The following is a 115,343-nucleotide window of genomic DNA, read 5'->3' as shown; positions in this document are numbered from 1 at the left end:
GAGTGCGCCTTGAGCAGCTTGACCTCGTCCTTACTATATTCTTTGCGCTTGGTGCTTTTCGCCACGTCATGTTCTCCGATTTCGCTTTGCACATCTATCTGCAGCGCCTTGTTTGTGAAAAACGACGCAACCGCTTCCCATTACCATATCAATGACCATCGGCAACTATTCAAGCGGGCTTTTATCTTCCAGATAAGAACATGAACTACACGCGAATTTGTTCTCTGTCCTTCCGTATCTTTATCCGCGTGACCAACCCGATTCCCGACGCGCGCCAGGCGGTTCAACATGGAAGCAAGCTATCGAGACAGGGATGCTCGATTCGGTCCTTCAAACAACAACTCGAAAGCGCTCGCTGGAACGGCCAGGACGATCGTTGTGCTCCCGCGCATGATGAACCGGCCTTCACGAGTGTACGGCGTTACCGCGCGAAGAATAAACGTCCTCTCATACCTGCTCGGTTCTGCGGACATCCTGCGACGGATGAGGTTTTCTTCGTCAGCTGACCGAGCACGGCTTGCTCTTCCTCATTTGACCGCCGCAGTGTTCTTGATCGAAGGGGCCACGTAGAGATAGCCAGGAAATTCCATCCTCAGCGAACAAGATGCGAGACTATCGCCTGCCCCGTGTCATGGACCCGATGAACGAGCGAGCGACCTGATCGTGATATTTCGCCAGGCCGGGCATGACGGCATGGCAAAAAACCCGCGGGCCTAGCGCCCTGTGAGCCTGGCACCGGCAGCGATTGCTTGATCATGACATGGCAGAGCGCTTGGCCAGCACAATGCCGCTGGCGCGCCGCGGATCATTCGTGATCTGCGCACATTGATCTCCGCGGTCGAGTAAATGCAGGTCGAACTGGCCAAACCGGCGGAACGGAGTGTGCGTCATGTCGGAGGCGTCGCAACAAATCCAGGCAAGATGTGGAAATTTCTGCCGGAGCGTCAGGCAGGGCTCAGAGCCTGTGTCAATAGCGGCGAGCGTCTGCTCAATCATGATCAATTCACCTTGGCACACCATCCACAAATCCTCATCGCCAGAATAAACGTTCAGGATCGGCATTCAGAACCGTTGTCGCCAAGCCAAGCCGTTGATGGGTCGAATGCCACTCCCAGACGCCCTTACCGTGATCTTTGCGGAACAGCTGCCATGCCGCCCCAGTCCTGTCGTGGCGCAGCAGCGCGATCTCGACCAGGCCGCCCTCCGCATTGATATTGCCTGAGCAACACGGGCTCTCGACCAGATAGCCGCCAGGAACCGCAGTCACCTCTGGCGAGACATATCGGTAGCGCTCGCGCTTCGTGAGTGCGCGCACGATTCGCCATCGGTCGAGCTCGTTGGGATGCGCAGGCAAGCCGGAATGATGTCTTCTGATGATTGCCGCGTTCATTGCGCAACCTCCTAGACTGCAGAAATTTCTGCCTCGATGCAGCCAACCACCAACTGCTTGCCGAAGTCGACCATATAAATGAATAGGTTCGCGTCCGTATGGCGACCGATTTGGACGATCTCACCAACGTGCCCGACGCTGACTAGACACTCTTCCGGCGACGCGTCCGGAAAGGAACCGTCATTGAGCAGATCTATCGCCGCCTTGACACGTTGGCCTGACTGGTATCTTGGCAGTCTTGGTTCGATCATCGGGATGCCGCTCCTGGCAAGGAAGGCTCCTCGCCTTCGCGGCTTCGCCTGACTAGATCGAGCTCCTTGCCTTTCATGCCGACGCGATAGCCGGAGCCGAGGAATTCGACCCCATAGATATAAAATTGTTGTAGGAACGTGCCGATCGAGACGACATAGCCAAGCTCACCTTTCTTGACCAGAACCTCACCAATCTCCTTGCCCACATAAGTGCCGTCGTTGCGGATGGTGCGGTTGGCCCGCACCTTGTCGCCATAGTCAAACAAGGGGGCGTCCGTCAGCTCGACGATCTCACTATCGCGGGCGATGTTGCTCATGCTGTCGTCCCCGTTCCACAGTTCGATACAACGTCTCGCACAGCCGCGGCCGCCGCCCGTCAATGCGGAGCATCAACCGCCCGAGTTTCTGAACCGCTAGTGTCGTCATGACATCATCGTGGCCCTCAAGCAGGCTCCTGGTGACGCGGCAGCGCCGCGTCGAGCACGCATGTATTGTCAACCGGGCAAACCGCCACGCATTGTGGCTCGTCAAAGTAGCCGGCGCACTCGGTGCATTTCTCAGGATCAATCAGGAAAACGCCGGCTCGCTCGGAAATAGCGAGGTTCGGGCATTGCGTTTCGCACGCCGAACAGCCCGTGCATTGCGACGCGATGATCTTGAACGGCATTACTTGAACCCATCCTCAGGCGGCGGAAGTCAGCGCGTTGGAGCGGGCCGCTGCATCGACCCTTTCAACGTGATGGATCTTCCCCTCATTGACTTTATCGAGATAGAGTTTGAACCAGGCGGTGACCGAGCCATCGATGAACTCGCAGGCGTACCGATCGACCGGCTCTATGCCGGCCTTGATCAATTCGGCCTTCGGGCAGCCGCCGATCTTTGACACGAATATGGCGTGGCAATCCTTGATGGCGCCGATGGCCATTTCGAGCTTGCTGTCCTCGCCATGACCACCTTGGCAATAGGAATGGATTGCTCGATGACCAACGTATTTTGCGCCTGAAGTCGAGAGCTCGTAAATCTGGAACTCCTTTGCATGGCCGAAGTGCTGGTTGATCAATCCCGAGCCCTTGGTTGCAACCGCCACCAACACCTTGATTTCGCTGGACGCGCTGGCGAGCCGCGCAAGCGCGTCCTGCTTGGCCGCAAGCTTCGCGGTGCGCGCCTTCTCAACCTTAGCCTGATACTCCTTCCGGGCCTGCTCGTCGTATTTGATGTCCATCACCATGATTTTTTCCATTGGGAACTCCGCGCCACGGTCCTCCCCGAGCAGTCCGACGGCGTCGGCCCGGCACTGGCGACAGTGACGCATCATGTTCATCTCGCTTTCGCAGCTATCCTGCAATGCTGTCACTTCCTGTGCAGTCGGGCCGCGTTGCCCCCTGAGGCCGAAGACGGTCCCATGCTCCGGCGACGATATCAGCGGCATCACGTTATGCAGGAAGGCGCCGCGCGACTTCACGGCCTTGTTAACCTCGACCAGATGCTGATCGTTAATCCCGGGGATCATCACCGAGTTGACCTTGCACAGGACGCCGCGCGCGGTGAGCATCTCCAGCCCTTGGAGCTGTCGATTGCTGAGTATTCTTGCGGCTTCAATGCCGGTGCAGCGCTTGTGGCCGTAAAAGATCCACGGATGGATCTTTGCACCAATTTCGGGATCGATCATGTTGATCGTGATCGTCACGTGGTCGACCTTGAGTCTCGCGATTGTGTCGACATGATCGGGTAGCGCAAGGCCGTTCGTCGAGAGGCACAGCTTGAGATCTGGCGCGAGCCTATTGACGAGCTCGAATGTCCTGAATGTCTTGTCCGGGTTCGCGAGCGGATCGCCAGGACCGGCAACGCCGACCACGCTCATCTGAGGGATCGCGGAAGCGACCGCCAGCACCTTCTTGGCGGCCTGCACCGGCGTCAACTTTTCGCTGACAATGCCAGGACGGGATTCGTTGGCGCAATCGTACTTACGATTGCAGTAATTGCATTGGATATTGCAGGCGGGTGCGACGGCGACATGCATGCGGGCATAATGGTGGTGCGCCTCCTCGCTGTAACACGGATGGTTCTTCACCTTTTCCCAGATCTCAATTGGCAGATTGGCGATGCCAGCCTGAGATCCGCAGCTTGCCTTACCGCTGCCACCGATCGTACCGCAGCCCTTGTGCGTCGCCATGACTTGCATGGTCTCGCTGATCTCGCCGCCGCAGGATACCTGGTGTTGCACTGAAGTACTCATTGTTCCAATTCTCTTCGCAAGCCGAACCCTTTCGGCAAGCATCCCCAGAGTCTTTCTGGAAAGCCAAGAGCAACTGGCGTGCCATTCCTGCAGGATGAATTTAAAATTTCGCTTTCAAGTACTTAGCTAAGCCCTGGTCGATTGTTAGCTTTATCAATTCATGTTGGAAAGCTGACAAGGGTTGCGATCACAACAGCGCTGACACCATTGTTTTGAGGCCCGGCAGGCAGCTTCAGCTATGGCTTCGGCAAACGGCAGGCGGGTGGCGTCGTTTGAAAGTTGATCTTCCGTCAGAACGTGACGCCTAGGCAAAGCACAATCCGCAAAAGACGTCCGGGGCGCTTTGAAGGACAGGTTGATAAGGCGAGCCTAGAGCAGAGAAAGCAGTCCTGTGACTGACCTATGCCATGGAAGATCACGCGGACCCCTGCGTGATGCTCCGGAAGGGCATTGTCAAACAGGTGAAGAGAAACGCCCGCTCGCCAGGGTCAGGGATCATCACGAACGTTGATACTTCTGAGCCTGCGATCTGGGCCGGCGCGCGACTCAACCATTCAAAGCTGAACCTTATGGAGTCCAGCCATTGGCCTGACGCTGTTAAGACGCGCGGAATGCAACGAGCGGCCTGGCGGCCGCCGAAAAGGGGAGGTCGCGAAGGCCTCCCCACCAATGCCATCCGCTGGCCGGATGCCTCGATGCTGCGCCCCGGCCAAGATACTGCCTTTGACAGCGCGCGGCAGCACGATCTTGGTTCCGGACAAGGCTGCATGGGCTGTCGCGTTGACCGGTACGCGCTCACCGCGCCCGCCAAGACTTCCCTGGACATCCCAGTTTGACGACGTCCATAGACACGGAGTTTCATTTTTCGGTTGCTTCGCCGCCGCGCTTCTTGGCGTTTATGGTGATTGGTAGGGTGGTGTCGCTCGCCATCGCCGGTAGGTCGAGCACCCAGCCGTTTGCGATTTTAATCCAACCACCCCACAGCGTCTCGTGCTCCCAGCCGACGATCGGCTCCTCAAGATCTTTCTTGGGTACATAAATCGAAAGGCCTGTCTCAGGCGAACGACGAATCATGACCTTCATAGGGGCTCTGCAGGTTGCGAACTCTCGCCCGCACGCTCCTGACACGTACGCAACAGGGCTCTCTGTTCGGAAGTAATGTGCGCCAGGACTTGCAGCACACGATCGATCTCATCCAGCGCCGTCTCTCGCGAGAGCGAGAAGCGAACCGCACCGCGCAAAAACGCCGGCGCTACTCTCATCGCGCGCAGGACATGGGACGGCTCCATCGAGCCGCACGCGCAGGCTGAACCGAGTGAGGTGGCAATTCCGTCACGATTCAGGTGGTGGACGATGGCCTCCGCTTCGAGACGCTCGAAGGCAATGTTAGAGGTATTTGGCAGGCGGTTTTTGATATCACCAAGCACGATGCAACCGCCGAGCGCGAGAATGCCGCGCTCCAGCCGGTCGCGAAGGGCGCAAATCTGGATCTGATCTTGTATGAGGTGTGCCGCCGCGAGTTCCGCCGCCTTGCCGAGGCCAACAATGCCTGGGACGTTTTCGGTGCCAGCGCGGCGACGCCGCTCTTGCACGCCGCCGAAGATCAGCGGCCGGAACTTAATGTCCTTGCGCACATACAGCGCGCCGACGCCCTTCGGACCATGGAGCTTGTGGCCGGAGAGCGACAGCATATCGATGTCCGTCGTCTTCAGGTCAATGGGAATCCGCCCGACGGCCTGGACTGCATCGGTGTGAAAGAGCGCGCCGACTGAGCGCGCCATCTTGGCGAGGGACTTCACCGGAAAAATCGTACCGGTCTCATTATTGGCCCACATGATCGAGGCGACTGACGTACGCTCCGACAAGGCATTGCCATAACTCTCGATGTCCAATCGACCGCTTGCATCGACCGGAATGACATGGATCTTGATTCCTCGTCGGCCTAGCTCCTCGGCAAGAGACAGCACGGCCGAATGCTCAACGGCGGTTGTGACGATCTCGTCGCGTCCTTCCTGCACGGCGAGCGCGGACAGGATTGCAGTGTTGTCAGATTCCGTCGCGCCGGAGGTGAAAACGATCTCGTGATCGAATGCCGCGCCAATGAGAGCCTGCACATTTCGGCGCGCCTGCGTCAATGCGGGTGCAACCTCAATGCCGAATGCATGCCCGGACGACGCATTGCCGAATTGCCCAGAGAAGAATGGAAGCATTGCGGCGACCACCAAGGGATGTGCAGGGGTCGTGGCGTTATTGTCTAGGTAAATCGGCTGCACGGAGAGTTCGCTCTGCATTTAAGCCCTCACTTTGGCAGCTCCGGGCAGCGGGATCAGGCGGACACACTGTCCGAGCCGCTCGCTCAGGCCCGCCTGAATGGCCGCGAGCGTCGTGCCCGGAAGCTTGCATACCATGCAAGCGCCAGCGAGCCCGACCATGATCTTGTTGCCGTCTATTGCGACGAGCTCACAATGTCCCCGACTCTCATCGAGCACGGCGCGGACAATCCGCTCGCGATCGAAAGGCTCGATAGTCGAAGACTGCTTCGTCCATTCAGCCTTCAGGCCCATGTTCGATGCTCATTCCATTGCCAAGCGTACCAAGGCGACTCAGCTGAACGATTTGCCGCATGAACAGCTCGATTTGGCATTTGGGTTATCGAAGCGGAATCCTGATCCTTCGAGCGACACCACGAAATCGATCGTGGTGCCGTTGAGATGCGCCCGGCTCGCGTTGTCGACAAAGACTTTAATCCCGCCTTGCTCGAACACGGTCTCATCGGAGCTTGGCTCATGAGCAAGACCCATTTTATATGTGAATCCCTGGCAGCCGCCGCCTTCGATCATGATCCGTAAACCGCTTGCCGGCTGCGCAGTCGAGGAGAGTGCGGCCTTCAGTGCGTTGATAGCGCTATCCGTTAGGTTGATCATCTCTGGCTCGTTCTCAGTTCTCTCGCAAAGCACAAATGGCAAATCCCATGCCAGTCGAGATGCAGGTGAAACCAGCTTCTGTTGCAGAGGCCCACCACTCGATTTGCGACCTGTCGGGTTCGCGACAGGCGGTTTTCCGGCAGCAGGATGTCATGCGTGCGAGGCCTCGTGATGGTGGCAGCAGGTATCCACGCAAATCGCGCCAAGCCGCCGTTTACGCTCTACGTCGCTGCAGACATCGCGGACGGCAAACAACTTGCAGGAAGGTAGGGGCACGTCGCATTGGGCGACCCGTGCACACCACAAATTGATGAGGAGGCTTCCATGACCTCGATCGACAACACCGCTCTTGGCCCGCTGGACAAGGAGGGGCGATTGCTGAATGCGGTCCTTAAGAGTGAAACAACGAAGTCGGGGCGATTTGGATTTCGAGGCGACATCGCGCTGAAGTTCCAAGCCCAGTTCGCCGACGAAAAACGACCACCGGATTATTCCATCGAACAAGTTCTTGCAATCGCACAAGAAGGCGAACCAGCCATCCCAGTCCTTGCCGGATATCTGCATTCTTTCGCTTATCTACCCGAGGCCGCGAAGGTGCTGGATGGCAGGCTGAGCCCCAACGGCAGCTATTTCATCTTCTGCAACAACATTGATCTGCTCGCGAAGTACCGCACTAAGATAGGCGACATCACCTTCCGCATTCTGCCTTGCAATGAATCAACCGTATGGAAGGAGATGATGGACCTCGCCGGCATCGACAAGAACGACCTCAAGAAGCTCGGTACCGCCGCGAGGCTCGACTACTTGCTCGATGCCGCCAAGGAAATCGATGGATCATACACGGAGATCTCATACGAGGACGGCCTAGCCACAATGGAGCCGGTGAAGAACAGAAGCGAAAATCGCCCAGTCTGAGGCATCGCCTCAGACCCCTTTCTCGCCAGCTCGACAGTCCGCCGCAAAGTGATTCACTGCAAACGCGTCGCCTGCGGCGGGCTCTTTCAAACCTTGACGATGCACTTCCGGCCCAGCTTTTCGGGAAGATGACATGCCCACTCTGCTGGTCGTGTGTTGGCCAAGAGCACTGTCGTCATCACGCTGAGGCCGGCTCACCGCGACGGTCCGACTGAGCGGGTCTATCGTAATCAGGACATTCTCAGTTTGACCGGTTCATGGTCGCGGTCACACTTCAAAGGCCGATCGACGGTGTGTGGATTGGCTTTGGCGTTGCGCTCCAGGCCTTTGTCGGCCTGAGCGGCGCTGAGATGTCGCGCGAGGAGCGATCACTATGCTGATGTTCACGGAGGGGCCGCCGGTGATCCGGACATTCCGGGGCTGCGCGATGTCTGTGCTGCGGAAGCCGGCGGCATCCGCGACTGCAGCGACCACACGTGGATGCAGAACTCGCGCCGACCCGGAAGCGCGGTAGCGTACGTGCGAAATCGCCCGACAGAATCCGCCGCTGGGAGTGTGGAGGACGGAGTGGTCGCCAAAGGGGTGGAGGTGCTGCCAACTGTGTAGGAGTGCCCGAGTACCCCTCGCGGTAATCAGCAGCACCCGCGAGGTCGAGCAGGCGGGTGGATTTCCCGTCAGCCTCGGCTTCGGCCACCCAGGCCTAGGCCTATCGTCTCGGCGTGCGCCTGATGACAGGCCCAGCAACAGCCCTGCGATCTGCATGGCGTTCAGCGCCGCGCCTTTGAGCAGTTGATCCGCCGCAACGAATATCGAGATCGGATGCCCTGAGGGATCGCTGAGGTCCTTGTGGATGCGGCCGACCAGAGCATCACCCTGGCCAGCGGCGGCGATTGGTATCGGATCTCGTTTTGGTGCGGTCGGACGACCTTCACGCCGGGCGCTTGCGCCATGATCGGGCGCACATGCTGCTGGGTGATCGGCTTCTCGCATTCGAAGTTGATGGGCGCGCAGCACGGGTACGCGGATGCAGGTCACACCAGTCACGATTATCCCGTCCTCGAAGATCTTGAAAGTTGGCTATTGAGATTGACACGCGTGAATTTCAGGAACCTCTTCCATCGCAGCGGCGCCGGCCCCGCTGGCGGCCCGGTAAGTTGCGCTTATCACGCGCTTGGTGCGGTTCTTCTGGTGGATTGGCCAAAGCAGCACCAGCGCGGTGATCGCGGCGCACTTCGGGTTGGCGATGATGCCCTTGCGGTCGCGGACGCGGGCCGCATTGATCTCGAGGATCACCAGTGGCAGGTTCGGATCCATTCGGAAAGCGGAGGAGTTGTCGATCACGACAGCGCCTGCCCTGACCGCGATCGGCGCGTCCGTTCTGGAGATGCCGTTGCCATCCGAGAACAGGGCGATGTCGTCAGCTCCTCGATCAGGACGCCCTTACTCCAGAACGACATCGTCTTGCCGGCCGAGCGGGAGCTGGCCAGCGCTTCAGCCCGCCGGGGCGAAAGCCGCGTTTGTCCGTGGAGGCGTGAATTCGGCGCCCCCCGCGCCTGTGACCGCCGACAATCGCGAGCACGGGTCGTTACTCACATTTTCCTCCATTTCGGTTTGAGCATGATCTGCTTGGAAACCCGCATTCCACTCTTCCGGATCATGCTGTGCAGACAACAAAAAGGTGCAGGACCAGTGGCAGCGTGGCTTCGGTAGGCTGGTGCGTTCAGTGGACGAGTAGGCGCGCATGCGCCCCCGGGCCCCAAAGGCCGTGGTGGTCTTGGTCGCGTTCGGTCGTCGTGAACATGACCGCTACTTGTGCGGTATGCTTCGCAAGAATTGATGTTGAGGAGTCACGGATCGATGGCTTGAAGCATTCGAGATCGGACATTCTTAACTCCCCTTCAGCATTTTCTGAACCGGCCACCTCCTACTTTTTAAGAACAACAAGTTCTGTTCATTATGCTAGCCCAATAAAGCATGGGATCCACGTCGGCGGCGGCGCAACCGGTAGAAGACTGCAAGATCGAACCTCGACGCTGCATAAGTGAACGACAACACGCACCTTCCGCGTGCGGAACGCTTTACGTTCGGCAGGGATGTTTCGGAACTATCCTCAATACTGGGCCGGCCTTCGGCGGCCTCAACTGCTCTTCTTATATGGTGGTAGACAGGCTACTCACGAGCATTTCTGCCGCACTGATGGGCGGTGACCTGTCCATTATTTGGCACGTAAGCGTTGCATCGATCAGTTCGACCCAGCGCTCCCGTGTTATGCGGGTTGCCTTGGACGTGCGGTTCCGGACAATCTCAAATAGGGTGGCCGCGTACTGGCTGCTCCAACCTGGCTCGGGGGATGGTGGAGCAGAGTTGACCGCGCGTACTCAATACAGTGAGAACGACGTGAAACTATGCAGAATGTCGCAACCAAAGTCATCTAGCCCATCAACTCCTTGCGCCGTGGTTACTGGAGTCCGCGAGCACGAGACGGCGCGGTCGTGTCATTTGACCGATCCCTCCCAAGGACAGCCAACAGTCCATGTTCGGGCACGGTCAGCTCAGGAAAGCTGGGTTGGCTCCAACAGCGCAGGTTGGATGTCGCACGTTGGCGAATAGCAAATGAATCTCCGACTGGGCTTCGTTATTGAACATCGCACCGTAGATGTCGTCGGCTCGATACCGGATCTCCCGACTTGCCTTCGTCTCTGACAAGGCAGCCCTATTCATAGCGGCGAAAGTCGCTTCAAGCCCGTGGCGCGTGCGTCTGACAGTTTGTTGGACACACCCGCGCGCAGGCGCTGCAGCCGATGCAAGCGCCTTCGTCATTCAACACCATGACCTTTTTTTCGAGCTCATCGTCCTCCTCATCGAGATCGATGATTTGGCCACCCTCGCTTAGCCCCTTCAGCGTCATGACCTCGCGGCCGCAAACCTTATAGCAGCGGCCGCAGCCGATGCACTTCTTGAGATCGATAGAAACCAGGTAATCCGGTTCCCAACTGCGGCCGTCGCGGGTCCTAAATGACATGGCTTGAGATCCGCTATGCTTTGTCTAGCGCTTGGAGATTTTGGCGCTTGCTTTCTAGCTCGCTGAAGGCCGCGTGGGCCTTCTGCGCCACACTCAGGATCGAGCACCAGTTGACCGGCAGCTCCTCGGAGAGGTCGTGGAGGTCCATCTTGGCTTGGGTCGCCTTCGCCGACAGCTTCTTTATTTCCGCTTTCAGCGCTTCAACATCGTTCATGCTTGCCTCAATAATTCGCCACTTCCGGGAACTTACGGATCATCTCAACGCCACTGTTGACGAATTTGTCGCCTTGATCAGCGAGATCAGAGAAATGGTCGAAACCAAAGCGATGCACGTCGCGCAGCTGCTTGCTCACGACAACGAGCCGACCGCCGATCAACACGATCCGACCGAACCCTTCGTTGTGCATCTTCAGCATTGGCGAGATCATCACTCCGGTCGCCTTCTCGATCGAGAGCGCAACCGCGTTAAAGAACAGCTCCAGCCGCCATGTCGTCTTGGGGTCGGGATTGCCGACAATAGGCAGCGCACGGCGCTTGTGCTTGTCGAGGACGTAGGGTTCGAGCAAATCGAGATCCTTCTTGCCCTCCCAGGCACCGTGGGAGTCCTGGGCGCGCCAGATCTTGACGAGCTCTTTCAGAAATGGCCGCTCCGCCGCCGCGGCGGCTGGAGTGACTTCGGACGTATCTCCCATCCTCGTTCCTTCAGGTTTCGAAATCCACTGTACGTTCCGGGTCTTTGGCAAGCAGCTTCCGCAGCCAGGGCGGCGGCGAGCCCTTCAGCACGGTTTCGAGTTTGACGCAAAGTTCGTCGATGGGCTCTGATTGCAGCACCTTCATCGGATGGATCTTGCTCGCGACGACTCGTGCAGCACCCGAGCCGCCGATCGCCGTAACATAGAGGATTGCGCAGTCCCTGATCGCCTCGATCTTGGGCGCTAGCTTATCCTCATTGCCGTCTTCCGTGAGGTCACCACCGAACTGGATCGCCTCAATAAGCCGATGCCCCTCCGGGCCGACCTCGTAGATCGCGATGTTCTTGGCCCAGCCGAAGTGCGCATCGACATGCTTCAAGTCCTGAGTGGCAAATGCAACTTTCATCCGCGTTGTTTTCTCTCCCTGCTCAATGCAACCCAGGCGAATCGACCTGCAGGCCAGAGTTGGTGAATCGCCAGCTGTCCGGCGTCGGCCGATGGTTAATCTCTCGGTCGGTAATGATGAGATTGGCGATATCAAAGATCAGGTCGCGCGTGCCGCGATAACCGACGATTGTGAAGTGCGCAGCCCCAAGGCGATCGAACATGGGAAAGCCTACCCGGAAGAATGGAACATTGAGTCGCGAAGCCGCCTGGCGACCATGTGAATGGGACATCAAGAGGTCGCAGTCACGCGACCTGGCAAGCTCTTCAAGATCCTCCAGATCGCCGATTAGGACGTCCTCGGTCCTGACCCGCTGCAGCACCGGTGAGTTCGTCGTCGTCACCGCAGCAGTGACCTGCGCCCCCATCTCGTCGAGCGAGCTGGAGAGATCAAATAACAAGTCCGGCTCGGCGCCGATCGCGAGCTTGCGGCCGCCGATATGGAAATGAGCATCCAGCATGGCGTCTGCCAGCTGTCCACGCTGCCGGCGATACTTCGAGGGTACTGACCGGCCGGTGATCTGGCTCAAGAACGCCATAAATTCGTCGCTTGGGATAAGGCCACAGAGCCGCTCGAATAGACGGAACGGCACGCCTGTCCGCACCTGCATGGTCTCGGCCGCACCGCGCATTTGCGCGCCGATCGCGATCGTCCAGGCCACCTGCCCCATGGTCACAATTTCGTCCACTCCAATCCCCCCGATCGTAGTCGGCGTGAATTCGTCGGGGATGTGGCCGTCCAGCGAACCTGCAAGGTCCGGCAGGAAGGAGGGCTTGAGACCGAAATCCTCAAAGATCGTGCGAAGCTCGTCGAGGTCGCCGGGCGTGAGGTGGCAACCAGGTAGCACGTTAACGCGGGACGCATCGCGCGGTCTGGCTGCGTCGAACGGTGCCACAAGCACCTCGATCATCCGCGCCACCGTCTTCCCCCAGCCATCCTGAAAGGCATCCTTGAAATCCGGAGTCGAGACGTAGACAAGGGGGAGCTTTTCGAGCTGCGGGTGCTTCTGTCGGATCAACCGGATGAAGGCTTCGACGTCATCGCCGTTGGTTTCGGTGACCCCAGTTGAATTGATGCCAATGATTTCGGGCTCGGCGCGATTGTAGATGTTGAGGATCGCCTGCTCGAGATTCTCGTGGCCGCCGAGCACGGTTGCGACCTCGCTCATGGCAGTCGTCTGCATCGGCACGGCTTCATTGAAATGGCGCACGAACAGCGTCAGCCCAAAGGAGGCGCAACCTTGAGGGCCGTGTAAAAGCGGCATCGCGCCGCGCAACCCCATGAAAGCAAATGAGCCGCCGATCGGTTGGCTCATCTTGAGCGGATTGACCGAACAGGCTTTCTTCGAGGTAGTGACGATCGCCATGTCCCCTACTCCGCCGCCTGCAGTGCCGCCGGCTGGAGATCGGAAGGAATGTCCTTACAAGCAATGCAACGCCCGATGGAACTGGTGCAGGGCTTGTTGGGCTCGCCGAGCTTCGGGCCATGCGGCGCAATCGCGCGCTCACCCTCGCTGGCCTCAGCTTGATTGGAGAAAGTTATCGTCCTGACGCCGTTCCTGCTCGGGTCCCGAACTGGATCCGCGGCTTGCGCATACATCTGCGCAGCCGTCTTTGCCTGAAGCTTCCGGTCGAAATCATCCCATGGCGCGGCTTGGCGGAGCTGATCCCATATCGGATTGTAGAGGGCCTTCTCGATCTCCTCCATGAGCTTGAGAATCCCGACATAGCCCATATAGGCGTGGCAGCGCTCCTGGTTGATATCGAGCCAAGGCATCGCCGCCTTCAGTGCGACGAATTGCGACTTGCCGCCCGAGAGCATGATATCGGCTTTTGCGTCCTTGAGCATCTTGTAGATCTCGCGAGGCGACATGTCCTCGATCATATGGGCGTCCTGGCCCATTAATTCCTTGATACGTTCCTTGTCCTTCATGGTCGATTTCTTCACGGACGTGCCGACGATCTCGAGCCCGGCCTCCTGCAAAGCGGCCACCATCGACCAGGATTTCACCCCGCCGGTGATGAGAACAACCCTCTTGCCGGCAAAGCGCGGCTTGAAACGTTCAATCGCAGCCCAGGCCTTGGTCTCTTCGCGTGCGATCAGGGCTTGCGTGCGTTCCATCAGCTCAGCCGGCGCACCACTCTCGATCAGCATGCGCGCGATCTGGCGGAGTGAATCGCTGGTATCCTCAATACCGTAGAAGGAGCCTTCAAAAAACGGGATGCCGTAGCGCTGCCTCATCTTGCGTGCGACGTTGATCATTGCCCTTGAGCAAACCATCATCGCGGCTTTGGCTCGGTGCGAATAAGCGACCTCACGATACTTGCCGTCCCCCGAGATGCACGACAGGATCCGGATTCCGAGCTCATCGAGCAGGGGCTTGATCTGCCAAAGCTCGCCGGACAGATTGTATTCACCGATGATGTTGATATCATACGATGTCGTGTAATCCGGCTCTCCGGTACCGATGACGTGCTCCAGCAGTGCTTCGCCAGCAAGCTTGTTACCAAGGTTCTTCGACCCGACAAATCCCGGTGAATTGATGGGAATGACCGGCTTGCCGAATTTGGCGGAGGCCGCCTTGCAGACCATATCGATGTCGTCACCGATCATTGCGGGCACGCATGTCTGGTAGACGAAGATGGCCTGCGGGTCGTATTTCTCTGTGATCTCCTTGACTGCCCTGTACAGCCGCTTCTCGCCGCCGAAGACGATATCGGTCTCGCTCATGTCTGTGGTGAAGCTTCTGCGCCACAGATCGGAGCCGGACGAGACCGAACCACGATTGTCCCAGGAATTGCCCTCACAGGCGATTGGACCATGCACAAGATGGGCGACATCGGTGAAGGGCTGCAGCGCGACTTTGGCGCCATCGAAGGCACATCCGCCGGCGGCGCCGCCCGGCTTGAGCTGCTTGGTGCAACCATTCTTACGCTCGACCTTCGACTTGCTCGCGTTCCTGGCGCAGCCCGGTTCGTTAAAGACGTCCTGTATGGTCGTGGGAAGCGAAGTCATGGTGTCTCTCTCGGGGATGTCAACACACCGCAGACCACAAGGATGGCCGGCGGAGAACCCGTGATCCCCGCCGCAGCGCCGCTGTTTCTGCGGACGATGAGGCGGGGAGCTCGCCTTAGCGTATGATGTCGAAGCTGTAGTCTGTCTTGCCAACCGAGCTGGTCTTTCGATCGATCTCATCGAAGATCTTGTCGAGAATCTTGACCAGCACATTCATGCTCCCCTGATAGCCCCACACTGGATAACGATGGTGATGATGGCGATCGAAGATGGGAAAGCCGATGCGGATTAGCGGCGTTCCGGTGTCACGCTCGAGATACTTGCCGTAGGTGTTACCGATCAGGAAATCGACCGGCTCTGTGAACAGGAGCGATCGCATGTGCCAGAGATCCTTGCCTGGGAAGGCGCGGCAGTTTTTACCGAAGGGCGAGCCCGCGAACAGCGCCTGCATCTTCAGCTCCCACGCCTTACTCGCGTTCGTCGACAGCACGTGGATCGGCTCAGCGCCGAGCTCCAGCAGGAATGCGGCCAGGCCATAGCAGAGGTCTGGATCGCCATAGATCGCGAACTTCTTGCCGTGAACATGCGCGCTGGAGTCAGCCATTGCGTCTACCAGACGCCCACGCTCCTGCTCCAGTGCATTTGGAATTGCCTTGTTGGTGACACGCGACAGCGTCATCAGGAAATCGTCCGTGGCGCTGACGCCCAGCGGGTGATTGAAAGCGACGACCTCCTGATCGTGCGCCTTGATGAAGGACAACGTCTTCTCCGTGCAATATTGCTGCATGGAAATGGTTGCCTTGGCGTGGACTGCGTTCGCGGCATCCTTTAATGTAGTGCCCCCATCATACATGCGGAACTCGCCGTCCGTGGGGGTATCGAACACGTCACTGTTATCCGCGAGGATGGTGTAGCCGATGCCCATCAGCTCGAAGATACGCTTTATCTCACGGACATTTCCGACAGTGTAGCCGTCGAAGCCACCGATGAAGTTGATCGTGTTGTTCGCTTCGCGCTCGAGTTTTGGGGCCGTGCCGGCTTTGCCATCCCAGAAATGCTCGAGGATGCCCTTGAGCGTGTTGTCGTAGCCAGTAACGTGGCTGCCGACGAACGCAGGAGTGTGAGCGAATGGTACGTCGTAGTCCGCTGGGACTGAACCTTTTTCCTTTGATGTTTTGATGAAGGCATTGAGGTCGTCGCCGATGACTTCCGCCATGCAGGTCGTGGCGACCGCGATCATCTTCGGCTTGTACATGTTATAGCTGTTGGCAAGCCCGTCGGTAAGATTGTTAAGCCCGCCGAACACGGCCGCGTCTTCCGTCATGGACGAGGAGACGCACGAGGTCGGCTCCTTGAAGTGCCGTGACAGATGGCTGCGATAATACGCGACGCAGCCCTGTGAGCCGTGGACGAACGGCAGTGTGCGCTCGAACCCGAGGGCGGCGAACACCGCACCCAGCGGCTGGCAAGCCTTCGCCGGATTAACGGTTAGCGCCTCGCGGGCGAAGTTCTTCTCGCGGTACTCGGATGTCTTGGACCATTCTTTGATGCGATCGACGTCGGCGGGATCATGCGGATTCTCAAATAGCGCCTTCTTCTTGGCCAGCATCTGCTGGTATTCGTCTCCCCGGAAAAGCTCAGAGTGGTCGAGTATGTGTTCGGCGTTCTGTGTCATCATGGCACTCTTTGGGTTCTTGCGTTCGTTCTCCTGCCCTTCCCCTCCTCTGCGGAAAGAAACGGCCCGGGGTCGGCCTTCCTATTCCGCTGCCATGAGGCGCGGCTGCGGAGCGTCCTTCCAAGGCGCGGTGGTCTTCCCCCAGACCGGGGAGTTAATCGCCATGTCCATGTCGCGGGCGAAGATCGCGAAGCCGTCATAGCCGTGGTAAGGACCCGAGTAGTCCCAGGAATGCATTTGGCGGAACGGCACGCCCATTTTTTGGAAGACGTATTTTTCCTTGATACCGGAGCCGACCAGGTCAGGCCGGATCTTTTCGACGAAGCGCTCGAATTCGTAGCCGGTGACATCGTCGTAGATCAGCGTGCCATCTTTGACGTAGTGCTGGGCGGTGCGTTGGTAGTCATCGTTATGCCCGAACTCATAGCCCGTGCCGACAACATCCATGCCGAGGTCCTCATAGGCGCCGATGACGTGGCGAGGACGTAAACCGCCGACGAACAGCATTACCGTCTTGCCTTCAAGCCGCGGCCGGTATTTCGCGGTCACAGCATCGACAAGCGGTTGATATTTCGCGATGACGCGTTCGGCGCCTTGCTTGATCTTGTCATCGAAGTAGCTTGCAATTTTTCGCAGCGACTCCGCGATTTTGGAAGGACCGAAGAAGTTATACTCGCACCAGGGAATCCCGAATTTTTCCTCCATGTGCCGTGAGATGTAATTCATCGAGCGATAGCAATGCAGTATGTTGAGCTTTGCCTTCGGCGTCGCCTCCAATTCAGCGAGAGATCCATCCCCGGACCACTGGGCGATGACGCGTAGGCCCATTTCTTCCAGCAGGATTCGTGACGACCATGCGTCGCCGCCGATGTTGTAGTCGCCGATGATCGCAACATCATATGGCGTAGGTTCAAATTTAGGGCTGGTCTCTGGGGCGCTCTTGTCAAAGATCCAATCCCGAACGGCGTCGTTCGCGATGTGGTGGCCGAGCGATTGCGACACGCCACGAAAGCCCTCGCACCGCACAGGCACGATGGTTTTGCCGCCATATTCCTTCGACTTTTCTCGGGAGACCGCCTCGATATCGTCACCGATCAAGCCAATCGGACATTCGGACTGAATGGTGATGCCCCTGTTGAGAGGAAATAGCTCCTGGAGCTCATCGATGAGTTTCGTGACCTTTTTATCGCCGCCGAACACGATGTCCTTCTCCTGAAAATCGGAGGTGAACTGCAGTGTCACGAACGTGTCGATGCCGGTCGTCCCGACGTAGTAGTTGCGCCGCGAGCCCCACGAGTACTGACCGCAGCCGACCGGACCGTGGCTGATGTGGATCATGTCCTTGATGGGTCCCCAGACCACGCCCTTGGAGCCCGCATAGGCGCAGCCGCGGATGGTCATCACGCCGGGAATGGACTTGATATTCGACTTGACGCCACAATCCGACTTCCCCGCCTCGTGAACACTGAGATGCTTAGCGCGCCTTTTGGCGGTCTTCTCGGGGTAGACCGTCAACACCTCATCGATTAGCTGCTTGTTGCGCGCCTTGATCTCTGCAACGCTTTGGGTAGGTGCTCGGCTCATACAGGTTTCCCTTTCGATTGTGGTCTCAACAAGAAGCGACGCTTTTGCGGAAGACCGACGGATTTCCGATCCGGCGTTCAGGTAAGCGTGCAATCTGCGTGGGCGGTCCTACCGATCGCAACTTCGCGACGTTCATGCCGCAGCGGTCGTTCACGATCTTGTAGCTCGTCTCGGCTGAGCGGTTAGGAGCGCCATGTGTGACGCTGTCTATCGATGACCAAGACGCTTCTCGGTGAAGTCATGTCTGCTCTCCAGCGGTTGGTCATATCGGCTTCTTTATTCACTCGCGTGCGATCACGGGGCATGTCCCTGTGCATGGGATGCAAAGGACTAACAGCCGCCTCCTGCGCAGGGGTCTGCAACGAGTGTGCCAGCGCCGGTTGAATAGAAAAAGCAACGTTTATAGAGCTAGATAGCTGCCGGATGCGGATTGTTATAAACCTGACCCTGTCTGCCACCGACAAGCGTAGCCGCAACGCCCTGTCTGAAACAAAACAATCGGTTACGCTCTCCACCAGCGGCGGGGCTGGAGTCTGGCCGCGCCGACGTCACTCCGATGCGCAGCCTTGCTTCGTACGCGCCGATCCAGCGATCGCAAACACCATCCGTTCGAAGCGGATTCAGCGCGGTTAGATGTGCCCATCGTGCTCGCGATCCCACCCCGAGCAAGAATCGCATCGAGCGCTCCACCACCTGCTGCAGATGTCTCCACAAGAACTCAGTTGCCCAGCAGCAGTCCTCTTCCTTTTCCGCATGGTCTCTCGCTCCGGCGTTCTTTTATTTGGTACTGCGGAGAGGCGCGCTCGGAGGGCGAACAGCTGACGCCGTGGAGAGCACGTAAGCTGATCAATTCCCAAGCAGCGCGGTAGCTTAAACTCCGCAAACGGTCACCCTGGGCTTGCCCGGATTTGAATTTTCCGGCTACGACACTGGGCGCCTCCGCATCAAACAATCTGCAGGTTTTTGCGTTCGGCGTAGTTCGACAAATGGGAACATCGGATTCTGACGCGTCAGACAGATTGAGCGGATTCACGGAAAGGCCGGCAGCTTCGCAAGTGTCGGCAGTCGAGACGAAGGCAGGTCGAATGCGGACCACTGGTCGATTTATCCTTTCTCGTTCCAGGACAGGATCGAGATTCCTTACGCTTACCTCCGTTGCGTGGTATATCAATCGCCATTGAAACCAGTTTTGCCAACGCGCTCCGCCAGCATTTTTGCAGAACAGCGCGCCGATGCTCCACTTGAACGGTATTTTTCTTGCCGAGGTAATTTATGGTAAAAAGGGCCAAGACCTCGGAGCGAAGTGCTCAGGTGCGGATTTCACGCATTGCAACGTTTGTAAATTGGTGCATCACCACTGTTACGGCGGTAATGGCGCTTGGGTTCGTGGGACTTGCGCTCAAGGACATACCCATCGCGGCGCTGTCGAATGCAACTCCTGAAATTATCCAGGTTGCCATTCTGAGGGTTTATATTTCGTGCTGGGCTTACGGGACCAGCATCGACACGAAAATCCAGGGTGGAATCTATGCGGACGACCCACAGGGGGGGACGTGTCCGGACCGGATCAATTGCTGCTGTCGCCTTTCTCGCGGTTGTTTCAGTCATTTTGCGTCTTGAATGAGATGGAGGAGAAGTTCACGTTAGCACCGGCCATCGGGCGTGAGCGATCCCGAAAGCCCAGGGGTCGGCGCCGGCGTTCATCAAGATGATCAGCTTCGGCTTCCGTGACGGACCCTGTTCGTCGATGCCGCGCTTCGCGAGGAGTATGAACGGCTCCACTTCGAAAATCGACGCCGCCAAAGATCGGTTATTTGCCGCATTGAAGCTCGAGGGAGGGACGAAGAAAGTATCGCCCAATCGCTCACCTTGAACATCACCGAGCACCGGCATTTCGGGATCGGACTCATCGCTGCCATCGTCGCGCTTTCCGCTTTGATCAGCATGTCCGTTGGACTGGTTGAAATGATCCGACTTGCTGCGGCGTACCTTCTGCCAACCATCATCGCCTTCTAGGTTCGGCATCACTACGCCTGGGGCCATCCTGAACGTCGTCTTTTGCTTGACCGCGCTCTGCTAAATTGATTCTCCGTGTCGGCGCCGATTGGTACTCGAATCCGCATTGGACGCCATGTCACGGCATTCGGTACTTGGGCTGGCAAAGACTCGAGCCGGGATCCGCTCTAACGATGTCGGATTACGATCTGCCCTCCGGATGGACGATGCCCGTCGTGCAAGCGGAAATCATCTCCTCCGAATCGATCGCTCTGCCTCGCGCGCCTTTCGCTTCTGTAGGGGCGAGTTGGCTGCTGCACTAAGCTGCCGCGTCGGGCCTAGCGTTCGACCCGTTAATCTTCCCTTTTGAGCTTCTCGCGCTCCTGCTGAAGCGCTTCGCTCTCTCGGGCGACCTCGCCTTCTTCGCCCAGTTGTTCCTGGAAACGCTGGCGGGTCTCGGCGAGAACAGCGGGGGCGAAGGATTCAGTCAGCCGAATCTCGATTGCAGATCGGGCACTGCAGGGTGAGTTCATGAGCGCTTTTGCCGCCGTCGGGTTAGAGGTCATGAACCCTCCGTTTCGGCAGCTCTTAGGCCCGAATAAACGTGATCCGGCCCCTCGCCACGCTTCCGATGTGGCTTTACCTTTATTTCGCCGTCCTGATCGAACGCCGCCAGCATGCGCAGCAGCTTTCCACGCAAACCAACTTGAACTGCCCTCGAAGCAGCTTCGAGATGTTGGGCTGCTTCACGCCGACGAGCTTCGCGGCTTCGGTCTGAGTGATCTCCCGCTCCGCCATCAACCGCTTCAGTTGTACAATGAGGGCTGCCTTGAGTTGGTACTCGTCGGCGTTCGGGAGGCGGTTGGCCGGCAACTTCTTCTTGGTGCTCGTGATCGAGCTGCGTTTATTCCGTGTTGATAGCTTCCGTGTCGCGCAGGCGCTGCCATGCGAGGCCAGATCGTCCCATATGCGGATCGGCAGCCAAAAGAGCTGCTGATCGGACCGCGTGAAGGTCATTTGAACGCTCTACCGCGCTCGAGTGCCTTCGGAGTTTTGGCTTAACCTGTTGCGGGTGTGCTCGTCTTGGGGGACGGCATATATTGGCCGGGGAGCACATATGTGTGTGCTTAAGAGTATGGACAGTATTCCTGTGCGCGCGCCTGCGGAGTTCAGCGTAAGACACGCGTCACTTCCATAGAAGAGATTCTGGCCAGTCTGTGAACTCCAACTCGAAGCTACGTAGGCCGGTGGGTTTTGTCGTGAATTTAAGGGTCTTCCCTGAAAGGTCGGCCAATGAACCAGATGCGAATGTGAAAACTGTCGTGCCGGAAGTTGCGACCCCAATGCCTTGCTCGCCTTCCATGCTAGAGAAGTCGGTCGCCTCGGAGAGTTGCCCAATTGCAACTCCCTCCAGCGCGTGATGAAATTCCATGGAGGCCAAGTATGTCCTTTGGTCAGCAGCCCACTCGCTGACCGACACTGCTGTGATCTCTGCGTCGGTCAAGAGACCACCTGCGATCCGGCAGCCATATTGAACGGTAAGAATAACCCGCTCATTCCGAACTCCGGCAGGCTCTCGATCGGCGGCAGTGATCGTGCACGCGTACCGCCTTGTTTCCGCAACCGCCCCCATGCCTAGCCCGATCCACTCGAGAGCGGAACATAGTACAAAAGCGAGAGCGGGTCTTATCATTCGACTGCACCTGATCTGAAATACCGTTCCCTGCTCTGTACAATCTGACGCTACGGGCGATTCAAGCTCCTTCGATCGCTCTGCCGGATCAACGTTACTCAGGTGACTGCGGTGTCGCAGAATCGAGGCAAGCGGCATCCCCCGGCAGTGCCCTTGGATGGTGCCGGAACGATTTCATTAGCGGTGCTCAGCGGGCAGCACGTCGGTGAACCAAGGCTATGGGCCGAGCTTTTCAGGTGGGCGGCGGCCATGAGGGGCGCGACGGCCCCGGCGCCGGAGCTACATTCCTGACCCAGGCGCAGGCGCTCTGTGAGCGGACGCTATTTAACGCGGAATGCTCCCGTGGCACAGGTCCCGAAATTTTGCTTCACAATCTCAATGTAAAAGGAAACGTGGCCGAGACGAGCCGTTCAAAGGCAGACTGCCGCTCAAGCAGACGCTCCTCGAGCATCTTACGCTGGAGATCATCTAGCTCGCTTTGAAGCCTTCTGCGACAACGCCAAATGTCATTCCGTACGGATCTGATCTCATTCAAGCGATCGTCAATCGAAACCATCACGGATACCGTATCCAACTTGAACCAGCCATGGACAAGTGCTCAATCACGTCCTTCCTCGCTAAGACGCCGATAGATATCAGCACTTGGGCCATCTGCGGACATGATGTCACCATCTCCTCTCAGCGTGTCCTCTTGTATCGGCGTCTTTCAACGCAAGAGCGCGAAGTAGCGGTTGCTCCTGCAGAAGTTCAGCTTATTTTGCCCTCAGGCCGCAGGATTTCAAAAGCTAGCAGCAACGTGAGTGGGCCGACTAGGTAATCCAACCAACACCCGCCTGATCAGGGGTCAGGCCGGTCCCTGTCAAATTGGAGTAGCGATTAATCGGACGGTCGCACCGTCAAACTCTGGGCAGCCGCGCCTTTCAGACTTGAGCACGGCAATTGCCATGCCAGCGAACCTCAGGTGGAATTGAAACAAGCCATGTTAAGTTCTGAGGCTCGTCCTTACAAACTAGCCGGGCTTCGTGGTGACGGCGCGCCAGAGCGGCCCGGATATAAGTCGGAGAGGCTTCAGTCGGCCGGGCTCGGCGAAATCGTGAACGATGCGCACCGCCGGGCGCCTCTCAGTGTCTCGCCCAGCTGCGTAGGTCTTGTTACCGCCGTTCCCGCGTGCGGCCGGCAAGCTAGCAAGCGAACCTCACCACAAAAGTATCTACGATCACCTCTAGCCGGGCCTGGCGCTTGTGGCACCTGTGACACTGAATGTAGTGATCAAACCAAGACATCAGACTTTGTTTGTTCGTCCGGACCCGTTCTACAACTAAATCAGCAACTTGCATCTCGGACGCAACTGGCATCGCAGTTGCTAATTGTCCAATGACACCGTGAGCGCTGAGCGCGGCCTGCGGAGTAAGACGGATACATCAACTTTGCGGGAGCGTATTGGCCACCCAATCGCTCGATGGAGCACCGATGCGGCCACCGGACAGCTTACTGCTTGCGGCACACTTGTTGTTGTCAGATCGACCATCACGCCGAACGTTGAGGCGCTAGGCTGATCGACCAACAGAAAGGCCGCGATCTAAGCTCAAAGCCAACTCGCGAATCACGTAAGCCCCTCAAGCCCGTGCGTGAACGCCGGCGGCGAGCTGCAAAGTCGCACATTTTTGCAGCCTCGCTTCAGATGATCCGCTGCATACTGCGCCGGACCGTCGAGGAACGCGTGGCATCGCTTTCGACTGTTTCCTTGTTTAACAATCAGAACTAATGAGGCGGTGTATGAACATGTCAATCCCGGAGCTTCGGCTTGTCGCTGAAGCATCGATTTTAACTATTGGGCTGCTGATGTCATCAGGAGCTAACGCCGACGATGATCTGATGAGAAACGCCAAGCAGATCTTCCATCCAATCCCCTCGGTCATTCCTGCGGTAAAAGACAATCCGGTGACTCATGGAAAGGTCGAGCTTGGCAAGATGCTGTTTTTCGATCCGCGGCTATCGGCGAGCGGGATCATTAGCTGCAATACGTGCCACAATCTCGGCACCGGCGGAGTCGATGCCGGTCCGACCTCCGTTGGTCACGGCTGGAAGGTCGGCCTACGCCGGGCCCCAACTGTCTACAACGCAGTGTTCAATGCGGCGCAATTTTGGGACGGACGCGCCGCGGACCTCAAGGCGCAAGCCGCCGGCCCTGTGCAGGCGAGTGCCGAAATGAATGCGACTCCAGATCATGTGCTCGGTATCTTGAACTCAATGCCCAGCTATGTCGTCTTGTTCAAGAACGCTTTTCCGAACGAAGCCAGATCGGTCACCTTTGAAAATTTTGCGAAGGCGATCGAGGCTTTTGAAGCGACTCTCATTACACCTGCGGCTCCATTCGATCAGTATCTGGAGGGCAATACACATGCTCTCGATGATCAGCAGAAGTCAGGGTTGGCACTGTTTATGGCGAAGGGATGTTCTTCTTGCCACAATGGTATCAATCTCGGTGGACAGGCCTACTTCCCGTTCGGCGTGATGAAAAAGCCGGACGCAAGCGTGCTTCCGGACGCCGATAAGGGCCGGTTTGCGGTCACCAGGGCGGTCGGCGACGAATATGTCTTCCGCGCGGCGCCATTGCGAAACGTCGCGTTGCGAGCCCCTTACTTTCATTCGGGACAGGTTTGGAGCCTGAAGCAAGCTGTTGCCCTGATGAGTGAAATCCAGCTCGGCACCAAGCTTAGCGATAGAGAGGAAAACGACATTGTCTCATTTCTGAACTCGCTGACCGGTCGGGTGCCTAAGATCGAATATCCGATACTGCCGACGCGCACCAACACGACACCAAAGCCTTCAATAGACAGATAGCCTTAGCAGCACCGGCCTCATTCCCTGCCGAACAGCAACAGATGCGCTCCAAGAACCCGGGGTCCCGCAATGACGCCAAAATGAATGATCCCCTGCTGTCACTGATAAGCAGGCACATAAAAAGCCGCCCGGCCTCAATGTGAGGCCGGGCGAAAGTCACGCGGGAGCGACGCTGCTTTCCGCATCGTTCCAGCTTTCGTCGGTAGGGAGGACTACCGGCGATCGACTTACGACGAGGGCATTCGCCGTCAAACAAGGAGAAGCGGATATCGCTCTGCACAACTTAGCGAGCCGCTTGCCTTTCGCTCCTGTCGTAAACTTCAGGACTTGCTCACCACTTGCCAGCTGTCCGGTTGGCACGGGCAGCGCCTTGATGGAGCTGGGATCCATCGCGCAGGCGGTTTGACTGCCGAGCCCTGAAACTCAACCGTCAGTTTGCCGTCACGCGCCAGTATTTTGGCACCGCCGAATACCAGCAAATCTTCCCGAAGACCGCGCGAAGGCGCAAATTAGGTATGAAATTCCGCAGGGGCGGTAAAATAGATTGTTGTGATGAGACGCATCCACGCGATGGATAAATGAAGCGATAGGACCGTGGTTCGCGTCGAGCGTAAGTGACTTGGAATATGTCACCTAATCGGTATGGCCGGCATGCGGTCGTCCGCCGGATTCGAGCTTGTCGCCACTGTATGCGATCGCCTCCGCCGGGGCAAACCGGCATTCGCAGGCGCTGGAAACTTTGGAAGCTCGCAAGGATATCGCGAGCTCCCAAAGCGCGTTCATCTTATTCACAGATACGTTGGCGACACGCTCCGTACGATCATGCCTCGGCCCGCAACTCACGTGCGGCGGCCACCATATTGACGAGCGCGGGACGCACCTCCTCCCATCTTCGAGTTTTCAGTCCGCAGTCGGGATTGATCCAGAGCTGCCGATCGGAAACTCGCTGCCGCGCCAACACAATCAGCTGCTTGATCTCGGCTGCTGCGGGAATGCGCGGTGAATGAATGTCATAGACGCCTGGCCCGATTTCATTAGGATATTTGTAGCTCTTGAAAGCGTCGAGCAATTCCATTTTGGAGCGCGACGCCTCGATTGAAATGACGTCGGCATCCATTGCTGCGATCGCATCGATGATTTCGTTGAACTCGGAATAGCACATGTGCGTATGGATCTGAGTTCCGTCAGCGACAGCGGAGGAGCAAACGCGGAAACTGTCCACTGCCCAATCGAGATAGTCCTTCCACTGCGATTTGCGCAGCGGCAATCCCTCCCGCAACGCAGCCTCGTCGATCTGGATCATGGTCGCTCCAGCCGCCTCAAGGTCGATGACCTCGTCTCGGATCGCGAGAGCGATCTGTCGGCATGTCTCGCTCCGCGGGATGTCGTCACGGACAAACGACCAGTTCAGGATCGTCACCGGTCCGGTCAGCATAGCCTTGACGGGTTTTTTGGTCAGAGACTGCGCATGTCGCCACCATTTAACGGTCATGGGCTTCGGGCGGGAGACATCTCCAAACAGGATAGGAGGGCGAACGCACCGCGAGCCATAAGACTGAACCCAGCCGTGCTTGGTGAATGCGAAACCCAACAGCTGCTCGCCAAAGTATTGAACCATGTCATTGCGCTCGAACTCACCGTGTACGAGCACGTCCAGGCCGATATCTTCCTGCCAATGCACGGTATGGGCTGTCTCCGCTTTCAGAAGCTGCTCGTACTGCGTGTCATTCAGCGCTCCCCGCGCATGAGCTGCACGCGCATTGCGGACGTCCGCCGTTTGCGGGAAGGATCCGATGGTTGTGGTTGGAAACATCGGCAATGCGAAGGCGACGCGTTGGACGTCGGCGCGCTGGGTGAACGCACTGCGACGGCGACGCATGCTATCGTCGATCGCGGCCATTCGTCCGGCGACGTTCGCACTGTGGATCTTCGGCGATGTTTCGCGGGTGACGGATGCATCCTCTGAGAGCGTGAGTTCATCGGCCACGTCGGCAGCATAGCCAGCCAGCGCTTTGCCCAATATCGAAAGTTCCTTGATCTTCTGCACTGAGAACGCCAACCACGTCTTCAGATTGGGATCGAGATCGATCTCTAGTTCAATGTCGGTCGGAACATGTAGCAGCGAGCAGGAGGGGGCAATCTGAACACGGTCCCTGCCCAGTTTTTTGACCATAGGAGCAAGTTGGTCGAGTAGCGCCGGCAGATTAGAGCGCCACACGTTGCGACCATCAACGACACCGAGCGAGACCACGAGATCTCTACCTGCTCTGGCGACAATCGCGTCCAACTGGTCAGGTGCACGAACCAGGTCGACATGAACCCCGGCAACGGGCAAGGCCAATACTGTTTCAAGATTGTCGCCGACACCCCCGAAGTATGTGGCCAGCATGATTTTAAGGGTCGGCACGGCCTTAGCGAAATGAGCATAGGCCCGGCGGACAGCGGCCCGAGATGCTTCGTCGACGTCCATCACTAGGCATGGCTCGTCGAGCTGAACCCATTCAGCGCCGCGCGAGGCTAGTTCGCGGAGAACATCGACATAGACGGGGAGGAGTCGATCAAGCAGCGACAGCGGATTGAAGGCGGGATTTACGCTTTTGCCGAGCTTCAGGAAAGTGACTGGGCCCACTAGGACGGGCCGCGTCTGATAGCCGAGGCTTCTTGCCTCCTCATATTCCTCGATCGGCTTCCGAGAGGCATACTTAAAGATCTGATCCTGGTGAAATTCCGGCACCATGTAGTGGTAGTTCGTATCGAACCACTTCGTCATCTCCTGTGCGGCTACGCCGGGCCCATGCTGAGCGTGACCACCGTCTTGAGCGCCACGCGCCATGGTGAAGTAGGTTTTGAGCGACACAGGACCTTCGTTCCAGCCGTAAACGTCGGGAATGGCGCCGACCATTAGGCTGGTATCGAGCACATGGTCGTAGAGCGAGAAGTCATTCGAAGGAATGACGGTCGCACCGCGGGATTTCTGCCGTGCCCAATTAGCGGCACGAAGTCCACTCCCCGCCTCGAGGAGCTCGGCTTCGCTGGATTTTCCCGCCCAGTAGCTCTCGAGCGCGAATTTGAGTTCGCGTCGTGGGCCGATGCGTGACGTCCCCAGTGTGGCAACGGGAAGCGAAAGGATTGACATAGCTTAGACCCCATGTTGGGGCAAAGGCCATGGCGGACGCAGACAGCGAACATCGCGTGAGCGACAACTGCTTGGCGCACACCGGGACGCCCCGCCCGTGGACGATATCTTGTCGAGGCAGGTCTCCTGGCTCACGGGTCGTCGCTGCTGTCCGGCCTTCCCGAAGCCGCATGGCTTCAGTGACTTCGTTGGACAGCGGCTCGCCGCTTACAGTTGCGGGGGCAGCGCCGGCATTGCACCGGCTTCCCTCTTAGCTCCAGATCAAACGAAATCCGGAGACCGCGACGGCTTGAATTATGCGCACGAGGATCGATGCGTCAACCTACCGATTCTCGCTGCGATATTGCCCAAGCGATTACGAGCGCACTAGGCGGGCACGACGGTCTTGCTCGCGGCCTGGTGAACACGCCCGGATCTGTCGAGGCTCCGCTGTGAATGCATTCGCTCCTTGCTCGCGTAAGGGTTGAGCTCCACGACCGGAACGAACCCGGGCCGCTTTCGGTATCTGTGTGATCGCGAGGAGGCGACCTTTTCCGTCAGCAGCTTTTCGAACCAGCGCGTCAGGAAGGTGCGATCATCTCGGCCGGCATCCGTTTGGTCACAGCCCACGAGGCTCCCTAGACATTTCGAAAGCCGGATTGCTCCAGGACCGCACGGATGATCAGGTCGGCTCCTTGGTGTTCGGCGGCCCGACCAGGCACGAGGTCGTCCGCCTCCGTGAGGTTGGCCAAGATGATCTTCTCGGTGCAATAGGTGTTCACGTGCTGAGCGACTTTTGCGCCGGCTTCGATGCGTCCGTGGCCGCTCGACGCCGGTCTGCCTCGCCTCGACTCGCGGCCAGCGATGATAGGCCTTAACGCGGCCACTGAGCATCGAGGGCCTTGTCCTTGTTCGTGACAATTTCGACGGTGTCCTCCGACAGAGCCCTTTGAGGGGTTCCTCGGAGTCGCTCAGCGTCTTAAGCTCATAACGATGTTAATCGACCTCGATGCGCCCCATGCGGTCGTGGTCTCCTCAAGGTCCCACATCTACAACTTCGTTCGCGAAATCGAGCGATGAGGCCTTTTGGTCGCGGGCTGCCTATCCTGTCTTGGACGGGACACAGGTGTCAGGGACCGGACAGACCACCGCGCATTGCGGCGTGTCGCAATGGCCCTCGCACTCCGTACATTTTTTGGCATCGATAACGTAAATGTCGCGCTTCAGACTGATCGCCGCGTTGGGACACTCGAACTCACATGCGCCACAAACGGTGCATTGCGAAGCGACGATCTTGTAAGCCATGCCTTCCGACTCCTTAGGCGAGCGATGCCATGGGCGATCCCTTTCAAATGCCGTGCCAAACGCAGACGCGCTCAATGTTGGGCAATTTGCCCAATTCGGCTGTCCCGGGTCTGAGACCATGTTGCATCTGCGACAGCAACAGCTCGCTTCAATTTCAGGCTACGAGCCCTCGGGCCCTCTTGCGAGAGTCAGTCGCGACTTGACGCTGGAAGCGTCCGTCGGTTTGTTTGGCACGTCAGCGCGGGGGCAAGCGAGGCTGACGCTTCCTCAACCGGCGGCGACAAAAAACCGCCAACGGACGCAGGTCTACGTTGGATCTCGGCAAACCTCCGGTCACACACCCCGACTGGAGGTTTGTGCAAGCCTCGCTCATGGCTGCAACGCTAGCTGCGCGGAGGACTCGCTGGAGGCTTGCCAAAACGGGCTTGTGGTATAACAAGCTTCGGAGGGAAATGAAGTGGCGGCGGGACGACCGACACTGGCCCTGCAGACCGAATTGCACTCAGCCTCATGCCTGGTGCCGAGTAGGCATGGCGGTGCTCATGAGCGTCGCTTGGCCGCACTCAGCCACTCGCAACTATTTTAGACGAGCTGGAGCAGGGTTGAAAGATGACTGTGCAAATTGCTTCAGTGGCATGGCTTTTCCGAACAGATGGCCCTGCGCAAGGTCGAAGCCGAGTTCGGCCACAGCGATTAGGTCAGCCTGGCTCTCCACACCTTCGGCGACGGTGCGCACATTGTACTCTTTGGCTAGATCGACGATATGGCGGCACACCGTTCGCTTGAGGGGCCCATTCGCGCAGCCGCCGACGAACTGACGATCCACTTTCAATTTCATGAACGGGAATTTTGTCATCCCCATCAGCTGCGGCCAATTGGCACCGACATTGTCGATTGCAAGGCCAATGTTGTGAAAGCGAACCTCACGCGCAACCTCGACCAGGAGATCTAGGTTCTGGATCGCTTCCACGCTCTCGATTTCAATCGTCAAACCGCCGAAAGCGGCGTGCGACGGCATGCGCCGACAGAGATCGCGTACCGCCTGCGGGTCAATCAGGAATGCTGCCGGGAGATTGATGGAGAGATCGATCGAAGTTTGCTGCTCCAGAAGATACTGCCAATCCTTGATCGCGCGGTCGATCACGAACTGCGACAAGTTCCTAAAATGCGGATCGTGAGGTTCCGGGATGAAATAGGCCGGTGGAACAACGCCCCAGGTCGGGTGCCGCATTCGCACATGCGCCTCGGCGCCGCGGCGGCTGAGGGTACACGCGTCAAACTTCGGCTCATACCAGAGCTCAAGCCAGCCAGCGTGTAAGGCTTCTCCGACATGGACCGCGGGACGGGGCGCCGGCTCTCTTGGCAAGAGCATGCCGATCCGATCGCGCAACGTCTCGGCTGCAAACGGCCCCCTGAGCGGCGGCAGCATAGCAAGTCCATATTCACTGCCGACCTGCTGCACTGCCGCCATGATGATCGACTCGCGCGCTCCGAACGCCAGCACTCGGCCTGCAAATTCTTCGCGTACCAGTATCTCGAGCAATCGTCCAGGCTCGATGCGGTCCGAGCCAATGCCGAGCAGGATCAGATCAGGGAACTCCGTGCGGAGTACATGCGGCAACTCGTCAGCAGTCCTGCATTCGCTGATAACAAATCCCATATCCTCCAGCACATCCCGTAGAAAGGCGCGCAGATGCCGCTTGCCGACGGCCAGGCATGCCCGCGGCCGCACCTTACGTTGCCCGAAGATTACAGGTTTCCCTCCGACCAGTTCGGCCTGCCCATGTTCCATCGCAACCACTCCCGTTCCGTGACGGTGCCTTAAACGAGGAGCGAAGGTCCAAACAAGCTGTGCTTCCCGATATCTTTCGATTGTTCGAGATAAGCTTAAGATAGTGCATTAGTGTGCAAAATCTTTCGCGATCTTGCTCAGACGATTTTATCGGGCGCACGCGTATGATACCTGTCGCGCTTCGCGCAACTTTGTACGATGTCGTACGCGAGGTGGGAATCTCTCCTTCGGACGGACCGAGCTGACGCTCTATGGCGCTGCGATCATCGTGGCGCACGATTTATTGAATAGAGTAGTTCGTGAGCGACGATCGGCAATCACTCTTACGAACGTTTGGTCGACATGACCGGCGTGTGCCGTTTGGTGATTGTTTTCCAATCGAAGGCAGCCCATCATGAGTTCGCAGCTGCTCAAACCGCAGTCGATTCTGAGAACGGCAATGGCTTGCAATTACCTCAGCTCTGTTGCCTATAGCGAGTGTGGACGTGCTGCTTCCTACCGAGCCAGATAGTTGCTCTCAATTGCGTTTTCTGTATCCTGCTGAGCATGAATTTCCTCCAGAGGGCTCGGTCGGGTGTTCGTGTTGGCGCTGAAGGGCAAGGCACGTCCAGCGCGGGCACGGCTTTGCGCAAGAGCGTGCCAGGAGATGAGAACGCGGTCGCAAAAGCGGTCGAAGAGGTACTTTCCGAGTTAGGTGGCCTCGGACCGGAGTTCAGCCTTCAAGGCGCGAAGCAGGCGGCGTTGCGCCTGATTCAGGATCCCGAACAGGGCTTCATTTTTGTCGTCGAGGAACAAGGCACCGGGCAGATTGTAGGGGTAGCTAGCATCTCGGCCGTACAGGCCGTGAGAGCAGCCGGAGCGTACGGCGTGCTTCAGGAGCTATGGATTTCTCGTCACTTCCGCAGCTCTGACCGCGGCCGGCATCTGCTCGAGGCGGTAGATTCGGAGGCGAAGCGACGCGGCTGGCAGATGATTGAGGTTGCGTTGCCTCCGGATGGCTATCCGGCCCTAGAACGGGTACGCCACTTCTACGAGGAGAGGGGATATCGGGTTGGAGGATTGCGCGCGCGCAAGAGGCTCTGACAGTGGTACGACCTCTGCGCCACACACTTAAAGCGCTCCTGGGCTAGCGTGCTATCGGTAAAGTCCTTCACGCAGTCAATCCTGGGCTTGTTGCTTCTCAAAACGAACGCTTCACGCGTGCGTCGCGGCCCAGCATGATCGAGAACCTTTGACGCTGATGCGGCGCTGACTCCCACCGCGAGCGGTTACCTCTTCGGCCTTCTTGGCGAGAACGTTCGAAAATATCAGCGATCAATCATTCTGCATCGTGGGAAGCCATACCGCGACCCGCCCGACCAAAAGGCGACAGGTCGGCGGCGGCCCGTCGCGGGCGAAGCCCGACCCAGCCTTACGAATCGTTCGTTTGCGCTTCCCATGCAGTGCGATTTACTGGCTCTGGTTTGAGATCACCCACACAAACGCCATCCATTCGTCACCAATTACATTCTCTCGGCAACTGCCCAGCCAGTCGTCTACCAGACTCATTTCCTGCATCTTGGTGCGGCGGACCGGCGCGTGAAAGGATTCCGCACCACCTTGCCACTCCTGCTGGCGAATTTCGAGGAAGGTGCGCGAGATCAGCCATCACACTGATCCGGTAGAGGATTCCGTAATGAGCAATGTGCCGAGTGCCGCGTCCAATACGACATTCGTGCAGCTCCCCCATGCGCAGGACTGGATGCGAGCGGACCGCTTCGCCGTTTGGCGCCAATACGAAAACGTGGGCCGAGGGAATCATGCGCGACAAAGAGCCGCCCTTTTTTGATCGACCGTCAGTCCGTCAGGACCGCTCGTCGCGAAGAACCAGCTGAATCGTCCGACTTTTCCCACGCCATCACGCATCAGCGGTACGTGCCAGATGCTATTGTCGCGCGTCATTGCAACGAACAATACGGTCTCGTCCGGACTGAGCACCAGGCCATTCGGGCCCGGGCCATTAGAAATCAAGCAATGATCCGGCCGTCAGGGCACAGTCGAAATACCCGGCCGTCCGATCGTGCAATCCAGTCTGGCCCTGATCGGTGAAATAGATGTCGCCTTTGGTCGCGATATGCAGGTCGTTGCAGCCTCTGAAGGACTCGGAATTGCGGTAGCCCAGCAACGGTCGGATGGTCCCTCTCTGTGGATCGAGCTCCAGGAGACCGTTGATATAGTCGGACACGAGCACCCGGCCGTCCGGAGCAACCTTCAGACGTTCGGCCAGCCGTCGTATTCGATGATCAAAGACCAGACGCCCTCCGGTGAAATCCGGAAATGCAGCCGAAGGGGATGTCGACGACATAGAGATTCCCGGACTGGTCGAACGACGGTCCCTCGATGAAACAATCTAATGGATATGCCCCGCGGTTCGCGTCTGCCCATTCCGAAGAAACAGCCGGGCGACGAAACTCCGCCGGCATCGACGAGAACACGCTAACCTCCATCAGCTTGGGCGGGTTTTCGAGATGCTCATGATGCGCCTTCGAGCCTGCGACGCGGCTGGCCCTCGTATTTGTAGCCGAACTGCTTGGGCATCGGGCCCTTGTTGCGATCGTTACGCCCAGTTTGCTCCCAGGCGTGAGCCAGGATTCCGACCGCGCGCGACAAGCAGAAGACCCCCCGCGCGAGCGGAGAGGCGAAGCCCAGTTCGCCGTAAATGACCGCGGTCGCGCCATCGATGTTCATCGGAATGAGCTTGCTCTTGCGCTGTTGCATCACCCGCTCGATCGCGCGAGCGGCCTTGGCATAATCGCCGCCGACACTGCCCTCGTCAGCTGCGGCATCCACCAGCGCCAATAGCGGGGCCGCGCGCGGGTCGACTGGATGAAACCGGTGGCCGAAGCCCGGCAGATATTTGCTGCGGGTTGCGGTGAAATGGTCGATTGCAGCGCCAGCGGCCTGCTCGATCTCTCGCCCTTGGCGCCGTCGCAGCACATCCTCGTAGAGTTCGATAGCCTGCTCCCCTGCTCCGCCATGCACGTCATCGAGCGTGTTGATTGCCGAGGCCATTGCGCCATTCAGGGGCAGGCCGCAGCTCACCGCCATTTGGGCAATTGCAATGGAGGGCGCGTGCGGACCGTGGTCAACGGATCCAACCAGCGCAGCTTGCAGCAGCTGCTCCTGTGCTGGCATCGGCAGATTGCCACGTAACATCAGCCAAATCATGGCGGGAAAAGAAACGCGGCCTATCAAATCTTCAATTGGATAACCCCGATAGGCGATGCGACCTGGCGCGATATCGCAAATGGAGGTTCGCCACCAACTGGCCGCTTGCTGTCTCAGTTCTTCTTCGCTCATTTCCGCTTCCGTCCTTTCAACCTGCCGATTGCCAACCGACGCAAGCCGTCGGATGTCATGATATCGGTCCGTCCGTGGCTGCGCGGACGGGCAGGAAATCAGCCTCTCCTTGGTTTGGCCTCCCGACGGCTCGGCTTGAGACTAGTTGCTCAACCTCCGCATACGAATAGCCGAGCCGCTGCAGCCATCGCTCAGTGTCTGCTCCGAGCGTCGCAGGTGGTGAAGGCACCGAAAACTCCTCATCCAGCCGGAACCCCGGCCGCGTGATTCGTAACGGCTGCGCATCGTCTTGTTCTGGCGCCAAAGTCTCGACGAATCCGCGCTCAACGACCTGTGGCTGCTGCAACACTTGCGAGACCGTCAGCACACGGCCGGCAGGGACACCAGCCAAGTTCATTTGGGTCTCCCATTCCTCAGCGGGCTTGCAACTCAATGCCTTGTTCAACTCCGCGCTCAGCGCAGCGCGGTTCACCTTGCGCATCTCGCGTCCAGCAAAGCGTGGATCCGTCTTCAGGTCCGGTCGGTCGATCAGGTCGCATAGGGCTTGGTACTGCTTCTGCTCGTTGGCGGAAATGTTCAGCGGGCCCGTTGCGGTGCGGAACGTGCCGGAGGGAGCCGCGGTAAAGTTCTCGTTGCCGATGGGCTGCGGCTCGATCCCGGCGTTCAGGTGGTTGGAGACGACCCATCCCATCGCCGCAATGGTGGCCTCGAGCAGGGACACGTCGATGAACCGACCCCGTTGCCTATGCCGCTGGTCGACCAGAGCCGCGGCGATAGCAAACGCAGCAGTCAGTCCCGCAATCGTGTCCGAGATCGGAAAGCCCGTGCGCAGGGGAGCCGAGGCTATATCGCCGGTGACGCTCATGGCTCCGGAGAGACCCTGGACGATCTGGTCATAGGCCGGACGGGCGGACCACGGTCCGCTCTGCCCAAAGCCGGAGATCGCGCAGTAGACCAGACGCGGGTTCAGCCTGACAAGCACATCAAAGCCGAGGCCAAGGCGTTCCATCACCTTCGGCCGGAAGTTTTCGAGCACCACGTCGGCTTCCTTGACCAGTCGCAAGAACACCTCGCGGCCCGCTTCTGATTTCAGGTTCAATGCAATCGATTGCTTGCCGGCGTTCACGGCGACAAACGAGAGTCCCTGCAGGCGCTCCGCTCTTTGCGGATCCGCGCCGAGGCGCCGCGCCAGGTCGCCGCCGTTCGGATTTTCCACCTTAATGACCTCCGCGCCAAGGCGCGCAAGATGGTAACCGCAGAACGGACCCGCCAACACGTTTGACAGGTCGAGAACGCGGATACCGGTCAGCGGCAGAGACATCTGAAGAGCCTTCTTGTAGGTAATCGATAGCGAGCGCTTGGTACGCAACTTATTTCAGTTGCTGCGCAGCACGTTCCGCGAATCGATTCGTGAAGGTCTTGATCAGGTCGATCTTTGCGGCTGCGATCTTCGGATCAAAGTCGCCTAGGACAGCCAGCGGGACCTTGGCCGCGTCGATGTCCATCTGACCGGTTGGCGAGAACAGCGCTTTCGACGCGTTGATGATCTCGATGTTCACCTCGCGATTATCGGTCTTGTATGCAGGAGGCATCGCGTCGACGAGCTGCTCCGCCGAAACCGTGTTGATCCAGCGATGAGTTTTGAACAAGGCGTTGACGAGGCGCTGGACCGTTTCCGGATTTTTGTCGATGAAGGACTGCTGAAGGTAAAGGCACGCGGTCGGATAGATTCCGCCAAAGGCCTGCCTTGAGCCTTCGACCGTGCGCGCGTCGAACAGCGGTGTCGCACTCTTCTTGCGCGCGAGAAGGGTCGCAATCGGATCGAAATAGACGAGCGCGTCGATATTCTTGGCCTCGAGCGCCACCATGCCGGGTGCACCACTGCCAACCGCGATGATGCTTACATCGCGCGAGCCCAATCCCGATTTCTTGATGTAGTAGCGCGCCATGGTATCGGTCGAGGACCCCGGCGCCGTGATCCCGAGCTTCAGGCCCTTCAGACCGGCACCCGTCTTGACCTTGTCAGCGAGGTCGCCGCGGACACCGATCAACACGCCGGGAATGTCATTGAGCAGGAACACGCAGGAAATTTGCTTGCCTTGGGCCTGCATCTGAATGGTGTGATCATAAAAGCCGACGGTCCCGTCCACCGAGCCGCCGATCAACGCCTGCAAAGCCTTTGAGCCACCGGCCTGGAAGTTCTCGACGGTCACGTCAACCCCTTCTTCCTTGAAGGCGCCCAGCTTCACGCCAAGTTCGAGAGGCATATAGTTGAGGATCTGTGACCCCACTGCGATCTTCAATTTTGTCTTCTCGGGCTCGGCGGCATAAGTCGAGATGACCGGGAATGCGGCTATCGCGATGGCCAGCATCAGTCGTGGAAAAGCGTGCATGGGAAACTCCATGAGAATGGGAGAGCGGTACGATCAGGCTTCGTGGGCAGGTGCGGGCCGCCAGACCAGGAGCCGTTTTTCCGCGCGGTCGACAATGGCATCGAGAGCAACGACGAAGGCGGAGAGGACGATGATTCCTGCGAACACTCCGGTCGCGTCGAGGACGCCCTCGGCCTGCGCAATCAGGTGCCCCAATCCCGCGGACGAACCGAGATATTCGGCGACCACTGCTCCCATCACAGCCATGCCGACCGACACCCGCAGGCTCGACAGGATCCAGGTGGTGGCGGACGGCAGGTAGACATGGCGCAGCAGGGAGGACTTCGATGCACGTAGCAGGCGCGCATTCGCGAGCACGACCGGATTGACCTCGCGAACGCCCTGAAAGGTGTTGAAAAAAGCGACGAAGAGAACCAGCGTCACGCCCAGCGCGACCTTGGAGGTGAGGCCCAATCCGAACCAGATGACAAAAATGGGCCCCAGCAAGATGCGCGGGATCGCATTGAACATCTTGATGAAGGGCTGAACGACCTCGGCCGCAAACGGGCTTAAGCCCAACCAGATACCAAGCGCCGTGCCGATCCCGATACCAGCCAGGAAAGACAGGACCGTCTCCAGCAGTGTTATGCTGACATCGGTCCAGAAGTCGGCCGTTGACATCCACTCTCCGATCCTTGCGATGAGTGTCGACGGGGCCGGAAAGAAGAACGGGTCGATCAACCCGGCCCGCACGCCCAATTCCCAGATCAGGATCAGCCCAAGCACGATGGCGAACTGCGTGAGAGCGACCTTACCCCTGCGTGGCATAGCTTTTCTCCACTTCGGCGCCGAGCAGCGACCAGATTTCACGGTAAAGCGCGACGAACTCGTCGGTGGTCTGTAGCGCCGAGACGTCGCGGGGACGAGGCAGCGTGATTCTGACATCGCCAACCATGCGGCTCGCGGGACCGACAGACATCACAACGACGCGGTCCGCCAGCGTGATCGCCTCATCGAGGTCATGGGTGATGAAAACGAGTGAGCGCCGGTCCGCCTGCCAGAGGTCGAGCAGGATACGGTGCATGAGACGACGGGTGTGAACGTCCAGCGCTGAGAAAGGCTCATCCATCAGGACAATCTTCGGCTGCATGATCAGGGTCTGCGTCATGGCGACCCGCTTGCGCTGGCCGCCGGACAATTGGTGCGGATAGCGCTCCTCGAACCCTTTCAAGCCAACCTTGGCGAGCCAGGGCCGCGCCTGCTCGCGCGCTTTCGCGATCGAGCTTCCCTGAAACACCAGCCCGAGGCCGACATTGTCCTGGGCTGTTTTCCAGGGCAGCAGCCCTTCCTGTTGCAGCATGTAGCCGGACTGACCGTTCAGGCCCCTAAGCGATTTGCCGAAAATGCGAACCTCGCCGGCGGCCGGCTTCAGCAGTCCGGTGACAGTATTGAGAATGGTCGATTTTCCGCAGCCGGTCGGCCCGACCACTGCAACGAATTCGGTTTCGCCGACCTGGAGGTTCATGCTTTTCACGGCGGTGAAGTCGCCGAAGCGAATCATCACGTCGCGCAGGTCGACGGCAAGTGCCGGCTGCCCTTCCATTGTTTCGCTCCGCAGAACCTGTTCTAAGGCTCAAAACAGGTAACTGGCGCTATATCCGGAGTCAATCGCATTCTGCAACACAGAACGCGGAAGAGCATGGGATACTGGACTTTGTATCTATTCTGGATATCTGTTCTGCAGAACAGAACACGGGGGCTGTATCGATGGCAAAGACAGGGGTTGATGCGGTCGGGCGCGCCCTGGCGATCCTCAAGGCCTTTGGCCCTGAGCGCGCAGCCATGACGCTGACCGAGATTGCCGAGGCGACCGACTTCTACAAGAGCACGGTCCTTCGCCTTGCCGCATCCCTGGAAGCGGACGGATTCCTGGTGCGGGGGACCGACCGGCTATTTCGACCCGGACCGGAGCTATGGCGCCTTGGGGCGCTCTATCAGCGTGGGCTCGACCTCGGTGACCTGATCAGACCCTCGCTCCATCGTCTGGTCGAAGCAACCGGAGAGACCGCATCCTTCTACATCGCGGAGGGCGACGAGCGCATTTGCCTTTATCGCGTTAATTCTCCGCGTTCCGTCCGGCATCACCTCGAAGAAGGACAACGATTGCCGATTGATCGCGGCGCTGCGGGCCGCGTTCTTACCGCTTACCGCGATTTTGCATTAGCTGATGGAAAGAAGATCAGAGATCGTGGCTTCTACGTCTCGATCGGCGAGCGTGATCCTGAGGTTGCGGCCGCAGCGGTGCCCGTAATCGATGTCTATGGCAAATTGCGGGGCGCGCTCTCAGTCTCCGCCATTCGCACTCGCTTTGATGCAGATGCTCGGAAATCTGCCGTTGAAGTGCTGAAGTCCGAGGCTAAAGCGCTGATTGGTCTGCTGCCTGCAAGTGAGCGCTGAGCTACAATGGCAGCGTTCCGTTTATAACGCACAGCTCAGCCGGTGCCGCAATGGCCTCTCCTGAGCGTAGCGCGCATTTCTCGCATTGTTGAGGGCTGCACATCATCCTCGATCTCGACGCCACCCATCCCTACACGGGCATCAGGAGGGAGGCTTCTTCAAGGCTATTACGCTGCTCGTGTGATGTGTGCTGGTGCGCGCGTTCTGGAGCCGTCATGGCCTGACGGCCAAGCTGCGGCGCGCCGACATCGATGCAAGCGCGGCTAGGACGTTTCGCGGATTGTGCGGCCTAAAGCCGGATGGGGTTAGACCGAATCGATTTGGGATTGAACGAAGCCGCTGTCGCGGCGTGCGGGGCGAGGTGGCGTAGATCGCCTCCTGGCTGAGAGGATGTGGGTGTTGGAGCCCCCCTCAGACAGGAGTATTGAGATGGCCATGAGCCCTCTTCGACGCCGCATGATCGAGGACATGACAGTCCGCAATCTGTCGCCGGCGACGCAGCGATCCTACATCAGCGCGGTTTCGAAGTTCAGCCGCTGTTTCGGCCGATCGCCTGAGCGGTTGGAGCTGGAAGACGTCCGGGCCTTCCAGGTGCATCTGGTCTCGACCGACATCTCATGGCCGGTGCTGAACCAGATCATCGTCTGTGCGCTACGGTTTTTCTACGGCGTCACGCTCGGCGAGGCGCTCATCCCGGAGCGCATTCCCTATGGGCGAGAGCCCCGCAAGCTGCCGGTCGTTCTCAGCGCCGACGAAGTGGTGCAGTTCCTCGAGGCGGTGTCGAGCCTGAAGAGCCGCGCCGCGCTCACCACCGCCTATGCGGCCGGCCCCAGGGCCTCCGAGGTCGCGGGACTGCGGATCGAAGACATCGACAGCACCCGCGGTGTCATCCAGGTGCGCCACGGCAAAGGCGCGAAGGATCGCAACGTGATGCTGTCGTCCCAACTGCTCGGCATCCTGCGCACCTATTGGGCCGCGGCTTTATCTGTTCCCTGGGCGTGACGAAGGTCACCCGATTGATCCGACCGTGTTGCATGCCGCCTGCCGCTCGGCGGTCAAGGCTGCGGGCCTGACCAAGCGCGTCACGCTGCACACGCTGCGCCACAGCTTCGCGACACATCTTCTGGAGAACGGAATCGACATCCGGATCATCCAGGTTCTGCTCGGCCACAATAATCCGTCGTCGACGGCGCGCTACACGCAGGTCGCCACCCATACGATCCGGGCGCCCCAGAGCCCGCTCGACCGCCTGTCGCTGGAGGTGACGCCACCGGCATGACAACGGCTCCGGGATCCGGCTTATGACCCCCCGACGTCCGCCCGCACCGCCCCGCCATCGACATTGCCGATATCTTGCGCCGGCATGGCGACGCCTATCGTCGTGACCATGCCGGTCATCACGGTCGCGTCGAGCGGCGGGTGATGAGCGCCATTGTTGGGTGCCGAACCGAGGCGCTCGGCGGCCACGTCGAGGCCCGCAATGACTGCGGCATGACGCGGATCGCCTATAATTCCTGCCGGAATCGGCATTGTCCGAGGTTTCAGGGGCCAGCCCGAGCCGCGTGCCTTGCCGCGCGAGAAGCCGACCTGCTGCCGGTTCCCTACTTCCACGTCGTCTTTACGCTTCCTGCACCGATCGCCGCGATTGCTTTCCAAAACAAGGCGGTCGTCTATGCCATCCTGTTTAAGGCCGCCGCCGAGGCGATCACCGACGCTTGCTGCCAATCCGCGCCGGCTCGGCGCGGAGATCGGCAGCGTCGCGGTCCTGCACACCTGTGGACGAGCGCTAACGCATCATCCCCACATTCACTGTGTCGTGCCGGGCGGCGGCCCGTCACCTGATGGAACACGCTGGATCGCCAGCCGACCGAACTACTTCCTGGCTGTCAAACCGCTGTCCCGGCTCTTTCGCTGGCTTTTTCTCAAACGCCTGATCGGGGCCTTCAACGCCGGCGCCTTGCGCTTCTTCGGCGATCTTGCTTCTCTTGCCGAACTCGACGCTTTCGCTGGTCGCATCAACGCCATGCAGCGCGTCAACTGGGTTGCTTACGCCAAGCGGCCCTTCGGCGGACCCGCACAGGTGCTGGCCTATCTCGGCCGCTATACCCATCGCGTCGCGATCGCCAACAGCCGGCTCGTCGCACCCGACAACGATCATGTTGCCTTCACATGGAAGGATTACCGCCAGGACGGCGCGACAAAGATCATGAAGCTCAAGCCCGACGAGTTCACTCGCCGCTTCCTGCTTCATACGCTGCCCGACGGTTTCCATCGCATCCGCTACTACGGCTTCATGGCCAACCAATCGCGCTGCCAAGCTCGCCCTTTGCCGCGAACTTCTCGATCATGAGACAGCCCCAAACGACAGCCAGCCGCCGCCTGTGGATTCGGAAGCTCAAACCTGGGCCGAAGTTCCTGCCTGTCCGGATTGTGGTGGCGTCATGCGCATCATTGAGCGCTTTCGACACAGCTTCAGACGCTCCAGCCCTCGAACATCACCGTTCCGATGCGACACATCGTGAGCCAAGTCATGCCGTGCACGACGATCATCATTCGTCATTTCGCTCCCAGCGTCTCGATCATCGCGGACGATGTCGACTCCGTGCTTTCACACTGCGCGACAACAACGGTCCCATGCAGCAAAATGCCTATCGCGATCTCCAGTGAAGCGCGCCTGATCTCAACTCTTCCCCGATGCGCACATCTCGTGTCTCTGCCTCACGCGCCGAGCCAGCAGATCGGGCCTTCCGATCTCGAACGTGCTGCATGCTCTGGTCCTCGTCTTCGGCCAGAACGAACTTCAAACTGGATTAAGCCCGAGGGGCAGGGTCAACAGCCACGCCTTCCTCGGCGGTGCAAAATCCATGCGCCGGATTCGTGTGGGCGTCGGCGGCGCCACTACGACGTCGCGTGGTTGCCCCCCAGCGCATCCAGTACGACGGCAACCTATGGCGTGAGGACACCACGCGGCAATCCTCAGCGCGCGGCAATCCTCAGATGGGCTGTGACGGGCGTCTCTTGGAGACTCGTACGACTCTCACGGCTACTCGCCGTTCCCAGCCGGTGGTCGGCCGCAGTCGACTCTTCCGGCGCGTGCCGGATTGTTAGCAAAGTTGCGCGACTGTCCGACGGCCTACATCTGTTCGTCGGAGCCGTGGCCTCTCGCGAGATCCCGTGTCCGTTGCATCGTGCGGGAAAAATATTCGTCGCGCTCGCGGCGCACGCGCTCTTGATGCGCTCTGAAATTCGCAACTCGTTTGCTGATGTGCTCTCGCTCGGAGGTGTCCCAGCTTAACCGCGGGGGAGAATCGGGTGGGGAAGCTTTTGCGATTGGCGCGATGGGTGCTATCAGCTTTGGAATGGGCGCTACGCTCCGTGCGCGTTCTACGAGTGCCGCGGATTGTTGAACCAGCGCCTCCAGTTCCTTCTTCCAGTTCATCTTCCATGTTCTCCGAACAGTCATGGGAGCATGCTAATTTGGTGCGGTACGCTCGTCCAGCTACCCCTTTTGGTAGTTGCGAGGCCGCTGCTTGTCCGCAAAATAGTGGCCGATGAGCCATTTGGGCCGATGAAATTCGCGGCTTCCCTGCTAGGAGAACCCACCCACGTGACCTTCGTCACCCAAGTGACGCAACAGCATGGAAGATCAGAACGATGCGACCTGGGTCAAACCCGTCGGCTGTGCCTGGTCTCTGGCATGAAAGCATGATCGCCCAGGCTCACCATACTCGAACTCCTCAAGCGAACTACGCTGACGCCGAAGCAGCGGAGATTGTGCGTCAATGCGCGAATCGGTGCCGCCCGAATGGTCCGACCAGAACTACTCTGCAGTATTGCTCAAAATGGGAGACGGGAGTGGCGAGGGGTGTTGTGAAATGGTTTAACGCGACGAAGGGTTTCGGCTTCATTCAGCCGGATGGGAGCGGCCAAGATGTTTTTGTACACATAAGCGCCCTGGAGCGCGCTGGCCTCGCTGACCTGCGGGAAGGGCAGGCAGTCTCTTACGAGCTTAAAGTCGACCCGAGGCGTGCTAAAAGCAGTGCGGAAAATCTGCGTTTCTGATTTCATGTCGTAGGCGTCTGGCCTCAGCCCCCCGCCCATGTCTGGCGCTTACCTCGGAACGACCCCAGCCGCTTTAAGCACTGGGGTCGTTTCATTTCTCGCCAATTTTCGACGTTTCGCGGGTCCGAATACAAGAGAACGTAGATAGCGATGCTCGCTAGCGCGTCGCCTCTTTGTCCCGTTTGGTAGACGGGTAACAGTCGGTCCGCCCGCTCGTCATAGCGCGATTTGAAGCGCGCTCGCGAGCGGCTTATTGGTCGGAAGGTCATCCTCGCCGATCATCCTGGACTGGAGGTGGTGGCGCCGGCGCTGATTAAACCCGATACCGTGCTGCGACGCGAGTTCAACAGTGTGAACCAACGAAGGGATGGGAAAGCTAAGCAAGGACTCTCGAGCGGTTCGAGAGGGCTACGATATCAGGCTATTGCTGCGCGAGCTCCCTTCGCCGGACGTTGGATCCGGTGGAGGTCGCCAGCCTCGAGAGCTCACAACCAGGCAATTCGTAGATTTTGGGCAGGCTCGTCAACGCACTCCATCAGGAGCCTTCGGGGAGCACGACGCCGCACCTGCGGCCGCGTTTGTGCATGCGCTCGCCGCGCTCTTGGCTCCGCCACACGGCTGGCGCGTACGCTGAAGCTGCAACCGCGTAGTCGCCCTTCAAGTGCTGGATGATCCTCGCCGAGAAATGATAGCTCGTCACGCAGCGGCGATGATCGTTTACCTTCACATCAACAATTGTCGGGGCAGGGCTGGATTGAATTTACCTTAATTGGGCGGGGCCATCTTTGGTTGAGTGCTCGTCCGGTCGCCACGCCATTATGGGATCGCTCTCCGTCCTAGAGCCTCTCGTCGTGGAGGTTGGCAATCCTCTTGGCGCAGCGAACCGGCTAGAACTGAAAATCGAACTTTGAGATGCACGAAGGCAATGCCGAACTCACCTATCGGAATTCCAAGGGGATTTTGCTGAGCCAGGACATTTCGGGCGTCCACCACCGATCCGCGCCCCTCGTAGTCTAATCTATTAACCGCGGAACGCTTCCGTCCATCATTAGGACTTCGCACGGACCAACATACGGCCCGTTGGCATCGCGCGTTGAAGCCCACTTGAGGATTCAAAGCCGGAGCCGGCTGCTAGCATCAATGCTAAAGCTCGATCCATCCTCCTAATTCAACCAGCGCATGCGACGGCACCTTGAAACATCGCACTTCCGATCAGCATCAAGCGTCGGCGCCTATCTGGGTCTTACGCCTCGACGCAACCACTCTGGCGAAACTGGGCAAGATATCACGATGGGGCGACCGTCTTCTCCCAACCTACCTGTACGAGGCGGCGATCGTCCTGCTTCATCGAACGAAGAAATGGTCCTCTCTTAAGGCTTGGGGCATGAAGCTCGCTAAGCGCATTGGCATGCGAAAGGCAAAGGTCGCCATCGCGCGCAAACTCGCCAATCCTTCTTCACTGTATCTGGGTCTACGGCACATCGTTCGACTTGGGCCAGGGGAAGGAAGCCTGATCCGATCTTGTAGAGTTCCTGGTCCGGTCTGCCGGACTGGCGATGTCCCGCTGGGACGGTGTTGTGGCGACCTCGGTCAATCAGGTGGTGGCGGCTCGTCCGCACTCCGCTGCAAACGTTGAGGCGCACGACCCCGACATCATCATGAGGCGCTGCGCGACCTCGGAAAGGACCATGATCCCAGCGAAGACCTCAACCAGCCCGGCGATCCAATGCACGTATCAGCCGGCCCGCGCCGTCTCCGCAATCCGGACCAGCTCCGACGGTGCGAGCACTACCACCGTGCCGCGGGCGAGTTCAGAAATGTAAGCTTGACAACAAACCGCGATTAAAGGGCCGATTGACACCCAGGGCGCGCGTACGCACCGAGGCAATGGCGGCTCCCCGGAGATCATGATCCGCGAGCGCCCTGCTAAAGCTGCCGAAGCAGTGCCGGGACATTGTGAGTGAGACCTCCTCCTCGGTGTTGGCAGCTCAGCAATCTGCAGGCCGTCCGTGCGCACGAAAGGCATCACGATTCTATTGCACCGTTCGTTTGGCGCGGTTGGCGAAGCGCAGCGCCTGGTGGCGAGCGACGCAGCTCTTCGAGTAAGGTCAGGCCCTCCTTCACGATGCCGGCCGGAACGACAGTCCCACTCAGGACGCCAGTCGGAGGACACCGAGTGCCGTTTGTCGTGTGTCAACTATCAACTCTCGCAGTTGATGGAGAGAACGACCCATGCAACCGTAACGATCGGATACTACCGATGCAGGTCGATCAACATCCGGAGAGACGCCCATGCCATGCGGCGCCACGTCCATGGATGAAAAATGCGTACAAGCAGCGGCTGATCATCGACAAATGAAACGGGCGGATCCTTCGTACAGTGATGTTTAATAATGACGAGTGACGGCACAGAATCTTCGCTCCGCATCTGGCTCGCCGTCATCGTGCTAGGCATCGCCTCGTTTCACATCGTCTTGGCAGAGATAGCACCTATCGGGCTGTTGTCTCAGATTGCTCGCGACCTCGGACGAGATCAGGCAGCGGTCGGGCTCACGGTGGCCCTCTATGCCTGGATCGGTGCTGCCAGCGCTCTGTTGTCGCCCGTTCTGCTTCAGAAGTTTCCTCGCAAGCCGCTAGTCATCGCCTTAACTATTATCCTTTCCGCAACAACGTTTGCGGCGACGATGTCTCACACTTTCGAAGGGTTGTTGCTGGCACGCACGGTGGGCGCTGTCGTTCACGGTTTCTATTGGGCCATGGCGGCTGTGGTTGCGTCTAAGATTGCGCCGTCCCGCAGTATGGGTGTTGCGACGGCAATCGTATTCGGCGGGATCTCGATGGCGACCGTTGTTGGCGTGCCGCTCGCGAACTTCGTCGGTCAGGTGAGCGGATGGCGTGCAGCGTTCAGATTGATTGGCGCCATCGGACTGATCACCTCAGCCCTGATGGTGGCAGTTCTTCCGAAAATGCAGGCCGGGACGCCAGCGGGATGGAGAGAGCTTGGATCAGTCTGCCGCAGGCATGACCTGTTGGGGATCTATGCCGTAACGACATTCATGGCGGCGGCGCATTTCGGGGCGTACACATTTATAGAACCATTCCTCAACGAGATTCCAAATGTTGCCCAAGTCATGATTGGCGCGCTGTTGTTCGGCTTTGGCGGAGCAGGATTCCTGGGGAACATCTTGGCGGGCGTCCTCATCGACCGCTTCATGAAACCCATCATCACTGCGGGGCTGCTTGCTCTGTGTCTGGCGCTCGTTGGCCTTGGATCGTTTGGTCCCCAGTTGGGGACAGGCCGGGTCCTTGTCTTGCTGGTCATCTGGGGCGCGGCCGTCGCGGCGCTGTTCGCGGGACTCCAGACCTGGATCCTGCGCGCCGCCGGTTCGACAGTGATGACTGCTGCCGCGATGCACTCGGCGGTCATCAATTCGGCCATCGGCTTCGGAGCCGTCCTTGGCGCCCAGGTGTTGACTGTAGCCGGCCCATCAGGAGTGATGCTGGCAGCTGGTATGGTCGTCATCATCCCTCTGCTGATAGTTCTCCCGCAAGCGGCCCCAGAGGGTGATCTAAAAAAGGGGGCGTTGCTTGATGGATAACGCCGCAGCCGTGCGCACGGCGCGGATCGCCGCGTGCCCTACCACGAATGTCGCACGAAACCTTCCGCTGGTACGCGAGCGTTGGACCAAAATGTTCGTGCAGCCCGGCGGACCGGTCGAAGGGGGTGAAACACCACGCCAGGCCTTGCCCGAGAACTCGTTGAGGAACTCGGCATCGAAGTTTCTGGCGATGTACGCGAACATCTCGGGCGATTGCGCCGTTGCGGCATTGCGAGGAGCATTCGGTCGAGCGGTCTACCGCACTGCGGGACACTTTTGCATTCTTTCCACACAACAATGTCTGTGTCCTGAGATTACCCCGCATTCTAGCATCATAATTGACGCTACCCGACAGACGGGCAAGCTCGCCTTCTTCATCCCGTGAGCGTCCTCACGCTGGCGTGTGACGCGCTTCTCGATGATCGGTCCTATCGCGCTCAACCGAAGGCGCTCTTTGCTGGCTCTTCCGAGGCGCTGCCGAGCAGCTGAGCCATCATCGCCTTCCCGCGCGGAAGAGCAAGCTGATGACGTCTTCTTGCGTGCTTTCCTGATTGAGCGCTCACCAGCATCACAATGGCACTCCAACCAGCGACTTCGATCAATTGCGTCCTTAGACCCACTGGGATCTCAAAGCCATGGTCTAGAACTGGGCTTACTGTCAATGAACTCGCATGATGGTGCCGAAGACGAGACGCAAGATCGGCGCGGCCTCTAGATCAAGTTTACGCTCTTGAGCGCATTGTGGCAGGTGGCTTCACTCCTTTCGGGATGGCCGTCGCATTGGATCATCGGCCGGTGGTCGGACGTGTCTGCGGATACCCATATCCGCGAACTCGCAGGCACCTACACATCGATGCCCGCGTCGGCCAAAACCACAGGCTCAAGAGGGAGCTCATGCGCGGCGGCCATCGCGTCAACTTCTGACCTCGTGGACAAAGGCGGCGCACTCATCGTTGACAAGAGAGAGGCGCGGCTACGTCCATGATCCAATAGGTGCGTGCACGAAAATCGAGCTGTTCCACAAGCTCCTAAAATCGGGCTGCAGGGCGGAGGACTCAAAACTGCGGACCGCAGAGCGGCTCGCTAGTTTGATGGCGGTCGTCTGCCCTCTCAGCTGGCGCGTCCTCTGGCTCATCATGCTCAATCGTACGGCCCGGACGCATCACCGAAGATCGCCTCCACGGACACCGAGATCGTATTGCCCGATGAACTCATCAAGGACGTCGGCATTCGACGAGGTCGCCTTGGAACCCCGCATTCTACTTGACCGAACTTGCACAATTGGGTGGCGACCTGGCCAGGGCCGCCGATCCGCCACCCGGAAATGTTGTCATTTGGCGCGGACTCTCCAGACACACCGGATCGAACTCTGCGCCGAAATTGGAGCGGTTGGAAATGTCGATAAATGAAGTGTCATCGAACGGTTCCACCGCTGCGGCTTTGGAATCGGCTGTTTGCGCAGTAAGCGCGAGTTTCCGGTGCGCCAACCTGTCGAGTAGATTGACTCGCCGCAACTGAGAAAACGGACTAGTGGCACACCCGATAAAAATCCATTAGCGTAGGCTTCCTATGTTTAGTTTGCCTGATTTGCGTGTACTGGAAGTCGCGGCCGTCGTCATCGAAGAGGGCAGCATGAGCGCGGCCGGCCTCAGACTTGGCATCACTCAATCGGCCGTTTCACAAGCGATGAAGCGCGCGGAGGCGCATATTGGCGCATCCCTCGTCCGTCGCGATCGTCGTCCCCTTGGGCCCACGGAGGCGGGGCAAGCTCTGCTCACCCACATGCGCGAGATAACCCTGCGCGTCGGACGAGCTGTCGAGGAAATGCGGGCCGCCGCAGCGCGTCCCGAACGCGAGGACCTTCGGCTCGGGATGATCGACACGTTCGCGTCCACAGTGGGACCACTGTTGGTCCGCAGCCTCATGGCGGGTTCAATCGCGCTTCGCGTGAGCGCGTATTCGGGGCTGGTACCCGCGCACGCCGAGGCATTGATGCGCAACGAGATCGATGCAGCTGTCACATCGGATCCAATGGAGGGCGTTGACGAAGTTACCCGCTTACCCCTATTGCGCGAGCCATTCCTCCTGGTAGCACCGATTGCCTGGGCGGATACTCTTCGCGATCGTCCACTGGACGACCTACTACTCGAGCACCGACTTATCCGCTACACCGCGCGTTCGCACATGGGAACGCAAATTGAACGTCATCTCCGGCGTCTAAGGATAGAGCATCCGCAGACGATGTCGTTCGACACGTCGGACTCGCTGCTCTCGATGGTCGCCAATGGCATGGGCGTGGCGATTACAACACCCCTGTGCATATTGCAGGCTGCCGTCCATCGACCGGCGCTCGAAGTCATGCCATTGCCGGCGACCGGCCTCTCGCGCACGATCGCGTTGGTGACTAAGCAAGGCGGATTAGGCACGTTGGCTGCGCGAATAGCGGATGATACTTGGGTGCTCCTGCGGAACTGGACCTTGCCCCAGATCGCGGCTCAAATTCCCTGGATGGCTCGTTCCGTCGGCAGCATCGTGTTGGATCCGCTCGCTCACGAGGACGCCGCCTGCCGGTGCGTTGCGGGTGGCTCCACCCGGACTCTCGACGAACAGTATAACCCTAATTAATCATACTTATTAGCCTTCATAACATCTCCGATCTTAGCTTTAACTCTCACCCGTCTTCGGAGAGAGTTGTTTGCGTAGCGTCCGAACCCGGGATCAGAGATGTCAGCGACTCGCACCGAAATAGACAGTCTAGGAACGCGCGAGCTGCCGCTGCGCGCCCTGTACGGCTTGGCCTCCCTGCGTGGGAGCGAGAACTTCGACATCTCACTCCAGAAGCTCGGTGATCAGCCGGCACTTCTTCGGGCACTAGCGCGCATCAAGCGCGCTGCCGCGGCGGCGAACCGTGAGCTCGGAGCCCTCGACGCCAAAGTAGCAGGAGCACTAATCGCAGCTGCGGACGAGGTCATTGCTGGTAAACACGATGGGCAGTTTATCATCGATTTGCTCGAAGGCTCCGGCGGTACATCGATCAACATGAACATGAACGAGGTTCTGGCGAACCGGGCCCTGCAAATTGTCGGTGAAAAGCCCGGTCGGTACGACGTGATCCATCCAAATGATCACGTGAACCTATGCCAGTCGACTAACGATGTGCTGCCCTCGGCGCTCAAGTTGGCGGCGCACGAAAAGTCCGGCGATCTGGTGGGTGCGCTGGACCAGGTGGCGGCCGCTCTTTCGGAGCGGGCCATTGTATTCGCTGACGTATTGCGCGTCGGCCGCACATGCATGCAGGCCGCCCAGCCGATGACGCTCGGTCAGGCATTCGGCGGTTACGCATCAGCGATCAAGCGGCTCTCCTTGAAGCTGTCCGTGGCGCGCCAGGAATTGATGGTGCTTCCCCTCGGAGGCACTGCGATTGGCACCGGGCTCGGAGCAGTGCCGGGCTATCGCCGTGCCGTTTATGGACATCTTGCGGCAATCTTGGGCCACGCGGTACGCCCAGGCGACGACATGTTCGATGCCATGCAGAACGCCGACGCCTTCGCACGCGTGTCGTCGGAAATCCGCATCGCAGCAGAGGTAATCGCGAAAATCGCCTCTGACCTGATCATCCTTTCCTCTGGGCCAAATACGGGGCTTGGCGAATTGCGGTTGCCCGCTCTCCAGCCCGGTTCTTCGATCATGCCAGGTAAACTCAATCCAGTCCTGCCGATGATGATCCAGCAAGTTGCGTTCGCTATCGTGGGCAACGACGCCGCAGTATCTCTCTCAGCGTTGAGCGGCCAACTCGAAATCAATCACTTCGAGCCAGTCATCGCCTCGCGCCTCTTCGATTCGATCGAGCTTTTGACGCGATCGGCCAGAATATTTGCCGACCAATGCATCTCGGGGATCCGGGCAGACCGGGAACGGTCGCTCAGCAACTTGATGCAATCTTCGGCTCTTGCGACCGTGTTCGTACCGCGCCTTGGTTATGAACAGGTATCGAAACTTGTGCTTACAGCCGCTGAGCAAATGCGGCCCTTCATCGAAATCGCGATCGACCGCGGACTTCTGAACCGTAGCGCGGTTTTGCAGATGCTGCACGAGAGCACCCGTTATCGCGAGAATGCCGCATGAGCCGCGATTCTGCACTTGCCCTTGTACGCGAAGGGCTCACGAGCATGCCGCGAGTCGATGCACAACGCCAGAGGATCAACCTACGAAGGTCATGCCACAGCCAACTCGCCATCGCCCTGCCTGGCGACCCTGCGCCATGACCGGATCGATGCGCCATGGTTGATCGAAGGACCAATCATGGCGTGAGCTTCCGGATCTATGTGGAGAAGGTTCTCCTGCCGACCCTTCGGCCCGGCGACATCGTCGTCCCGGACAATCTCGGCAGCCGCAAAAGCAAAGCCGTGCGCCAGCTCATCCGCTTCGCCGGAGCAAAGCTCTTCTTCCTGCCAAAATACTCACCCGACCTGAACCCCATCGAACACGTCTTTGCCAAACTCAAGCATCTGCTCCGCAAGGCAGCCGCACGAACCGTCGATGCGGTCTGCGCCGCCATCGGCGAACTCCTTTATGCATTTACACCCGAAGAATGCGCCAACTACCTCAAAAACTCAGGCTATCGAAGCTAGTCCCATCACGCTTTAACGGCGAGCCTCCCAGGAGGCTAGCGCCCAATGATCTGTGCCTCGATCATATCCGTTCTCAGCTCAACCCGCTATCCCGATCGCTCTTGAGGACCGTGCCGGAGCGCTCGTCTGAGCTCGCCGAACTGGTTGAACATGACGATGAGAGCGATTATTCCGGCGCCAAGCTCTGCGAGCGCTTGACTGGCTAACAGTCCGTTAAAACCCGCTACCAGCGGGAATAACAGTACGGCCGGTATGAAGAGATACCCCTGCCTGGCCAAGGACACAATTGCACTGAGGCGCGCTCTCCCAAATGACTGAAGCATTGCCGTCACGAAACTCTGCACCCCAAACAGTCCAAAGAAGAGATGGAACACGATGCAGGTCGAGACGGCAATTTCGGTGACGTACTCGTTATCGCTAAATAGGCTCACCAAAGGCCTCGCAAAAATCACAACGGCCGCAGAATACAGCACCGAGAATGCGATCGTCACGAAGAGCATGAACTTCGCAGCCCTCAATATATGAGCATAGTCGCGTGCGCCCCAACCGAAACCCAGGATAGCTTGAGCGCCAATACAGAACCCGGTGATAGGCAGTGCGCCGACCATCAAGATACGCACAGCTATTCCAACCGCGGCGATGGAATCGTCGCCGAACGGCGCAGCAGCTCCGTACAAGAGCATAACGGCAAGAGCAGATAAGATACTCGTCATTGTCGCCGGCGCGCCTACCAACGCGAGCTGTCTGATGCGATCTGCTCGCAATGATATGTGAGATATCCTGACGAGAACCGTCCCGCCAAGCTTCGTAAAATACGCGATATACAGTCCGACAGCAGAGATCTGAGACACCAGCGTTGCGAGGGCTGCGCCTCGCACGCCAAGGTCAAGTGAAAATATGAAGACGGGATCAAGCACAGCGTTCAGGATAAACGCGGTCATCATCACCCACATGCTAAATCGTGTATAGCCTTCGGCTCTTACAATGAACCCGCTGACGGTATTTAGTAGCATCGGGGTGTACCCCAACAAAACCGTTCCCGCGTAGTCGAGCGCCACGGGCATGATGGTTGGGGTTGCTCCGAGCGTTGCAAATATCCCTGGCAGATTTGGAAGCAGAGTGAGGGTGACTATGATACCGATCGGAGCGGCGAGCGCGAGTGCCGTGCTTGCGCCTCGACTCGCTTCTAGGTACTCACGAGCGCCCAGATGACGAGATATGAACGACGCTGCTCCAACACCGATCCCCTGTCCGGCTGCGGCGAGCAGGACCACGATCGGCAAGGTCATGCTAACAGCTGCGATCGCCTGCGCGCCTAGGGCGCCAACAAAGATCGCGTTGACGACCTGCTGCAGCGCATGGATCGATAATCCAACAACAGACGGAATGGCGAGCCGCAGGATAAGACTCAAGAGATTCTGGTCCGATAGATCGACGTGCTGTTTTTTCTTTGGCATCATATTGCGCTTGCTGTCGAGGGCGAATTCTGTATTCGGTCCATTCACGGACGAGTGAATTTTTCCAAGTTCGACGATGGCGTACTCAGCGCAATCCTCTCTGGATCTGCTCTGGCACGCCGTGATCGCCTGGATAGGTTGACGTTTTCAAAGCTGATTTTTGCCTGGGCATACGCCTCCCGTCAGTTGTAGCGAATACTGACTGAGGTGTTCGAGGGTAGCCCCCAGGTTCTGCTAGTCATATTGTGCCGTTCCGCCCTTTGGTTGAGCATCGTGCCGGTTGCGTTCACTTCTCGGGATGATGATCGGCGGGGAAACGCGGCCAGACCCTAGAGCCTCAAGTTGGTTTTGGCATCTACCGGATCTTGTAGTAGACGCTCCATCATCTGCATGGCACAAGCAATGAACGTGCTCAGAACCACTGTGGTGGTTCGGTGATGTCCTGCAATCTTTACACGATATCGGGTTCCTCAGCGCGATCGAGACGAACGGCAGGCTGCCGCCCCCGGCCAGCGTGGTGACTGGATCTGCGTCAGTAAATCGCGCCGCGCTGGCCGTCACTCGCGGACACGAACTGAAAATTCGTGTGGCCGCAACCGGCAGCCTGCCAGACCGGTTCGATGAGCGTGGCTTGAACAATTTCTGCTTCGATCGAAAGACCGCCCTGACGCCGTCGAGCGGCGGGCTATCTCGTACTGCCTGGCTCAGCCGAAATGGCGGCTCAGCGTGCAGTCCCACAAACACTCGGCATCACATGAAGATATCCCAAGCATTTAAGTTCGAGGCAGCGCACCGACTTCCAAACGTCCCGCAGACACATCGCTGTCATCGGGTGCATGGTCATTCCTATCGCGTCGAGGTCGTGCTGAACGGGGCCATCGATCCGCACACCGGATTCGTAATGGATTTCTTCAACATGGAGGAAGCGTTTGGCCTTCTTATAAAGAAGCTCGATCACCATTGCCTGAATGACGTCCCGGGACTGGAAAATCCGACGGCGGAAAATATCGCCATCTGGATCTGGGAGCACGCGAAACCGCGCCTCGCCCAACTCTCGAGCGTGAGGGTGTACGAGACGACGGATAGTTGGGCGGAATATGACGGGCCCGATCGCTGAATTTAGCGCTGATTTGGGACTGTGTCGATGCAGCGCGCCTGTCGTTCTTCGGCTCAGAAGCGGACTTGCTCGATCTGCGATTCGGCTCTTCATCCGCCACGCCCGCGGCCAGATTTCCGCGCTCACAGAAGAGCCCTTGGATCCGACCGGAGCGCCCGGTTTGCTATGAGGACACCCATCACGTGACCGCATTCGAAAGGCTTCCGGCCAAACGATTCGGAATCCCGCGTTGTGCTAACCGCGGAACGATCTGAGGGATTCGTCCTCAGGAGCGAATTCGATGCTGATTGTACCGGCGAGACGACCCGCCATTCCGGACGCTGCGGCTGGGCGACTTGGTGCTGCAGCAGGTCGGCGCTAGCCGCCAATGCGAGGAGCACGGGTGGATGCAAGATCGCGCAAGCCCGCATGTGCGCGAGCGTGCCATAGACATCGCCGTCAATACCCCCCGTTCGACACTTCGACGGGCGAAGCCTCAATTGAAGCTGGCGAGGTGCCGGACTCGAGCGTCCGCGCTGACTGGTCACGGATGCATCCCTTGGCCGACTGGTTATTTCCACCCAACCAATAGCTGCGGACGTAAACCGGGCGAACAGCTGTCCACAGGAACCGATGCCTCGCCCCGCCGCATCCGATAGAGTGCAGTCAGGCCCGCACCGACCGCGGGTTCATCCCGGGAACCTCCGATACCCCAAACCTTAGCCGAAATGGCGGCCGCGCTCGAGTAATCGCCGGACTATCGCGTCTTGGCCGGCTCGTTTCGCGCCCAAAATTGGCGGGGATTGAATTTCTTGGCAACTATCTAAGCCTGCAGCACATCAGCGGTCTCTTTTCAGACAGCAATTGCAGCGCGGTCAGGAAGTGAATAATTCTCCACTAAGAACCAATTGAAAAATGGGTACACCACCCATTCGGGGAACATGGATTCTGTCCCTGTCCCGGGCGACGTCAATCTTGCGAGTTATGCTGCCGTGATGTCCGGCAAATCACGTGGCGGTGGCCTGCTCGGTCAGGTAACAACAGCATCCGCCTGTCGGAGCAGAAACGGATCCGCGACGCGCTCTTCGCCGAACACATGATTCCCCCCAAGCTTCGCACCACCGGCTTGAAGCTCCGGATGCGCAAGGGACCGTGAAACCCTCCCAGGCATCCGTCGCTCACCACATCTGCACAATGAAGCGGCCGTATTTGGTCGCGATGTAGTCCTTCACCTCGGGCAAGCAGTAGATCGAGACGAAGCGCAGCAGCCGCGGATCATCCTTCCTGTCCGCCGCCATGAACTGCAGGCACCCAGTGCGATCAAGTTACCGCGGTCGGCGAGCAGCGCCGCTACGCTAGCGGCGCGATCGAGCAAACCCGAGTTGATCGTTAGGATCATCGCTTGGCCAGGTGGGCATCGGATGCTCCGATGAAGGCGAGCTCGGCGGCGTTCTGGACGTGATCGGAACTCGCGTCGGCGCGGTGATCCGACGCGATCGCGACATAGAGCGCCGGCAGCACGAAAAGCGTGAACAGCGTGCCGATGGACATGCCCGCGACGACCACGAGCCCGATCGAGAAGCGGCTCGCGGCGCCAGCACCCGTTGCGGTCAACAAAGGTAAGAGGCCCGTGACCATCGCCGCGGTGGTCATCAAGATTGGGCGGAGGCGGACGCGCGCCGCCATCTCGATGGCCGAGCGGGAATCGAGTCTCTCCTTGAGCTGCAGCTGATTGGCGAACTGGACCATCAGAATACCGTGCTTGGATATCAGCCCAGCCAATGTCAACAGTCCGATTTGGGTGTAGATGTTCATCGTCGCCAAGCCAAAGAATAGCGGGATTAAGGCGCCGGCGATTGCCATGGGAACGCTGAACATGATGATGAGGGGATCGCGCAGACTTTCGAACTGCGCCGCAAGCACCAAGAAAATGACGATGAGTGCAAACGCAAAGGTGATGACTAGTTTGTTACCCTCCTGCACATATTGACGGGCGTCCCCGAGGAAGTCGTGACTGAACTCTGCGGGCAGTTTCATTGCCTCGACGTCGAGGAAGTCCACAGCCTGACCGATCGTGACGCCGGGCATCGGTACGGCTTGGAAGGTCGCGGAGTTGAGCTGGTTGTAGTGGGTGAGTGCGTTCGGATTGGTCGCAGTCTCGATGGAGACCACGGTCGATAGCGGCAGCATCGAGCCCGCCGCTGTCTTGACATAATAGCTCCCAAGTGATTCCGGCGTCAGGCGTTTCTCGCGCGGCACCTGCGGGATCACTTCGTAGGAGCGGCCCTGCAGGTTGAAGCGATTGACGTAGTTTCCGCCAAGGAGGGTCGCGAGCGCGCTACCGACGTTCTGCATGGTGATGCCAAGGTCGCTCGCCTTGGATCGATCGACCTTGATTCGCACCCCCGGCTGGTTGAACTCAAGGTCAGAGTCGCTGACCATGAACAGACCGCTCTTGCGCGCGGCATCCTTCAGCTCCGACATCTGCTCGTAGATGTACTGGAAACCGAGCGTCGACTTGATCACCATCTGCACTGGTAAGCCGCCCGAACCGCCCGGAAGCGGCGGCAAGCTAAAGGCAAATGCGTTGATGCCTTCCAGTTTGGACAGCTCGGCCTGGACCAGCGATTTCAGCGCGATCGATGAGCGCTTGCGCTCGGCCCACGGCTTAAGCAACATCCCGGCCATGCCGCCCTGCGGACCGCTGATGCCGTTGAGCACGAAGCGAAAATCCGTCTCGGGAAACTTCTGGAGTGCCTTGTCGAGCTTGGCGCCGTAATAATCCAGGTAATCAATATTGGCGTACTTCGGCGCTTTTGTCAGTGCGAATACGATGCCCTGATCCTCCTCGGGTGCGAGTTCCTTGGAAGTGTGCATATACAGAAAGGCGACGAGGCCCAGCATGGTCAGCGCAAACAGCCCGGTAATCGGGCGATAGTCGAGCGAGCGGTCGAGCTTGCGGCCGTACCAGCGCGTCATAGCGCTGAACACACGATTCACAAACTTTGCAAACCGCCCCTCTTCAGCGCTCTTCAGGAAGACCGCGCACATCATGGGCGACAGCGTCAACGCGATCACGCCCGACACGATCACCGAACCCGCCAGTGTAAACGCGAATTCGCGGAACAGCGCGCCGGTGAGGCCGCCGAGAAAGCCGATGGGCGCGTACACGGCGGCCAACGTAATCGTCATGGAGAGGACGGGGCCGACGATCTCGCCCGCGCCGTTCGTAGCGGCCTGCGCGGGCGACGCACCTTCTTCCATATGGCGATGAACGTTCTCCACCACGACAATTGCGTCATCAACCACAAGACCGATCGCAAGCACCATCGCAAGGAGGGTCAGCAGATTGAATGAGAACCCCAGCGCCAGCATCATACTGCAGACGCCAATAATGGACAGCGGAATGGTGACGACCGGAATGATGACAGACCGCAGGGAGGCCAGGAACAGGAAGATCACCAACACCACGATCGCGACCGCCTCAAGGAGCGTCTTCTCCACCTCGTCTACCGATGATTGGATGAACTTGGTGGAGTCGTAGGCCACTTCCATCTTCAGCGATGGCGGCAGGCTGCGCTTCATTTCTGGAAGCAGTGCCCGAACGCCTCGCGCTATGTTCAGTGGATTACCTTCTGGGCTCGCCTGCACGGCGACGAAGATCGCGTGTTCGCCGTTCATCGCGACGCTGGCGTTTGTGCTCTGCGCCGCAAGCTCGACTGTCGCGATGTCCTCCATGCGCACAAAGCCGCCGTCGTTGGCTTTGACGATCATGCGCTTGAAGTCATCAACACTCCGCAGATCAGTGTTGACCGTGACGTCGGAGAGAGTGAAATAGCCCTTAGTCTGGCCGGCCGCAGCCTGGAAGTTGTTGGCCGCGATTGCAGCCGAAACATCAGCTGGCGACACGCCGTGGCCCGCCATTCTCGCGGGATCGAGCCATAACCGCATCGCAAAACTCTGGCCGCCGAGGATGTCTGCCGCTGCGACGCCGTCTACAGTTGACATAATCGGTTGCACCACGCGCGAGAGATAGTCGGAGATCGCGCTGGCCGTCAGTTCTTCGCTGGAGAAGGCGATATACATGACAGCTGTGGTCTGACCGGCAGATTTGGTGACGACCGGATCGTTCGATTCCTTAGGGATTAAATATTTGACCGAGTTGACCTTGGAGAGCACTTCAGTGAGCGCCTCGTTGGGCTCGAAATTGAGCTTGATATAGACCTGGATCGTCGAGGCACCGAGCACCGAGGAGGACGTAATGTAATCAACGCCTTCGGCCGAAGCGAGCGCTTGCTCAAGGGGCGTGGTGATGAACCCCTGGATCATGTCGGCGGAGGCGCCGGGATAAGAGGTTGTAATATTGACGACCGTGTTGGTCAGCTTAGGATACTGCCGGATTGGCAAAACGGTGGCCGCACCAATGCCGGTCAGCAGGATCAGGAGACTGACGACGATAGACAATATCGGACGTTTGATGAAGAGCTCGGTAAATGCCATCGCGATGCTCGCATTCAAGAGACTGACGGAAATTCGCCAGTAAGCCAGGCTACAGCAACAGTCATCAACGCGGCGACTGTGGCTAGGGGCACCTTCTCAGGGTAGAGCCCCATGTTTCTCTTAAGCTAGCAACCGCCCCGGGGGGTCCGGCTCGAACCAGTAGAGCTGAGCCTCTGGGCAAAGCCGCAGACAATGTAAAGAGTCAGCTCCGTCGTAGCAGCCGATGTCCAAGATCACTGGGTCTTGCTTCTGGAGGAAGCACACAATGTGCTGATGGACCTCCAACGTGGAAGTGGGCTGACGTATTTCCATTTAAGCTCGTCCCACGCCTCAATAGCAGCAATGCCTTGCAGCACACTTATCAACTCAGCTTAGGATTTCGCGCCGCCCCACCCTTCGGACGGTCCAGCTTCGACGCTGAAACTACAGACAAGCCGACGGGCAGCTCAACTCTACAGAGGTAAGCGGGGGATATAGAACGGGTTGCATAACCTATACCAACGTTTGTCGACGAGCGACGCCCGCATGAGCCGCGCGAGACTTGTGATGTTGCTCGAGAGCACAGGCGTTTCCCTTCGGTCTTGTGCTTCACGATGAACCGGCCATCTCGGGTCCGCCCGCAAAGTAAGTGAACCCCAGGAAGGCGAAGGTCTCGGCCACCGCTCGCTGCGCGGCTGACGCGGGAGGGCCGCGAACCGCGCCAAACTCGATCAACCGGGTTTTGTCCGCATGGAGCTCCGGCCAGTCGCGCATTGAGGGCCAAGAGCATTTCCTGGGCATCTGCCTTGCTCTCGAAGCCGATGACGAAGTCGTGCGCAAAGCGCACGGTCACAACGCGACCGCGTGCATGGCGACCGCTCCAGTGGTCGACCCAGCGATCGAGGAGGTAATGCAGGAAGATGTTGGAAAGGAGCGGACTGATCCTGCCCTTTGCGGCGTGTGTCTTGCTTCTCGCCGCTCTCACGAACGCCAGCTCGCAGCCGCATCTCGATGAGCTGCAGGATACGAGGATCGGCAATCCTGTGTGCCACCATCCGCAGCAGCCACTCGTGGTCGACCGAATCGAAGACACTGGATATGTCATGATAGCCGGATCGAGGGCATCAAGCTCCATCTGAGGATCCCGCCCCGGCCGGAAGCCGTAGGAGAACCCGAGGAATTCGAGCTCATAGGCGGCGCTCAACACCTCGGCCACCGCGCTTTGGACGATCTTGTCCTCTAGCGGCCGGCACACCGAGAGGCCGCCTACCCCCGTCGGCTTGGGGATGTAGACGCGCCGCACCGGCTGTAGCCGGTAGGGACAGTGTGGACCCGTGCGCAGAGATCGCAGATTGGTCGTGAGCCCCTCTTCGTACTTTGCCTCCCTTATCCCATCGACCTCCGCGCCGGCCTGCGGGCTTTTGTCGTCGATACGCCCGAAGCAGAGCGTCTTTCTCGATGTGGTGCAGCAAGGCTGTGAACCGGTTTGGACATATGGTCGGCATGTTCCCCAACGAGGAGGCCATGGTTCGCCTCATTGGAGCGGTCCTGCTCGAACAGAACGACAATGGGCCGTCCAGCGCGCCCGTTACATGACGCTAGAAACCATCGCGCCTTTGAGCGATGATTCGAGCGTCAGCCTTCCGGCCGCCAGCTGACCGGCCCGGCCCTCTTGCCGGCGAACCGGTTGCCCGAGCGCCAGTTACAGCATGCTGAGGAACACGAGTATTTCTGCAGTGCTTTTCGCGCCCTACTGCGGAGCTCACGAAGACGCGATTGCTAGCTCTTGGAGCCTCGACGCAAGAGCGATCGAACAAGCGGAATAAGAAAAGACCCAATCATCGAAGGCTCCTTGGGCTCGGACCACCGCGTCTGGGCTGAACGTTACAGTTCGCCGGGGCTCTGCGGCAGCCACTACAATCTGTGGGGAACCGAGGACGGCTCCTACGCACCGGGCACCCGCACCCGCACCCGCACCCGCACCCGATAACAAACTTACGCCGCCGCCACGCGCAAGTATTTTTACTCCGCTTTGCTTAGCATTTCTGCTCTGGACTACGCGCCTCATCGCCAGGAATGCCCTCACGCACGCTGCGGCACTTGACGAATTTCATTATCATTCGACGCGGCCGAAGCCAGCATGAGGGACGCGTTGCGAGTAATCGCTGCGGCTTGGCCGTAGCGCAGCGCGGAAATTTACGCTAGCTTCCGCTCGCGAGTTTGCAAATGCCTACCCGCATCCGATCTTTCCGAAGACAACGAGCGACCATTCGACCGCTTGCCCCCTCCCATCCTCAGAGCTGGGATAATCCGGACAATGAGGAAATCTGGTTTGAGTTGGCGCGCGCCATCGGACGTCAGATCGCACGGGATGAAAATCATGGCTCGGGGCAGCCGATAGAGGACCGGCATGACGACACCGTCATCGAAGAAAACGGCCGTAATATACGCGCGCTATTCGAGCGACATGCAAAAGGCGAGCTCGATTGACGGTCAGCTGTTACTCTGCCGCAAGCTCGCATTGCGCAACAACCTCGATGTCGTCGGCGAGTTTGTGGATGCCGCAAAATCTGGTCTTACCGAAGGTGCGCGGGACGGCTATCAGCGCTTGCTTAACGGTGTGCGAAGCCGGCAGTTTGACGTAGTCGTCGTTGAGCATTTCGACCGCTTGTCGCGCGATCCCGCAACCATCCAGCGTCTCAAGCAGGTTTTCGAGTTCAACGGCGTTGAGTTGATGGATCAGAAAGGAGTCTACGCGACCGCCACTGACATTAGCATCGCAAGTCTGTACAACACGATTTACAAGCCGCAGCTCGCCGAAAAGGTTCGGCGCGGCCATGACAACGCTGTTGCGAACGGAAGAATTCCGGGCTCATACGCCTATGGTTATCGGCCGAGGCCGGGCGCGCCCGGCGAGCGCGTAATCGATGAGAACGAAGCAAAGATTGTGCTCCGCATCTTCAAAGAATATGCAGCGGGCCGCTCGACCCGAACTATCGCCGCTGACCTCACCCGCGAAGGCGTGCCCTCACCAGGGGCAACTCGTCACAAGAACAAGGCGGGTCGCACCACCTGGAACCATCAGTGCATCACAGGCGGTCGGCATGGTCGCGGCATTATCGGCAACGAACTCTACATCGGCGAGATACATTGGAACGTTCGCTCGACAATTCTTAACCCAGAGACGCAGAAGAAACAGAAGCGCCGCAATCCAGCAGAACGCCACATTATCGTCAAAAAGCCAGAGCTGCGGATCGTTCCGCAAGGGCTCTGGGATCTAGCGCAGAAGGTTCGTAGGGTGCGCGCGGTATCTATGTTCGGACCGACTGGCCAGCCGCGGCGTCGCGCCGTGAGTCCGCGCAACAATGAGCACCCGCTTGCCGGTGTGCTCCGGTGTGGCGTCTGCAATGGCCATATGCGAATCGCTCAATCCTCGCGTAACGGTGCGCCGCGCGCGGCATGCGCGAGCGCGCATCAGCGGGGCACCTGCGAGCACACCCGTAGCTTTGATATGGACGTTCTGCTCGAGGATGCCTCCGAAAAAATCCAGGTGAAATTGCTTTCGCCGAAAGCCATTGAAGAGGCGATGCGTACTTGGAAGGAGGAGCGCAAAAACGATCGGAACAATGGCAGCGAACACAATAAGCTAGAGCGTCGACGCCGCGTATTGACTACCGAGATCGAACGCCTCTCTTATGCCATAGCAAATAGCCGCCGCAAGCCGGACGAATTGCTCAAGCGGATCGATGAGTGCGACCTGGAGCGGGAAAGCGTTGAAGAGCGCTTGCGGCTGCTGGGCGGTGGCGGCGAAAATATAGTTGGCTTCGATCGCCCGAAATTCAGTGACCGATACTCCTCGGAGGTTAGAAGGCTTATCACCGCGCTCAAAACCAATCCGAAGGCGATCGAAACTCGCATTGCCTTCCGCAACTTGATTGAATGCATAGTAGTGCATCCGGTTCGCAAGCGGATGCCCTACGAATATACGCCCTACCTGAACAGCTCCGCGCTTTACGGAAGGAACCTTTTTCCCGAAAACCGCAGCAAGGAGCGAGAGATCAGCACGTTTGCATACTACGACAATGGCAAGTCAGGGAAGTCCGTGTCCTCGTAGTAGACGCGGACCTGCATGTGGTGGCGGCCGTCGCGGATCTCGCCGTCGAGATGAGCTGTCACGTCACGAGCCTCTTCGCATTTCGGTAGCCAGCCCGTTTTGCGCAAAAACGGCCGGCTGCGCAAGCGTGGCTAGACGACCACCGGCCCCCGACCCAGCGTGACCTCGACGATCTCAGGCGGCACACCGACGCGGAGTGGCATGATGCTGCAACCGAGGCCGCCGGAGATGATGACGTCGCATTTCAGCCGGACATGACCATAGGCGAGCCGGAGGCCGTGCTGCGGCGGAACCGCCGGCGACCAGCCGAGCAGGCGGACCTGGCCGCCATGGGTGTGGCCGGACAGTTGCAGCGCGACGCGGGCGGGCACGCGCGGCGCGATATTAGGCTCATGCGCGAGCAGGATGATCGGTGCGTCGTCGGTGACCTTGGCAAGCGTCGCGTCGAGATCGTCGGCGCCGAAGCGTCCCGTGCTCCGGAAGCGTCGCGCCGGCAGAAAGGCGAGTTGATCGCCGAGGCCGGCGAGCCAGAATGCGCGGCCGTCCTTGGTGAGCCGCACGACCTCGTTCTCGTAGACGGGAATGCCGGCCGTCTCCAGCGCGCGATGCGCGACCGTCGGTCCGTGGCCTGCCTGCTGCACGGCCCGATCCACCCAATAGTCATGATTGCCCATGACGGCGTGAACGCCGAGCGGCGCTTTCAGGCCGGCCAGCACCTTGGCCCATTCGTTCGCCGGAATGATGCGCGTGACCTGGTGCAGGCCGGCGACATAGTCGCCGAGCAGCACGATGATATCGGCGTTCAGCGCGTTGGTGCGATCGACGATGGCCTCGATCCGCTCCAGCGACATCCAGGGGTCGCAGGCATGGATGTCGGCGATTACGGCGATCTTCAGCGGGAAATCTGCCGGCCATTGCCACGGGATTGGATGATAGCGGGTGACGCCAAGCCGCAGCACCGGCTCGACGCCGACGCCGTAGGCCGCGGTCGAGACGGCGAGAGCGGACAGGCCGCCAAAGGAACGGATGAGGTGACGGCGCGTGATCATGGAAGCCCGATCGTGATGCAGCTTCTTGATGCGACGCTATTGGAGCAGAAATGGGGTGCGTTTGTGCAGACCGTCTGCACGAGATGACCGGAAATTCATGATAGAAGGAGCAGGCTGCACTTGCGCAGATCAGTCATCGCTCTCGTCGGTGCCGAACAGGCCGAACTGTGCCGCCGCATCGCGCGAGGGCTCGCTGATACCGAGATGGCGGAAGGCGTGCGAGGTGAGCAGGCGGCCGCGCGGGGTTCGCTGCAGATAGCCACACTGGATCAGATAGGGCTCGATGATGTCCTCGATCGCGTCGCGCGGCTCGGACAGTGCGGCGGCCATCGTCTCGACGCCGACCGGGCCGCCGCCATAGTTCTGCGCGATGGTGGTGAGGTAGCGGCGGTCCATCGCATCGAGGCCGGCGGCGTCGACCTCGAGTGCGCTCAGCGCGTGATCGGCAATCTTGCGATCGATCCTGTCGGCATCGGCAGCCGAGGCAAAATCGCGCACGCGGCGCAGCAGCCGGCCGGCGATACGCGGCGTCCCACGGGCGCGGCGCGCGATCTCGTTGGCGCCATCCGCGCTCATGCCGACGTTGAGCACGCGTGCGCCCCGGGTGACGATGCTCTCAAGCTCTTCGATCGTGTAGAAATTCAACCGGATCGGAATGCCGAAGCGGTCGCGCAAGGGATTGGTGAGCAGGCCGGCGCGGGTGGTGGCGCCGACAAGAGTGAATTTCGACAGCTCGATCTTGACCGAGCGCGCCGCCGGGCCTTCGCCGATGATGAGGTCGAGCTGGAAGTCCTCCATCGCGGGATAGAGCACCTCTTCCACCGCAGGGCTGAGGCGATGGATCTCATCGATGAAGAGCACGTCGCGCTCTTCGAGATTGGTGAGGAGTGCTGCGAGATCGCCGGCCTTGGCAATAACGGGACCTGACGTGGCGCGAAAGCCGACGCCGAGCTCCTTGGCCACGATCTGCGCCAGCGTGGTCTTGCCGAGGCCGGGGGGACCGACGAACAACACGTGATCCAGCGCCTCACCGCGCTTGCGCGCCGCCTCGATGAAGATCGAGAGGTTCTTGCGCGCTTGCTGCTGGCCGACGAAGTCGGACAGCGATTGCGGGCGCAGCGCAGTGTCGCCGACATCATCGCTGCGGCGCTCGGGCGTGACCATGCGGGGGGGAGTGCTCATGCGGGCAGGATAACACGGTGCAGCGGTTTCGCGAGCCACCAGCACAGGCTGGCCGGGATGACAGCAACGATGGCGAGCATGGCGGAAAGCTTCAGCGCCTCAGGCGCGGAACGGACACTCGGCAAGATCACCGCCGAGGTTTCGGCGGGCACAACGAACATGCCAAACCCGACGAAGCCGGCGGCGGCCACGGCCGCGGCGAGCCACGCCATCCAGATCATGTTGAGGTCGGCGTAGACCGCAGCCAGCGCGAAGATCAAGCCGGCGGCGACTGCGGGAAGGAACGAGGCGAGAATCGTGGCGATGGCCAGCAGCACGATCGCGACCGAAACTAGGGTGCGCAGCGCCTCCAGCTGGACGAGCTCAAGAAACATCTGCAGCACCGCGGCACCGAGCGTCGTCACCATCACCGAAACCAGCGCGGCGACCGTCAGCGGCCCCACAACGGCGAAGATCACGACGATACCGGCCACGCGCGAAAGGCGACAAAAAAGAACGGCGGCGGGATTGGCGCGGGCCGCACTCACTTCGACAGCTCCTTCAGGCCGAGCCGGATGAGCTGCGCGGTCTCGGCGCTCTCGCCCGCGCTGCGCGATGCCGATGCGATCGCGGCGGCAGCTTGCGGCTGGCCGTAGCCGAGATTGACCAGCGCAGAGATCGCGTCCGCCACGGGCCGAGGCGCGCGCTGATCGTCGACGGCACCGGCGAGATGCACCACGGCCGGATCGACATTGGCGAAGGCCGGCGCCTTGTCCTTCAGTTCAGTGACGATGCGCTCGGCGACCTTGGGGCCGACACCGGGCGTGCGCGCCACCGCGGCCTTATCGCGCAACGCGATGGCGTTGGCGAGGTCGGACGGCTGTAGCGTGCCGAGCACGGCAAGCGCGACCTTGGCGCCGACACCCTGCACGGTCTGGAGCAGGCGAAACCATTCGCGCTCCTGGTCGCTGCGGAAGCCGAACAGTTTGATCTGATCCTCGCGAACATAGGTCTCGATCGACAGCACGGCGGCCTCGCCCGGCGAGGGCAGATGCTGCAGCGTGCGCGTCGAACAATGCACCTGATAACCGACACCGCCGACATCGAGGATCACGAAATCCTCGCCGTAAGAATCGATCAGGCCCTTGAGCTTGCCGATCATAAGCCTGCCACCTTCAGCCGCAGCGCGGTGCTCTGGCGATGATGGGCATGGGTGATGGCAATGGCGAGCGCGTCGGCGGCGTCCGCGGACGGCGGATCGGCCTTCGGCAGCAAAATCTTGAGCATCATCGCGATCTGCTGCTTGTCGGCGTGGCCGGCGCCGACCACCGTCTTTTTCACCTGGTTCGGCGCGTATTCGGCAACAGAGATGCCGAACATTGCGGGCGCGAGCATGGCGACGCCGCGGGCCTGGCCGAGCTTCAGCGTCGCGACGCCGTCCTTGTTGACGAAAGTCTGCTCGACCGCGGCTTCCATCGGCTTGTGACCGGACAGGACAGCGGCGAGCCCCTCATGGATCGCGAGCAGCCGGCTCGCCAGCGGCAAATCGTCCGGCGGCTCCACCGAACCACAGGCGACGTAGATCAGGCGGTTGCCCTCGGCCTCGATCACGCCCCAGCCGGTGCGGCGCAGGCCAGGGTCGATGCCGATGATGCGAACGGGGCCACGAATCGGGAGCGTCGTCATGGCCCAGTGATAGCGGCTGGCCGCCGTGGGGGAAACAGAAACGGAACGGAAGTAACAGGGGAAGTGTCCCCTTACCCGCCCATCTTCGCCAGCAGCGCGTCCGACACCTCGAAATTGGCGTAGACGTGCTGGACGTCGTCGTGCTCGTTGAGCAGGTCCATCAGCTTCAACAGCTTCTCGCCGGTCTCGTCGTCGACCGCGACCGTGTTCTGCGGTTTCCAGATCAGCGCGGCCTTGCGCGGCTCGCCGAACTTGGCTTCCAGCGCCTTGGCGACGTCGCGATAGCCTTCGGTCGAGGCGTAGATCTCGTGGCCGCCTTCGCTCGAGATCACGTCATCGGCACCGGCCTCGATCGCCGCATCGAGCACCGCATCGTCGGAGGCGACGCTGCGGTCGTATTCGACGATGCCGGTGCGGTCGAACATGAAGGAGACCGAGCCGGTTTCACCGAGATTGCCGCCGGACTTGGTGAAGAAGGAGCGGATGTCGGAAGCCGCGCGGTTGCGATTGTCGGTCAGCGCCTCGACGATGACGGCAACGCCGCCGGGGCCGTAACCCTCGTAACGGATCTCGTCATAACTCTCGCCGTCATTGCCGAGCGCCTTCTTGACGGCGCGCTCGATATTGTCCTTCGGCATGTTCTCCTGGCGCGCCGCGGTGATGGCCGCACGCAGGCGCGGGTTCATGTTGGGGTCGGGCGTCCCCAGCTTGGCCGCGACGGTGATTTCCCGCGCCAGCTTGCCGAACAGTTTCGACTTCTGGGCATCCTGCCGCCCCTTGCGGTGCATGATGTTCTTGAATTGGGAATGTCCGGCCATGCGTGATCTTCTCTAGGGAACCGTGCGCCAAGGTGAGCGTGGGAAGCGCGGCCTTATAGGCCGCCACCCCACTGGAAAGAAAGAGGCTCTACGACTTTAAGGTAACACCGTATGGGCCCGTGCCTAGATGTCAGGCATCGTTAACCCTGATTTCATTCCAGCCTGCGAAAATTGCCTCGACCGTCCCCCGACAAGAGAGACCTGATGGCGTTCGGACTATTTCGGAAGCGTCTGCCGGACATAGCTGCAACTGCGGCTGCCCCGCAGGCTGCGCAGCCGGCGGCCCATTCCGAGCCCGCCGCGGCCGTCGAAGGTGATTCGGCCAAGGAAATCCTGGAACTGCTGGAACTCGAGCTGGGCGCCATGATTCGCCAGCTCGAGCGCGCCGCCAATTCGGTGGCCGGCGGCGCCGAGGCGACCGCCACGACGCTTGCCGCCATCCGCGACCGCACCGACGCACTGACCGGCCGGACCAATGCCGCGCAATCGAATGCCTCCACCTTCGCCCATGCCGCCGACAAATTCACCCAGTCCGCGCTGGGCATCGGGGCGCAGGTCCGCGAGGCCGGCAAGCTCGCCGACGGGGCCAGCGCCGCGGCGCAGGAAGCCCGCGCCAATGTCGATCGCTTGCGCGAATCCTCGGCCGCCATCGGCAACGTCGTCAATCTGATCGCGCAGATCGCGCGGCAGACGACGCTGCTCGCGCTCAACTCGACCATCGAGGCCGCGCGTGCGGGCGCGGCGGGAAGAGGCTTTGCGGTCGTCGCCACCGAGGTCAAGGCACTCGCGGTGCAGACCCAGGGTGCGACAGAGGAGATCACCAGGAAGATCGACGCGCTGCAGCGCGATGCCGCCGGCTCCGCGGATGCGGTGCACCGCATCTCGCAGGCGATCGAGGCCATCCGCCCGGTATTCGAGACCGTCAACGGCGCGGTCGCCGAACAGAACGCCACCACCAGCGAAGTCTCCGGCAACGCAACCAGCGCGTCGGAGTTCATCATCTCGGTCGGCGAGAGCGCAGCCGAGATCGATGCCGCGACCAAGGCGGCCGAGAGCCACGGCGAGAACGTCGCCAGCGCAGGCAAGGCCGTGACCGCCTTCGCCCAGAAACTGAAAGCGCGTTGCGCCGTGCTGCTGCGCCAGAGCGAGCACGACGACCGCCGCAAGACCGAGCGGCTGCCCTGCCATCTGAAGCTAGAAACCGCCCGCGGGGTGCTGCCGGTCTACGAGATATCGATGGACGGCGTGCTGATCGGCGGCGGGGAGGCGGGCCGCCTTGCATCGCAAGCCATGATCGAAGGCAGCCTCGAAGGCGTCGGCGCCTGCCGCCTGCGCGTGGTCGAGCAATCCAAGGCCGGCGCCCGCGCGCAATTCGTCAATCCCGATGCCGCGCTCAACGAGAAGATCGAGGACCGGCTCTGGTCGATCCACGAAGAAAACACCGAGTTCGTCACCCGCGCCATGGAGGCGGGTAACGCGCTGACCGCGATCTTCGAGCAGGCGGTTGCCCGCTGCGAGGTGAAGATCGAGGACCTCTTCGACACCGACTACGCCGAAATCGCCGGAACCAATCCGCAGCAGTACCGCACCCGATATCTGGACTGGGCCGACCGCGCTCTGCCGGCATTCCAGGAAGCCTTTTTGGTAAAGGACCCGCGCTTGGCGTTCTGCGCCATGGTCGATCGCAACGGCTTCCTGCCGGTGCACAACAGGATCTACTCGCATCCGCAGCGGCCGGGCGATGCTGCCTGGAACACGGCCAACAGCCGTAACCGGCGGATGTTCAACGATCCGGCGGGGTTGGCCGCGGCGCGCAACCTGCGCTCGTATCTGGTGCAGAGCTATGCGCGCGACATGGGCAACGGCAATACCGTGATGATGCGCGAGATCGACGTTCCAATTCGCGTGCAGGGCCGGCACTGGGGCGGATTCCGGACGGCCTACAAGCTCTAGTGCGCGCTCAGGCAAGACGCCAAGGCGCGAATCACCTCTTAAGACCGGAATTGGAATGGGAATGCCGCGGAGAGCCGGCGAACGGCTCTGACTGGAGGACTCTCAAGACATGTCCGTCGTACAATTTGCAGTACTGGACACCGGCTCCAACCGAACGCTTGCCGAACGGCTGATCGATCAGCTCGCCGACCGCATCGGCGGCCTCGGCGTGGAACTCGCTGACATCGCCGGCAACGTCCAGGAAGTCGCAAGCCGAGTCGCGAACCAGTCGGAGCGGTTCCACCACCTGCAGGAAACCGCCGAGACGATGGTCTCCGCCAATCACGACATTGCCAATGCGTCGCAGGCGGTGCAAACGACCACGTCGGCGGCGGTCGGCGAGATCGCGCAGTCGCGCGGCGCAGTCGATGCCGCCGTCAGCCATATCTCCGAGCTTGTCGCGGCGGTGGAGCGGATCGAAGCGCGCTTGAGCGCCGTCGGTTCGGCGCTGGCACAGGTGGCAAAGGTGTCCGGGTCGATCGAGGCGATCGCGAAGCAGACCAACCTGCTCGCGCTCAACGCCACCATCGAGGCGGCACGCGCCGGCAACGCCGGCCGCGGCTTCGCGGTGGTCGCAAGCGAGGTCAAGAACCTCGCGGAAGCCACCCGCCAGGCCACACACCAGATCTCCGACACCATGCGCGATCTCGACGGCCAGATCGAAGGCCTGATCGGCGAGAGCAGCGATGCCTCGCAGCGCGCAAAGACCGCCGGCGAAGGCGCCCAGCGGATCTCCGGCATCATCTCGCGGGTCCAGCAGGGCTTCGCCTCCGTGGAGGCGGAGATCGGCAGCGTCACGCGCGCGGCGACCTCCAATCTCGGACACTGCGACACCGTCATCAGCGAGCTCAACGAGCTCGCCAAGGGCGTCGACCTCTCCTCGCGCGATCTCAAGAACGCCGATCAGCGCGTGACCAAGCTGCTCGACACGTCCGAAGGCCTGATCGCACTGATCGCCGACAGCGGCGTCGAGACATCGGATGCGCCGCTGATCCGCGTAGTCGTCGAGACCGCCAAGCGGATCTCGGACGAATTCGAAGCCGCCATTGGCCGCGGCGAGATCACGCTCGACCAGTTCTTGGACGAGAACTACCGGGAAATCCCCGGCACCGATCCCAAGCAGTACAACACTGACTACGTCGAATTCACCGACCGCGTGCTGCCCGCGATCCAGGATCCGATTCAGAAGTCCGATCCCCGCATCGTGTTCTGCGTCGCCTGGGCCAAGGGCGGCTATCTGCCGACCCACAACCCGAACTACCGCCTGCCGCAGGGCAAGGACCCGGTCTGGAATAACGCCAATTGCCGCAACCGCCGCCTGTTCACCGACCGCGCGGTGCAGAAGGTCGCGGCCAACACCAAGCCGTTCCTGCTGCAGACCTATCGCCGCGACATGGGCGGCGGTCAGTTCGTGCTGATGAAGGACCTGTCCTCACCGATCATGATCCGCGGCAAGCACTGGGGCGCCTTCCGGATGGGCTTTCGGCAGAGCTGAGGACCGCTCCAGCGGCCCTTGGAGTCGAAAACCTGAAAAACAACCCCATGCACAGTAGCCAGGGCGAGCAGAATCAATGGCTTAAGTGCCGGACGAATCCGTGGCTTAGGCGGCTCGTAAAGCGGTTGCGCCGTCGGGCAAAACAGGTGCATACTGCTATTATTCCGAAATCTTCAACCCCTCCTCTTCCCTTCTCCCCTTCCGAGAGAAGCCGATTTCGATAGGCCGCACGCTGTACGGCCTTCCGGGCCTACGCTGAGGTGGCCCGGTAGCTGTGCGTGCCAAATCAACGGACTACTTCTTTTGCTCTGTGGTCGTCGCAGTGGCCGGGGTGCCGTCGCGAGCGTCCCGTCGCTCGTCGCGTCCTGTACGCCGTGCTTGCCGCCGCTCCGTGCGGCCGGCGCGGCGCTCCTGGCGGCGCTCTGTTCGCCCGCTACGTCGCTCCTGGCGGCGTTCTGTGCCCGACTTGGGCGCGTCGGCTGGCGGCGTCGCAGGCGCGGCGGCTGGCGCAGTGGTTTGGGCCACCGCCTCTGAAGCTGCAAAAATTGAGGAGGAGGCCACAAACCCAAACACCGCTGCGCATCCAAGGAAAGTGAGTGCGTTGCGACGACAGACCTGTTTCGGCTCCGAACGTTCATTCATGTTCAGGCTCCCGGTTGCTGCCCCCTCAGAGCATGTCACCAGCGCCGGTCCCCGACTTATTGATCTGGATCAACTTCGCCGGGCGCTTCAAGCCACGTTGGGATTTCGGTCGATGGGATCGACACTCTCGGAAAGTGAGGGATGATAGTCCCTGCAGTGACGATCAGTCCGTCGTTGAATTTGGTTCGCGCAAAATCCTTAGCTGCTGCTTCGCTTTCAAACGTGTTCGTTAGACGCGGGTGTCGCCGTCTTGACAGTGTGCCGTCCGGCGGCACTTCAAAAGTGACGTACCAAGTGTGCTTCATGCCCTAATGCCGCCCCGGCGGTACTAGTGCCTATCCCCGCCAGACCAAGAAAAGCCGCCACCGGGACGAAACGATGACGGCTTCTTGCTGGCTTGCGAAACCGGCCTTTACCGCCCGGCTCCAACGCGGTTGACGCCACCATTCGCATTGCCACCGGCGTTGTGGCGGACTGCGGCGCGGGCCACCGGGCGCGGCCTGAGCACGACGCCTGCCCGGGCAACGCAACCCGCCGGATATTCTACGTACTGGCAGTAAATCACCGCCTTGGCTGGGGTTGGACTAAGCGACAGGGTTGCAAGCCCAAGCAGGCCGCTGGCGGCAATGCCCGCGACCGTCGCTGACTTGATCGAAAGAAGCTTCCTCGGATGCATGGCGGACCTCCCTCTTCGCACTTGCGTCACCGAAGGGTGACGGAAGCCGCCTCAGGTGCGGCTGAGCATAGCGTAGGCGTCGCAGTGCGCGGGTTCGATTGATCTACATCAACCTCACGCGCAGAGTGAGCCGCAATCTCGCGAGCGGGGCTCAATGAATTCATGGAAGGGTTCCATCATGCTCCGCTATATTCTCGCTCCTCTTGCCGCCTTCGTTTTGCTCATCGTCTGCTTGACCCCCGATGATGCCGAGGCTCGGCGCGGCGGAGGTGCCTATCGGGGTGGCGGCGGTTACCGCGGCGGTGCGGTCGCGGTTCGAGGACCGCGGGGCGGCGGCGCTGTCGCAGTGCGCGGCGCAGGCTACCGTGGCTACGGCTATCGTGGCGGTTATCGCGGCTACGGCTATCGGGGCTACGGTGTGGGAGCGGCAGCGGTAGGCGCGGCTGCCCTTGGCACTGCTGCGTACCGCCGCAGCTGCTACGATGCTTACGGGAACTATATTTGCGCCTATTAATCCGTGGCGACGCGCGATAGCGCGGGTTGCCCTCTGTGCGCGCAAGCGCTGACGGTGACCGTCCGATGATGGCGACCTGCGTCATCGGTCTGCAGGTACTCTGGGCGACGCGGCCTATTGCAGGGACCGCGCGACCGCGTCGCTATGAACTCTTGCGGACCTGTTTGTGTCAGAATTGCCCCGCAGTTTCCCTTGTCTCCGCTTGTTGATAATCTGATCGAGCGGATACGGTACTCCACTTGGATCGGGGCTCGGAGTGCGATGCTTTTCTGGCTGTCTCGCTCATGGCGAACCTGTCGCGTGCGGAGCCTCACCGTTGCGTTGACCATCGCATTGTTGATCGCGACGACAAGCCAAAGTGCGGCAGTTGATCCACAGCCAAAGCGAGTACTGATGCTGCATTCATTCGGTCTTAGGTTCAGACCTTGGACTGATTATTCGGAAGCCCTTCGCGCCGAGCTGAGCCGCCGGGCATCCATTGAATTTCAAGACCAATCGCTGCTGAATGCCCGGCGAAGCAGCGACAAGTCAGACGCCCCCTTTGTCGAGTATCTTCGTTCCCTCAATATAGACCAGCCGCCCGACCTGATCGTCGCGATCGGTGCGCCTGCTGCCAATTTCGTGCAGGCTCATCGCAAAGACCTCTTTCCAACTACGCCGATGCTGTACACTCTGGTAGAGCGACGCCGCGTCGACTTCGATAAATTGACCAAGTACGACACCGTCGTGGCAATCACGAACGACGATCGTGTTTTCTTTGAAAATATCCTGCAGGTCCTACCTCAAACAACTACGATTGCCATCGTAGTCGGTGCTTCGCCGAGCGAAACCTGGTGGCGTAACGAGGTCGCCAAGTCCACCGTGCGGTTCGCGGATCGTGTCCATTTTCGATGGTACAACGAGCTCTCGTTCGAAGACATGCTCAAGGATGCCGGCAACCTTCCGCCGCACAGTGCTATTTTCTGGATTGGATTGAATGTCGATGCGGCGGGAGTGGCGCATGAGGGCAACAGTGCGTTTACCCGATTTTACAGCGTAGCCAATGCGCCCATCTTTTTTCACGACGAAAGTTTTTTTGGAGAGGGCATCGTCGGTGGACCAATGCAGGTCGTTTCCAGACAAAGCAAGCAGGCGGCGGAAGTCGCGCTTCGCATCCTTAACGGCGAAAATGTCGCCGACATCAAGCCGACTTTTGTCCCGCTGGCCGCGCCTATGTTTGACTGGCGCCAACTGCAGCGGTGGGGAATTTCCCAAAGCAGACTGCCGCCTGACAGCACGGTTTACTTCCGGGAGCCCACGTTGTGGGAGCGATATTGGTGGCAAATCACGTTCACTATCGCGCTTGTCCTCGCGCAAGCGGGACTGATCGCGCTTTTGCTGTTTGAGCATCGTCGGCGTCAATTCGCCGAAGTACAGTCGCGACAGCGCATGGCTGAACTGGCCCACGTCAATCGCTTCGCGACCGCTGGCGAACTGACCGCTTCGATTGCTCACGAGATCAACCAGCCGCTCGGGTCTATTCTGACGAACGCCGAAACCGCAGCCGCGATCCTGCAATCGCAGCGTCCCGATATCGCTGCACTTTCTGATGTTGTTGAACTCAGGGAAATCGTGAACGATATTTTACAGGATGACCGGCGTGCCACCGAGGTCATTCGCAGGATGCGCAGCCTCCTAAAGAAGGCGCCGTTCGAATTGAAGCAACTGGACCTCAATGAGGTTGTGCAAGAGACGATCAGATTTCTTTCGGCGCTAACCGTCAGCCGAAAATTCGAAATGGCCACCGTGATCACGGCGGATGCGCTACCGATCCTCGGCGACCGCATTCAGCTTCAACAGGTTGTTCTGAACCTTGTAATGAACGGCATCGAGGCGATGAAGGATATGCCGCCTGAACATCGCAGCATCAGCATTCGGACTTCGCGCGTTGAGAAGTTTGCGGAGTTATCCGTGTCGGATCGCGGGCCCGGCATTACCGAAGATAAACTAAACGAGGTTTTCGAACCGTTTTACACCAGCAAAGCGGAAGGCATGGGCATGGGCTTGTCCATTGCGCGCACCATTATCGACGCGCACAACGGGTTCATATCAGCGAGAAATCGGGAGCACGGCGGTGCCTCGTTCACGATCAGGCTTCCCTTTGTCGGCTGATCACAACGGCGGCCATACGCGGAGACCGACCCCTCACCCGAGTGAGCCTGCGTCTACCGGCGTCGCGGCCCTCTCCCACAAGGGGAGAGGGCACAACAATGAGCCGCTGCAATTGATCCCGTCAGACGTGCTCGCCGTCTGACTTCCACAATCGCACGACTTTCGTCATCGCATGATTTTGCGCATTCGCACGATCATCTGCGGCAATGAACGGCGCATGTGAAGAAAAAGCGTCAGAAAATGACGCTTATCATATCAATTAGCCTAAAATCACCGCAGCGATCGCCGCACAAATTCGTGAACGTCATGGCCTGACGCGTTCGCTCCGCAAATATGCATTGCCGAAAATGTCGACGCTTCATCGTTTCGCATCGATATGATTATTGTGCGCGCGAATTCGATGACTAGATCGCCGCAAGCGATCGAGCGAGCAAGGGGATGCATATGGCAACTGTTCTCACCATCAACGGCGAAACGAAATCGTTCGACGCGCCACCTGACATGCCGCTGCTGTGGGTGCTGCGCGACGTCCTCGGGATGACCGGCACCAAGTTCGGCTGCGGCATCGCGCAGTGCGGCGCCTGCACGGTGCACGTCGATGGAAAGGCAGTCCGCTCCTGCGTCTTGCCGGTCAGCGCGGTCGCGAACCGCGCCATCACGACGATCGAGCATGTCGGCAGCACACCGGCGGGCGCAAAGGTGCAGAAGGCCTGGCTCGATGCCGAAGTGATCCAGTGCGGTTACTGCCAGTCCGGCCAGATCATGGCGGCCGCGGCGCTGCTGGCGGCAACGCCAACCCCCGACGACTCCGACATCGACGCCGCGATGGCGGGCAACATCTGCCGCTGCGGCACCTATGTGCGCATCCGCGAGGCCATCAAGCAGGCGGCCTCCGCCCGTCAGTCGTGAGGTCCGCCATGATCGCCGACAAGACTCTTCCCGAGGTCTCCCGCCGCTCGCTGCTGACTGGCGGTCTCGCAACCGGTTTCCTGCTCGCCTTCCATCTGCCGCTGCGCGCCGCGGTCAACGAGCCTGAGCAGCCGCGCGATACCACCGACGGCAAGTTCGCGCCGAACGCCTTCATCCGGATCGAGGAGACCGGCCGCACCATTCTCCTGATGCCGCAGGTCGAGATGGGCCAGGGCGTCTATACCTCGATCTCGATGATCCTGGCCGAAGAGCTCGATGCCGATTGGGCAAAGGTCGCGGTGCTGCACGCGCCGCCCAACGACCAGCTCTACGCCAATCCCGCCTTTGGCCTGCAGGCGACCGGCGGTTCGACCTCGATCCGTGCTTGGTGGAAACCATTGCGCTCAGCCGGCGCCAGCGCGCGGGCGATGCTGGTGCAGGCTGCCGCGGCGCAGTGGCAGGTCGAGCCTGCAAGCTGCTCGACATCGAAGGGCGAGGTCGTGCATGCCGCAAGCGGGCGCAGCCTGTCCTACGGTGCGCTGGCGCTCGCCGCGCAAAGCCAGACGCCGCCGAAGGACGTGCCGCTCAAAGATCCCAAGGATTTCGTGATCATCGGCCAGCCGCTGAAGCGGCTCGACACGCCAGACAAGGTCAACGGCAAGGCCGTCTACGGCATCGACGCGATCCTGCCCGGCATGAAGATCGCCGCGATCGCCAATTGCCCGGTCTTTGGCGGCAAGGTCGGCAAGGTCGACGACAGCGCGGCGGTGAAAATCCCGGGCGTGCGCAAAATCGTGGTGCTCGAGGACACGGTCGCAGTGATCGGCGACCACATGTGGGCCGCGAAGAAAGGCCTCGATGCGCTCAAGATCGAGTGGAACGAGGGACCGAACGCGAAGCTCAGCACCAAGGATATCTGGCAGCATCTGCGCGCCGCCAGCGCGAAGGACGGCGTGGTCGCGAAATCGGTCGGCGACATCGCCAAGGGGCTCGCGAGCGGCGACCGGTTCGAGGCGAGCTTCGAACTGCCGTTCCTTGCGCACGCCTCGATGGAGCCGATCAACGCCACCGTTCACGTCAGGCCTGATGCCTGCGAGATCTGGACCGGCACGCAGATCATGACGCGGGTGCAGTCGGAGGCGGCGAAGGCCGCGGGCCTCCCCGTCGGCAAGGTGATCGTCAACCAGCATCTGCTCGGCGGCGGCTTCGGCCGCAAGCTCGAGCCGGACATGGTGGTGGCGGCCGTGAAGATCGCAAAACAGGTCGACTACCCCGTCAAGGTGATATGGACCCGTGAGGAGGACATCCAGCACGACGTCTATCGCCCGGTCTATCGCGACCAGGTCACGGCATCGCTGGTCGACGGCAAGGTCGCGGCCTGGAAGTACAAGGTCGCCGGCTCGGCGGTGATTGCGCGCTGGCTGCCGCCGGCGTTCCAGAAGGGTATCGACATCGACGCGGTCGATGCCGCCGTGGATGCGCCCTACGATTTCGCCGACTTCCATGTCGAATATGTCCGCGCCGAACCGCCGGCGGTGCCCACCGGCTTCTGGCGCGGTGTCGGTCCGAACAACAACGTGTTCGCGGTCGAATGCGCTATGGACGAGCTGGCGCGCAAGGCCGGCAAGGACCCCGTCGAATTCCGCCGCTCGATGCTGACGAAGAATCCGCGCATGCTCGCGGTGCTCAATCTCGCCGCCGAGAAATCCGGCTGGGGCCAACCGCTGCCACCGCGGGTCGGCCGCGGCGTCTGCGTGCAGCCGTCGTTTGCGAGCTTCCTCGCGACCGTGGTCGAGGCGGAGATCGACGATCTCGGCGAGATCGTGCTCCGCCGCATCGTCTCGGTGGTCGACACCGGCATCGCGGTCAACCCCGATACGGTGAAAGCGCAGATCGAAGGCGGCCTGGTGTTCGGCCTCACCGCAGCGCTCTATGGCGAGATCACCATCGAGAAGGGCCGCGTGCAGCAGTCTAACTTCCACGACTACCGCATGATGCGCATCAACGAGACACCGAAGATCGAGGTCTTCGTGGTCAAGAGCGGCGAGGCGCCCGGCGGCATCGGTGAGGCCGGCGTCAATGCCGGACCGCCGGCGCTGCGCAACGCCATTTACGCGGCAACCGGCGTCGCGCTGCGGCGCCTGCCGATCGATCGGAAACTGCTGGCTGCGGGGAAAAAAGCATGAGCGGCAAGATGCGTATCCTCACTGGCATCGTCGTGATCGCCATTGTCGCGGTGGTATCAGGCGTCTGGTTCATCCGCGGGCCCGGTCCGCTCGACTTCGCCGGCGGCACCAAGGTGGCGCTGGCGGATTACCGCGCCGGCAAGCCGGCCGGCGTGCCGGCCAGGCTGGAGAAGGCGAGCCTGGTTGAACGCGGCGAATATCTGGCGAAGGCGGCCGACTGCATGGTTTGCCACAGCAAGCCGGGCGAGAAGGATTATTCCGGCGGGCTCGGCTTCAAGCTGCCGTTCGGCACGCTTTATTCCACCAACATCACGCCGGACAAGGACACCGGCATCGGCAATTACAGCGACCAGGATTTTCTCAACGCCGTCCAGCGCGGCAAGCGCCATGACGGCGCCCGGCTTTATCCGGCGATGCCCTACACGTCCTACACCTACATGACCGACGAGGACGTGCTGGCGGTGAAGGCCTATCTGTTCAGCCTGCCGGCGGTGCGCGCGAAGCCGCCGGAGAACACGCTGTCGTTCCCGTTCAACCAGCGCTGGGCCATGATGGTCTGGTCGGCCGTGTTCAATCCCGACACGCGCTTTGCGCCTGATACGTCGAAGAGCCCGGAGTGGAATCGCGGCGCCTATCTCGTGGAGGCGCTGGCGCATTGCGGCGAATGCCACACGCCGCGCAATCTCGGCTTTGCGCTGGACAACCGCAAGAAATTCGCGGGCGCGATCACGGCCGGCTGGCGCGCCTTCAACATCTCCTCCGACAAGGCCACTGGTCTCGGGAATTGGCGCGACGAGGACCTGATCTCCTATCTTTCGCTCGGCCACGCGCCGGGCCACGGCTCGGCATCGGGGCCGATGGGTGAAGCGGTCGACCACAGTTTCAGCCAGTTCGCGCCTGAGGACATAAGCAGCGTCGTCGCCTACTTGCGCAGCGTGCCGCCGCAGCCCTCGCCCGACCTGCCCGCAACCACAGCGCCGGTCGCGCCCGCCTCGCACAAGGACGGCATCACGGCAGATCTGCGCGGCAAGAAAATGTTCGCCAGCGCCTGCGCCAGCTGCCACGGCTGGAGCGGCGAGAGCCCGGTCTCGCCGATGGCGACGCTGACCGGCACCTGGGCCGTCAACGACCCCGCCGCCACCAACGTCGCGCAGATCGTGATCTCGGGCACCAAGCGCCACACGCCGGATGGGGCGCTGTCGATGCCGGCGTTCGGCAACGCGTATAGCGATGACGAGATCGCGGCGGTGGCGAATTATGTCACGGCGCGGTTCGGTGCGAAGGGATCGAAGCTGACGGCGAAGGATGTGGCTGAGTTGAGGGAGCAGACGGCGGAGTAGGTCCCAATGTCGTCCTGGCGAAAGCCAGGACCCATTACCCCGATTGCCTGTTTGGCACGACACTTTCGACCGCGAGCCTGCCCATTACCACGGCCGGTGGTAATGGGTCCTGGCTTTCGCCAGGACGACACTGAGTGTGTGGCGAGCTGCGCGAGAACTCAGCTCAACCAGAATTTCGGCGTCGCCGGCTCCAGCCGGCCGCCGGCGCGCACCGGGGCAATCCGCAGTGCGAGTCCGGTCGCGTCATCCGTCTCCACGGCCACGCCGCTGAGCGTCGCCGGGCCCGCCGCCGGCTCGAACCGGCCTGACGGGATCCCGGAGGTGAACCTCCGCAGCGGCTCTTCCTTCTGCATGCCGATGATGGAATCGTAGTCGCCGGTCATGCCGGCATCGGTCATGTAGGCGGTGCCGCCTGACAGGATCTGGTGGTCGGCGGTCGGGACATGGGTGTGGGTGCCGACGACGAGGCTGGCGCGGCCGTCGCAGAAGAAGCCGATGCCCTGCTTCTCGCTGCTCGCCTCGCAATGGAAGTCGACGACGATGGCGTCCGCGGCGATGCCGAGCGGGCAGGCGCCGAGCTCGCGCTCCAGCGCTGCGAAGGGATCGTCGAACGGGGTCATGAAGACGCGGCCGAGCGCGTTGACGACGAGCGCGTGCTTGCCGTTCTTGGTCTCCACCAGCGTAGCGCCGCGGCCGGGCGTGCCGCGCGGATAATTCGCGGGCCGCACCAAACGCTCGGCGCGCTCGATGAACACCAGAGCTTCGCGCTGGTCCCAGGAGTGATTACCGAGCGTCACCGCGTCGGCACCGGCGTCGAGAAACTCCTGATAGATAGCTTCCGTGATGCCGAAGCCGCCGGCCGAATTCTCGCCGTTGACGACGACGAAATCGAGCGACCAGTCCTTGACCATGCCAGGCAGATATTCGGCGATGGCGTTGCGCCCGGCACGGCCGACGACATCACCCACGAAGAGAATGCGCAACTTCAGAACTCCGGAAATCGAATACGTCCGATTCCGTTAGCACATAATCCAGCGCCACGTCGTGGGATAGTGCCGGAACCGCCTTGATCTCCTGCGCTGCAAAAGCGAGCCCGATGCCGACGATATTCTTCGCTTTTCGCAAATGCGCGAAAGTGTGGTCGTAGTGCCCCGCGCCGTAGCCGATGCGATGGCCGAAACGATCGAAGGCAGCGAGCGGCGTCAGCATGATGTCGGGAATGACTTCAGCGGCCCCAGGCGACGGCTCGGGAATGCCGAGCGGGCCGAGCATCAGGCGATCGTTCGGATGAAAGACGCGGAAGATCAGCGCCTGGCCGCGCGCGGTGACGCAAGGCAGCGCGAGCCTGGCGCCCTCCTCGGCGAGCCTCTTCAGCAGCGGCATCGGATCGATCTCGCTGCGGATCGGCGAATAGCCGGAGACGATGCTGCCAGGCAGGATCTGGAACGGCAGCCCGCGCTTGGCGAGCCTGGCGGCGGCGGCGGTGCGTTTCTTTTCGCTCAACGCATCGCGCGCCGCGAGGGCTTTGGCACGGAGTTCGGCTTTGGTGTTGGTCATGTGCGCTTGCCCCCGAGGCAGAGCTACCCCCGCTGTCATCACCCGCAGCGTGTCGGGGACGCAATTTCGACAGGCACGAACCAGAAGGAAGAAAACAAAAGTGCGAAGCCGCGAACGCCGTTGAAGCACTCGATCCCGGAGTTCCCTACGAAAGTAGGTGGGCACCATATGTCCGAGCCCACGGGCCCGGCCAGGGACAGTTCCCTAAAGGATCGATAAGGCCCCGGGGATATTATGGCTCCTGACGCGCGTCGCAGCCTCGCTTGGCCAATGTAACAACGATGCTGACGAATCGCCAGCCCGGTGAAGGGTCAGCCGATGGCGATCCCGTTGCCGACGGTGCGGTTCAGGACCTGGGTCGACTTCTCGATGCGCTCGGCCGCGGAGTTCAGGGCGTTCACGACCGCGGTCTGAGTCAGCCGGGCGCGCTCGACGGCGGCGTTGCGGAAATCCCGCAATTCGGTCAGCTCCTGCTCCATGGTCCGGATGCGGTTGCCGGCGTCGACCAATTCGTCGCAGACGGTCAGCGCCGCCATCACGGTGAGCCTGGCATCGCCGATCTCGCCGAACTTTCCGCGCAGCGACTGAATCCGCGTCTCCAGGCTTTCGGCGAGCTTGAGCAGCCGCACCTCCTGGCCTTCCTCGCAGGCCATGCGGTATTGCCGGCCGTTGATGGTGACGTTGATATGGCTCATCCGTCCTCTCCGGTATCGAGCACCGAACGTATCGTGACGATCGCGGAATCCAGCCGATCGGAGATCTCGCGGCTGGAGCGCTCGAGCTTGCGCGCCTTCACCAGCGCGCCGTCGAGTTCGTCGGCAAGGCGCGAGCGGTCCGCGCCCAGCGCCTGGATTCGCGCCGCGAGCTCGTTCTCGTCGCGATCGGCGTCGCGCCGCCGCTCCACCGCGCTTTCGAGCGAGTCGAGCGCCGCCATGAGCCTGCGGGTCGCGATCTCGATCTCGACGGCCGAGGACTCGGTCATGGCAGAGCTGTTGGATACGCGATCGTTCATGCAGTCAGCGGCGGAACCTGTGGCCTATCCCCGGGGGGCTTGCCGTCCGGCAAAAGACTCGGTTCGGCAAGCGGTTAGAAGCAGAAATTTACGTGGCAAGCTAGCGGAGCGCAACGCCGCCACGAAACTATGCACTGCTAAGCAACTTTTGCGGCCAAACCGGCGTTTGATTGCCTTGGCCTGCCGGAACCGAGATGCTATCCCAGCCGCGACCCCAGCGGCCGAAAGGCTCCTTCCGGCGCGGCGAATACAGCCACAAGCGCCTCATTTCAGACGGATTTTCAGACATGACGCAGGTCGATCACAACCGTATGGCCAATGCGATCCGCGGCCTTGCCATGGACGGCGTCGAGAAGGCGAAATCGGGTCATCCGGGCCTGCCGATGGGCGCCGCCGACATGGCGACCGTGCTGTTCACGCAATTCCTGAAATTCGACGTCGCCGCGCTGGACTGGCCGGACCGGGACCGCTTCGTGCTCTCGGCCGGGCACGGCTCGATGCTGATCTATTCGCTGCTGTATCTGATCGGCAGCCCCGAGATGACGATCGACCAGCTCAAGGACTTTCGCCAGTTGGGATCGCTGACACCCGGACATCCCGAGCACGGCCACACCAAGGGCATCGAGACCACCACCGGTCCGCTCGGCCAGGGCATTTCCACCGCCGTCGGCATGGCGCTCGCCGAGAAGATGCTCGCCGCCGAATTCGGCAGGAAGATCGTCGATCACCACACCTATGTGATCGCTTCCGACGGCGATTTGATGGAAGGCGTGTCGCAGGAAGCGATCGCGATGGCCGGGCACTGGAAGCTCAACAAGCTGATCGTGCTGTATGACGACAACGGCATCTCGATCGACGGCCCGACCTCGATCTCCGATTCCGTCGACCAGGTGAAGCGCTTCAAGTCGGCGGGTTGGGCGGCCGAAAAGATCGACGGCCACGACCAGGCGGCGATATCCGCCGCGATCACGCGCGCGCAGAAATCAAACAAGCCCACGCTGATTGCGTGCCGCACCACCATCGGCTTCGGCGCGCCGCACAAGGCCGGCACCAACAAGGTCCACGGCGAAGCGCTCGGCGCCGACGAACTCAAGGCCGCCAAGGAAAATCTCGGCATTTCGCTGGAGCCGTTCTCGGTGCCCGACGACGTGCTGAAAGCCTGGCGCGCGGCCGGCAGCCGCGGCGCGGCGGCACGACAGGAATGGGAAGCAAGGCTCGGTGAACTCGGCAGCCGCAAGCGCGCCGAGTTCGAGCGTCGGCTCCGTCACGAGCGGCCAGCAGCGCTGGCAAAGGCGTTCAAAAGCTACAAGAAGGAGCTCTTGGAAAAGCCGATGAATGCGGCAACCCGCAAATCCTCGGAAGCCGTGATCGAAGTCATTGCCGGCGCGATGCCGATGGAATTTCTGGCGGGCTCGGCCGACCTCACCGGCTCCAACAACAACAAGGCGAAGTCGGCAACCGCGTTCTCGGCCAAGACGCCGAAGGGCCGCTTCATCCATTACGGCATCCGTGAGCACGGCATGTGCGCGGCGATGAACGGCATCTTCCTGCACGGCGGTTTTGCGCCGAACGGCGCGACCTTCCTGGTGTTCACGGATTATGCGCGGCCGGCGATGCGGCTCGCCGCGTTGATGGGGACCGGCGTCGTTTATGTGATGACCCATGATTCCATCGGCCTCGGCGAAGACGGACCGACCCACCAGCCGGTCGAGCATCTCTCGGCGCTTCGCGCCATTCCCAACATGCGCGTGTTCCGCCCGTGCGATTCCATCGAGGTTGCCGAGTGCTGGGAGCTCGCGCTCAACCGCATCGACGGCCCGACGGTCCTGGCGCTGACCCGGCAGAACCTGCCGCAACTGCGCACCACCGCACCGAACGAGAGCCCCTGCCGGTTCGGCGCCTACGAGCTGGTGGCCGCCCAAGGCGAAGCCAAGGCGACGCTGTTTGCTTCCGGCTCCGAAGTGGAGATGGCGGTGGCCGCCCAGAAGCAGCTCGCCGAGCGCGGCATTCCGACCCGGGTGGTTTCGGTTCCCTCGCTCGAGCTCCTGTTAGCGCAACCAAAGGAGCGCCGCGACGAGATCATCGGCAACGCGCCCATCAAGGTCGCGATCGAGGCCGCCGTGCGCTGGGGCTGGGATGCCGTGATCGGCCAGGATGGCGAGTTTATCGGCATGCACTCCTTCGGCGCCAGCGCCCCTCTCAACAAGGTATTCCAGCACTTTGGCATTACCGCCGAGGCCGCGGTTAACGCCGTTCTGAAACGCGTTTCCTGAGAGTTGAGATTGCCGAAAAAAAGGACTACCTAATCTCCCATATGATCAAGCCCCGCCCGGCCGAACCGGGCGTCCGCCCTAAAAAAACCCTCGCAGGCGCGCTAGCGCGTTGTGCGGGATGACAACGGTCATTGAAGGAGACGAAACATGGCAGTCCGCGTCGGAATCAACGGTTTTGGCCGCATCGGCCGCAACATCCTGCGGGCCATCGCCGAGTCCGGCCGCAAGGACATCGAGGTCGTCGGCATCAACGACCTCGGCCCGGTCGAAACCAACGCCCATCTGCTTCGCTTCGACAGCGTTCATGGCCGCTTCCCCGGCACCGTGACCGTCGATGGCGATACGATCAGCCTCGGCGGCAACAAGATCAAGGTGACCGCCGAGCGCGATCCCTCGAAGCTGCCCTGGAAGGATCTCGGCATCGACATCGCGATGGAATGCACCGGCATCTTCACCTCGAAGGACAAGGCCTCGGCGCATCTGACCGCCGGCGCCAAGCGCGTGCTGGTCTCCGCGCCCGCCGACGGCGCCGACGCCACCATCGTCTACGGCGTCAACCACGACACGCTGACCCGGGAACATCTGGTCGTCTCCAACGGCTCCTGCACCACCAACTGCCTCGCGCCGATCGCCAAAGTGCTGAACGACCTCGTCGGCATCGAGACCGGCTTCATGACCACGATCCACGCCTATACCGGCGACCAGCCGACGCTCGACACCATGCACAAGGATCTCTACCGCGGCCGCGCGGCTGCGATGTCGATGATCCCGACCTCGACCGGTGCCGCCAAGGCGATCGGCCTCGTGCTGCCGGAACTGAAGGGCAAGCTCGACGGCGTCGCGATCCGCGTGCCGACCCCGAACGTCTCTGTCGTCGACCTCAAGATCGTCGCCAAGCGCGCCACCGATCCGAAGGAAATCAACGAGGCGATGAAGCGTGCCTCCGAGCAGCAGCTCAAGGGCATCCTCGGCTACACCACCGCGCCGAACGTCTCGATCGACTTCAACCACGACCCGCACTCCTCGACGTTCCACATGGACCAGACCAAGGTGCAGAACGGCACGCTGGTGCGCGTGATGTCCTGGTACGACAACGAGTGGGGCTTCTCCAATCGCATGGCGGACACCGCCGTCGCGATGGCGAAGGTGATCTAACAAGACGCGTCACGGCACAGCCGGAGAACGCCATGACCTCCCAACTCGTCGCCCTCGCGCTCCTCTTGGCGTTGATGGGCGGCCTGTTGTTCCTGTTCTTGCGATCGGGCTCGAAGATCAAGCCCGATCCGGATCGGAAGATCGAGGACTGGCCCAACATTACCCAAGGCGGTTCAGGGGATCCCTCGTGACCAACAAATTCCGCACCCTCGACGACGTCGACGTGAAGGGCAAGCGCGTGCTGCTGCGCGTTGACCTCAACGTGCCCATGGAGAACGGGCGCGTCAGCGACGCGACCCGGCTCGAGCGCGTCGCGCCGACCATCACCGAAATCTCCGACAAAGGCGGCAAGGTCATCCTGCTCGCGCATTTCGGCCGGCCGAAAGGACGCGATGGCAAGGACTCGCTCAAGCCTGTTGCCGAGGCGCTCGCCAAGGTCGTGAAGAAGCCCGTCGCCTTCGCCGACGACTGCATCGGCGAGCCCGCGGCCAAGGCCGTGGCGGCGCTGAAGGACGGCGACATCCTCTGCCTGGAAAATACCCGCTTCCACAAAGAGGAAGAGAAGAACGATCCGGCCTTTGTCGCGGAGCTCGCAAAACTCGGCGACATCTGGGTCAATGACGCGTTCTCGGCCGCGCACCGCGCCCACGCCTCGACCGAAGGCCTCGGCCACAAGCTGCCCGCCTATGCCGGCCGCACCATGCAGGCCGAACTGGTCGCGCTGGAGAAGGCGCTGGGCTCACCGACCAAGCCCGTCATCGCGATCATCGGCGGCGCCAAGGTCTCGACCAAGATCGACCTGCTCGAAAACCTGGTGACCAAGGTCGACGCGCTCGTGATCGGCGGCGGCATGGCCAACACCTTCCTGCACGCCCAGGGCGTCGGCATCGGCAAGTCGCTGGCCGAGAAGGATCTCGCCGCGACCGCGCTGCGCATCCTGGAAAAGGCGGAAGCCGCCAACTGCGCCATCATCCTGCCGGTCGATGCCACCGTCGCCTATCATTTCGCGGCCAACGCTCCGTCGCATGCCTATGGCCTCGACGCGATCCCGGCCGACGGCATGATCCTCGACGTCGGTCCGCAGTCGATCGCACGTGTCCACGCCGCGATCGACGATGCGGCGACGCTGGTCTGGAACGGACCGCTTGGTGCCTTCGAGATGCAGCCATTCGACCGCGGCACGATGTCCGCCGCCAAGCATGCCGCCGAGCGCACCAAGGCCAAGAAGCTGGTCTCGATCGCGGGCGGCGGCGACACCGTGGCGGCCCTCAACCAGGCCCATGTGGCCGGTCAGTTCACCTATGTCTCGACCGCCGGTGGCGCATTTCTTGAATGGATGGAAGGCAAGCCCCTGCCCGGCGTCGAAGTTCTGCGCATCAAGTAATCGGTCGGCAAGTCGTCAGCCGCCTTCAAGCAGTGGCCTTGCAGGCCCAAACGGGAGAAAAACACAGATGGCTCGGATCACGTTGCGTCAATTGCTCGACCATGCGGCGGAGAACGATTACGGCGTCCCGGCCTTCAACATCAACAACATGGAGCAGGCGCTGGCGATCATGGACGCGGCCAACCAGGTCGACGCGCCCGTCATCATCCAGGCCTCGCGCGGTGCGCGCTCCTACGCCAACGACGTCATGCTCAAGCACATGATGGACGCGGTGACCGAGATCTATCCGCACATCCCGGTCTGCGTGCATCTCGACCACGGCAACGAGCCGGCAACCTGCATGACCGCGATCCAGGCCGGCTTCACCTCGGTGATGATGGACGGCTCGCTCAAGGCCGACGGCAAGACCCCCGGCGATTGGGGCTACAATGTCGGCGTCACCAAGACCGTGACCGACATGGCCCATCTCGGCGGCATCTCGGTCGAGGGCGAGCTCGGCGTGCTCGGCTCGCTCGAGACCGGCATGGGCGACAAGGAAGACGGCCACGGCGCCGAGGGCAAGCTGAGCCACGACCAGCTCCTGACCAATCCGGATGAAGCCGTGAAGTTCGTCCAGGAGACCCAGGTCGACGCGCTCGCGATCGCGATGGGGACGTCTCACGGTGCTTACAAATTCACTCGCAAGCCCGACGGTGACATCCTCGCCATGAACGTGATCGAGGAGATCCACCGCAAGCTGCCGAACATGCATCTCGTCATGCACGGCTCCTCGTCGGTGCCGCAGGACCTCCAGGACATCATCAACGCCTATGGCGGCAAGATGAAGCCGACCTGGGGCGTGCCGGTGGCCGAGATCCAGCGCGGCATCAAGAACGGCGTGCGCAAGATCAACATCGATACCGACAACCGCATGGCGATGACCGGCCAGATCCGGAAAGTGCTCAAGGACAATCCGGAAGAGTTCGATCCGCGCAAGTACCTCAAGCCCGCGATGGAAGCGATGACCAAGCTGTGCAAGCAGCGGCTCCAGGAATTCAATACCGCGGGCCAAGCCTCCAAGATCAAGAAGGTGCTGACGACGGCCGAGATGGCCAAGCGCTACGCCAAGGGCGAGCTCGCCCCGAAGGTGGCGTAAGCCAGCCCCCACTTTCTCCGTCATTCCGGGCGGTAAGCCCGGGATGACGCCTTGTTGCCGGCGATAAAGCCCTCCCCCCTTACCCTGCGACGAACGTTAACTCGGCATTTGCCCGAGAACGGTCTATTTTCACCGGCAAGGGCAGAATCGTTTTGGGAGGACATCTCGATGAATCTGACTGAGCTCAACAGGATCGCGACCGCTCTGGTCGCGCCGGGCAAGGGCATCCTTGCCGCGGACGAATCCTCCGGCACCATCAAGAAGCGCTTCGACGCGATCGGCGTGGAATCGACCGAGGAGAACCGCCGCGACTATCGCGAGATGCTGTTCCGCTCGAAGGACGCGATGAACCAGCACATCTCCGGCGTCATCCTCTACGACGAGACGATCTGGCAGAACGCAAAGGACGGCACGCCCCTGGTCAAGCTGATCGAGAGTAGCGGCGCCATTCCCGGCATCAAGGTCGACGAAGGCACGCAACCCCTGCCGATGTGCCCGGGAGAGCTCGTCACGGTCGGGCTCGACAAGCTCGCCGAGCGCTTGAAGAAATATTACGAGCGCGGCGCCCGCTTCGCCAAATGGCGCGCGGTGATCGACATCGGCAGCGGCACTGATGGCCGGGGCATCCCCTCAATGACCGCGATCAGCGTCAACGCCCACGCGCTGGCGCGCTATGCAGCGCTGTGTCAGGCCGCGCAGATCGTGCCGATCGTCGAACCCGAAGTGCTGATGGACGGCGATCACGACATCGATCGCTGCTATGAGGTGACGAGCCGCGTGCTCAACAAAACGTTTCAGGAATTGCGCGTGCAGCGCGTCGCGCTCGAGGGCATGGTGCTGAAGCCGAACATGGCCATCTCCGGCAAGAAATGCCCGAAGCAGGCTTCCGTCGAGGAGGTCGCGGAGAAGACGATACGGCTGCTCAAGGCGTGTGTGCCCGCAGCGGTACCCGGCATCGCCTTCCTCTCCGGCGGCCAGTCGGATGAAGAGGCGACCGCGCATCTCAACGCCATGCACAAGCTCGGCCCGCTGCCCTGGGGCCTGACCTTCTCCTACGGCCGCGCACTGCAGGCCGCGCCGCAGAAGGCCTGGTCGGGCAAGGCCGAGAACCTCGCGGCCGGACAAGACGCATTCAGTCACCGCGCACGCATGAATGGCCTCGCCTCCAAAGGCGAATGGCAAAGCAGCCTGGAAAAGAAAGCGGCCTAGATCTTGTCGAACAAATCTCCTCCACCGCGCCCGGCGCCGCGCCTTTATCTCGCGACGCCTGTCGTCGACGATCCCGCTTCGCTTCTGGCCGAGCTGCCCGGCCTGCTCGCCGCCGCCGACGTCGCAGCCGTGCTGCTGCGGCTGAAGGTGACCGATCAGCGCACCATGATCTCGCGAATCAAGGTTTTGACGCCGCCGGTTCAGAAAGCGGGCGCCGCGCTGCTCGTCGAAGGCCATCCTGAGCTCGTCGCACGCGGCGGCGCCGACGGCGCGCACCTGCCCGGCATCGCCGCGCTGAAGGAGGCGCTGCCATCGCTGAAGCCCGATCGCATCGCCGGCGTCGGCGGGCTGACGACGCGGCACCATTCCATGGATGCGGGCGAGATCGGCGCGGATTACGTTCTGTTCGGCGAGCCCGATGCAAAGGGCCAGCGGCCGTCGTCGCAAGCGATTGCCGAGCGGCTGGATTGGTGGGCCGAGCTGTTCGAACCGCCCTGCGTCGGCTTTGCCATGTCGCTGGAGGAGGCCCACGAATTCGCCGCCAGCGGCGCCGATTTCGTGCTGGTCGGCGACTTCATCTGGACCGATCCGCGCGGACCCAAGGCTGCGCTGGTCGAGATCGACGCTGCGATCAAGAAGGCCCATGCGACTGCGCTTGCGGGCCAAAATCCTGCGGGTCAAGAGCACGGCTAGCGCCCGACATGAAGCTCCCGCGCATCACCATCCTGGCCACGCTGCTGCTGCTCACAGTGCCCGCGGCCGCGCAGCTCCAGATCACGCCGCCCGTGGCAACGCCGAGCCCTTCGGCCGAGAAAACCAAGAAGGCCACGCCGCACACCATCACCAAGAAGAAGGAAGCGGCGCCGGCACCCAAACCGTCAGCCTCCCCCAAACCTTCAGCTTCCCCAAAGCCTGCACCGGCGGCGACGGTGATTCCGGCGCCTCCGACCGACAATCCCAACGTAGATCTGGTGTACGGCGCCTATCAGCGCGGCCAGTACAAGACCGCCTTCGAACTCGCCACCGCCCGTGCCGAGGCCGGCGATCCCAAGGCAATGACCATGCTGGGTGAGCTCTATTCCAATGCCATGGGCATCCGGCGCGACTACGCCAAGGCGCTGCAATGGTACAAGCGCGCGTCTGATGCCGGCGACCGCGAGGCGATGTTCGCCCTCGCCATGCTCAGGATGTCTGGCCGTGGCGGCCCGGTCGACAAGAACGAGGCGGTGAAGCTGATGGCGTCCGCCGCCAAGCTTGGCGAGCCCAAGGCGGCCTATAACCTCGCGCTGCTCTATCTCGATGGCCAGACCCTGCCGCAGGACGTCAAGCGCTCCGCCGAGCTGCTGCGCCAGGCGGCCGATGCCGGCCTGCCCGAGGCGCAATACGCGCTCGCGACCTTCTACAAGGAAGGCACTGGCGTGCCGAAGGACCTGGAACGGGCGGTGCGTCTGCTCCAGGTCGCCACGCTGACCGACAATGTCGATGCCGAGGTCGAATACGCCATCGCGCTGTTCAACGGCACCGGCACGCCGAAGAACCAGCCGGCCGCCGTAGCCCTGCTGCGCAAGGCCTCCCGCCAGGGCAGCGCGATCGCGCAGAACCGGCTGGCCTGGGTGCTGATCAACGGCATGGGCACGGCCGTGGACAAGATCGAGGGCTTCAAATGGCATCTGGTGGCCAAGACCGCCGGCAAGGGCGATCCGGAGCTGGACAAGCAATTGTCCGATTTGCCGGCCGAGGACCGGGCCAAGGCCGAGGCCGCCGCCAGGAAATGGCTCGGGGCCAAATGACTTGACGTTGAGGCCCCCGCAGGGCACCCCATCCCTCAAACAGGCGCGATTTCGCGCCATTTCCCCCGATCAAGACCGGAAGCTCATGCTGTATTCCGCAACTATTAACGTCATGGTCAAGGCCGCGCGCCGCGCCGGCCGCAGCCTCAAGCGCGATCTCGGCGAGATCGAGCATCTCCAGGTCTCGCTGAAGGGGCCGGCGAATTTCGTCTCGCTGGCCGACAAGCGCGCCGAGGAGATCCTCTACCAGGACCTCGCCAAGGCGCGGCCCGGTTACGGTTTCATCGGCGAGGAAGGCGGCACGCGCGAGGGCTCCGACAAGAGCCACACCTGGATCGTCGATCCGCTCGACGGCACCACCAACTTCCTGCACGGGATCCCGCAATTCGCGATCTCGATCGGGCTTTCGCGCGAGGGCACGATCATTGCCGGCGTGATCTACAACCCCGCCAATGACGAGCTCTACATCGCCGAGCGCGGCAAGGGTGCCTTCCTCAACGACCAGCGCCTGCGCGTGGCCGGCCGCCGCCAGCTCAACGAATGCGTCGTGGCCTGTGGCCTGCCCCATATCGGCCGCGGCGACCACGAGGAATTCCGCCGCGAGATGACCGCGATGCAGGAGCGCGTCGCCGGCCTGCGCCGCTTCGGCGCCGCCTCCCTCGACCTCGCCTTCGTCGCCGCCGGCCGCCTCGACGGCTACTGGGAGCGCAATTTGCAATCCTGGGACATCGCGGCGGGCCTGATCATGCTGCGCGAGGCTGGCGGAACGATCAGCGACATCGATACGCCGGGCGACGCCCTGGTGACGGGCAATGTCGTGTGCGGGAATGAGTTCGTGCACGGGGAACTGGTGAAGATCCTGCGGAAGTAGGGGTCCAGTCTCTCGGCACGACTTTCGCGGGGCACGACTCCGTTCGCCCAGGCATCGACTTCGGATCCCAGGCCGCAACAGTCCGGGGACGCGATCTCCCTAGCAGAAGCAGAACACGTCGTCCGGATCACAATCACAATTCGACAGTGATCGCGCGGACGGATGCGCGGCCAGCTTCTCGTGCTGAACGAGCTCCTTCAGCTTGTCGAAATTCTCCCGCTCGACGTGAACGAACACCGTCCTCCTGGTCTTTCCAACCGCCTTCTTGAAATGCTTCGACAACCCCGCCTTGCGGGCTGCTTTCTCCAGCTTCTCCAGCGTCTTCGCTTGGATATGAACCGGGGTCGCCACCGCTTTCCTTGCTTTCTTCGCCATCGATTCCTCCACTTTCACTGCTGAATGACGATTGTCGGCCTGAATATTTTCTGTAGCAGAAACTGCTCAACGGCCTTTGCCGCACCAAGCTCTGCTCGTCCTCCCGACGCGGTGATCAAATTGCCTGGGACCAAGCCTTCAAATAGCGCAGTGCGAACATTCTTGACTTCGGTCGAACCCAGCTTGTCGAGATAGAGCCCCATCGTGAGCTTGTGCGTGTCCCGGCGAGTCGCCGACACGCCGAGGGTTGCGTCGGACACCTGGAAGGCGGGTCCGAGCGGTGCGAAAACGACTTTAGGTGACGCCGTGCCCCCAATGGTGGTCTGGAATTCCAACTGATCGACCATCGTTGGAGGTCCACTGATGTTGATGAAATCCTTCGAGCCGTCTCCGGTGAGATTGCCGAAGAAGGCGAGCAACGTGAAGTCGTAGACCATTTTTTGGACACCGACTTTGCCATAAATCGGATAGATGATGTTCGCTTCGACGATGGAATTCTTGCAATAGGATTCCGGAACGTTCTTGATCAATGCATAGAAGGTGTCGGTGATCGTGAACGATCGTTCATTCTGTCGATATCTGTCAAAATTTGCCTTGAGGCCCAGCGACACCGATGTCGAGAGGGGTAGCGGTCGAATGAAATTGATCTCGGGATCGATATTGTTCTGCTCGTATCCGGTCAGGTCGAAATTATAGGCAATGCCTATACTGAGCATCACTTCGATAACATACCGCGCAAAGCCAGTGAGTTTTGTCGAATCGAATTTGGCGATCGAATCGTGATTGATTTCATAGTCGCGGGCGGCCTGCTGCCCTATCGCAAATGACCTATCATCGACCTTCTGGAAAATTCGACCATTCTGCCGGATTTCATGGTGATTGGTGTCGTCCGTAAGGTAAGTGAGGAGTCGATCGATAACCGCCTGCCGCGTCTCGCAACGGATTTGCCGAACGATATTGTAGGTCGAGATGTGAGCCGTATCGTCCGGCAGCGGATGAATAGCGCACCCGCTGATGATCAAAGCACAAAGCGCAATAGTAGTTGCACGCCGGCAATTCGCGAAAACTCGCGCCAACATAACCGCCCCCTAAAATTTCCCCGGAGCGATTATGCATGGAATCAAATCCACCGAAAGTTGAATCTTTGGCGCACGCCGCCCGCGAGCGATCCAGCACGAAGCCTGACCAACGTTGCTCGATCTCGCCTTCGTCGCCGCCGGCCGCCTCGACGGCTACTGGGAGCGCAATCTGCAATCGTGGGACATCGCGGCGGGTATGATCATGCTGCGCGAGGCGGGCGACACGATCAGCCACATCGACACGCCGGGCGATGCGCTGGTGACCGGCAATGTCGTGTGCGGCAATGAGTTCGTGCACGGGGGAATTGGTGAAGATTTTGCGGAAGTAGGCCGCTGTAGCACGACGGCTCGATCTGCCGCGGCTACTCGTCCTCCTCGTCATCTTCATCGTCGCGATATTCACCGCCAATGGTCAGGCCCTCGATGGCTGTGGCGCCTTTCGACTTGATGACCCGGCGAAGCGGGACCGAACTCTCGCTTCGCAGTGCGTCCATCAACTGTTCCGAATGGGTGACAATCCAGATGTCGGCGCGGCGTGATGCCTTGGCGATGAGCCGGGCCAGCGGCGCCAGCAGCGACGGATGCAGGCTGGTCTCGGGTTCGTTCAGCGCGATGAACGGCGGCAGCCGGTAACCCATGAACACCGCGAGCAGGCAGATGTATTTCAGCGTCCCGTCGGACAGTTCATGAGCCCTGAACGGCCGCGGCATATCCGGCAATTGCAGATCGAATTCACACCTGCCGTTTTGTTCCCATGCGCGGAGTTCGGCGCCCGGGAATGCATCCTGGATTGCGTCCTGCAAATCGTTGGCGTCTTCCCGAATGACATAGAGGGTCGCCAGGGTGGCAGCCAAATCGATGCCATCGGCGCTGAGCGAGGGCGTTGCGATCGCGAGACATGGCTTTCGTATCGGCGACGCCGGATCAGTGCGGAAGTCATGATAGAATCGCCAGCCCAGCATGGCATTTCTGATCAGGTCGATTTCCGGGCATTGCTTGCCATCGGAAAAAGCCGCAAGCGCGGTCTCTGATGGCAGCACCGCGTCCTTGTGCGCGTTCCAGGCGCCGCTCTCGCCGCGGACGCTGATGAGCGAATTGATCCGCTCCATCAGCTTGACGGTTCGTTTGCCGCGCGTCGTTTCGATGCTTTCGGCCTTGATCATCGGCTCGCCGGAAAACGCGGCCTGAAGCGGGCTCGGAAACCCGAGCTCGATGGAATAGCTCATGCTGTCGAATGTGGCGGACAGCCGCAGCCGCCCGTCTTGGCCCCGTTTGCGTAGGCCGGACCAGCAGACCGAATTCAATCCGCCTTCATCGGCGATCGTGCGGGTGATCTGACCGGTCGCCGCGTCGCGCAACAGCGACAAGGACTTGTAGAGATTGGACTTGCCGACTCCATTCTCGCCGACAAACACCGACAGGGGATGGATGGGTATGGAGAGCCGCCGAATGGAGCGATAGTTCGAGATCGCAATGTCAGTCGGACGCATCACATGCTCTCGATCGGCGGGCGCCTGTGCATTCGCGGGCAGAGTGCGAATACGTTGTTTCAATCCAGGGATGCAGTCTGGATTGAGGCCTCCGAGAAATCAAGCCGACCGATCGGGCGTTCAATGGCCGACTCTCACCAGCGCAAATCCGACTGTCATCATCCGCGAAGGCGAATGATCCAGTATTCCAGAGACGCCTGTTGAGTACGGAAAGGCCGCGGCGTACTGGATGCCCCGCCTTCGCGGGGCATGACACCTCACCTTACAGCTTGGCCGGCGCGGGCGGCCCATACATCTCGGCCTCTTTCGCCACCTTCTCCCGATCCCCGCCCAGCACGCGTTGCACCGAGACGAAGAACACCGGCACCATCAGCAGCGCCAGGATCACCACCGCGATCATGCCGCCCATCACGATGCTGCCGAGCGCCTGTTGGCTGGCGCCGCCGGCGCCATGGGCAATGGCCATCGGCAGCACGCCGCAGATGAAGGCGAGGCCGGTCATCAGGATCGGGCGGAAGCGCAGGCGGCAGGCCTCGATGGTGGCGTCCACCAGCGGCTTGCCTTCTTTGCGCAGATCCTTGGCGAACTCGATGATCAGGATCGCGTCCTTGGCGGCGAGACCGATGATGGTGATCAGGCCGACGGTGAAGTAGACGTCGTTGGGCAGGCCGCGCAGCATCGCTGCGACCACGGCGCCGACGATGCCGAGCGGCACGGTGAGCAGCACCGCGAGCGGAATGGTCCAGCTCTCGTACAGCGCGGCCAGACACAGGAACACCACGAACACCGAAAGCCCGAGCAGGAACGGCGCCTGCGAGCCCGAGAGCTTTTCCTGGAGCGACTGCCCGGTCCATTCATAGCCGAAGCCGCGCGGCAGCTTGCCGGCAAGCCGCTCCATCTCCGCGATGGCATCGCCCGAGGTGAAGCCGGGTTTTGCTTCGCCGGAGATGCGCACCGCCGGATAATAGTTGAAGCCGGTGATCTGCGTCGGGCCGCGCGCCCATTCCACGGTGGCAAAGGACGAGAACGGCACGAGCTGGCCGCGGCTGTTCTTGACGTTGTAGTTGAGGATGTCCTCGGTCCGCATGCGGTCGCGCGCATCGGCCTGCACCACGACGCGCTGCATGCGGCCGCGGTTCGGGAAGTCGTTGATGTAGTTCGAGCCGAGATTGGTCGAGATCGTGTTGTTGATGTCCTCGAAAGTGACGCCGAAGGCGCCGGCCTTTTCGCGGTCGATCACGAGATTGACCACGCCGGCCTCGGGCAGGCCTTCGACATAGACCTTCTGAAGCACCGCGCTTGCATTGGCCTCCGCGATCAACTGATCGGCGGCGCGCATCAAGGCCGGATAGCCCTTCTGGCCGCGGTCCTGGAGGCGGAACGAGAAGCCCGAGGAGTTGCCGAGATTGTCGATCGGCGGCGGCTGCAGCGCGGAGATTTTTGCGTCGCGGATCGACGACGACAAATCGCGATTGATGTCGGTAACGATCGCCGCGGCCGAATCCTTCGGCCCGCGCTCCGACCAGTCCTTCAGGGTGATGAAGGCCTGCGCGGTGTTCATGCCCTGGCCGGAGAAGCTGAAGCCGGTGAGGAAGGTGACGTTGTCGACGCCCGGGCGCTGCGCCAGGTATTTTTCCACTTTCTCGATCACCGCCTCGGTCCGGCCGTAGGACGAATCCGACGGCGTCTGCACGTCGGTGGTGACGAAGCCCTGGTCGTCGACGGGCAGGAAGCCGCCGGGCAGATTGACGAAGGCCCAGGACAGGCCGGCGAGCAGCGCGACATAGACCAGCATCAAGCGGCCGGTGCGCTTCAGCGAGAAGCCGACGGTGCGCGAATAACCCTCCTTGCCGCCGTCGAGCATGCGGTTGAACCAGCCGAACACGCCCTTCTTGGCGTGACCGTGGCCGGCCGCGACGGGCTTGAGCAAGGTCGCACACAGCGCCGGCGTCAGCGACAGCGCCAGGAAGGCGGAGAAGCCGATCGCGGCGACCATGGTCACGGAGAACTGGCGGTAGATGATGCCGACCGAACCCGGGAAGAATGCCATCGGCACGAACACGGCCATCAAGACCAGCGTGATGCCGATGATGGCGCCGGTGATCTGCGACATCGCTTTCCGCGTGGCTTCCTTGGGCGGCAGCGCCTCCTCGGCCATGATGCGCTCGACGTTCTCGACCACGACGATGGCATCGTCCACGAGGATGCCGACCGCGAGCACCATGCCGAACATCGAGAGCATGTTGATGGAGTAGCCGGCGAGCAGCAGCGTGGTACAGGCGCCCAGCAGCGCCACCGGCACCACGATGGTCGGAATGATGGTGTAGCGGATGTTCTGCAGGAACAGGAACATCACCACGAACACCAGCACCACGGCTTCGACCAGGGTCGACAGCACCTTCTTGATCGAGGCCTCGACCACGGGCGTGATGTTGTAGGGGATCTCGTAGGAGATGTTGGCCGGGAAGAAGCGCGACAGCTCCTTCATTTTCTCTTCGACCGCGCTCGCGGTCGCCAGCGCGTTGCCGGTCGGCGACATCAGCACGGAGAGACCGGCGGTCGGCTTGCCGTCGAGACGGGTGTTGAACTGGTAGCTGAGGCCGCCGACCTCGATGCGCGCGACGTCGCGCAGCCGCACGGTCGAGCCGTCGGCATTGGCGCGCAGGATGATGGTGCCGAATTCGTCCGGGGACGAGAGCTGGCCCTTGACCAGCACCAGCGCGGAGGTGCGCTGGGTCGCGGTCGACGGCTCGGCGCCGATGCTGCCCGAAGCGACCTGCGCGTTCTGCGCGGCAATGGCCTTGTTGACGTCGTCGGCGGTCAGCCCATAACCGACCAGCTTGGCCGGATCGACCCAGACGCGCAAGCTGCGTTCGGTCGAATACAGCGTGGCGCGGCCGACGCCGGGGATGCGGCGGATCTCGCCGAGCACGTTGCGGATCATGAAGTCGCCGAGCCCGACCTCGTCCAGGCTGCCGTCGGTCGAGCTCAGCGTGATGATCTGAAGCACCGCACTGGAGGCTTCCTCGACCAGGATGCCCTGTTGCATCACCGCGCGCGGCAGGCGCGCCTCGACCCGCTTGATGCGATTCTGCACCTCCACCGAGGCGTCGTTGGTGTTTGTTCCCGGCTGGAAATTGGCGATGATCTCGACCTGGCCGAGCGAGTCGCTGGTCGATTCGAAATTGAGGATGCCGGAGGCGCCGTTGAGCTCCTCCTCGATCAGCCGCGTGACGCTGTTGTAGAGGTTCTCGGGCGAGGCGCCGGGATAGCTGGTCGAGATCGAGATCGAGGGCGGCGCGATGATCGGATATTGCGCGATCGGCAACAGCGGAATCGAAATTGCGCCGACCAGACAGATGAACAGCGCGACGACCCAGGCGAAGATCGGCCTGTCGATGAAGAAACTGGCCATGATGCTTTACTGCATCATCTGTGCGCGTTGACTTTCCACGATGGCTTCGGCCTCGGCCCAGGATTGCGGCTTGACCTTGTCGCCAGCTGCGAACTTCTGGAAGCCTTCCACCACGACCCTGTCACCGGCCTTCAGGCCCTCAGTGACGAACCAGAAGCCGTCTTGCGCCGAACCGATGCGCACCGGTTGCACCGCGACGCGGTGATCGTCCTTGACGACGAAGACTTCGCTGCCGCCGCCGCCGTTGCGCTGGATCGCCTGCTGCGGCACCGCGATCGCGTCGCTGTCGATGCCCTGCTCGATTCGTACGCGAACGTACATGCCAGGCAGCAATTCACGTTTTGAATTGGGAAATTCACCGCGCAAGGTCACCTGACCGGTGTTGGCGTCGACCTTGGCATCGGAGAACAGGAGCTTGCCGTTCAGCGGATAGATCGTGTTGTCGTCGAGCACGAGACGCACCTTGACGGCACCGGGCGCAATACGTTCGAGATCGCCACTCTCGAAGGCGCGGCGGAGCTGATTGAGCTCGTTCACCGACTGGGTGAAGTCGGCGTAGATCAGATCGAGTTGCTGAATGGTGGCCAGATTGGTCTCGTTCTGGACCACGAGCGCACCCTCGCTGACCAGGGCCGCACCGACAACGCCGTCAATCGGCGCGCGCACGGTGGCGTAGTCGAGATTGAGCTTTGCGCGCGCGAGGTCGGCCTTGCGGCCCTCGACCTCGGCATGAGCCTGTCGCTCGGCCGCGATCGCTTTCTCGTTCTCGGCTTCGGGCGCGGCGCGCTGGCTGGTGAGCGTGGCGATGCGGCGGGCCTGTTGCTGGGACTGCATCAGCCCAGCCTCCGCTTTGGCGAGCGCGGCTTCGTTGGCCTTTACCTCGACCTCGAACGGGCGCGGATCGATACGGTAGAGCGGATCGCCGGCTTTCACTTCGCTGCCTTGGTGGAACAGGCGCTCAACAACGATGCCCGAAACCCGGGGCCGAACATCGGAGACTCGTGTCGGCGCGATCCGGCCAGGGAGTTCCCGCACGACCGCGCGGGGCTGCGGCCTTACGGTCACGATGCTCACGTCGGGTTCGGTCGGTTGCGCCTGGACGATCGCAGAGTTTGATTCATCGCAGCCCGCAAGAAGCGGTGCTGCGACCGCGAGCATTATGGCCATGCAGGCGGATCGCGCGTGAAATGCTGACATAAGGGTAGTTGCCCCGTTCTATCGCTGGTCTTCCGAAGAAGTTCCGGACAGTCTGATTTGAAAAGGAAAATAATCGGTGTTTGCTGCGACGCAATGAGAGCTTGGGCGGCTCATTGTCACACGAGCTATCCCGTTCAAAAAACGAGTGTTTCGGAAAGTCACCGGATCGTGAATCGAGTTCCCTCGCGGCGTGCTGCGACGGAACAGCGCAATTACCCTGCCGCCTTCATCCGATAGTGGCTGACGCCCCACTCGGTTCCATCGGCGTAGCCGAACAGGCCTGCTGTCGCGAGCAAGAACCAGCGCCAGCGTCGCATCCGCAGGCCGGTCTCCTCGCCATGGATGTTGCGCAAGGCCGCTTCGATGAAACAGCGATGCGTGTCGAAATTCGCGAGCCAGTCGTTGGCGGTGCGCTGATAGTGGGTGCCGCTCCAGCACCATTCCTTCTCGACCGCGAAGATATCGTCGAATTGCCTGATGAGATGATGGCTCGGCATCAGCCCGCCGGCGAAGACGTGCTGTGCGATCCAGTCGTCGCGATCGGCCCCGTTGAACAGGTGAGAGCCGGAGCGATGGGCGACGATGTGCATGAAGAACCGCCCCTCCGGCGCGAGCCATGATCGCAGGCGCGTCATCAGCTTGCGCCAGTTCATCACGTGCTCGAACATCTCGACCGAGACGATGCGGTCGAATTGCCCGTCCGGCGCGAACACGTTGATGTCCGCGCAGACCACCCGCAGATTAAGAAGACCGCGCAGCCGCGCCTCTTCCTCGACATGGGCGCGCTGCGCCTGCGAGCTCGACACCGCCGTCACCTTGGCGTGCGGAAACTGCCGCGCCATCCACAGCGACAGCGAGCCCCAGCCACAGCCGAGCTCGAGGATGGTCTGGCCGTCGGCGAGAGCGGCATGCTCGGCGGTCTGGCGCAACGCCTCCTCCTCGGCCTCCTGCAAGGTGGTCGCGTCGGTCTTGTAGAAGCAGCAGGAGTATTTGCGGTTGGGACCGAGCACCTTCGCAAAGAACGAAGCGGGCACCTCGTCATAGCCGACATCCGGGTCCTCGGCGATCGGCCGCAGCATCATCCGCCCGGCGAAGGCGGCATCGTCGGCCCCGCCCAGCGCGGACAGCCGCGTCACCGTGCGCGAGCACAGGCGCTGGATCGCCGCGCGGATCACGACATCAGGCAGCGGCACCCGTTCGGCAGTCCCGATGATTGCGGACACGACGCTCATGCGACGACTCCGTCTTTGGGCGGCAGATCTTGGGCGGAAGATCTTGGGCGCCAGATCTTGGGCGGCAGGGGAAAAAGTACGACTTGAACCTGTGGAATGCCGAGGATTAGGAAAGTACGTCCGTACCAAAGCCCCGTTTCAGCTCTGGGTTCCCCAGCTCTCCCCGAAATCGGCGCATCCGGCGCTTTTTTTGGGCTGGCGCTGTGCCATAGTGCGCCCCGCAAGCAAGTTAACGGATGATACCGGCCATGCCGCCAGGCGCCTCGCCCCGCTCTTCCCTCGACATCGAATACACCAAGCTTTCCTCGCCCAGCGTCTTCCTGGTGCGGATGCTGGTCTTCCTGGTGCTCTGCGCCCTGGTGGGAGTGGTGCTCTACAAGCAGATCATCCAGGCCTTCTTCGCCAATCCCGGGCTTAATGCCCTGATCGGCGGCGTGCTGTTCATCGGCATTATCCTGGCCATCCGCCAGGTGATCCGGCTGTATCCCGAAGTCTCCTGGGTCAACAATTTCCGCATCGCCGATCCTGGCCTTGCGCCCGCCCGTCACCCCAAGCTGCTGGCGCCGATGGCGATGATTCTCGGCGGCGAGCGCACCGGGCGGATGTCGATCACCCAGACCACCATGCGGCACCTGCTCGATTCAATCGCGACCCGCCTCGACGAGGCCCGCGACATCTCCCGCTACATGACTGGGCTTCTGGTCTTCCTCGGCCTGCTCGGCACCTTCTGGGGCCTGATCGAGACGGTCGGCTCGGTCGGCAAGGTGATCGACGGGCTCAAGGTCGGGGGCGATTCCGGCGCCCTGTTCGACACGCTGAAGGAGGGCCTGGCCGCCCCGCTCGGCGGCATGGGCATCTCGTTCTCGAGCTCCCTGTTCGGCCTCGCCGGCTCGCTGATCCTGGGCTTTCTCGACCTGCAATCGAGCCAGGCGCAGAACCGTTTCTACACCGATCTCGAAGACTGGCTTGCCACCACCGTGCGCGAATATGGCAGTGGCGAAGTAGCTGTCGCCGCCAGCGGCAGTGGCGGCGGCATTGCCAGCGGCGAGCTTCAGGCTGTCGTCGAGCGCTTGCGCACGGTGCTCGAGGAAGGCAGCGGCAGCCGCGGCACCACTGCGGCGATGGCGAGCCTTGCCGAAGCCATCCAGGCGCTGGTCTCGCATATGCGCACCGAGCAGCAGATGATCCGTGAATGGGCCGACGGCCAGGGCGAGCAGAACCGCGAGATCCGGCGCCTGCTGGAGCGCATCGCGCGTCAGCCCGAGAAGGGTTAGCGACATGGCACTGGCGCGCGGCCGCCGCGGCGATACCTCCTTCAACTACTGGCCCGGCTTCGTCGACGCGCTGTCGACGCTGGTGCTGTCGATCGTGTTCCTGCTGTCGGTGTTCCTGGTCGTGCAGTTCTTCCTGTCGCAGGAGGTCACCGGAAAGGACAAGGCGCTGGAGCTGCTCAACGCCAAGATCGCGCAGCTCAACGAATTACTGTCGCTGGAGAAGCTCGGCAAGCTCACGCTCGACGACCAGGTCTCGTCGCTGAAAGCCGGCCTCGCCTCGGCCGAGAGCGAGCGCGACCGCATCAAGGGCCTCTATGAGGGGCTCGCCGCGGCCGGCAACGATGCGCAAGGCAAATCCTCCGAGCTCGGTAAGGCCTTGGACTCCGAGAAGGCGGTTTCGGCGCGTGCGCTGGCGCAGATCGAGGTGCTGAACCAGCAGATCAGCGCGCTGCGGCGGCAATTGGCGGCGCTGGAGGAAGCGCTCGACGCCAGCGAGAAGCGCGACAAGGAATCGCAAAACCGAATTGCCGATCTCGGGTCTCGCCTGAATGTCGCCCTGGCGCAGCGCGTGCAGGAATTGTCGCGCTACCGTTCGGAATTCTTCGGCCGCCTGCGCGCGATCCTCGGCAACCGCCCCGACATCCGCATCGTCGGCGACCGCTTCGTGTTCCAGTCCGAAGTGTTCTTCGACACCGGACAGGCGGTGCTGCTGCCCGAAGGCCGCGCCGAGCTCGACACGCTCGCGACCGCGCTGATCGACCTCGACAAGAAGATCCCGAACGAGATCCCCTGGGTGCTGCGCGTTGACGGTCATACCGACGTACGTCCGGTCAACGGTCCGAACTTCAAGTCGAACTGGGACCTCTCGGCCGCCCGTTCGATCTCGGTGGTGCAGTACCTGATCTCGCTCGGCGTGCCCGCCCAGCGTCTCGTCGCCGCCGGCTTCGGCGAATTCCAGCCGCTCGACACCGCCAACACCGAGGAAGCCTACAAGCGCAACCGCCGCATCGAGCTGAAGCTGACGGAGCGGTAGTGGTGAGGGTCGCGCGATACTCGCCACACCGTCATGGCCGGGCTTGTCCCGGCCATGACGGGCCTCGGTCCACGCGGGGAGAAGGGCGTGGATGCCCGGGACAAGCCCGGGCATGACGGCCTACGTAAAATGACCGCCCTCCGCGTCCGCCCTTACCTTCCAGAGGACGAGGCCGCCTCGATCGAGCTCTGGCATCGCACCTGGCAGCAGGCCTATCCGCAGATCGACTTCGCGGCACGGCTGGACTGGTGGCGCGAGCGCTGGCGCAAGGAGCTGGTGCCGAAGGCCTCCATCGTGGTCGCGGAGCAGGACGGCACGCTGACCGGCTTCGTCACCATCGACGGCGACGGCTATCTCGATCAGCTCGTGGTCGATCCCGCGCATTGGGGCTCGGACGCGGCGCGGCTGTTGCTGGATGAGGCCAAGCGCCTGTCGCCTGCGGGCGTGACGCTGCTCGTCAACAAGGACAACAGCCGCGCCATCCGCTTCTACGAGCGCAACGGCTTTGCGCATGCCGGCGACGAGGTGAACCCGACCTCGGGCCGGCCCGTGCTGAAGATGGAATGGCAGCCTTGATTCTGGCGGACGTGACGCCCGTCACGTCGGGATCCCGGGACGTCGGCTAGTCGTTGTGCCCGGAAGTTGCGCCGGCAAGCGGATGGAGATGCCCCATGAAACTGAGCGATCTGGCCAAGGGGTCTTCGGTCCTGCTCGGCGTCATCGTCTCCGGATATGTCTCGACCAGCTATGTCGACCAGCGCCTCGCCACGCCGGTCAAGACCACGAGTGCTCCGACGAATGGCCTTGGGGCATCGGCCTGTGTCGACGAGGACGGGAGCTGGAAGAACTGGCCCTGGCCGAACGTGCCGGCGCTGTCGCCGAAGTGCCGATAAGCGGTGCTGTTCGTCAATTCGCTGCCATGTGCTCTCGGTTCAAGCGGAGTTCGAGATCGAACTGCCAGCTTTCGGCCTGGCGGATCGCGCGGTGGCTGTCTTCGCGAAGCCGGATCGACTCCTCGATCGCTCGCTGCGCCCGCTCTAAAAGCTCGAGGGTTTCCTTGCTGAATGGCTGGGCCATGAGGCGCACTCCCGTTGAGGCGGGAGCACAAATCATCTCTCAGGCACCGACGCCTACGGACGAGCCTTTGGCCGGCGATACCTGATTAGGCGCCACATCTGGTGGAACTGCAAGGTTCATACACGCGGCTCAGGGGCGGGCTGCCCTATCCGAAATTCCGGAAGCCTACGATTGCGCGCGCATCTGTGGCGGAACTAACCTCTTCAAATCGTCAAGACGCTCGATCTGAGGCCTAGTTCATTCGTTCTGGTCGAGAATCTCTCGCACCCTCAGTGCAAGCTTCGCTTGGGAAATCGGCTTCTCCAACAGATTGACGCCTTCATCAAGCCTTCCCTGGTGCACGACGGCATTACGCGAATACCCGGTCATGTACAGGATTTTCAGCTCCGGTCGAATTTGGTGCGCGCGCCTGCCAAGTTCGCGACCATTGATCCCCGGCATGACCACGTCGGTGAGAAGAAGATCCACCTTCGACTCGTCCTGCAGGAGAATGGTCAGGGCCGCTTGGGCGCTGCGGGCCGAGAGGACACGGTAGTTGAGATCACGAAGGACGTCAGAAATATAGACGCGCAGATCTTCATCATCCTCGACCACGAGAATGGTCTCGAATATCTCACCCTCGGCGAGCTCCTCAGGTGCCACTTCCTCATGTCGGACACTGCCGGTGAAGCGCGGGAAATACATCTTGATCGTCGTGCCTTGCCCCACCTCGGTATAGATTTTTGCGTGGCCTCCGGATTGTTTGACGAAGCCATAGACCTGACTTAGCCCAAGCCCGGTGCCGTGGCCCGGCTCCTTCGTGGTGAAGAAGGGCTCAAACGCGTGATTGAGAACGTCCCGCGACATTCCGACGCCTGTGTCAGTCACGCAGATAGCGACGTACTGACCGGGCGCCAATTCCGGATTGAGCCGACAGTAATCCTCGTCGGCGGCGATGTTGGCAGCTTCCAGAGTCAGCTTTCCACCGTCAGGCATGGCGTCGCGAGCGTTGATTGCCAGGTTGACGATGGCCGACTCCAGATGATTGGCATCGGCTTCAATTTGCCACAGACCCGCACTTCCGACCGTTTGGACTTCGATGCTCTCCCCCAGCGTACGCTGGAGGAATTCCTGCAGACCATTGACGTAGTTGTTCACGTTGATCGGCTTGGGATCGAGCGCCTGTCGTCGCGAAAATGCCAACAAGCGACTGGTCAACGCCGCGGCTCTCTGCGCGCCTCGTTTCGCGTTTGCGAGCGCCCGGTTCAGATTGGCTCCGGGCGCCTTGGCGTGCCGCTCAGCTGTTTCGAGATTGCCAAGGACGATCATCAGCAGATTGTTGAAGTCGTGCGCGATTCCGCCGCTGAGTTGCCCCACCGCTTCCAGCTTTTGGGATGCGGCGAGTTGCTCCTGAACGTGTTTGAGTTCGTCCTCGGCGCGCTTCCGGTCCGTAACGTCGCGCGTGACCTTGGCAAACCCGACGATGTTGCCGGCCTCGTCCGTAATGCGATCGATGATGACCGACGCCCAAAAGCGGGAGCCATCTTTTCGCAGGCGCCACCCTTCCGCTTCAAACCGCCCATGCTCCGCCGCCTCTAAAAGTGCACGCTTGGGCACACCGAGTTCGATGTCCTCGGGCGTGTAAAAAGCGCTGAAATGCCGGCCAATGATCTCCGGCGGCGCGTAACCCTTGATTCGCTCCGCACCGGGATTCCAGGTTGTCACGTTGCCGAGCGGATCGAGCTGAAAGATCGCGTAATCGACCACCGCCTCGATCAGCTGACGGTAGCGCCGCTCGCTGTGGAGAAGCTCTTCATGGGCTTGCTGACGCTCGGTTACGTCTCGCGTGACCTTGGCGAAGCCGATCAGCTCACCAGCCTCGTTGCGGACGGCATCGATGATGACCGATGCCCAGAAACGGCTTCCATCCTTGCGGACTCTCCATCCCTCGGCGCTGAAGCGGCCTGCTTGCGCTGCGACGCTCAAGGCGCGCTCCGGGAGCCCTTTGGTGCGATCGTCGGGCGTATAGAAGGACGCGAACGACTTGCCGATGATTTCGTCCGGCGTGTAGCCCTTCAGCCGCTGCGCGCCGGAGTTCCAGCTGCGGACGGTGCCGTCTATGTCGATCATGTAAATGGCGTAATCAACGATCGCATCGATGAGCAGTTGAAGTCGCGCGGTATCGTCGATCCCGTCAAGTTTTGACTGAGGGGTCTGCAAATGGCCGGCTCCGATGAGGGGGGACAACATACAACTGCAAAGTCACTACATCGTTCCGCGCTCTGGCTGCCGCCCTTTGCAATTCGACTTTCGCTTTGTGGGACTGGAGTCCGCTAAGGCGGTTGTCAGACTTCAGAAAAAGCTGATGAGCACGTCGGCTAAGGCTACAAGCTGACCAACGTTGGCAATGCCTGTCTCACGCGGATACTTTACGACGCTGGCGAATGCTGGACGGAGAGCGTCCATAGAGCTCGCGAAAGGCGGCGTTGAACCGGCGCACGCTGCCAAAGCCGGACCGGTAGGCGATCTGGGCAAATTGATCATTCGTCTCGTCCATTAGGCGCTTCGCCCGCTGTACACGCATGGTCTTTGCTACCTGCTGGGGGCTGGCCCCGACATACCGCTCGAACAGACGCGCAAGATGGCGCGAGCTTACCCCGAGCCGATCGGCGAGTGCAGCAACCGAACCGTCGTCCAACGCGCCACCATCGATCAATTTCAAGGCGCGCGCGACTGTCGAGCGCGTGCCATTCCAGGCAGCACAGAAGGGCGCGGTCTCCGGACGGCAACGCAAGCAAGGCCGATATCCTGCGGCCTCGGCGGCCGCCGCAGTTTGATAGTAGGCCACGTTACGGGTCAACGGCTGCTTCACCGGGCAAACCGGACGGCAGTAGATTCGCGTGGTCCTCACTGCCGTGTAGAAGCGGCCGTCATAGCGCGGATCACGCTGCAAGCGCGCGGTGTTGCATACCTCAAAACTGAGCATGACTCATTTTAGCGTAGACCGCCGCCAAAAGAATAGCCCTGAGATGATCAGGTCCGATTCCGGCCAGCGATGTCGATGCGCTCTTCCTATAAGAGAGCCCAGATCCGCTGAGCACTTGGAGAAGAAGAAATGAACAGCACGAATCCTAAAGAGATCGTCATCAATGCCTGGAAGACTTTCAAAACCCGTGATGCCGGCTTGATCGCGGAGCTGTTTACTCCCGATGCCGAATGGATCGCGCCGGCCGGAAACGCCACCGCAGTCGCTCTCAAGCACACCGACCACATGATTGGACCGGATCAAATCGCACGCTTCATTGCCGCGGAAATGCACCATCTGTTCTCGAACGTCGAGATCACGTTTCTGGGCCTTCATGCCGATGGTAACACTGTGGTGGTCGAGGAGCGGATGCGGGCCACTCTTCCTGGAGGCAAGCCCTACGAGAATGACTATTGCTTCGTCTTCGTCCTTTCGGGCGACCGCATCAAGCTGGTTCGCGAATATATGGACACCCGAAAGGGCTGGCAGATGATCTTCGAGCCGCTTTGAAAACTGCTTTGGGACACAAACCGACGTCTATCGGCGGAAGCCAATGGAGTCGGAGTCCGTTCGACTGCACGGCGGTAGCGAAGGGAGACGATGTCGCGCGAAGCGCCTACCAAAACCTCCGCTGTCATTCCCCGCGGAGGCGGGGAATCCAGTACGCCGCGGCTTATCGATTGATCACTTCCGTGTCGGAGTACTGGATCACCCGCTTTCGCGGGTGATGACCTGTGAGTGGAGCGGCGTTCCAAGCGCCCTCGCCTCACGCCCCCTCGAACTGCAACCGCGCCAGCCTGGCATAAAGCCCGTTCGCAGCAACCAGCTCCGCATGCGTGCCCTGCTCGATGATCCGGCCCTGGTCCATCACCAGGATGCGGTCGCAGGACAGCACGGTGGCGAGGCGGTGCGCGATGACGAGCGTGGTGCGGTGGCGCATCAGCTCTTCCAGCGCGGTCTGCACCAGCGTCTCGCTTTCGGCATCGAGCGCGGAGGTGGCTTCGTCCAGCAGCAGCAGCGGCGCATCGCGCAGGATGGCGCGGGCGATCGCGATGCGCTGGCGCTGACCGCCTGACAGCGTCACGCCGCGCTCGCCGAGCGGGGTGTCGAAACCTTCGGGCAGGCGGCGGATGAACTCGGCGGCGTGCGCGAGCTCGGCGGCGCGCTCGACCTCGGCGTCGGTGGCATCGGGCCGGCCGAAGCGGATGTTGTCGCGGGCGCTGGCCGCGAACACGTTGGATTCCTGCGGCACCAGCGCGATGCGCGAACGGAAGTCACGCGGATCGGCGGATTTGACCGGCACGCCGTCGAGCGAGATCGCGCCGCTGCGCGGATCGTAGAAGCGCAACAGCAGATGAAAGATCGTGCTCTTGCCGGCGCCGGAGGGACCGACGATGGCGACCTTCTCGCCGGGGCGCACGGTGAACGAGACGGCATCGAGCACGTTGACGTCGCGCCGCGCCGGATAGGCGAAGCTGACCTGGTCGAAGCCGACTTCGCCGCGCGCCGGCACCGGCAGCGCGCGCGGCGAAGTGGGCGCGGTGATGTCCGGCTGCACATGCAGGATCTCGAACAGGCGCTCGGCAGCGCCTGATGCCGCCGAGATCTCGCCCCAGACCTCGCTGAGCTGGCCGAGGCCGGCCGCGGCGAAGGCCGCATAGAGCACGAACTGGCCGAGCCGGCCCGGCGTGATGGTGCCTGTGAGCACGTCGTGCGAGCCGATCCAGAGGATCGCGACCACGCTGGCGAACACGATGAAGATGATGATGGCGGTGAGCACGGCGCGCGCCTGCGTGGACGTGCGCGCGGCTTCATAGGCCTGCTCGACCTCGCCGCCGAAACGCTTCTCGGCGAGGCTCTCGCTGGTATAGGCCTGCACGGTGCGGATCGCACCGACCAGCTCGCTCGCATAGGCGGAGGCCTCGGCCAGCGTGTCCTGCGCATTGCGCGATAGCCGCCGCACCCAGCGCCCGAAGGCGACCAGCGGCAGCACGATCAGGGGGATGGCCAGCAGCACGAAGCCGGATAGCCGCGGGCTGGTGATCACCATCATCGCGGCAGCGCCGAAGAACATCATCAGGTTGCGCAGCGCAATCGAGACCGAGGCGCCGACGGAGGATTTGATCTGGGTGGTGTCGGCGGTCAGGCGCGACACCAGCTCGCCGCTGCGCGCGGAATCGAAGAAAGCCGGCGACAGCGACAGCAGATGAGCAAAGACGTCGCGCCTGAGATCGGCGACGATGCGCTCGCCGATCGTCATCACGAGGTAGTAGCGCGCGGCGCTCGCCAGCGCGAGCACGGCGACGACGGCGATCATCACCGAGAAGTAGCTGTTGATCAGCTCGATGCCCTCAGGCGTCAGGCCGAAATCGATCATCCTGCGCACCGCGACCGGCACCAGCAGGGTGGTCAGCGCCGCGATCGTCAGCGCCACGAAGGCCAGCGCCGCCCGGCCCCGATAGCGCGCAACATAGGGCGCGAGCGCCAGCAGCGGCCGCAGCTTCGCGCGGCTTTTCGCCGGCGCCTCGATCAGGTCGGCCTCGATCGACGGGGCTTCCGCGGGCCCGGTTTCAAGCCGTTCTACTGCGCTCATGAGATCCGACCAAAAGACAAAGAGAGGTGCTCCGCTCCAGATAGGCCGGGCGAGCGGGAGTGGCAAATCCGGGATGTCCCTTAGGGGGCCGCCCGGTCCCCACCTAAGGCCCTGCAATGGCTTGTTTTACAGGGCCTCGTGGGGTATAGACCGCGCCAAATCCGTCATTCGATAGCCACTCAAGTGAGGCGCCGGGGCGCCGAGGAATTGCCATGAAAGCCGAAATTCACCCGAACTATCATACGATTAAGGTCGTGATGACCGACGGAACCGAGTACCTGACCCGCTCCACCTGGGGCAAGGAAGGCGACACGCTGAACCTCGACATCGACCCCAAGTCGCACCCGGCCTGGACCGGCGGCAACGCCCAGCTGATGGATCGCGGCGGCCGCGTCTCGCGCTTCCAGAAGAAGTTTTCGGGCTTTCTCAAAAAGGATTGATCCGGCCCCTCGAGGCTGGAGACGAAAACGCCCCCGGAGAGCCGGGGGCGTTTTTTGTTTTCTATCGCTGTCATTCCGGGGCGGCTCGGAGAGCCGAACCCGGAATCTCGAGATTCCAGGTTCGCGCTTCGCGCGCCCCGGAATGACGGAGGCCCTACCGCTCGAACGCCGCCTTCAGCGCGTTGAGATGCGGCACCAGCGGGTTGCCGATCGAGGAATGATCGACCGGCGGCGTGTGGATGGTGGTGTCGAGGCGGCGCACGCGAGTCTGGAGGCTCATCGAGCGATGGATCAAATCCTGGAGCTGCGACGGCAGCTTCTCGATGGTGTCGGTTGAGCCGGGATCGGCGGCGGAAAGCTTGACCTTGGTTTTTTCGCGGTTGGCCTGGCCCAGCGTCATCTCGCCTTCCTTCACCGCGCGGTGCAGCAGCAGCCACGAGGCCAGCTGCATCAGGCGGGTGGTCAGGCGCATGCTCTCGGTCGCATAAGTGAGGCTGACGGCGCGATCGAGCGCCTTGGCCTCGGTGCGGCCGGCGCCATCGAGATAGGCGGCGGTCTCCTCGACCAGGTCCATGCCCTCGCGGAACAGGACGCCGAACGCCGCAGAATTGGTGAACCGCTCGCTGAGTTGAACGAGAGCGCCCTCGGCTTGCAAACGTTCCATGGTTAACGCCCCTTACGCAACTGTCTGACTGCCCGGCTTTGGCGCCGGCTTATGATGAACAAATCATTGCGCGCTGGGAGCGCCGAGTCCAGTTACAAGCGCGGATATGGTTTCCGCGGGTCTTTGCCCGGAATTCAATCCGGGCGAGCCTCAAAAAGGTGGGGCTGGGCGCAAAAAAAGAGCCGCCGGAAAACCGGCGGCTTTGAAAGTTGATAACAGGGAGGCGTCAAACAGAGTGGACAGGAGCCACTCGGTGTCCAAACAAGGACAGTTCCCAGTCATAAACTCGAAAGCTTAATGTGGAGTAAACGAGCGATTATTTTGAGGGTTCGTTAGCCATGTCGGTCAGTGGCCTAGTGGGCGGTGGAACAATCAACCCGTCATGCCCGGGCTTGTCCCGGGCATCCACGTTCTTTCTTTCGGCGAGACATCGAGAACGTGGATGGCCGGGACAGGCCCGGCCATGACGCGGTGGAAGCAGCGCGCGCTTCCCCTTCCAATGCTCTACGACTTGAAGACGCTGTTCGCCGCGTCGCGCGAGGCGCGCTTTTTTGTTGTGGCTTCTTCCAACCTTGAGATCTCGCCCTTGAGCAGCGCGATGCGCTCGGTCAGTTCCTCCACTGACAAGAGTGAGAGATCCTGTCCGATGTCATGGCTGATCTTCTTGCGCGGACGGTCGTCGTCTTCCATCGCCATCCTTGTTCCTCCTGCGTTCGCATCACAAGCGGCTGAGGCGGTTGCCAGCCTGCATTGCGCTGGCTAAGCAATGGCCTCGTTCCATCCCGCACCTTTGCTCAAGGACACATCATGGACAAGCTGCCCGCGCAAATGACCGTGGTCGCCATCTCGAAACCTGGCGGACCGGAAGTGCTGGTGCCGGAACAGCGGGCGCTGCCGCAGCCCGGGCCCGACGAGATCCTGGTCAAGGTGCAGGCCGCCGGCGTCAACCGGCCGGACGTGGCGCAGCGCTCCGGCGCCTATCCGCCGCCGCCCGGCGCCAGCGACCTGCCCGGCCTCGAGATCGCCGGCGAAGTGGTGGCCGTCGGCAGCAACGCCAAGCGGCACAAGATCGGCGACAAGGTGATGTCGCTGGTCGCCGGTGGCGGCTATGCGCAGTACTGCATTGCCCAGGACGGTCAGGCGATGAGCGTGCCTCCGTCGCTGTCGATCAAGGAAGCCGGCGCACTGCCGGAAACGCTGATGACGGTCTGGCACAACGTGTTCGAGCGCGGCGGCCTGAAGGCCGGCGAGACGCTGCTGATCCACGGCGGCTCTTCCGGCATCGGCACCATGGCGATCCAGCTCGCCAAAGCGTTCGGCGCGAAGGTGATCGTCACCGTGGGATCGCAGGACAAGATCGATGCCTGCCTCAAGCTCGGCGCCGATCGTGCCATCAACTACAAGACGGAAGACTTCGTCGCCGTGGTCAAGGCGGAGACCAACAATGCCGGCGCCAATCTGATCCTCGACATGGTCGCCGGCGACTATGTCGATCGCAACTATGACGCCGCCGCGCTCGACGGCCGCATCGTGCAGATCGCAACCCTCAACGGGCCCAAGGTCACCGTCAACATCGCCAAGGTGATGGTGAAGCGCCTCACCCATACCGGCTCGACGCTGCGCCCCCGTAGTAATGCGGACAAGGCGGCGATGGTGGCCGCGATCGAGGCGAAAGTGATGCCGCTTTTGCGCGAAGGCCGGGTCAAGCCGCTGATGGACAGCACTTTCCCGCTGGAAAAGGCATCCGACGCGCACCGGCGGATGGAGACCTCGGCACATATTGGCAAAATTGTGTTGGAGGTCTAGGCCAGCGGCCCACAGGGCAAGCCGGAAACCCTTTGATTTTCCTTGCTTTCGTGGCATCTATCGCGACGCACCGAACCCCCTTGTTCCGTTCGGAAAACGCCGTGCACCGAAGAGCCTGCACCGAAGAGTTTGCGTCGAACGCGGAGAACTGACCTTGCGTCTGATCAGGTGCCTCGCGCCCATAGCGCTGGGCCTCATGATTCTCGTCTGCGCGTTCCCGGCGCGCGCGCTCGACGCTGTCAGCGTCCGCGGTGACGCGCCCGCGATCGACCTCACCGGCGTGCTCGAGCATCAGCGCAGCGACGCCGACCGCATCCAGGTCTCCACCGCGCCCGGCACCGACGGCATCGTCCGCCGCATCGAGGTGCGCGCCCGCGAAGGCGGCCAGAACTGGGTGGTGTTCGCGCTCGCCAACAACACCGACGACCAGCTCGACCGCCTGATCGTCGCCCCGCATTACCGCATCGTCTCCTCGGGGCTGCTCTGGCCCGATCTCGGGCTGTCGCGCATCGCGACTATCACGCCCTCGATCGGCGACCGGCCGGAGCGGCAGGAGAGTCCGACCGCCGACGTCTTCCGCATCACCCTCGATCCCGGCGCCGTCGTCACCTTCGTCGCGGAACTGCGCACCGACAAGCTGCCGCAGCTCTATCTGTGGGAGCCTGAATCCTACAAGGACAAGGTCAACTCGTTCACGCTGTACCAGGGCATCGTGATCGGCATCTCCGGCTTGCTGGCGCTGGTGCTGACCATCCTGTTCGTGGTCAAGGGCAGCATCATGTTCCCGGCCGCCGCGGCGCTGGCCTGGGCGGTGCTGGTCTATATCGGCGTCGATTTCGGCTTCTGGGGCAAGGTGCTCGACATGTCGAACAACGCCGAGCGCATCTGGCGCGCGGCGGGCGAGGCGATCCTGGCGGCGACGCTGCTGGTGTTCCTGTTCGCCTATCTCAATCTCAGTCGATGGCACGTGCGCTACTCGCACATCACGGTGGGCTGGCTCGCGTTCCTGGGCTCCCTGGTCGCGCTGGCCCTGTTCGATCCCGCCGTCGCCTCCGGCATCGCGCGCATCTCGCTGGTGCTGATCGCCTTCGCCGGCTTCGCGCTGATCGTCTATCTCTCCACCCACGGCTTCGACCGCGCGGTGCTGCTGATTCCGACCTGGTTCCTGCTGGTGGTCTGGGTGGTCGCGGCCGGCATGACGGTCGCAGGCTCCGTCACCAACGACATCGTCGGCCCGGCGCTACTCGGCGGCCTCGTGCTGATCGTGATGCTGATCGGCTTCACGGTGATGCAGCATGCCTTCGCCGGCGGCGGCGCCACCACCGGCGTCGTCTCCGACATCGAGCGCCGCGCGCTCGCGCTGGCCGGTTCCGGCGATTTGATCTGGGACTGGGACGTTTCCGCCGACAAGGTCTTCACCAGCCCCGAGACCGAGGCCCTGCTCGGCCTCAAGCGCGGCACGCTGGAAGGCCCGGCCGCCTCCTGGCTGGAAGTGCTGCACCCGCTCGACCAGGACCGTTTCCGCGCCGCGCTCGACAGCGTGCTCGACCAGCGCCGCGGCCGCCTGGTGCAGGATTTCCGCCTGCGCACGCCGGACGGTCATTTCATGTGGTTCGCGCTGAAGGCGCGCCCGGTGGTCGGCTCCGACGGCGAGGTCTCGCGCGTGGTCGGCACCCTCACCGACGTCACCGAGTTGCGCAACGCCGAGGAGCGCCTGCTGCACGATTCCGTGCATGACAATCTCACCGGCCTGCCCAACCGCAAGCTGTTCATGGACCGGCTCGGCGCCGTCGCGCATTTCGCCAAGACCATGCCGACGCTGCGGCCCACGCTGATGGTGATCGACCTCGACCGCTTCAAGCAGGTCAACGATTCCGTCGGCATCGCCGTCGGCGATTCCATCCTGCTGACGCTGGCCCGCCGCCTCACCCGCATCCTGAAGCCGCAGGATACGCTGGCGCGGCTCGCAGGCGACCAGTTCGGCCTGATCCTGCTCTCGGAGCAGGACCCCGCCCGCATCACCGCCTTCGCCGAGACCATCCGCAAGACCATCCGCGCGCCGATCGCCTTCAACGAACGCGAAATCTTTCTCACGGCCTCGATCGGCCTCGCCTTGTCCGATCCGCAAGTTCAGCTCACGGACGAGATCATCAAGGACGCCGAGCTTGCGATGTATCACTCCAAGCGCATCGGCGGCGACCGCATCGACGTCTACAAGTCCGCGATGCGCGCGCGAAAAACCGACCGGCTGACGCTGGAGAGCGAATTGCGCCGCGCCATCGAGCGGCAGGAGCTCACGATCCTGTACCAGCCCATCGTGCGCCTCGAAGACCGTTCGGTGGCCGGCTTCGAGGCGCTGGTGCGCTGGGATCATCCCAAGCTCGGACGCATGGCACCGTCGGAATTCATCACCATCGCGGAAGAGACCGGCCTGATCATCGACCTCGGCATGTTCGTGCTCGACCAGACCGCCAAGCAGCTCTCGATCTGGCAGCGCGCGATGCGCTCGCGCGAGCCGATCTTCGCATCGGTCAACGTCTCCTCGCGGCAATTGCTGCGCCACGACCTGATCCACGACATCCGCACCGTGCTGTCGCGCTCCTCGGTCGCGCGCGGCACGCTGAAGCTGGAACTGACGGAATCGCTGGTGATGGAGAATCCGGAGCATGCGGCGCAGATGCTGACGCGCATCCGCGAGCTCGGCACCGGGCTGTCGCTCGACGATTTCGGCACCGGCCATTCGTCGCTGGCCTATCTGCAGCGCTTCCCGTTCGACACCATCAAGATCGACCAATCCTTCGTGCGCACCACCAACCGCGGCACCCGCCCGGTGATCCTGAAGTCCATCATCGCGCTCGCGCACGACCTCGGCATGGACGTGGTCGCCGAAGGTGCCGAGACCGATTCCGACGCGGTCGAGCTCTACCAGATGGGCTGCGAATATGCGCAAGGGTTTGCCTTCGGCGAACCCATGGATGCCGACGCCGCGATGCGCCTGCTCACGGAAGTGCGCTTGGAAGCGGCGAGCTAGCTCTTCTTTCCCTCTCTCCTTGAGGGAGAGGGTCCGCTCGCAAAGCGAGCGGGGGTGAGCGACTATCTCTGTTGTCAAGTTGCATTGGCGTAGGCGGTGCGCGCATCGCGTGCCTTGGCGTTGAGGCGG

93 protein-coding genes, 1 other RNA gene, 8 pseudogenes and 1 riboswitch are annotated in these 115,343 nt (G+C 61.1%); of the genes and pseudogenes, 41 read left to right on the top strand and 61 right to left on the bottom strand.

Translation table 11 applies throughout. The features are described 5' to 3' along the window. Positions 1 to 200 precede the first annotated feature (200 nt). On the top strand, positions 201 to 506 hold the full coding sequence (locus tag AC0L3C_RS20155; RefSeq protein ID WP_473408791.1) for a hypothetical protein: 306 nt from the start codon (positions 201 to 203) through the stop codon (positions 504 to 506). A gap of 247 nt (positions 507 to 753) precedes the next feature. Here the strand turns inward: AC0L3C_RS20155 and AC0L3C_RS20150 are convergent, their stop codons facing one another. From AC0L3C_RS20150 to AC0L3C_RS20105, 10 genes are all read right to left on the bottom strand, one after another. Further along, positions 754 to 1,020: a hypothetical protein gene (locus tag AC0L3C_RS20150; RefSeq protein WP_473408815.1), complete on the bottom strand. Its 267-nt coding sequence runs from the start codon at positions 1,018 to 1,020 to the stop codon at positions 754 to 756. A gap of 10 nt (positions 1,021 to 1,030) precedes the next feature. Next, positions 1,031 to 1,390 (bottom strand): DUF3024 domain-containing protein, encoded by a 360-nt coding sequence (locus AC0L3C_RS20145; RefSeq protein ID WP_456766230.1) that lies wholly within the window; start codon positions 1,388 to 1,390, stop codon positions 1,031 to 1,033. Positions 1,391 to 1,401: 11 nt separating this feature from the next. Beyond that, on the bottom strand, positions 1,402 to 1,641 hold the full coding sequence (locus AC0L3C_RS20140) for a nitrogen fixation protein NifZ (protein WP_456766231.1): 240 nt from the start codon (positions 1,639 to 1,641) through the stop codon (positions 1,402 to 1,404). Next, positions 1,638 to 1,958: a nitrogen fixation protein NifZ gene (locus AC0L3C_RS20135; RefSeq protein ID WP_007600033.1), complete on the bottom strand. Its 321-nt coding sequence runs from the start codon at positions 1,956 to 1,958 to the stop codon at positions 1,638 to 1,640. The genes AC0L3C_RS20140 and AC0L3C_RS20135 overlap by 4 nt, the downstream gene beginning before the upstream one ends. Before the next feature lie 125 nt (positions 1,959 to 2,083). Then, complete coding sequence (locus tag AC0L3C_RS20130; protein WP_007600032.1) at positions 2,084 to 2,308, bottom strand: 4Fe-4S binding protein; 225 nt, start codon at positions 2,306 to 2,308, stop codon at positions 2,084 to 2,086. 15 nt (positions 2,309 to 2,323) lie between these two features. Continuing rightward, on the bottom strand, positions 2,324 to 3,877 hold the full coding sequence (gene nifB / locus AC0L3C_RS20125) for a nitrogenase cofactor biosynthesis protein NifB (RefSeq protein WP_473408790.1): 1,554 nt from the start codon (positions 3,875 to 3,877) through the stop codon (positions 2,324 to 2,326). 858 nt (positions 3,878 to 4,735) lie between these two features. After that, positions 4,736 to 4,960 carry a putative nitrogen fixation protein NifT gene (gene nifT, locus AC0L3C_RS20120; RefSeq protein ID WP_007600030.1) on the bottom strand — a complete coding sequence of 75 codons (225 nt, stop codon included), beginning with the start codon at positions 4,958 to 4,960 and terminating at the stop codon, positions 4,736 to 4,738. Beyond that, the gene (gene nifS, locus AC0L3C_RS20115; RefSeq protein WP_473408789.1) at positions 4,957 to 6,168 is read right to left on the bottom strand and encodes a cysteine desulfurase NifS; all 1,212 of its coding nucleotides are present in this window, start codon (positions 6,166 to 6,168) and stop codon (positions 4,957 to 4,959) included. Before nifS ends, nifT begins: the two co-directional genes overlap by 4 nt. Next, complete coding sequence (locus AC0L3C_RS20110) at positions 6,169 to 6,441, bottom strand: NifU family protein (RefSeq protein ID WP_473408788.1); 273 nt, start codon at positions 6,439 to 6,441, stop codon at positions 6,169 to 6,171. A gap of 39 nt (positions 6,442 to 6,480) precedes the next feature. Beyond that, complete coding sequence (locus AC0L3C_RS20105) at positions 6,481 to 6,801, bottom strand: iron-sulfur cluster assembly accessory protein (RefSeq protein ID WP_473408787.1); 321 nt, start codon at positions 6,799 to 6,801, stop codon at positions 6,481 to 6,483. A gap of 324 nt (positions 6,802 to 7,125) precedes the next feature. On the opposite strand from AC0L3C_RS20105, the gene AC0L3C_RS20100 reads away from it, so the two are divergent. Next, positions 7,126 to 7,716, top strand: a complete 591-nt coding sequence (locus AC0L3C_RS20100; protein ID WP_473408786.1) for a hypothetical protein — start codon at positions 7,126 to 7,128, stop codon at positions 7,714 to 7,716. A 741-nt stretch (positions 7,717 to 8,457) separates the two neighbouring features. On the opposite strand, the pseudogene AC0L3C_RS20095 reads toward AC0L3C_RS20100, so the two are convergent. From AC0L3C_RS20095 to AC0L3C_RS20035, 13 genes and pseudogenes are all read right to left on the bottom strand, one after another. Beyond that, positions 8,458 to 9,321, bottom strand: a pseudogene (locus AC0L3C_RS20095) (Asd/ArgC dimerization domain-containing protein); the annotation flags it as partial. 1,132 nt (positions 9,322 to 10,453) lie between these two features. Further along, positions 10,454 to 10,738 carry a ferredoxin III, nif-specific gene (gene fdxB / locus AC0L3C_RS20090; protein ID WP_473255563.1) on the bottom strand — a complete coding sequence of 95 codons (285 nt, stop codon included), beginning with the start codon at positions 10,736 to 10,738 and terminating at the stop codon, positions 10,454 to 10,456. 13 nt (positions 10,739 to 10,751) lie between these two features. Beyond that, on the bottom strand, positions 10,752 to 10,952 hold the full coding sequence (locus AC0L3C_RS20085) for a CCE_0567 family metalloprotein (protein ID WP_369726381.1): 201 nt from the start codon (positions 10,950 to 10,952) through the stop codon (positions 10,752 to 10,754). 7 nt (positions 10,953 to 10,959) lie between these two features. Further along, positions 10,960 to 11,430: a NifX-associated nitrogen fixation protein gene (locus AC0L3C_RS20080; RefSeq protein WP_473255562.1), complete on the bottom strand. Its 471-nt coding sequence runs from the start codon at positions 11,428 to 11,430 to the stop codon at positions 10,960 to 10,962. 10 nt (positions 11,431 to 11,440) lie between these two features. Continuing rightward, positions 11,441 to 11,836 carry a nitrogen fixation protein NifX gene (nifX, locus tag AC0L3C_RS20075; RefSeq protein WP_473408785.1) on the bottom strand — a complete coding sequence of 132 codons (396 nt, stop codon included), beginning with the start codon at positions 11,834 to 11,836 and terminating at the stop codon, positions 11,441 to 11,443. Positions 11,837 to 11,858: 22 nt separating this feature from the next. Further along, on the bottom strand, positions 11,859 to 13,241 hold the full coding sequence (gene nifN / locus AC0L3C_RS20070; protein ID WP_473408784.1) for a nitrogenase iron-molybdenum cofactor biosynthesis protein NifN: 1,383 nt from the start codon (positions 13,239 to 13,241) through the stop codon (positions 11,859 to 11,861). 5 nt (positions 13,242 to 13,246) lie between these two features. Then, complete coding sequence (nifE, locus tag AC0L3C_RS20065; RefSeq protein ID WP_456766240.1) at positions 13,247 to 14,890, bottom strand: nitrogenase iron-molybdenum cofactor biosynthesis protein NifE; 1,644 nt, start codon at positions 14,888 to 14,890, stop codon at positions 13,247 to 13,249. 115 nt (positions 14,891 to 15,005) lie between these two features. Next, on the bottom strand, positions 15,006 to 16,565 hold the full coding sequence (nifK, locus tag AC0L3C_RS20060; RefSeq protein WP_473408814.1) for a nitrogenase molybdenum-iron protein subunit beta: 1,560 nt from the start codon (positions 16,563 to 16,565) through the stop codon (positions 15,006 to 15,008). Positions 16,566 to 16,646: 81 nt separating this feature from the next. Then, positions 16,647 to 18,149 carry a nitrogenase molybdenum-iron protein alpha chain gene (gene nifD / locus AC0L3C_RS20055; protein ID WP_473408783.1) on the bottom strand — a complete coding sequence of 501 codons (1,503 nt, stop codon included), beginning with the start codon at positions 18,147 to 18,149 and terminating at the stop codon, positions 16,647 to 16,649. 1,638 nt (positions 18,150 to 19,787) lie between these two features. Next, positions 19,788 to 20,174 carry a hypothetical protein gene (locus tag AC0L3C_RS20050; protein WP_473408782.1) on the bottom strand — a complete coding sequence of 129 codons (387 nt, stop codon included), beginning with the start codon at positions 20,172 to 20,174 and terminating at the stop codon, positions 19,788 to 19,790. Positions 20,175 to 20,497: 323 nt separating this feature from the next. Then, positions 20,498 to 20,710, bottom strand: a complete 213-nt coding sequence (locus AC0L3C_RS20045; RefSeq protein WP_473408781.1) for a hypothetical protein — start codon at positions 20,708 to 20,710, stop codon at positions 20,498 to 20,500. A 79-nt stretch (positions 20,711 to 20,789) separates the two neighbouring features. Further along, positions 20,790 to 21,161 (bottom strand): XRE family transcriptional regulator, encoded by a 372-nt coding sequence (locus AC0L3C_RS20040; protein ID WP_473408780.1) that lies wholly within the window; start codon positions 21,159 to 21,161, stop codon positions 20,790 to 20,792. A gap of 169 nt (positions 21,162 to 21,330) precedes the next feature. Next, entirely contained in the window at positions 21,331 to 21,648 is a 318-nt protein-coding gene (locus AC0L3C_RS20035; protein ID WP_473408779.1) for a hypothetical protein, read from the bottom strand. A gap of 1,965 nt (positions 21,649 to 23,613) precedes the next feature. On the opposite strand from AC0L3C_RS20035, the gene AC0L3C_RS20030 reads away from it, so the two are divergent. Then, on the top strand, positions 23,614 to 24,681 hold the full coding sequence (locus AC0L3C_RS20030) for a cytochrome-c peroxidase (RefSeq protein WP_473408778.1): 1,068 nt from the start codon (positions 23,614 to 23,616) through the stop codon (positions 24,679 to 24,681). Positions 24,682 to 25,501: 820 nt separating this feature from the next. Here the strand turns inward: AC0L3C_RS20030 and metE are convergent. From metE to AC0L3C_RS20015, 3 genes are all read right to left on the bottom strand, one after another. Beyond that, a complete protein-coding gene (gene metE, locus AC0L3C_RS20025; protein WP_317245395.1) occupies positions 25,502 to 27,817 on the bottom strand; it encodes a 5-methyltetrahydropteroyltriglutamate--homocysteine S-methyltransferase in 2,316 nt (771 codons plus the stop codon). A 99-nt stretch (positions 27,818 to 27,916) separates the two neighbouring features. Beyond that, positions 27,917 to 28,116: riboswitch (cobalamin riboswitch) on the bottom strand. A gap of 781 nt (positions 28,117 to 28,897) precedes the next feature. Beyond that, complete coding sequence (locus AC0L3C_RS20020; protein WP_007600001.1) at positions 28,898 to 29,101, bottom strand: 4Fe-4S binding protein; 204 nt, start codon at positions 29,099 to 29,101, stop codon at positions 28,898 to 28,900. Between the two features lie 577 nt (positions 29,102 to 29,678). Next, complete coding sequence (locus AC0L3C_RS20015; protein ID WP_473408777.1) at positions 29,679 to 30,893, bottom strand: EAL domain-containing response regulator; 1,215 nt, start codon at positions 30,891 to 30,893, stop codon at positions 29,679 to 29,681. Positions 30,894 to 31,439: 546 nt separating this feature from the next. On the opposite strand from AC0L3C_RS20015, the gene AC0L3C_RS20010 reads away from it, so the two are divergent. Continuing rightward, on the top strand, positions 31,440 to 31,976 hold the full coding sequence (locus tag AC0L3C_RS20010; protein WP_473408776.1) for a GNAT family N-acetyltransferase: 537 nt from the start codon (positions 31,440 to 31,442) through the stop codon (positions 31,974 to 31,976). A 714-nt stretch (positions 31,977 to 32,690) separates the two neighbouring features. Here AC0L3C_RS20010 and AC0L3C_RS20005 read toward each other — a convergent pair. From AC0L3C_RS20005 to AC0L3C_RS19975, 7 genes are all read right to left on the bottom strand, one after another. Then, positions 32,691 to 32,834 (bottom strand): hypothetical protein, encoded by a 144-nt coding sequence (locus AC0L3C_RS20005; RefSeq protein ID WP_456769734.1) that lies wholly within the window; start codon positions 32,832 to 32,834, stop codon positions 32,691 to 32,693. A 58-nt stretch (positions 32,835 to 32,892) separates the two neighbouring features. After that, the gene (locus AC0L3C_RS20000; RefSeq protein ID WP_473408775.1) at positions 32,893 to 33,237 is read right to left on the bottom strand and encodes a hypothetical protein; all 345 of its coding nucleotides are present in this window, start codon (positions 33,235 to 33,237) and stop codon (positions 32,893 to 32,895) included. Positions 33,238 to 33,404: 167 nt separating this feature from the next. Beyond that, positions 33,405 to 34,232 carry a citryl-CoA lyase gene (locus tag AC0L3C_RS19995; protein ID WP_473408774.1) on the bottom strand — a complete coding sequence of 276 codons (828 nt, stop codon included), beginning with the start codon at positions 34,230 to 34,232 and terminating at the stop codon, positions 33,405 to 33,407. A gap of 55 nt (positions 34,233 to 34,287) precedes the next feature. Further along, a complete protein-coding gene (locus AC0L3C_RS19990) occupies positions 34,288 to 35,553 on the bottom strand; it encodes a CaiB/BaiF CoA transferase family protein (protein WP_473408813.1) in 1,266 nt (421 codons plus the stop codon). Positions 35,554 to 35,602: 49 nt separating this feature from the next. Beyond that, entirely contained in the window at positions 35,603 to 36,625 is a 1,023-nt protein-coding gene (locus AC0L3C_RS19985; RefSeq protein ID WP_473408773.1) for an ABC transporter substrate-binding protein, read from the bottom strand. Between the two features lie 33 nt (positions 36,626 to 36,658). After that, a complete protein-coding gene (locus AC0L3C_RS19980; RefSeq protein WP_231143967.1) occupies positions 36,659 to 37,432 on the bottom strand; it encodes an ABC transporter permease in 774 nt (257 codons plus the stop codon). Next, positions 37,416 to 38,207: an ABC transporter ATP-binding protein gene (locus AC0L3C_RS19975; RefSeq protein ID WP_473408772.1), complete on the bottom strand. Its 792-nt coding sequence runs from the start codon at positions 38,205 to 38,207 to the stop codon at positions 37,416 to 37,418. Before AC0L3C_RS19975 ends, AC0L3C_RS19980 begins: the two co-directional genes overlap by 17 nt. A 164-nt stretch (positions 38,208 to 38,371) precedes the next feature. On the opposite strand from AC0L3C_RS19975, the gene AC0L3C_RS19970 reads away from it, so the two are divergent. The 3 genes and pseudogenes from AC0L3C_RS19970 (at position 38,372) to AC0L3C_RS19960 (ending at position 41,583) form a co-directional block, all read left to right on the top strand. Then, the gene (locus AC0L3C_RS19970) at positions 38,372 to 39,061 is read left to right on the top strand and encodes an IclR family transcriptional regulator (RefSeq protein ID WP_085394625.1); all 690 of its coding nucleotides are present in this window, start codon (positions 38,372 to 38,374) and stop codon (positions 39,059 to 39,061) included. A gap of 429 nt (positions 39,062 to 39,490) precedes the next feature. Continuing rightward, a pseudogene (locus AC0L3C_RS19965) lies at positions 39,491 to 40,340 on the top strand (tyrosine-type recombinase/integrase). A 56-nt stretch (positions 40,341 to 40,396) separates the two neighbouring features. Beyond that, a pseudogene (locus AC0L3C_RS19960) lies at positions 40,397 to 41,583 on the top strand (IS91 family transposase). Between the two features lie 611 nt (positions 41,584 to 42,194). On the opposite strand, the gene AC0L3C_RS19955 reads toward AC0L3C_RS19960, so the two are convergent. Then, on the bottom strand, positions 42,195 to 42,500 hold the full coding sequence (locus AC0L3C_RS19955) for a hypothetical protein (protein ID WP_007599988.1): 306 nt from the start codon (positions 42,498 to 42,500) through the stop codon (positions 42,195 to 42,197). 416 nt (positions 42,501 to 42,916) lie between these two features. Between AC0L3C_RS19955 and AC0L3C_RS19950 the strand changes: the two genes are divergently transcribed. The 6 genes and pseudogenes from AC0L3C_RS19950 to AC0L3C_RS19925 form a co-directional block, all read left to right on the top strand. Next, positions 42,917 to 43,123, top strand: coding sequence for a cold-shock protein (locus tag AC0L3C_RS19950; protein WP_473390687.1), 207 nt, complete (start codon positions 42,917 to 42,919; stop codon positions 43,121 to 43,123). A 1,206-nt stretch (positions 43,124 to 44,329) separates the two neighbouring features. Then, positions 44,330 to 44,637, top strand: a pseudogene (locus AC0L3C_RS19945) (transposase); the annotation flags it as partial. An 879-nt stretch (positions 44,638 to 45,516) separates the two neighbouring features. Further along, a complete protein-coding gene (locus AC0L3C_RS19940; protein ID WP_473408771.1) occupies positions 45,517 to 46,722 on the top strand; it encodes an MFS transporter in 1,206 nt (401 codons plus the stop codon). Between the two features lie 1,569 nt (positions 46,723 to 48,291). Then, a complete protein-coding gene (locus AC0L3C_RS19935; protein ID WP_473408770.1) occupies positions 48,292 to 49,347 on the top strand; it encodes a LysR family transcriptional regulator in 1,056 nt (351 codons plus the stop codon). A gap of 99 nt (positions 49,348 to 49,446) precedes the next feature. Continuing rightward, a complete protein-coding gene (locus tag AC0L3C_RS19930) occupies positions 49,447 to 50,847 on the top strand; it encodes an aspartate ammonia-lyase (protein ID WP_473408769.1) in 1,401 nt (466 codons plus the stop codon). Positions 50,848 to 50,967: 120 nt separating this feature from the next. Continuing rightward, a pseudogene (locus AC0L3C_RS19925) lies at positions 50,968 to 51,353 on the top strand (transposase); the annotation flags it as partial. A gap of 86 nt (positions 51,354 to 51,439) precedes the next feature. Here the strand turns inward: AC0L3C_RS19925 and AC0L3C_RS19920 are convergent. After that, complete coding sequence (locus AC0L3C_RS19920) at positions 51,440 to 52,858, bottom strand: MATE family efflux transporter (protein WP_473408768.1); 1,419 nt, start codon at positions 52,856 to 52,858, stop codon at positions 51,440 to 51,442. Between the two features lie 706 nt (positions 52,859 to 53,564). Between AC0L3C_RS19920 and queD the strand changes: the two genes are divergently transcribed. After that, positions 53,565 to 53,927 carry a 6-carboxytetrahydropterin synthase QueD gene (gene queD / locus AC0L3C_RS19915; protein ID WP_473408812.1) on the top strand — a complete coding sequence of 121 codons (363 nt, stop codon included), beginning with the start codon at positions 53,565 to 53,567 and terminating at the stop codon, positions 53,925 to 53,927. A gap of 1,374 nt (positions 53,928 to 55,301) precedes the next feature. Here queD and AC0L3C_RS19910 read toward each other — a convergent pair. After that, complete coding sequence (locus tag AC0L3C_RS19910) at positions 55,302 to 58,406, bottom strand: efflux RND transporter permease subunit (protein WP_473408767.1); 3,105 nt, start codon at positions 58,404 to 58,406, stop codon at positions 55,302 to 55,304. A gap of 1,476 nt (positions 58,407 to 59,882) precedes the next feature. Here AC0L3C_RS19910 and AC0L3C_RS19905 point away from each other — a divergent pair. Together AC0L3C_RS19905 and AC0L3C_RS19900 are read left to right on the top strand one after the other, a co-directional pair. Next, positions 59,883 to 60,043 (top strand): annotated as a pseudogene (locus tag AC0L3C_RS19905) (IS256 family transposase); the annotation flags it as partial. Between the two features lie 752 nt (positions 60,044 to 60,795). Beyond that, positions 60,796 to 62,499 (top strand): recombinase family protein, encoded by a 1,704-nt coding sequence (locus tag AC0L3C_RS19900; protein WP_473408766.1) that lies wholly within the window; start codon positions 60,796 to 60,798, stop codon positions 62,497 to 62,499. Here AC0L3C_RS19900 and AC0L3C_RS19895 read toward each other — a convergent pair. The 7 genes and pseudogenes from AC0L3C_RS19895 to AC0L3C_RS19865 form a co-directional block, all read right to left on the bottom strand. Then, positions 62,481 to 62,561: pseudogene (locus AC0L3C_RS19895) on the bottom strand (acyl-CoA thioester hydrolase); the annotation flags it as partial. The gene AC0L3C_RS19900 and the pseudogene AC0L3C_RS19895 overlap by 19 nt on opposite strands. Positions 62,562 to 62,630: 69 nt before the next feature. Beyond that, positions 62,631 to 63,548, bottom strand: coding sequence for a metallophosphoesterase (locus AC0L3C_RS19890; RefSeq protein WP_473265318.1), 918 nt, complete (start codon positions 63,546 to 63,548; stop codon positions 62,631 to 62,633). 129 nt (positions 63,549 to 63,677) lie between these two features. Then, entirely contained in the window at positions 63,678 to 64,730 is a 1,053-nt protein-coding gene (ruvB, locus tag AC0L3C_RS19885) for a Holliday junction branch migration DNA helicase RuvB (protein WP_354063120.1), read from the bottom strand. Continuing rightward, positions 64,727 to 65,257, bottom strand: coding sequence for a hypothetical protein (locus AC0L3C_RS19880; RefSeq protein ID WP_473408765.1), 531 nt, complete (start codon positions 65,255 to 65,257; stop codon positions 64,727 to 64,729). The genes ruvB and AC0L3C_RS19880 overlap by 4 nt, the downstream gene beginning before the upstream one ends. Further along, the gene (gene ruvA, locus AC0L3C_RS19875; RefSeq protein WP_027515524.1) at positions 65,254 to 65,871 is read right to left on the bottom strand and encodes a Holliday junction branch migration protein RuvA; all 618 of its coding nucleotides are present in this window, start codon (positions 65,869 to 65,871) and stop codon (positions 65,254 to 65,256) included. Before ruvA ends, AC0L3C_RS19880 begins: the two co-directional genes overlap by 4 nt. Further along, positions 65,868 to 66,395: a crossover junction endodeoxyribonuclease RuvC gene (gene ruvC, locus AC0L3C_RS19870; RefSeq protein ID WP_007599969.1), complete on the bottom strand. Its 528-nt coding sequence runs from the start codon at positions 66,393 to 66,395 to the stop codon at positions 65,868 to 65,870. Before ruvC ends, ruvA begins: the two co-directional genes overlap by 4 nt. Positions 66,396 to 66,466: 71 nt before the next feature. After that, positions 66,467 to 67,213 carry a YebC/PmpR family DNA-binding transcriptional regulator gene (locus AC0L3C_RS19865; RefSeq protein ID WP_473408764.1) on the bottom strand — a complete coding sequence of 249 codons (747 nt, stop codon included), beginning with the start codon at positions 67,211 to 67,213 and terminating at the stop codon, positions 66,467 to 66,469. A 204-nt stretch (positions 67,214 to 67,417) separates the two neighbouring features. On the opposite strand from AC0L3C_RS19865, the gene AC0L3C_RS19860 reads away from it, so the two are divergent. Beyond that, a complete protein-coding gene (locus AC0L3C_RS19860; protein WP_473408763.1) occupies positions 67,418 to 69,166 on the top strand; it encodes a methyl-accepting chemotaxis protein in 1,749 nt (582 codons plus the stop codon). Between the two features lie 109 nt (positions 69,167 to 69,275). Further along, positions 69,276 to 70,700, top strand: coding sequence for a methyl-accepting chemotaxis protein (locus AC0L3C_RS19855; RefSeq protein WP_473408762.1), 1,425 nt, complete (start codon positions 69,276 to 69,278; stop codon positions 70,698 to 70,700). A gap of 1,054 nt (positions 70,701 to 71,754) precedes the next feature. On the opposite strand, the gene AC0L3C_RS19850 is transcribed toward AC0L3C_RS19855, so the two are convergent. Next, complete coding sequence (locus AC0L3C_RS19850; RefSeq protein ID WP_007599963.1) at positions 71,755 to 72,018, bottom strand: hypothetical protein; 264 nt, start codon at positions 72,016 to 72,018, stop codon at positions 71,755 to 71,757. Between the two features lie 178 nt (positions 72,019 to 72,196). Here AC0L3C_RS19850 and AC0L3C_RS19845 point away from each other — a divergent pair, with 178 nt between their 5' ends. The 5 genes from AC0L3C_RS19845 (at position 72,197) to AC0L3C_RS19825 (ending at position 79,118) form a co-directional block, all read left to right on the top strand. Then, positions 72,197 to 72,532 (top strand): hypothetical protein, encoded by a 336-nt coding sequence (locus tag AC0L3C_RS19845; RefSeq protein ID WP_473265329.1) that lies wholly within the window; start codon positions 72,197 to 72,199, stop codon positions 72,530 to 72,532. A gap of 261 nt (positions 72,533 to 72,793) precedes the next feature. Then, positions 72,794 to 74,683, top strand: a complete 1,890-nt coding sequence (locus AC0L3C_RS19840) for a sensor histidine kinase (protein WP_473408761.1) — start codon at positions 72,794 to 72,796, stop codon at positions 74,681 to 74,683. Between the two features lie 444 nt (positions 74,684 to 75,127). Then, entirely contained in the window at positions 75,128 to 75,592 is a 465-nt protein-coding gene (locus AC0L3C_RS19835) for a (2Fe-2S)-binding protein (protein WP_473265333.1), read from the top strand. 8 nt (positions 75,593 to 75,600) lie between these two features. Further along, on the top strand, positions 75,601 to 77,778 hold the full coding sequence (locus AC0L3C_RS19830) for a xanthine dehydrogenase family protein molybdopterin-binding subunit (protein WP_473408760.1): 2,178 nt from the start codon (positions 75,601 to 75,603) through the stop codon (positions 77,776 to 77,778). Beyond that, positions 77,775 to 79,118, top strand: a complete 1,344-nt coding sequence (locus tag AC0L3C_RS19825) for a c-type cytochrome (protein ID WP_473408759.1) — start codon at positions 77,775 to 77,777, stop codon at positions 79,116 to 79,118. Before AC0L3C_RS19830 ends, AC0L3C_RS19825 begins: the two co-directional genes overlap by 4 nt. A 158-nt stretch (positions 79,119 to 79,276) precedes the next feature. Here AC0L3C_RS19825 and AC0L3C_RS19820 read toward each other — a convergent pair whose 3' ends face one another. The 5 genes from AC0L3C_RS19820 to AC0L3C_RS19800 form a co-directional block, all read right to left on the bottom strand. Beyond that, positions 79,277 to 80,101 (bottom strand): TIGR00282 family metallophosphoesterase, encoded by an 825-nt coding sequence (locus AC0L3C_RS19820; protein ID WP_473408758.1) that lies wholly within the window; start codon positions 80,099 to 80,101, stop codon positions 79,277 to 79,279. Then, positions 80,079 to 80,675 (bottom strand): 5-formyltetrahydrofolate cyclo-ligase, encoded by a 597-nt coding sequence (locus tag AC0L3C_RS19815; RefSeq protein ID WP_473408757.1) that lies wholly within the window; start codon positions 80,673 to 80,675, stop codon positions 80,079 to 80,081. The genes AC0L3C_RS19820 and AC0L3C_RS19815 overlap by 23 nt, the downstream gene beginning before the upstream one ends. 101 nt (positions 80,676 to 80,776) lie before the next feature. Next, positions 80,777 to 80,938: non-coding RNA, 6S RNA (gene ssrS / locus AC0L3C_RS19810), on the bottom strand. A gap of 48 nt (positions 80,939 to 80,986) precedes the next feature. Further along, a complete protein-coding gene (locus tag AC0L3C_RS19805; RefSeq protein ID WP_007599950.1) occupies positions 80,987 to 81,370 on the bottom strand; it encodes a cell division protein ZapA in 384 nt (127 codons plus the stop codon). Next, positions 81,367 to 81,687: a DUF4164 domain-containing protein gene (locus tag AC0L3C_RS19800; protein WP_026232773.1), complete on the bottom strand. Its 321-nt coding sequence runs from the start codon at positions 81,685 to 81,687 to the stop codon at positions 81,367 to 81,369. Before AC0L3C_RS19800 ends, AC0L3C_RS19805 begins: the two co-directional genes overlap by 4 nt. Positions 81,688 to 81,974: 287 nt before the next feature. On the opposite strand from AC0L3C_RS19800, the gene tkt reads away from it, so the two are divergent. The 9 genes from tkt (at position 81,975) to AC0L3C_RS19755 (ending at position 91,504) form a co-directional block, all read left to right on the top strand. Next, complete coding sequence (tkt, locus tag AC0L3C_RS19795) at positions 81,975 to 83,960, top strand: transketolase (RefSeq protein ID WP_473408756.1); 1,986 nt, start codon at positions 81,975 to 81,977, stop codon at positions 83,958 to 83,960. A 147-nt stretch (positions 83,961 to 84,107) separates the two neighbouring features. Beyond that, positions 84,108 to 85,115, top strand: a complete 1,008-nt coding sequence (gap, locus tag AC0L3C_RS19790; protein ID WP_027515515.1) for a type I glyceraldehyde-3-phosphate dehydrogenase — start codon at positions 84,108 to 84,110, stop codon at positions 85,113 to 85,115. Between the two features lie 32 nt (positions 85,116 to 85,147). Further along, positions 85,148 to 85,306 carry a hypothetical protein gene (locus AC0L3C_RS19785; RefSeq protein ID WP_247406375.1) on the top strand — a complete coding sequence of 53 codons (159 nt, stop codon included), beginning with the start codon at positions 85,148 to 85,150 and terminating at the stop codon, positions 85,304 to 85,306. Then, a complete protein-coding gene (locus tag AC0L3C_RS19780) occupies positions 85,303 to 86,499 on the top strand; it encodes a phosphoglycerate kinase (RefSeq protein ID WP_473408755.1) in 1,197 nt (398 codons plus the stop codon). The genes AC0L3C_RS19785 and AC0L3C_RS19780 overlap by 4 nt, the downstream gene beginning before the upstream one ends. Before the next feature lie 67 nt (positions 86,500 to 86,566). Beyond that, positions 86,567 to 87,634, top strand: coding sequence for a class II fructose-bisphosphate aldolase (gene fba, locus AC0L3C_RS19775; protein WP_007599942.1), 1,068 nt, complete (start codon positions 86,567 to 86,569; stop codon positions 87,632 to 87,634). A gap of 168 nt (positions 87,635 to 87,802) precedes the next feature. Then, entirely contained in the window at positions 87,803 to 88,843 is a 1,041-nt protein-coding gene (locus tag AC0L3C_RS19770; RefSeq protein ID WP_473265349.1) for a class I fructose-bisphosphate aldolase, read from the top strand. 3 nt (positions 88,844 to 88,846) lie between these two features. Beyond that, positions 88,847 to 89,536, top strand: a complete 690-nt coding sequence (locus AC0L3C_RS19765) for a thiamine phosphate synthase (protein ID WP_473408754.1) — start codon at positions 88,847 to 88,849, stop codon at positions 89,534 to 89,536. An 8-nt stretch (positions 89,537 to 89,544) separates the two neighbouring features. Beyond that, positions 89,545 to 90,633, top strand: coding sequence for a tetratricopeptide repeat protein (locus AC0L3C_RS19760; RefSeq protein ID WP_473280099.1), 1,089 nt, complete (start codon positions 89,545 to 89,547; stop codon positions 90,631 to 90,633). 85 nt (positions 90,634 to 90,718) lie between these two features. Next, complete coding sequence (locus AC0L3C_RS19755; protein ID WP_473265353.1) at positions 90,719 to 91,504, top strand: inositol monophosphatase family protein; 786 nt, start codon at positions 90,719 to 90,721, stop codon at positions 91,502 to 91,504. A 99-nt stretch (positions 91,505 to 91,603) separates the two neighbouring features. On the opposite strand, the gene AC0L3C_RS19750 is transcribed toward AC0L3C_RS19755, so the two are convergent. Both AC0L3C_RS19750 and AC0L3C_RS19745 read right to left on the bottom strand, forming a co-directional pair. Further along, positions 91,604 to 91,879, bottom strand: a complete 276-nt coding sequence (locus tag AC0L3C_RS19750; RefSeq protein WP_473265356.1) for a hypothetical protein — start codon at positions 91,877 to 91,879, stop codon at positions 91,604 to 91,606. Positions 91,880 to 91,893: 14 nt separating this feature from the next. Further along, positions 91,894 to 92,958, bottom strand: coding sequence for a hypothetical protein (locus tag AC0L3C_RS19745; RefSeq protein ID WP_473265358.1), 1,065 nt, complete (start codon positions 92,956 to 92,958; stop codon positions 91,894 to 91,896). A 115-nt stretch (positions 92,959 to 93,073) separates the two neighbouring features. Between AC0L3C_RS19745 and AC0L3C_RS19740 the strand changes: the two are divergent. Beyond that, positions 93,074 to 93,287 (top strand): annotated as a pseudogene (locus AC0L3C_RS19740) (inositol monophosphatase family protein); the annotation flags it as partial. A gap of 33 nt (positions 93,288 to 93,320) precedes the next feature. Here AC0L3C_RS19740 and AC0L3C_RS19735 read toward each other — a convergent pair. From AC0L3C_RS19735 to AC0L3C_RS19720, 4 genes are all read right to left on the bottom strand, one after another. Next, positions 93,321 to 94,448: an AAA family ATPase gene (locus AC0L3C_RS19735; protein ID WP_473408753.1), complete on the bottom strand. Its 1,128-nt coding sequence runs from the start codon at positions 94,446 to 94,448 to the stop codon at positions 93,321 to 93,323. 262 nt (positions 94,449 to 94,710) lie between these two features. After that, positions 94,711 to 97,863, bottom strand: coding sequence for a multidrug efflux RND transporter permease subunit (locus AC0L3C_RS19730; RefSeq protein WP_473408752.1), 3,153 nt, complete (start codon positions 97,861 to 97,863; stop codon positions 94,711 to 94,713). A gap of 6 nt (positions 97,864 to 97,869) precedes the next feature. Further along, a complete protein-coding gene (locus AC0L3C_RS19725; RefSeq protein ID WP_473408751.1) occupies positions 97,870 to 99,060 on the bottom strand; it encodes an efflux RND transporter periplasmic adaptor subunit in 1,191 nt (396 codons plus the stop codon). 212 nt (positions 99,061 to 99,272) lie between these two features. Continuing rightward, positions 99,273 to 100,292, bottom strand: coding sequence for an SAM-dependent methyltransferase (locus AC0L3C_RS19720; RefSeq protein WP_473408750.1), 1,020 nt, complete (start codon positions 100,290 to 100,292; stop codon positions 99,273 to 99,275). Between the two features lie 248 nt (positions 100,293 to 100,540). Between AC0L3C_RS19720 and AC0L3C_RS19715 the strand changes: the two genes are divergently transcribed. From AC0L3C_RS19715 to AC0L3C_RS19700, 4 genes are all read left to right on the top strand, one after another. Further along, positions 100,541 to 101,566 carry a flagellar motor protein MotA gene (locus AC0L3C_RS19715; protein WP_473265369.1) on the top strand — a complete coding sequence of 342 codons (1,026 nt, stop codon included), beginning with the start codon at positions 100,541 to 100,543 and terminating at the stop codon, positions 101,564 to 101,566. A 4-nt stretch (positions 101,567 to 101,570) separates the two neighbouring features. Beyond that, complete coding sequence (locus AC0L3C_RS19710; RefSeq protein ID WP_473265371.1) at positions 101,571 to 102,599, top strand: peptidoglycan -binding protein; 1,029 nt, start codon at positions 101,571 to 101,573, stop codon at positions 102,597 to 102,599. A gap of 129 nt (positions 102,600 to 102,728) precedes the next feature. After that, positions 102,729 to 103,175 carry a GNAT family N-acetyltransferase gene (locus tag AC0L3C_RS19705; protein WP_473280113.1) on the top strand — a complete coding sequence of 149 codons (447 nt, stop codon included), beginning with the start codon at positions 102,729 to 102,731 and terminating at the stop codon, positions 103,173 to 103,175. Between the two features lie 95 nt (positions 103,176 to 103,270). Beyond that, on the top strand, positions 103,271 to 103,492 hold the full coding sequence (locus tag AC0L3C_RS19700) for a hypothetical protein (protein WP_473408749.1): 222 nt from the start codon (positions 103,271 to 103,273) through the stop codon (positions 103,490 to 103,492). A gap of 13 nt (positions 103,493 to 103,505) precedes the next feature. Here AC0L3C_RS19700 and AC0L3C_RS19695 read toward each other — a convergent pair whose 3' ends face one another. The 3 genes from AC0L3C_RS19695 to AC0L3C_RS19685 all read right to left on the bottom strand — a co-directional run bounded on the left by AC0L3C_RS19695 (position 103,506) and on the right by AC0L3C_RS19685 (position 106,641). Next, positions 103,506 to 103,676, bottom strand: coding sequence for a hypothetical protein (locus AC0L3C_RS19695; protein WP_473265377.1), 171 nt, complete (start codon positions 103,674 to 103,676; stop codon positions 103,506 to 103,508). Positions 103,677 to 103,913: 237 nt separating this feature from the next. Further along, complete coding sequence (locus tag AC0L3C_RS19690; protein ID WP_473265379.1) at positions 103,914 to 105,905, bottom strand: hybrid sensor histidine kinase/response regulator; 1,992 nt, start codon at positions 105,903 to 105,905, stop codon at positions 103,914 to 103,916. A 166-nt stretch (positions 105,906 to 106,071) separates the two neighbouring features. Beyond that, entirely contained in the window at positions 106,072 to 106,641 is a 570-nt protein-coding gene (locus tag AC0L3C_RS19685; RefSeq protein ID WP_473265381.1) for a bifunctional transcriptional activator/DNA repair enzyme AdaA, read from the bottom strand. 129 nt (positions 106,642 to 106,770) lie between these two features. Here AC0L3C_RS19685 and AC0L3C_RS19680 point away from each other — a divergent pair, with 129 nt between their 5' ends. Continuing rightward, entirely contained in the window at positions 106,771 to 107,190 is a 420-nt protein-coding gene (locus tag AC0L3C_RS19680) for a nuclear transport factor 2 family protein (protein ID WP_473265383.1), read from the top strand. A gap of 256 nt (positions 107,191 to 107,446) precedes the next feature. On the opposite strand, the gene AC0L3C_RS19675 is transcribed toward AC0L3C_RS19680, so the two are convergent. Further along, positions 107,447 to 109,273, bottom strand: coding sequence for an ABC transporter ATP-binding protein/permease (locus AC0L3C_RS19675; RefSeq protein WP_473408748.1), 1,827 nt, complete (start codon positions 109,271 to 109,273; stop codon positions 107,447 to 107,449). Between the two features lie 212 nt (positions 109,274 to 109,485). Here AC0L3C_RS19675 and rpmE point away from each other — a divergent pair, with 212 nt between their 5' ends. Continuing rightward, positions 109,486 to 109,713: a 50S ribosomal protein L31 gene (gene rpmE, locus AC0L3C_RS19670; protein ID WP_007599895.1), complete on the top strand. Its 228-nt coding sequence runs from the start codon at positions 109,486 to 109,488 to the stop codon at positions 109,711 to 109,713. A 154-nt stretch (positions 109,714 to 109,867) separates the two neighbouring features. Here the strand turns inward: rpmE and rcdA are convergent, their stop codons facing one another. After that, positions 109,868 to 110,377, bottom strand: a complete 510-nt coding sequence (gene rcdA, locus AC0L3C_RS19665; RefSeq protein ID WP_007605503.1) for a protease adaptor protein RcdA — start codon at positions 110,375 to 110,377, stop codon at positions 109,868 to 109,870. Between the two features lie 504 nt (positions 110,378 to 110,881). Beyond that, complete coding sequence (locus AC0L3C_RS19660; RefSeq protein WP_473265387.1) at positions 110,882 to 111,073, bottom strand: DUF1192 domain-containing protein; 192 nt, start codon at positions 111,071 to 111,073, stop codon at positions 110,882 to 110,884. 111 nt (positions 111,074 to 111,184) lie between these two features. Between AC0L3C_RS19660 and AC0L3C_RS19655 the strand changes: the two genes are divergently transcribed. Together AC0L3C_RS19655 and AC0L3C_RS19650 are read left to right on the top strand one after the other, a co-directional pair. Continuing rightward, on the top strand, positions 111,185 to 112,183 hold the full coding sequence (locus tag AC0L3C_RS19655) for an NAD(P)H-quinone oxidoreductase (protein WP_007605500.1): 999 nt from the start codon (positions 111,185 to 111,187) through the stop codon (positions 112,181 to 112,183). 154 nt (positions 112,184 to 112,337) lie between these two features. Next, entirely contained in the window at positions 112,338 to 115,214 is a 2,877-nt protein-coding gene (locus tag AC0L3C_RS19650; protein WP_473265388.1) for an EAL domain-containing protein, read from the top strand. Positions 115,215 to 115,343 lie beyond the last annotated feature (129 nt).

The sequence above is a fragment of the Bradyrhizobium sp. WSM4872 genome, from assembly GCF_055811715.1.
This window is presented reverse-complemented; position numbering and strand designations above follow the sequence as displayed.

What these genes read in the sequence shown, in the direction of transcription:
- AC0L3C_RS20155 (WP_473408791.1), top strand. Translation starts at nt 201, where the DNA reads ATGAACTACACGCGAATTTGTTCTCTGTCCTTCCGTATCTTTATCCGC.
- AC0L3C_RS20150 (WP_473408815.1), bottom strand. Translation starts at nt 1,020, where the DNA reads ATGGTGTGCCAAGGTGAATTGATCATGATTGAGCAGACGCTCGCCGCT.
- AC0L3C_RS20145 (WP_456766230.1), bottom strand. Translation starts at nt 1,390, where the DNA reads ATGAACGCGGCAATCATCAGAAGACATCATTCCGGCTTGCCTGCGCAT.
- AC0L3C_RS20140 (WP_456766231.1), bottom strand. Translation starts at nt 1,641, where the DNA reads ATGATCGAACCAAGACTGCCAAGATACCAGTCAGGCCAACGTGTCAAG.
- AC0L3C_RS20135 (WP_007600033.1), bottom strand. Translation starts at nt 1,958, where the DNA reads ATGAGCAACATCGCCCGCGATAGTGAGATCGTCGAGCTGACGGACGCC.
- AC0L3C_RS20130 (WP_007600032.1), bottom strand. Translation starts at nt 2,308, where the DNA reads ATGCCGTTCAAGATCATCGCGTCGCAATGCACGGGCTGTTCGGCGTGC.
- nifB (WP_473408790.1), bottom strand. Translation starts at nt 3,877, where the DNA reads ATGAGTACTTCAGTGCAACACCAGGTATCCTGCGGCGGCGAGATCAGC.
- nifT (WP_007600030.1), bottom strand. Translation starts at nt 4,960, where the DNA reads ATGAAGGTCATGATTCGTCGTTCGCCTGAGACAGGCCTTTCGATTTAT.
- nifS (WP_473408789.1), bottom strand. Translation starts at nt 6,168, where the DNA reads ATGCAGAGCGAACTCTCCGTGCAGCCGATTTACCTAGACAATAACGCC.
- AC0L3C_RS20110 (WP_473408788.1), bottom strand. Translation starts at nt 6,441, where the DNA reads ATGGGCCTGAAGGCTGAATGGACGAAGCAGTCTTCGACTATCGAGCCT.
- AC0L3C_RS20105 (WP_473408787.1), bottom strand. Translation starts at nt 6,801, where the DNA reads ATGATCAACCTAACGGATAGCGCTATCAACGCACTGAAGGCCGCACTC.
- AC0L3C_RS20100 (WP_473408786.1), top strand. Translation starts at nt 7,126, where the DNA reads ATGACCTCGATCGACAACACCGCTCTTGGCCCGCTGGACAAGGAGGGG.
- fdxB (WP_473255563.1), bottom strand. Translation starts at nt 10,738, where the DNA reads ATGTCATTTAGGACCCGCGACGGCCGCAGTTGGGAACCGGATTACCTG.
- AC0L3C_RS20085 (WP_369726381.1), bottom strand. Translation starts at nt 10,952, where the DNA reads ATGAACGATGTTGAAGCGCTGAAAGCGGAAATAAAGAAGCTGTCGGCG.
- AC0L3C_RS20080 (WP_473255562.1), bottom strand. Translation starts at nt 11,430, where the DNA reads ATGGGAGATACGTCCGAAGTCACTCCAGCCGCCGCGGCGGCGGAGCGG.
- nifX (WP_473408785.1), bottom strand. Translation starts at nt 11,836, where the DNA reads ATGAAAGTTGCATTTGCCACTCAGGACTTGAAGCATGTCGATGCGCAC.
- nifN (WP_473408784.1), bottom strand. Translation starts at nt 13,241, where the DNA reads ATGGCGATCGTCACTACCTCGAAGAAAGCCTGTTCGGTCAATCCGCTC.
- nifE (WP_456766240.1), bottom strand. Translation starts at nt 14,890, where the DNA reads ATGACTTCGCTTCCCACGACCATACAGGACGTCTTTAACGAACCGGGC.
- nifK (WP_473408814.1), bottom strand. Translation starts at nt 16,565, where the DNA reads ATGACACAGAACGCCGAACACATACTCGACCACTCTGAGCTTTTCCGG.
- nifD (WP_473408783.1), bottom strand. Translation starts at nt 18,149, where the DNA reads ATGAGCCGAGCACCTACCCAAAGCGTTGCAGAGATCAAGGCGCGCAAC.
- AC0L3C_RS20050 (WP_473408782.1), bottom strand. Translation starts at nt 20,174, where the DNA reads ATGCCGAACCTAGAAGGCGATGATGGTTGGCAGAAGGTACGCCGCAGC.
- AC0L3C_RS20045 (WP_473408781.1), bottom strand. Translation starts at nt 20,710, where the DNA reads ATGACCTCTAACCCGACGGCGGCAAAAGCGCTCATGAACTCACCCTGC.
- AC0L3C_RS20040 (WP_473408780.1), bottom strand. Translation starts at nt 21,161, where the DNA reads ATGACCTTCACGCGGTCCGATCAGCAGCTCTTTTGGCTGCCGATCCGC.
- AC0L3C_RS20030 (WP_473408778.1), top strand. Translation starts at nt 23,614, where the DNA reads ATGAACATGTCAATCCCGGAGCTTCGGCTTGTCGCTGAAGCATCGATT.
- metE (WP_317245395.1), bottom strand. Translation starts at nt 27,817, where the DNA reads ATGTCAATCCTTTCGCTTCCCGTTGCCACACTGGGGACGTCACGCATC.
- AC0L3C_RS20020 (WP_007600001.1), bottom strand. Translation starts at nt 29,101, where the DNA reads ATGGCTTACAAGATCGTCGCTTCGCAATGCACCGTTTGTGGCGCATGT.
- AC0L3C_RS20015 (WP_473408777.1), bottom strand. Translation starts at nt 30,893, where the DNA reads ATGGAACATGGGCAGGCCGAACTGGTCGGAGGGAAACCTGTAATCTTC.
- AC0L3C_RS20010 (WP_473408776.1), top strand. Translation starts at nt 31,440, where the DNA reads ATGAATTTCCTCCAGAGGGCTCGGTCGGGTGTTCGTGTTGGCGCTGAA.
- AC0L3C_RS20005 (WP_456769734.1), bottom strand. Translation starts at nt 32,834, where the DNA reads ATGACGCGCGACAATAGCATCTGGCACGTACCGCTGATGCGTGATGGC.
- AC0L3C_RS20000 (WP_473408775.1), bottom strand. Translation starts at nt 33,237, where the DNA reads ATGTCGTCGACATCCCCTTCGGCTGCATTTCCGGATTTCACCGGAGGG.
- AC0L3C_RS19995 (WP_473408774.1), bottom strand. Translation starts at nt 34,232, where the DNA reads ATGAGCGAAGAAGAACTGAGACAGCAAGCGGCCAGTTGGTGGCGAACC.
- AC0L3C_RS19990 (WP_473408813.1), bottom strand. Translation starts at nt 35,553, where the DNA reads ATGTCTCTGCCGCTGACCGGTATCCGCGTTCTCGACCTGTCAAACGTG.
- AC0L3C_RS19985 (WP_473408773.1), bottom strand. Translation starts at nt 36,625, where the DNA reads ATGCACGCTTTTCCACGACTGATGCTGGCCATCGCGATAGCCGCATTC.
- AC0L3C_RS19980 (WP_231143967.1), bottom strand. Translation starts at nt 37,432, where the DNA reads ATGCCACGCAGGGGTAAGGTCGCTCTCACGCAGTTCGCCATCGTGCTT.
- AC0L3C_RS19975 (WP_473408772.1), bottom strand. Translation starts at nt 38,207, where the DNA reads ATGGAAGGGCAGCCGGCACTTGCCGTCGACCTGCGCGACGTGATGATT.
- AC0L3C_RS19970 (WP_085394625.1), top strand. Translation starts at nt 38,372, where the DNA reads ATGGCAAAGACAGGGGTTGATGCGGTCGGGCGCGCCCTGGCGATCCTC.
- AC0L3C_RS19955 (WP_007599988.1), bottom strand. Translation starts at nt 42,500, where the DNA reads ATGAACTGGAAGAAGGAACTGGAGGCGCTGGTTCAACAATCCGCGGCA.
- AC0L3C_RS19940 (WP_473408771.1), top strand. Translation starts at nt 45,517, where the DNA reads ATGACGAGTGACGGCACAGAATCTTCGCTCCGCATCTGGCTCGCCGTC.
- AC0L3C_RS19935 (WP_473408770.1), top strand. Translation starts at nt 48,292, where the DNA reads ATGTTTAGTTTGCCTGATTTGCGTGTACTGGAAGTCGCGGCCGTCGTC.
- AC0L3C_RS19930 (WP_473408769.1), top strand. Translation starts at nt 49,447, where the DNA reads ATGTCAGCGACTCGCACCGAAATAGACAGTCTAGGAACGCGCGAGCTG.
- queD (WP_473408812.1), top strand. Translation starts at nt 53,565, where the DNA reads ATGAAGATATCCCAAGCATTTAAGTTCGAGGCAGCGCACCGACTTCCA.
- AC0L3C_RS19910 (WP_473408767.1), bottom strand. Translation starts at nt 58,406, where the DNA reads ATGGCATTTACCGAGCTCTTCATCAAACGTCCGATATTGTCTATCGTC.
- AC0L3C_RS19900 (WP_473408766.1), top strand. Translation starts at nt 60,796, where the DNA reads ATGACGACACCGTCATCGAAGAAAACGGCCGTAATATACGCGCGCTAT.
- AC0L3C_RS19890 (WP_473265318.1), bottom strand. Translation starts at nt 63,548, where the DNA reads ATGATCACGCGCCGTCACCTCATCCGTTCCTTTGGCGGCCTGTCCGCT.
- ruvB (WP_354063120.1), bottom strand. Translation starts at nt 64,730, where the DNA reads ATGAGCACTCCCCCCCGCATGGTCACGCCCGAGCGCCGCAGCGATGAT.
- ruvA (WP_027515524.1), bottom strand. Translation starts at nt 65,871, where the DNA reads ATGATCGGCAAGCTCAAGGGCCTGATCGATTCTTACGGCGAGGATTTC.
- ruvC (WP_007599969.1), bottom strand. Translation starts at nt 66,395, where the DNA reads ATGACGACGCTCCCGATTCGTGGCCCCGTTCGCATCATCGGCATCGAC.
- AC0L3C_RS19865 (WP_473408764.1), bottom strand. Translation starts at nt 67,213, where the DNA reads ATGGCCGGACATTCCCAATTCAAGAACATCATGCACCGCAAGGGGCGG.
- AC0L3C_RS19860 (WP_473408763.1), top strand. Translation starts at nt 67,418, where the DNA reads ATGGCGTTCGGACTATTTCGGAAGCGTCTGCCGGACATAGCTGCAACT.
- AC0L3C_RS19855 (WP_473408762.1), top strand. Translation starts at nt 69,276, where the DNA reads ATGTCCGTCGTACAATTTGCAGTACTGGACACCGGCTCCAACCGAACG.
- AC0L3C_RS19850 (WP_007599963.1), bottom strand. Translation starts at nt 72,018, where the DNA reads ATGCATCCGAGGAAGCTTCTTTCGATCAAGTCAGCGACGGTCGCGGGC.
- AC0L3C_RS19845 (WP_473265329.1), top strand. Translation starts at nt 72,197, where the DNA reads ATGCTCCGCTATATTCTCGCTCCTCTTGCCGCCTTCGTTTTGCTCATC.
- AC0L3C_RS19840 (WP_473408761.1), top strand. Translation starts at nt 72,794, where the DNA reads ATGCTTTTCTGGCTGTCTCGCTCATGGCGAACCTGTCGCGTGCGGAGC.
- AC0L3C_RS19835 (WP_473265333.1), top strand. Translation starts at nt 75,128, where the DNA reads ATGGCAACTGTTCTCACCATCAACGGCGAAACGAAATCGTTCGACGCG.
- AC0L3C_RS19830 (WP_473408760.1), top strand. Translation starts at nt 75,601, where the DNA reads ATGATCGCCGACAAGACTCTTCCCGAGGTCTCCCGCCGCTCGCTGCTG.
- AC0L3C_RS19825 (WP_473408759.1), top strand. Translation starts at nt 77,775, where the DNA reads ATGAGCGGCAAGATGCGTATCCTCACTGGCATCGTCGTGATCGCCATT.
- AC0L3C_RS19815 (WP_473408757.1), bottom strand. Translation starts at nt 80,675, where the DNA reads ATGACCAACACCAAAGCCGAACTCCGTGCCAAAGCCCTCGCGGCGCGC.
- AC0L3C_RS19805 (WP_007599950.1), bottom strand. Translation starts at nt 81,370, where the DNA reads ATGAGCCATATCAACGTCACCATCAACGGCCGGCAATACCGCATGGCC.
- AC0L3C_RS19800 (WP_026232773.1), bottom strand. Translation starts at nt 81,687, where the DNA reads ATGAACGATCGCGTATCCAACAGCTCTGCCATGACCGAGTCCTCGGCC.
- tkt (WP_473408756.1), top strand. Translation starts at nt 81,975, where the DNA reads ATGACGCAGGTCGATCACAACCGTATGGCCAATGCGATCCGCGGCCTT.
- gap (WP_027515515.1), top strand. Translation starts at nt 84,108, where the DNA reads ATGGCAGTCCGCGTCGGAATCAACGGTTTTGGCCGCATCGGCCGCAAC.
- AC0L3C_RS19785 (WP_247406375.1), top strand. Translation starts at nt 85,148, where the DNA reads ATGACCTCCCAACTCGTCGCCCTCGCGCTCCTCTTGGCGTTGATGGGC.
- fba (WP_007599942.1), top strand. Translation starts at nt 86,567, where the DNA reads ATGGCTCGGATCACGTTGCGTCAATTGCTCGACCATGCGGCGGAGAAC.
- AC0L3C_RS19770 (WP_473265349.1), top strand. Translation starts at nt 87,803, where the DNA reads ATGAATCTGACTGAGCTCAACAGGATCGCGACCGCTCTGGTCGCGCCG.
- AC0L3C_RS19760 (WP_473280099.1), top strand. Translation starts at nt 89,545, where the DNA reads ATGAAGCTCCCGCGCATCACCATCCTGGCCACGCTGCTGCTGCTCACA.
- AC0L3C_RS19755 (WP_473265353.1), top strand. Translation starts at nt 90,719, where the DNA reads ATGCTGTATTCCGCAACTATTAACGTCATGGTCAAGGCCGCGCGCCGC.
- AC0L3C_RS19750 (WP_473265356.1), bottom strand. Translation starts at nt 91,879, where the DNA reads ATGGCGAAGAAAGCAAGGAAAGCGGTGGCGACCCCGGTTCATATCCAA.
- AC0L3C_RS19745 (WP_473265358.1), bottom strand. Translation starts at nt 92,958, where the DNA reads ATGTTGGCGCGAGTTTTCGCGAATTGCCGGCGTGCAACTACTATTGCG.
- AC0L3C_RS19735 (WP_473408753.1), bottom strand. Translation starts at nt 94,448, where the DNA reads ATGCGTCCGACTGACATTGCGATCTCGAACTATCGCTCCATTCGGCGG.
- AC0L3C_RS19730 (WP_473408752.1), bottom strand. Translation starts at nt 97,863, where the DNA reads ATGGCCAGTTTCTTCATCGACAGGCCGATCTTCGCCTGGGTCGTCGCG.
- AC0L3C_RS19725 (WP_473408751.1), bottom strand. Translation starts at nt 99,060, where the DNA reads ATGTCAGCATTTCACGCGCGATCCGCCTGCATGGCCATAATGCTCGCG.
- AC0L3C_RS19720 (WP_473408750.1), bottom strand. Translation starts at nt 100,292, where the DNA reads ATGAGCGTCGTGTCCGCAATCATCGGGACTGCCGAACGGGTGCCGCTG.
- AC0L3C_RS19715 (WP_473265369.1), top strand. Translation starts at nt 100,541, where the DNA reads ATGCCGCCAGGCGCCTCGCCCCGCTCTTCCCTCGACATCGAATACACC.
- AC0L3C_RS19710 (WP_473265371.1), top strand. Translation starts at nt 101,571, where the DNA reads ATGGCACTGGCGCGCGGCCGCCGCGGCGATACCTCCTTCAACTACTGG.
- AC0L3C_RS19705 (WP_473280113.1), top strand. Translation starts at nt 102,729, where the DNA reads ATGACCGCCCTCCGCGTCCGCCCTTACCTTCCAGAGGACGAGGCCGCC.
- AC0L3C_RS19700 (WP_473408749.1), top strand. Translation starts at nt 103,271, where the DNA reads ATGAAACTGAGCGATCTGGCCAAGGGGTCTTCGGTCCTGCTCGGCGTC.
- AC0L3C_RS19695 (WP_473265377.1), bottom strand. Translation starts at nt 103,676, where the DNA reads ATGGCCCAGCCATTCAGCAAGGAAACCCTCGAGCTTTTAGAGCGGGCG.
- AC0L3C_RS19690 (WP_473265379.1), bottom strand. Translation starts at nt 105,905, where the DNA reads ATGTTGTCCCCCCTCATCGGAGCCGGCCATTTGCAGACCCCTCAGTCA.
- AC0L3C_RS19685 (WP_473265381.1), bottom strand. Translation starts at nt 106,641, where the DNA reads ATGCTCAGTTTTGAGGTATGCAACACCGCGCGCTTGCAGCGTGATCCG.
- AC0L3C_RS19680 (WP_473265383.1), top strand. Translation starts at nt 106,771, where the DNA reads ATGAACAGCACGAATCCTAAAGAGATCGTCATCAATGCCTGGAAGACT.
- AC0L3C_RS19675 (WP_473408748.1), bottom strand. Translation starts at nt 109,273, where the DNA reads ATGAGCGCAGTAGAACGGCTTGAAACCGGGCCCGCGGAAGCCCCGTCG.
- rpmE (WP_007599895.1), top strand. Translation starts at nt 109,486, where the DNA reads ATGAAAGCCGAAATTCACCCGAACTATCATACGATTAAGGTCGTGATG.
- rcdA (WP_007605503.1), bottom strand. Translation starts at nt 110,377, where the DNA reads ATGGAACGTTTGCAAGCCGAGGGCGCTCTCGTTCAACTCAGCGAGCGG.
- AC0L3C_RS19660 (WP_473265387.1), bottom strand. Translation starts at nt 111,073, where the DNA reads ATGGCGATGGAAGACGACGACCGTCCGCGCAAGAAGATCAGCCATGAC.
- AC0L3C_RS19655 (WP_007605500.1), top strand. Translation starts at nt 111,185, where the DNA reads ATGGACAAGCTGCCCGCGCAAATGACCGTGGTCGCCATCTCGAAACCT.